Genomic DNA, 115,343 nt, shown 5'->3' with positions numbered 1-115,343 from the left:
CGGCCCGGGCCAGGATCTCCTCGCGCGACCCCAGCCAGTAGATCTGGAAGAAGAACTTGTCGTTGGCCGCGGCCACCTCTTCCACTGGATGGGATGCAAAGCTCGACAACCCCATCGCGGTGCCACGAGCTGCGGCAGCCCGGGCCACGGCCACTTCGCCGTCGGGATCCACCGCCTGCACACCGGTCGGGCTGATCATCACCGGGAACGAGATCTCCTGGCCCATCACGGTGGTCGACAGTTCCCGATCGGGCTGGGTGCCCACCACGTGCGGCGCAAACCCGAGTTCGTTGAACGCGGCCGTGTTGTCGTTGACGGTGATACCCGCCTGGGTACCGGCGACCAGCGAGGAGTACACCGACTTGGGCAGACGCTTCTTGGCGCGCCGTTGCGCCTCGTGCACGGTTTCGAACCAGGGATTTCGGGCCCACGGATTCTTCGGCATGTCCTTACCTATCTCTTCTTCAGCTACAGACTGTCGGGGGTGAACCCCGCCAGCGGATTCTCATCGCAACTCTTCGACGGTGGGGCACCCACCGGTAGCAGGTCCCCGTCGGGACGCCGCGTCATCAGCGTCAACGGGGTGCCGCGCGAATGATCTTTGTTGGCAGTCGGTTTGGTACGGTCACCGGCCAGCAACTGCTCGCCGTAACCCTGCACACATTCCGGGTCGGGCCCAGCCAGCGGCAGGCCGGTGAAGAACTTGGCGGCCATGCAGCCCCCACGACACGCGTCGAAGTGAGCGCACTTGGTGCACGCACCTGCATTCTGCGGCTCACGCAGTTCGAGGAACAGATCCGAATTCTGCCAGATCTGCTGGAAGCCACCGTCGGTGGTGATGTTGCCGGCCAGGAAGTTCTCGTGGATCGCGAACGGACACGCATACACATCACCAACCGGATCGATCAGACACACCACCCGACCGGCACCACACAGGTTCAACCCCGGCAACGCGCCACCACCGTCACCGCCGCCGAAGGCCGACAGGTGGAAGAACGAGTCACCGGTCAACACGTTGTCGCCATGTGCGACAAGCCAGTTGTACAGCTCGAGCTGCTGCTCGGGCAACGGATGCAGATCGTCCCATACGTCGGCACCACGCCCCGACGGACGCAAACGGGTGATGCGCAAAGTGGCGCCGTAGCGATCGGCGAGCGCCTTGAACTCGTCGAGCTGCGCGACGTTCTCCCGCGTCATCACCACGCTGATCTTGGCGTCGGCGAAGCCCGCCTCGTGCAGGTTCTCCAACGCACGCACCGCCATGTCGAACGACCCCGGACCACGAACCGCGTCGTTGACCTCGGCGGTCGCGCCGTCCAGCGAGATCTGCACATCCACATAGTCCGACGCTGCCAACCGCGCCGCGACCTGCTTGTCGATCCGTAAACCATTGGTGGAGAACTTCACCCCCACCTGATGGCTGGTCGCGTAATCGACCAGCTCCCAGAAATCCGGTCGTACGGTCGGCTCACCACCACCGATGTTGACGTAGAAGACCTGCATCCGCTGCAGCTCATCGATGATCGCCTTGCACTGTTCAGTCGACAACTCCCGCGGATCACGTTTACCCGACGACGACAGGCAGTGCACACAGGCGAGATTGCAGGCATAGGTCAATTCCCACGTCAAACAGATCGGGGCATCAAGCCCCTTCTCGAACTGATCGACGAGCCGACCCACCTTCGGCGGGCTACTCGCCGCTGACACGGCGGCCGAGGCGGTTGTGGTGGGCGGCATTTCGAGTGTTGTCATCGTTGGACTCCTGGGGGCGTGGCGAGTCTGGCGGGTGCGGGGTCGGGCGTCTGCAGGTCGAACATCATCGGGCGTCAGGCCACGGGACGACGCGCGATCATCCCCGAATCGGCGAGCGCGCGCAGCGCCTGCAAGTACAGCGGCCGATCGGCGGTGTCGATACCGGCATAGTCGAGCGCGGCGCCGGCGGTCGGATGATCGGCGAGCGAACCCACGATCCCGACGACCGTGAGGTTCTTGAGGAATGACAGCTTGCGGGTGCCGAAGTGATAGAGCAGCGCGCCGAACGGCTCAGGACGCAACGCCACCTTCGGGTTGAGCTGCCACGCGGCGTCGACGTCGAAGCGGGTGGCGCGCTCGGACGTGCCGGGCGCTTCGGACTGGGTGGCTGCCTCGGACTGGGTGGGTACATCGGACTGGGGTGCGCCGGGCCCGGCGGTCGCATCAACGCGACCGCCGGCCACCGGACTCGATGTCGTGATCGACATCAGTAGACCCCGCACATCCCGTCGATCGACACTTCCTCGACCAACGACTCACCCACGAGTTCGTCGTGATCCGACGTAACGGACTGATCGGCCATGATCCAACCTCCTCTTTCTTCTGGTCGTGATGTGGATCACCGGATACTATAATGGCACTCGGTGCAGAAAAACACCCCTGCGGCAAAACTGATCAGATGGACAGGTGAAGATGAGCCCACCGGACGTAGCGCCACCGTCCCTCACCTCGGCGAACCAGCCCGGCCGGCGCCCGGTCACCTCGCGCGCCCAGATCAGCGCGATCGCGATCGACCTGTTCAGCACCCGCGGCTTCGAGGAGACCAGCGTCGACGATGTCGCGGAAGCGGTCGGCATCGCTCGCCGCACCCTGTTCCGCTATTACCCGTCCAAGAACGCGATCGCCTGGGGCGACTTCGATTCCCACCTATCCGCGATGCGCACGTTGCTCGCCCAGATCCCGCCCACCGAGCCGATCGCCGACGCCCTGCAGCAAGCGCTCATCTCGTTCAACCGGGTGCCATCAACCGAGTTGGCGGGCCACCGACGGCGGATGGCACTGCTCCTCGGCGTGCCCGCCCTGCAGGCGCATTCGATGCTGATGTATGCCGAATGGCGTCAGGTCATCGCGGAGTTCTGCGCGCACCGACTGGGCCTGCGCGACGCCGATCATCTGCCGCAGACCATCGCCTGGATGTGTCTGGGAATCGCGCTGGCCGCCTACGAGCAGTGGCTCGCCGAGCCCGGAGCGGATCTGGAGACCCTGATCATCGCCGGCAGCCGTACGCTTGCAGAGGGCGTCGGTGCACTGTCATGATCGGCGAGCCTTACGCTAGACTAAACTAGAACGTGTTCTTATTTTCGCCTGAACTGCGGTGACGATGCCAGGAGCATGGCGCACGAGACCACGGCACATTGGACGTTGGACCACGGCGCGGTGCGTGACGCCGCCCGGTGAACGAGGCGCCGGCACAGAGCCGGTGGAGAGGTGGGAGATGACCGAGCTGACACCGCATGGCTCGCGCAGCGTGATCCTCACGGTCGCGGACGTCATCGACGAGACCGCCGAGGCCCGCTCGATCGTGTTCGATCTGCCCGATACCCATCGCGACCCTTTCACCGACTACAAGCCGGGCCAGTTCCTGACGCTGCGAATCCCGAGCGACCGCACCGGGTCGGTGGCCCGCTGTTACTCACTCGCGTCGTCACCGGTCACCGATCGCCGGCCCAAGGTGACGGTCAAGCGCACGGTGGATGGCTACGGCTCGAACTGGGTGTGCGACAACCTCGCGGTCGGCACGCAGATCGAGGTGCTGCCACCGTCCGGGGTGTTCACGCCCAAGGACCTCGACACGCCGCTGCTGTTGATCGCCGCCGGAAGCGGTGTCACGCCGGTGATGTCGATTCTGAAGGCGGCCTTGCACACCGGCACCGCACCGATCACGTTTTTCTACGCCAACCGCAGCGTCGACGATGTCATCTTCGCCGACGAACTACGCGACCTGCAGCGTGCCCATGCCGACCGGCTGACGCTCATCCACTGGCTCGAATCCCTGCAGGGACTTCCCGACGACCGGTCGCTGACCACGGTGTTCCGCGCCTACGCCGACCACACCGCATACTTGTGCGGGCCCGGCCCGTTCATGGATGCTGTCCACAAAGCGCTTGCAGGCGCGGGCTTCGGCCATCACAACGTGCACACCGAGGTGTACAACTCGCTGTCCGGAGATCCGTTCGCCGACGTCGAGCTCGAGGAGGTCAGCGAGGCCGAGGACGCCGAGGCGGCCACCGTCGAGGTCGAGTTGGACGGCGAGACACACAATCTCCGCTGGCCGCGCAAGCGCTCACTGGTCGACATCATGCTGGCCGCCGGACTCGACGCCCCCTACTCCTGCCAGGAGGGCGAGTGTGGTTCATGTGCCTGCACGCTCACCGAGGGTACGGTCGAGATGGACAACACCGGCGCACTCGATCCGGAGGACATCGCCGACGGCTACATCCTTGGCTGTCAGGCGCACCCGACGTCGGATGCGCTCAAGATCGAGTTCTGACGGGCGGCCACACACGTGACGAAGGGTGAACACAATGAGTCCCGACCGATTGGCCCGGCTGCTCGCCGGAATGCTCTTGTCCATCGGCGCACTGCATTTCGTGGCGCCGAAACCATTTGACGACATCATTCCCGAGGAGATCCCGGCGGACCCTAGGACGCTGACCTACGCGTCCGGGGTTGCGGAGGTCGCGATCGGCGCCGGTCTGCTGGCGCCGCGCACCCGGCGGGTCAGCGCTGCGCTCGCGGCCGCACTGTTCGTGGCGGTCTACCCGGCCAATCTCAACATGGTGCGTCTGTGGAAGGACAAGCCGCTGCCCATGCGTGCGGTCGCCATCGCGCGTCTGCCTTTCCAGTTCCCGATGATCTGGGCCGCGGTCAAGGTGTTTCGCGGTTCGCGGTAGAGGTTGTCGGGGAGGTCTCGATACGCTCCTCACTCCGTTCGTCGCTACTCGACCAGCGGGAGAACTCCGTTCGTCGCTACTCGACCCCAGATCCGCTGGTCGAGTAGCCGAGGAGCCTGCGACGAGGCGTATCGAGACCAGACCCTCGACACCCTAACGCAACGAGCGGTAGTGGGCACGCTCCTCGGGCGTGAGGTGTTCGGTCGCGTAACTCAATGCGGTACGCCCCATCTCGGCGGCGTGCTGGTGGAGGTAGTCGGTCAACAGGTCACGGTCGACGCGCTTTCCCATCTCCCGCAACATCCAGCCGGTGGCCTTCTGGATCAGGTCCCGGCGATCGTCGATGACCACCGGTACCACCGCGAGCGTGGCATCCGCGACACCACATTTCAGGAAGGCGAAGGTGCCGACGATACCGGCCCGCCGTGTCCACAGGTCATCGTGTTCGGCCAACTCCACGAGCAGACCGAATTCGTCGGTCCGCACCAGCCACGCACCGAGCACCGGATCGGCGGAGGTATCGACCAGATCCCAGTTGTTCACACGCCCGGCCGACAACGCTTGCAGGTAGAGATCCACCCAGCGCCGGCGCGCCGTGTCGTCATCGGCACGTTCGTACTCGCCGCGCAGCAGGAACAGGGCGGTCAGGCGATGTTCGTGGACTTCCGAGGCCAGCAGACGCCATACGACGTCGGCCCCGGCCCCACGAAACCTCTTGGCCACCATGCGTAGCTGCGGCACGGTCACGCCGACGAACCGGTCACCTTCGCCGTACTCGCCCGGCCCGGTTTTGAAGAAGCGCGCCGAGGACACCGCCCGCTGGGGGTCGGCGAGGTCGCCGATCGCGCGTTCGACGGCTTCGACCATATCGGGGTGCGGTCGGGGCACCGGTAACTCAGCCGAGCACGTCGGCGATCGGCGTCGGTGTGAGCAGTTTCGGCCGCGTCTTCATCACCGCACCCACCTTGCCCGCGCCGACGACGCCGGTGAGGATGCCGTCACGGCTGTAATAGGCCAGGAACTTCGTGCCGTCGTCGTCGACCAGATGGAGTTCGTCGCCGGCCTCGGGCCGACCCAGCACCTGGATCTTCAGGTTGTACTGGTCGCTCCAGAAGTACGGCGGCGCAGCCGGAATCATGGCGTCGGTCTGCGCGATCCGGTGGGCGACGACGGTGGCCTGCTCCACCGTGTGCGTCCAGTGCTCCGCGCGGCGCGTGCCGCCGGTCTCTGTGCGCCAGTTCGCCACGTCGCCGAGCGCGTAAACGTCCGGCGCGGAGGCGCGGCCGTGCTCGTCGCAGGCGATCCCGCCGCCGGATTCGCGTGGCGCGAGTTCGATCCCGGAACCATCGAGGTAATCGGTCACCGGGATCGACCCGATACCCACCACCACGATGTCGGCGGCCACCTCGTCGCCGTCGGCGAGCCGCACGCCGGTGACCTTACCGTCGGCCGAGCGCACCTCGTCGACGCCGACCCCGGCGCGGACATCGACCCCGTTGGCCTGATGCATCCGGGTGATCAACTCCCCCACCCCGGTTCCCAGCGCAGCGGCCAACGGCGTCGGCGCGGGCTCGACCAGCGTCACCGCCAGGCCGCGCTGGTTGAGGCTGGCCGCGACCTCGCAACCGATGAAACCGGCGCCGACGATCACTGCGCGCGAGGCATTCTCGATCTCGCTGCGCAGCGCGAGGGCGTCGTCGATGGTGCGCAGCACGTGGACACCGGCCACCCCCTCGGTACCCGGCAGCGACCGCGGGCGCAGTCCGGTTGCCAAGACGAGTGAGTCGTAGGCGACCTCCGCACGCTCGGTGGGGGCGTCGAGCCGTTCGACGGTCACGGTGCGGGTCTCCGGCGAGATAGCACACACGCGTTCACCGACACGCAGCTGCACCGATGCCTCACCGAAGTAGTCGGCCGGCTTCAGATCGACCCGGTCGTCCTTACCGAGCAGCACGGACTTCGACAACGGCGGACGGTCATACGGCGGGTGGGCTTCCTCGCCGATCAGCGTGATGGGTCCGGTGTACTCGTTGCTGCGCAGGCTCTCCGCCACGCGGATACCTCCGAGCCCCGCACCCACCACAACCACACCTGCCGATGATGCGCTCATCCCGAATTCCTCCTGACACGTCCTTGTCCGCGATGTCGCGACATGCGGCAGCGCGGGTGCCGGCCTTTCCGAAGCCGACCGGGAAGTGCGCGAAATGCACTTCCTCACCGGGTGACGTCGCCGACCATTGCGAGGTCGGCAAGACGCCAATTCCCCTTGACATTACGCATAGTGGCCCATCGAGCGGTAGGGGTACGGTCGTCGTCTCGATCACCGGTATCGGTCGCTGCGGGGATACTCACCGTCTGGTCGACGAACACCAGCACCCGCGCGCGTTCGGCGGTGAACTCCTCGACCCCGGCACCCACCACCTGCGCCGACAACGTCATCCCGGCCTCGATCGCGCCAGGTAACACCACGTCGACGCCCTGCGCACGGTATGCCTCGTCGATCGGCGCGGTGAGCTGTGCGAGGACCTCGTGCCGGTCGCGCTCGGTCTCGTCCGGGGTGTAGGACAACAGTGCGGTCACCGCCGCATCGGTCGCCGTGAGCACAGCGGTACGTTGCGTGTCGTCGGGCACCGGACGCGTCCGCGCGGCACCGATCAGACCCACCACCGTCACCACGACGGCCACGAACGCGATCGCCGTGGCAACGATGACGCGGCGACGTCCACGTCTGCCCAGGTGCGCGCCAGGCCGCCGCGCCGGACCGGGAGCTGCGCCGGCGGTCATGTCAGCACCGCCCGGCTGATCAGCCAGTCCTGGCCGGCTCGGATCATCGTCACCTCGATGGTGACGCGGGTGTCATCACCCTGGGCGCCGATCAATTGCGGATCGGAGGCCTCGGCCACGACAAGTGCCGCCGCCTCGGCACCCTCGGCATCCGAGTCGGGGTCGGTGATCAGCCCCGCCGACAGCACCCGCCCGGAACTGGGCTCGGCCTGCGCGGTCACCTCGGCCACCAATGAGTCGCGGGCCGCCTCGATCCGATCGCGCTGGTCGCCGGTCGTCACGGCGACGGCGCGATTCACGTAGCCGCCGGCATCGGCGGGATCGGCGGTCAGTAACGACGCGACCGAGGAACTGGCTGCCGCCAGCGCCGCGTCTGCCGCCGCCGACCGCTCGGCCGATGCATGGTTGTGCATGACCACCGCGACGAGCACCCCGCTCGCGACGATGATCACGGCACCCGCGATCGCGATGACGCCCCGGAACCACGCCGATCGACGTCGGGCCCGGGCACGCAACGCATCCGAGGCGTCGATGCGGGCACGCCGGGCCGCGCGGGTCGCCTGTTCGACGCGCCGGCGGGCATCGTCGAGGGCATGCTCTGACGCGTCGAGGGCATGATCCGGGGCGCCGGCGCCGCGAGAGTCCGACGACGTCATGACAACACCTCCATCCCGGTCAGCTGCCAGATGTCCCCGACCCGGTCGAACCGGGCCTGCACTGAACGTTTCTCGGTGATCGGTGGGGCGTCGGGGGTCGCGACGGTTTCCACGGACGCCCGGATCAGGGTGGTACCGCTGTCCGGTTCGGCATCGACCACGCCGACGACATCCGGGCGCCAGGTGACCCGCACGGCGCCGTCGGCCGGTGGCCGGGTCAACTCGGTGGCATAGCGCCGCGCGAACTCACCGCCGACGAGACCGCGCGCACGATGCCGGTCGGCCTGCCACGATGCCGTGGTCACCGAGAACACGTGAGCGACGATCTCGCCGGCGGACCGACGCAACTCGGTGCGGGCCCGGTCGGTGGCGGAGTCGATCACCGACTCCCGCCACTGCACACCCACGGCGACCACGAGTGCGGTCGCGACGACAGCGATCACCCCGCCGAACGCGACGGCGCGCCGCACGGGGATCACCCCGCGGGCAGCGCGCAGACCGCGGCCGGCACTGGCAGACACCGTTGCGTGAGCACTCTTCTCGGGTGGGGTCGTCATGGGAGGTACTGCACCGCCGCGAGTTTGAGTTCGCCATCGGCCGGTTCGACGAGGACCCGCAACCGGAACCGGCGCACCGTCTCGTCGACAGGATCGGGGTCGCCGACGGCATCGGGGTCGTCGCCCCCGGCGAAGACCACCGTCGACGCGACGAGGACAACAGCCCGATCGCCCGAACGCCGAGCCACACCTGAGCCGTCGACGATTCCACGCGCCACCGTGCCCTGCGAGGCGACGAACCGGGAGTAGGCGTCCGCGGATTGCGCGAACTGGTCCCGGAACTCGCCGGTCGCGCCGTCGATGATCCGGCGCACCTGCTCGGGGCGTCGATGATCGGGGCTCAGCAGCATTGTCACGCGGTCGACGGCGGCGCGCTGGTAGTCGGCGTCGGTGTAAGCGTCGGCGCCCCGTACCCACAGCACCGTCGAAACCACTGCAGCGACAACCGCAACAGCGGCTGCCAGCGCCACCCATCGGGGAGCGCGGGACCGGCGTCGCATCCCCGCGGCCACCTGGGCCTCGCCGAGCGCCTCGACGGCCCGTCGCAACTCACCGCGGGCAGCCCGCTCGGCCTCGATCGCCGCGTCCCGGGCCATCCAACACCCCTTTCCGCCGACCCGTTCACCGGTGTCGGCGGACTCCACCCTAGACACGCCACCGGCGACGGCATCGGCAGCGCTCGGGCGACCCGGTCTGGCCATCGGGCTGCGAGTCCGGCGAATCCGGCGCAGAATCGTCTATTACCTGCGAGGAGGCGCCGATGACGCGACCACAATCGATCACCGCCACGATATTCCGCCGCAAACCTGTGCGGGGTGCCGGGGCGCCCGGGGAGGCGACCGACGATCCGCACCTCAAACGTAGTATCGGCACGTTCCAACTGACCCTCTTCGGTGTCGGTGCGACGGTCGGCACCGGCATCTTCATCGTCGTCCCCGAGGCCATCAGCAAAGCCGGCCCGGCGGTGCTGATCGCGTTCGTGGTTGCCGGGGTCGCGGCCGGCCTCGCGGCGACCTGCTACGCCGAGATGGCTTCGGCGGTACCGGTGTCCGGGTCGAGCTATTCCTATGCGTACGCGACCCTGGGCGAGGTGGTGGCGGTCGGCATCGGCGCATGCCTGATGCTCGAGTACGGGGTGTCGGCGGCAGCCACCTCGATCGGCTGGGGTCAATATCTCAACGAGCTGCTCGACAACCTGTTCGGCTGGCATATCCCCGATGCCCTCAACGCCGCGCCCTGGGGCGTCGATGATCCCGGAATCGTGAACCTGCCGTCGGTGATCCTCGTCGTCCTGTGCGGTCTGCTACTCATTCGCGGCGCCAGCGAGTCCGCGATCGTCAACACGGTGATGGTGTTGATCAAACTCGGTGTGCTGCTGCTGTTCGCGGCAGTTTGCCTCACCGCGTTCACCTCCAGCCACTTCACGCCGTTCATGCCCGAGGGGATGGCCGGGGTGACGTCGGCAGCCGCGGTCATCTTCTTCACCTTCATCGGCCTCGACGCGGTATCCACGGCCGGGGATGAAGTACGCAACCCGCAGCAGGCCATGCCACGGGCCATCATCGGCGCCCTCGTGGTGGTCACCGGCATCTATCTGCTCACCGCCGTGGCGTCGATCGGCGCACAGGCCTGGACCGATTTCGATCCCGACGACAGCGCCAGCCTGTCGGTGCTGGCCAACTCGGTAACCGGTTCCACCTGGGTCGGCACCATCATCGCGGCGGGTGCGGTCATCTCCATCTTCTCGGTGACGTTGGTGGTGATCTACGGCCAGACGCGCATTCTGTTCGCGATGGGACGAGATGGCCTGCTGCCATCCGCCTTCGCCAAGGTCAGTTCGACAACGATGGTGCCGGTGAACAACACGGTGGTGGTGTGCGCGGTGATCGCCGTGCTCGGCGGCTTCGTCCCGATCGACAAGCTGTGGGATCTGGTCTCGGTCGGCACGCTGGCGGCATTCATCGTGGTGTCGATCGGCGTGATCATCCTGCGCCGCACCATGCCCGACCTGCCACGACCGTTCCGTGTGCCCGGCTACCCGGTGACGCCGGTGCTGTCGGTGGCGGCCTGTGTGTGGATTCTGAGTGGTCTGGCGCCGGTCACCTTTGCCTTCTTCGGCGCGTGGGTCGCCGCGGCCCTGCTGTTCTACGCCCTGTGGGGACGCCGCCACAGCAAGCTGAACGCGACTACACCGAACTCGGACGGGGCTCACCCATGACGATCCTGGTGGGCTACGTCCAGGGCGAGGGCGGCCTGGGCGGGCTGCAACTCGGCGCGATGGCCGCCGAATCGTTGCACACCGACCTCGTGGTGGCCACGGTCGTCCCCAAGCCCTGGACCACGCCGTCGATGGCCAAGGTCGATGCCGAGTTCGCCTCGTGGACCGACGAAGTCGCGGCCACGGCGGAGGCGGAGGTCGCCGAGTACATGACCATCTATCCGCCCGAGCTGAGCTGGCGGTTCACCCGACTCGATCATCGAACGGTGGCATCGGCACTCATCGAGCACGCCCGCGCCCTCGACGCCGATGCGATCGCGATCAGCTCGACCGGTGACGGGCAGCTGGGTCAGATCGTGCTCGGCTCGACCGCCGACACGCTGATGCATCGCTCGCCGGTACCGGTGGGCATCAGCCCGCGCGGTTACCGGTCGCCCAAGGACGGCCTGCTCACCCGGGTCACCGCGGCGATCAGCGGATCGGGACCCGAATCGCGGTCGGTCATCGCCCGCGCCCGGGGCCTCTGCGATCGGATGGATGCGCCACTGCGGGTGGTGTCGTTTGCGGTGCGCGGCGGGGCGATGTACCCGCCGCTGGTCGGCCTGAGCACGGAGGACGACGTGCTCTCCCAATGGCAGGCACAATCCGCCGAGTCACACCGGATGCTGCTCGATGACGGCGTGATCGCCCCCGGCACCGACTGTGTGGTGGCCGTCGGCCGCGGTTACCGGGAGGCGTTCGACTCGATCGAGTGGATCGGTGGCGAGGTGCTGTTCCTCGGCAGCGCCCGCGACGGCGTACTCGCGCAGGTGTTCCTCGGATCACGGGCCAGCAAACTGATCCGTCACTCGCCGGTACCCGTCCTCGTCCTGCCGCGCTGACACCGGTCGGATCGACCGCGCCGCGCTACCGCGAACCGATCCGTTTCGAGTAGGCGGCACGCTGTTCGTGGTCATAGTCGAGGAACATGCTGTCCAGCTTGGTCATCCGCCGCGATGCCCGCTTCATCCGTTGCGGGAACAGGGCATTGGCATGCGTCCACGCCATCGATCGCGGAGCCGTCAAGCGAACCCGCGGACGAGCGATGATGGCGAGCACCTGGGCCGCCACGTCTTCGGGTTCGATCGCGCGGACCATCGAATTGGTGTGCAGCCCGGAGATCAGACCTGTGCGCGTGAATGTCGGCAACACGGCGCTGACCCGCACGCCGGTCTTCTCGAGTTCGGCGTCAACGGCCTCGGAGAACTCGATGACGGCCGCCTTGGCGCCGTTGTAGATGGTCAGTCCGGGCGTGGGCAGCCGTCCGGCGACCGAGGCGATGTTGACGATCTGGCCGCGACCCCGGGCCACCATGCGACGAGCGGCCAGTTGGGTACCGGTGATCACGCCGATCACGTCGATGTCGTAGGTTCGGCGGATCAACGCCTCGTCGTAGGACAGGAAGTCACCGACCGGCATGATGCCCGCGTTGTTGATCAGCACGTCGATCGGCCCGACCGCGGACTCCACCGCGTCGAGGAACTCCTCGAACGAGGACCGGTCGGTCACGTCGACACCGAATCCCTCCACGCCGAGATCGGCGGCGGCCTTGCCCACCGCGTCGTCGTCGATGTCACCGAGCGCGACCACCGCACCCGCCTCAAACAACTGTGTCGCGGTCTCGAAGCCGATACCGCGCGCACCGCCGGTGATTGCGATCACCTTGCCGCGCAGCGCAGCACGAACTTCTCCGTGGTCCGGTCCACGGCGCAGCAGATCTCGAACGGCCATCAGAATCCCTCCATCAGCAGACCGCGACCACGGGTTCGTGGTCGCGGATAGGTATCACCAGATCATCGGCGCGAGGTACTTGGCAGCGAGTTCGCGCACCGCATCGGGCTGTTGTTTGCGTTCGTCTGTCGCGGGTACCTCCAGAAAGGAGATGACCAGGCGGACATGCAATTCCACGGCTTGACGCAGGTCGTCGTCGGGCATTGTCGCCCCCGACTCCCGCAATGTGGTTGCGACCCGGTCGGTGACCATGTCGATGAACAACGACGTCACCGCCGACGTGATCGGTCGCATCTCCGCGTCGGTCAGCACCAGCCGTCGCATCAACGGATCCTCGGAGATCATCACCGCACCTTCGGCGAAGGCCTCCACCACCGCTTCGGCCGGACCGAGGCCCACAACCGCCGCCATCAGACGTTGCATACCGCGCTCGTACAGGTCGTTGGCGACCGCGAGCAGCAGCGCTTCCTTGTTGGGAAACCGGCGGTAGAGGGTGCTACGGCTGACGCCGGCCTGCGCGGCCACCTCGTCCATGTTCGCGCGGCGCACTCCGACGTCGGTGAACTCGACCTCCGCGGCCGCCAGGATCGCTTGTTCCTGGTCTTCGGGGCTCGCCGTGTTGCGGGCCTTGCGCGGCGCTTTGGTCTGCGACATCCGCCCGGGGCTCATCGGCGTCGGAGGTCGACGGGCAGTTTGTCCTTCGGGACCGGCAACGCGCTGTAGTCCATCGGGATCTGGTAGCCCTCGGGCACCGACCATTCGTAGTTGCGCAGCAGGTGATGCAGGATCGTCTTGATCTCCATCTGGCCAAAATACAGCCCGATGCACTTGTGCACGCCGCCACCGAACGGGGTCCAGGCCATGCGATGGCCCTTGTCCTCTTTGCGCTCTGCGTTGAAGCGCTCGGGATCGAACATGTCGGGGTTGGTGAAGAACTCCGGATCACGGTGATTGGTCATCTGCGGCACGGTGACCATCGAGCCCTTTGGCACGAAGAATCCCTGCACCGAGGTGTCCTTGACCGCCATCCGTGGCTGCGCCGGCACCGGCGGACACATCCGCAGCGACTCCTTGAGCACCAGATCGAGAACCGAGAGCTTTCCGAGATCGTCGTAGCCGAGCTCCGGGTTGAGCTCCAGCGACTGTTCACGTGCCCGGCGTTGCCATTCAGGCGACTTCGCCATCCGATACGCCATCTGGGTCATCGTGATCGTCGACGTGTCGTGGGCGGCCATCAGCACGAAGATCATGTGGTTGACGACATCGGCGTCGGTGAACCGCTCCCCCTCATCGCCTTCGACGTGACACAGCACGGAGAACAGGTCGGGGGTCTCACGAGCCCGCTTGGCCGCGATGTTGTCGTAGAAGAACTCCTCGAGCACCCGGCGTCCGCGCAATCCCTTCCACCACCGGCCACCGGGCACCGGCTTGCGGACGTAGGCGACACCGGCGCGCACGGTGTCGATGAACGCCTTGTTGATCTTGTCCGCCTGGTCCTTCGGCAATTCCAGCCCGAGGAACACCTCGAGCGCGACGTCGAGGGTCAGCGATTTGAACTGCTCGAACATCTTCACGTTGCCGGTGGGGAGGTCGGCGACCCGCTCGGCGATCATCGGCTGCATCTCCTGCATGTAGCCCTTGAGTGCCGACGGGGTGAAGGCCTGCTGCAGGATGTGGCGGTGATGACGATGCTCGTCGAAATCGAGGAGCATGATGCCGCGGTTGAAGAACGGGCCGATGAAGTAGCTCCACGCAGGGCCATTGGCGAAAGCCTTGTCGCGGTTCATCAGGATTTCGTCGGCGGCGCGGGGTCCGGCAGCGATCACCATCTTGACGCCGAGCGCATTGAGTCCGGAGACCTGACCGAGACGGGCGAGGCGTTCGTCGCCAAAGGCGAACGGGTCGCGACGCATCGCCATCATCTCCAGGACACCGTTGCGTTGCGCGCAGGGCACCTCGAGCAGATCACTGCCCGCAGGCGCCGCGGCGAACACCGTGGACTTGGCTGCCGTACCCGTCGAGACCATTGCCATTCTCCTCATTCCCCGAAACATCACCATCGATGCTCTGCACCGCGGCGCACAGCTGCGAGCCGCATCGCATAGAACTCTATTGGAACAGAAAACGCAAAATGTTTCTAGGGGTTCCGGCGCGCGACGCCGATGGTGCCGGTGAGGACATACGCGCATGTCCTGACGACGTTCAACAGCCAGATCGGGACGCCAGTATCGCGTGGCATCGCCCGAGGCGTTCCCGCCACCAACGATCGCGGTCGGCCGGGGCGCGCACCGCGGCCGGCAAGACCAGGTCCTCACGCAACCACCGTGGCAGCACAGCCCCTCCGGACGGCACGAACGGCTCCGCAACATCGCTGGTGAAGAGCGTTCCGGTGGCCAGCCCACACGCGTGGTCCAGGGTCGGCAGCGCCGCCGCGGCGGCGACCCCGGCCGCCATCCCGACCGCCGAGTCCAACGCCGAGGACACCACCACGGGTAGGCCGATCGATTCGGCCAGAGACAGCGTCGCGCGCATGCCGCCGAGCGGAGCGACCTTGACGACCGCGATATCGGCTGCGTCGGCGGCCACCACGCGATACGGGTCGTCGGCCTTGCGAATCGACTCGTCGGCGGCGATCGGGACGTCGACCGCGCGACGTACCGCGGCCAGTTCCGGCACCGTCGCGCATGGCTGCTCGACGTACTCCACCTCGCCGATGGTCCGGATCGCGGCAATGGCCTCGTCCACCGACCACCCACCGTTGGCGTCGACGCGCACCGAGCCGACGATCTCGCGCGCGGCCGCGACCCGGGCCACGTCGTCGTCCAGACTCTGTCCGTGTTCGGCCACCTTCACCTTCGCCGTCGCGGCACCCGGGTACCGCGACAGGACCTCGGCGACCTGGTCGGCGGGGACCGCGGGCACTGTAGCATTGATCGGCACCCGATCGCGGCGCGGTGCGGGTGGACCGAGATGGGCAGCCTCGATACCGGCTGCCAACCAGTTCGCGGCCTCGTGGTCGCCGTACTCGGTGAACGGCCCGAATTCGCCCCACCCGGCGGGCCCACGGAACACCATCAGCTCGCGCTCGGTGATCCCGCGGAAACGGGTCCGCATCGGCAGGCGGATGACGTGGGCGTCGGCCAGCAGGACGCCGAGCTCGGGCGGGTCAGCCACGAATTCCATCTCCCTACCGGGCTCGCTTTGAAACAAATCTTCCATTCCGTTCCAACCTGGGTTAGTGTTCGTGTCATGTCAGTCAACCAGGACTACGAGCGCGCAATCCGCGAAGCCGAGCCGGTCATCGCCGCCGACGACCCGGACTCTGCCCTGCCATCGCCACGACTGGGCGCGGATTCGCTGATCTGGAAGTTCTACGGAGACAGCCGCGGCGTTCTCGGGTTCCAGCGGTTGGCCGGTACCGAGAACTGCATCGAGCAGCTCGGCCAGGCCGTGCTCGACCATTCGGTCATCTTCGACGACTTCCTCGGCCGGGCCAAGCGCACCGGCCCCCCGGTGATGAAGACCGTGTACAGCACCGAGCCGCAGAAGTGGGGGCGCACAGTCCGCGACTTCCATCGCAACATCAAGGGTGAGATCAGCGACGGCTCGCGCTATCACGCCCTGAACCCGGAACTGTTCTACTGGGCACATGCGACGTTCGTCGACCAGGTCCTCTACATCACCGACACCTTCATCCGCCGGCTGAGCTACGCCGAGAAGGTACAGATCTTCGAGGAAAGCAAGGTCTGGTACGAGCTCTACGGGGTCAGCGCGCGCAGTCAACCGCAGACCTACGAGGAATTCCTCGCGTACTGGGACGACATGCTCAACCGGTTCATCCCGCACCAGACGGTCGTCTACGCGACGGGCTACATCCGGCAGGGGCTCCCCCGGCCGAAGAAGGTTCCGGCACCGGTGTGGAATGTCGTCTCCGCACCACTGAACGCCTTCCTGCGCACCGTCATCGTCGGCACCCTTCCGCAACAGATGCGTGACGTCTGCGGCCTCGAGTGGAACGACAAGCGCGAGCGCAACTTCCAACGCTTCGCGCGGATCATGCGGACCCTGAACCCGGTGTTCAACCGTCTGCCGCTGCGGTGGCTCTACGTGCCGTGGGCCTACCGCGCGTGGCAGGAGGTCGGCGTGGACCCGCGACCACTGCACAACACGCCGGCCGCCTGAAAGACACCGACGTCTCCTCGCCCGACGACCACCACCAGCCGACCGGGCGCCGCTCCGGCGTTTTGACTGGGCGCCGTTTTCCGTTGACTGGGCGCCGTTTTCGGTCGACTGGGCGCCGTTTTCGGTCGACTGGGCACGAGACCTGGTCTTGTGAGTCATCATCCCGCGCGGTAGCGACTGTCGTAGCGATACGAGTCCTCGTCGACGTATGTCTCCCGCGGGGGCCGGACGCGTGGCGAGGCGCCCAGATCCCCGTCGAGGGCTTTGCTGATGATGGGTCCGATCCTTGCGAAATCCGCAGCGGCCGTGGACATCGGATAGGCATCGGCGATCAACGCCATCCAGTGGTGGATCTGACGCAGGTCGTCGGCGGCCAGCGGACCGTTGACCCAGTTGTCGGACTGCCAGGTCTCCCGCTGCCAGGCCTGCCACGGGTAGTCGGCGTCAGCGGGTGGTGACACCGAGTAGAGCCCGCGGACGATCACGTCGTTGCGGTCGGCGCCACACTCGACTCGCCAGCGGGACACCAGTTCGGTGTAGGCGGCGTAGTCCTGCGAATTCCAATTGGTGGCCGAGAACCTTTTCCATCCGGCACGTCGGACGGTGCGCGCGATCTTTCCGTCGAGTACCTGACTGGGATGGCGGGGAGCGCCGGCGCCGGCAAAGTAGAGGAACCAGGTGAATCCGGTTGGGCCGAGGCGATCGATCTCCTGGCTTCCGCGATCCGGTTTGAGCAGATCAAAGGCCACCGCCGGGTCCTCCCGACCCGCCTGCGCGGCCTCCTGCAGGAGGCCGCCGATCCGCTGACGATCTGTCGCCACGGCGACCATGCGTCGTTTGTTCTCGTTCCATCGTCGACCATGGCAGAAGGCAATGGTGTTCCACAGCAGGTTGATGGCACCCTCGGGTGATGCCAACGCTGAGTCGGCGAGCCCGAACAGCTGTGTGCGCGAGATGGTGTCACCGATCAGCGCTCCGGGTAACCCATGCTCGGCAAGTTGATCCGACCACCAGGGGCGGTCAATCACGACGGAGTCGGCGAGGAGCTCCGCGCCGCGGTCGCCGGCGGCAAGCCATTCAGTGAGGACGGTTGGCGGGTGGACGGCTTTGGATGTCATGTTCATTGGACGCAGCCGAGGGCCGACCGGTTCCGTCGAATTGCCCCGATCAGTGTTGCCGTAGGAATCCCCCAGCAGCAGAATCAAATTCGGCCGGTTTGTCGCGGTGTATGCTGTGGCCCGCATCGATCGCGATGAACCGCGCATCCGGCAGCGCCTCGCTGAGGGTGCGCAGATGACGTGACGGCAAGAAGCTCCGCGCGCCACCGGAGATGATCAGGGTGGAAGCGGCGACGACGTCCAACCGTGCCCACCACTGAGGGTCGGCGGTCTCGAACTGTGGCGCCACCTCCTCGCCCACCCGCCGATCGAACCGGATCAGTGGCCATGGGTTACGCACCGCGGCACCGATGCCACGTACCCGTTCACCGAGCGTCGCCGCGACGACAATGCCCTCGTCCACATGCGCCTGATCGCGCGGCATCGGCGGTATCTCCTCGAGGACGAGGCGGCGGACGCGTCCGGGTGCCTCCATCGCCAAGCGGAGCGCGGTGTGCGCGCCCAGCGAATGTGCGACGATGTCGGCCACCCCGATGTCGAGCTCGTCGAGCACAAAATGAAGGTCGTCGCGGAAGTCGTTGAGCAGATATGTCTGCGCGTGACCGCTGCGACCGTGTCCGCGCAGGTCGACCGAGATCACCCGCCGACCCTCGCGACGGAGCGCAGCCGCGAACCCACGCCACGTCGTGTGATCGCCGGCCATGCCATGCACCAGCAGCACTGGCGGGCGGCGCTCGTCGTCACCGGACACCCGAACCGCCAGGGCCAGGTCGCCGGTCGAGCTCGATCGATGCAGCACACGCACCCTTGTCTCCTACGCCAGTCGACGGACGGACCGCAAGTTCGGGTGTGCCTCTGTCAGCATCACGACGCGCAACAGAACACTGCGACGTCAGTCTTCGCCTCCCGGTCGCGCGACGTCGGCCTCCCACCTGCGCCGGCGTTCGTCCTCGGTCTGCTCCCACCACGGCGTACCACGCTCCCCCAACGCAACCTTCGCCGCCTGCACACCCCGCCGAGACTCGGGCGCGCCCCTCGTACGTCTCACCTCGCGACGCCATGCCATCAGGATCGACTGCAACTCAGACCGCCGTCCCTCGGGGATCAGCGGATCGGTCGCGCGCCAGTTCCGACCGTCGACGATGACATGCCGGCCGTCTGGCGTTCGTTCGGGATCAGCCACGAGTTCCACCGTGCCACGGAGATGTTCGGCGAGCGTGACCTACCTCTCCCACACCGTCTGACCAGTGCTTTCCGGCACGCGGAGGCTCACCTCTCAGGCTCCGCTTATATCCATGTGGGTAACCTCGCCGTGTCCTTGCCGATACCGAAACGTTATTCAACCCGAGACTGACAACCGAGACGGACGACGCTGTGCCTCACCACCGCCTGAACCCCCACACCTCGACGCGGCCCACCACCCGCGCACTCCTCGACGCATCATCGCGAACCCGGCCACCCGGTAGGCATCGGGCCACCCCGCAGTCCCGCACCCGGACGACCCTCCGAACCGGCGCGCTCGCGGCATTCGTCGGTGCCGTCGGGCTGACGGCCGGCACCGCAGCACAGGCACATGCGCAGCCCGCTCCCCAGCCGCAGATCCCGACGAAGATCGCGCTGCCCGACGACGTCAAGCTACCGGCCGGACTGGTACTGCCGCCCGAGATCGACGACCTCGCCCACGACGTCCTGCCCCCGTCGGTGTTCGCCCCCGGCACGCCAGGCATCAAGAGCGCAGTGAAGCCGGTCAGCGGCACCGTGACCTCCGGTTACGGCCCCCGATGGGGCACCCACCACAACGGAGTCGACATCGCCAACAAGGTCGGAACACCCATCTACGCCGTCACCGACGGCGTGGTCCTCGAGTCCGGCCCGGCCTCCGGGTTCGGGCAGTGGGTTCGCGTGAAGCAGGACGACGGCACCATCGGCGTCTTCGGTCACGTCGATCAGAGCTTCGTTCATCCCGGCCAGAAGGTACGCGCCGGTCAGAAGATCGCGACCGTCGGCAACCGCGGCCAATCCACCGGCCCCCACCTGCACTATGAGGTATGGGATGCCAACGGCACCAAGATCAACCCGCAGGTCTGGCTCAACAAGCGCGGTGTCCATCCGTGACGGTCGACTGTCAACCTGATCAGTCGCGGAACCACCCACTGCGCTTGGCTGTGAACACCATGTCCTGCCAATAGCCCCACTGGTGGGTACCGACCGCCGGGAAGTCGGTGCTGATGCGGATGCCCTGGACAGCGGCCGCCACCTCGAACGTACGGGTCTGCGCAAGCGAGATGACCTCGAGCGGTGTGCCCTTGACCGACCCGATGGCGTCGGTGTTGTACTTGCCCCATAGCCCCGATGCCGCGCCGACCCGGATGCGCATACCCCGCATACGTTGCAGTTGTGCCACGGAGTCATTGGCGATCCAGCGCGCATCCCAGGGCGGACCCCACATGGCGTCGGCGCTGAACGGCCCCACGCCGGCCGCCAATCCCGCATCGATCAGGGCCAACCGAACGGCTGTGCGCATGGTCGGCGCCGACGGGTTGAGGAACCCGGACATCGAGAAGACATGCGAGATCCGCTTGCGGTGGTAGGCGCCGAAGATCATGGCGGCGTTGCCGCCCATGGAGATTCCCATCATCGCGTACTTGGCGCGGGGACCCACGGCCAACCCGCGGGCATCGAGCTCGCGGATGATGGTGTTCAGCCGACACGTCCAGCGATAGCGGTATTTCACCTTGCTTCGCGGGCTCGCGGCGTTCCAGTCGGTGTAGAAGCTCGCGAGACCACCGACCGGCTCCACGACGTTGACGCCCGTGTTGGCTATTCGTTGGATGTTCGTCTCATGCCGCCAACCGCTGATGTCGCCGGTCGCGCGCAGCCCGTCGAGGGCGATGACGGTCTTGTAGTTACCCCACCGCGTCCACATGTCGACCGGGGTGGCCGGCATGCCGCACCCCGAGACATAGAACCGCCCGAAGGACGCCGCATTCGCGCTCCCGGCCTCCAAGGAGCCGAACCCGACGATGGTGGCCATGACGAGCAGACAGACGAGTAGTCGACGCCTCTTCGCCAGACGGCGTGGGCGCATGGAGAGTACCGGCACCGCAGAACCGTAATCCGTTGCGCGACTGGGTCGCCACAGCTGTGACCAGAGCAGCGACAGACCGAAACCGGCCTGTTACCAAAGTGGCGCATGTTGCTGGAGTGACTGCAGGACGCAGGTTCTCTCGGATGCCGCAGGTCACCTCGGAGAACGCGGCTGGTCGACGACCCGCGTGACCCGAACCGACCCGCGCGATCGAAGAGAACCCGCGCGAACCCGGCCGACCCGCGCCGGCGGGCGGACATGCGAAAGGCGCCCGGCCACTTTCGTGACCGGGCGCCTTCTCGACTCAGTGAGTCAGATCGTCAGGAGGAGAACCTCACTTGTTGATCTTCGTGACTCGACCCGCACCGACGGTGCGGCCACCCTCACGGATGGCGAAACGCAGGCCCTCGTCCATGGCGACCGGCTGGATGAGCTTGACGCTCATCTCGGTGTTGTCGCCCGGCATGACCATCTCGGTGCCCTCGGGGAGGGTCACGACGCCGGTCACGTCGGTGGTACGGAAGTAGAACTGCGGACGGTAGTTGTTGAAGAACGGGGTGTGGCGTCCACCCTCGTCCTTGCTCAGGATGTAGGCCTGGCCCTCGAACTCCGTGTGCGGAGTCGTGGTGCCCGGCTTCACGATGACCTGACCGCGCTCGACGTCCTCACGCTTGAGGCCGCGCAACAGCAGACCGGCGTTGTCGCCCGCCTGTGCCGAGTCGAGCAGCTTGTGGAACATCTCGATACCGGTGACGGTGGTCTTGGTGGACTTGTCACGGATGCCGACGATCTCGACTTCCTCGTTCACGTTGACCTCGCCGCGCTCCACACGACCGGTGACCACGGTGCCGCGGCCGGTGATGGTGAAGACGTCCTCGACGGGCATCAGGAACGGCTTGTCGGTCTCGCGGACCGGGTCCGGGATCGACTCGTCGACGGCCGACATGAGCTCCTCGACCGACTTGACCCACTCGGCGTCGCCCTCGAGCGCCTTGAGCGCCGAGACCTTCACGACCGGAGCTTCCTCGTCGAACTCCTGGGCGGCCAGCAGTTCGCGGACCTCCATCTCGACGAGTTCGATGATCTCGTCGTCGTCGACCATGTCGGCCTTGTTCAGGGCGACCAGGATGTAGGGCACACCGACCTGGCGGGCCAGCAGCACGTGCTCACGGGTCTGCGGCATCGGGCCGTCAGTGGCGGCGACCACGAGGATCGCGCCGTCCATCTGAGCGGCACCGGTGATCATGTTCTTGATGTAGTCAGCGTGACCGGGGGCGTCAACGTGTGCGTAGTGACGCTTGTCGGTCTCGTACTCCACGTGCGAGATGTTGATCGTGATACCACGAGCCTTCTCTTCCGGAGCCTTGTCGATCTGATCGAACGCAAAGCTCTGGTTGAGCTCCGGGAACTTGTCGTGCAGCACCTTGGTGATGGCCGCGGTCAGCGTGGTCTTGCCGTGGTCGACGTGACCGATGGTGCCGATGTTCACGTGCGGCTTGGTCCGCTCGAACTTCGCCTTCGCCACTTTGTTTGTCCTCCTGGACTGTTGTTGTCCTGCTGGGCGGATCCCAGCAGGAGTTCTTCACTTACGTTGTGCGCCCGCTTGTGGGCCAGCGCGTTTCGCGATGGGTCGCGACGAATTACTCGCCGGTCGCCTTCGCGATGATTTCCTTCGACACGTTCGACGGAACCTCCGCGTACGAGTCGAACACCATGGAGTAGTTTGCCCGGCCCTGGGTCTTCGACCGAAGGTCTCCGATGTAGCCGAACATCTCCGACAGCGGCACCTGTGCCTTCACGACACGCGCACCGCTGCGCTCCTCCATGGCCTGGATCTGGCCACGGCGGGAGTTCAAATCGCCGATCACGTCACCCATGTAGTCCTCGGGCGTGGTGACCTCGACAGCCATGATCGGCTCGAGGATCACCGGACCGGCCAGCTTGGCAGCTTCCTTCAGAACCTGCTGACCAGCGATCTTGAAGGCCATTTCCGACGAGTCGACGTCGTGATACTGGCCGTCGAGCAGGGTGGCCTTGATGTTGACCAGCGGGTATCCCGCCAGCACGCCGTACTGCATGGCGTCCTGGATGCCGGCGTCCACCGACGGGATGTACTCGCGGGGCACGCGGCCACCGGTGACGGCGTTGTCGAACTCGTAGGTCGCGCCGTCCTCGGCGTCGACCAGCGGCTCGAGCTTGACGATCACCTTCGCGAACTGGCCGGAACCACCGGTCTGCTTCTTGTGGGTGTACTCGTGCTTGTCGACCGCCTTGCGAATGGTCTCGCGGTAGGCGACCTGCGGCTTGCCGACGTTGGCCTCGACCTTGAACTCACGCCGCATACGGTCGACCAGGATGTCGAGGTGGAGTTCGCCCATACCGCCGATGACGGTCTGGCCGGTCTCGTCGTCGAGCTGGACGGTGAACGTCGGGTCCTCTTCGGCGAGCTTCTGGATCGCGGTACCGAGCTTCTCCTGGTCGGACTTGGTCTTCGGCTCGATGGAGACGTTGATGACCGGGTCCGGGAAGCTCATCGACTCGAGCACGATCGGAGCGTTCGGATCGCACAGGGTGTCACCGGTGGTGGTGTCCTTGAGACCGATCATCGCGTAGATGTGGCCCGCGGTGGCATCCTCGACCGGGTTCTCCTTGTTGGCATGCATCTGGAAGAGCTTGCCGATGCGTTCCTTCTTGCCCTTGGTCGCGTTGAGGACCTGGGTGCCCGCGTTGATGCGGCCCGAGTAGACACGCACGAAGGTCAGCTTGCCGAAGAACGGGTGCGCCGCGATCTTGAACGCCAGGGCCGAGAACGGCTCGTCCGACGACGGCTTACGCGACATCTCCTCTTCCTCGTTGCCGACGGCGTGACCCTCGACCGAGGGGACGTCGAGCGGCGACGGGAGGTAGTCGATGACCGCGTCCAGCATCGGCTGGACACCCTTGTTCTTGAACGCGGAGCCGCAGATCACCGGGTAGTACTCACGCGCGATGGTGAGCTTACGGATGGCGCCCTTGATCTCCTCGACGGAGAGCTCTTCACCACCGAAGTACTTCTCCAGCAACGCTTCGTCGGACTCGGCGACGGTCTCGAGCAGCTTCTCGCGGTACTCGGCGGCCTGGTCGGCCAGATCCGCGGGGATCTCCTCGATGGTCGGCTCGGCGCCGATCTCGACGGTGCCGCGCCAGGTGATCGCCTTCTGCTCGATCAGGTCGACGACGCCGTCGAAGGAGTCCTCGGCACCGATCGGCAGCTGCAGCACGAGCGGCTTGGCACCGAGGCGCTCCTCGATCGTGCGCACGGTGAAGAAGAAGTCCGCACCGAGCTTGTCCATCTTGTTGACGAAGCAGATGCGCGGGACCTCGTACTTCTCCGCCTGCCGCCAGACCTGCTCGGACTGCGGCTCGACGCCCTCTTTGCCGTCGAACACGGCGACGGCGCCATCGAGCACACGCAGGCTGCGCTCCACCTCGACGGTGAAGTCGACGTGCCCGGGGGTGTCGATGATGTTGATCTGGTTCTTGTTCCAGAAACAGGTGACGGCCGCGGAGGTGATGGTGATACCCCGCTCCTTCTCCTGCTCCATCCAGTCGGTGGTCGAGGCACCGTCGTGGGTCTCACCGATCTTGTAGTTCACACCGGTGTAGAAGAGGATTCGCTCGGTTGCGGTGGTCTTGCCGGCATCGATGTGGGCCATGATGCCGATGTTGCGAACCTTTTTGAGGTCGCTGAGCACTTCCTGTGCCACGTGGTTTCCCTTCGGGAATTGTGGTTGATCTTCAGGGTTGTCGCTCCGTCCGACGCGATCATGATCGCGGCCGGGCGGAGCAGGTTGTCACCAGCGGTAGTGCGCGAACGCCCGGTTGGCCTCGGCCATCTTGTGGGTGTCCTCACGACGCTTGACCGAAGCGCCGAGACCGTTGGAGGCGTCGAGCAGCTCGTTGGCCAGACGCTCGACCATCGTCTTCTCACGACGCTGACGGCTGAAGGTCACCAACCAGCGCAAGGCGAGGGTGTTGGCGCGATTCGGCTTCACCTCGACCGGCACCTGGTAGGTGGCACCACCGACGCGGCGGCTCTTCACCTCGAGGGTCGGCTTGACGTTGTCGAGGGCACGCTTGAGCGTGATGACCGGATCGGTGCCGGTCTTCTCGCGGGCCTGCTCGAGAGCCTGGTAGACGATGCGCTCGGCGGTCGACTTCTTGCCGTCGAGCAGGATCTTGTTGACGAGCTGGGTGACCAACGGCGAGCCATAGACGGGGTCACTGATCAGCGGGCGCTTGGGTGCGGGTCCTTTACGTGGCATGACTTATCAGTTCCCCTTCTTCGCGCCGTAGCGGCTGCGGGCCTGCTTGCGGTCCTTGACACCCTGGGTGTCGAGCGAGCCGCGGATGACCTTGTAGCGCACACCGGGCAGGTCCTTCACACGACCGCCGCGGACGAGCACCATCGAGTGCTCCTGCAGGTTGTGGCCCTCACCCGGGATGTAAGCGGTGACCTCGACGGAGCTGGTCAGGCGCACACGGGCGACCTTGCGCAGCGCGGAGTTCGGCTTCTTCGGGGTGGTGGTGTAGACGCGGGTGCACACGCCACGACGCTGCGGGCTCCCCTTGAGGGCCGCGGTCTTGGTCTTGGCAGCCTTGTCGTGACGGCCCTTGCGGACCAGCTGATTGATGGTTGGCACTAGGTGTTCTTTCCTTTGTCGGCAGTGATCGCCGGTCACCGGGTTCGATGTCCGACATCCTGTGTAGTTGTCTCGCTGCGGTTGGTGCTCCGGGCAAGCGTCGACAACCGTTTCCGATTGCGATGCTTCCACAACTCGCCCCACCAGCACGTACGCGCTGGTCAGTACAATTTTGCTACCCCGGGGTCGGGCGTGTCATACGCTCGACGACGGTTTCGCCTGTCAGTCCACCTGCCCCGGGTGTCCCCGGGCATGCGGACTGGCCCAGCATGAGCCGGGCACCGGCGATCCACTCTACCGATGCAGTTTGCACAGGTCAAAAAACTGTGCAAGCCGTCGAACAGATCATCGCCGGGAAGTGAACGGGCGGTGATCGGGCCGTGCTCGGTTCCTGCCCCGGGTATCGCCATCTCCCCCGAAAACAGGCAGAGAATCTGCGACTTCCAGAAGGAAGAACTCGCAGTTCATAGGGCTATTCGCCCGGCTCGACGGACTGCGGGAGCCGCACCGCCCCACCGCCGCGCTTCGCCGGATTCGACGGTGGCGGCACCACCGGCCCGATGTCACCGTCCGGGGCGGTGTCGAGATCAACCATCACCGGCGCGTGATCGCTCGGTTTGGAGCCCTTTCGGGCCTGTCGGTCGATCCAGGCCGCCGCCACCCGCCGCGCGATCGGCGCACCCGCCAGGATGAGGTCGATGCGCATACCGAGGTCCTTGTGGAACATCCCGGCCCGGTAGTCCCAGTAGCTGAAGACGCGGTCGTCGGGCCAGCGGTCACGAACCACGTCGTGCAGCCCCAACGCGGTCAACGCCGACAGGGCGTCCCGTTCGGGGTCGGTGACGTGGGTGTGCCCGACGTAGGCGGCCGGGTCGAAGAGGTCGGCGTCGGCGGGCGCGATGTTCATGTCGCCGCACAACATCGTGTTCGCCGCGGCGTCGTCGCCGTCACCGGCTGCCACCGCATCGCGCAACCGCGCCAGCCAGTCCAGTTTGTAGTGGTAGTGGTCGGAATCCGGGGTACGCCCGTTGGGCACGTACAACGAGTAGATGCGCACTCCCCCGCACACCGCCGACACCGCGCGGGCCTCGGTGGGTGAATCCGGCTCGGGATAGCCGGGCACGTTCTCGAATCCGCCGCGGACGTCCTCGAGACCGACCTTCGACAGCAGCGCCACCCCGTTCCATTGTCCTTGTCCTACATGGGCGATCTCGTAGCCGCGCTCGGCCAGGTCCGCGCCGAGAGTCTCGTGGAAGGCGTCGTCGGAGAGCTTGGTCTCCTGCAGGCAGACGACGTCGGGTGCGCGCTGATCGAGCCACGGCAACAACCGCGGAATCCGCTGCTTGACCGAGTTCACATTCCAGGTCGCGACACGCATGGGCTCCACGGTAGCGGGGCCGGTTTCACCACCTCACGTGCCGACGTCGACGCGTCCGCCACGCGGTGTGTGGAAGTCGTAGGCCGATTCGGCATGCTGGGCGTCGTCGATGCCGTCGAGTTCATGTTGCGGGTCCGCGCGCAGGCCGAGCGTGTATTTCAGTGCCAGCCCGATCACCGCGGTCACTGCCAACGCATACGCCAACACCACCACGACGGCGACGGCCTGACGCCAGAGCTGATCGAGGCCGCCACCGTAGAGGAGTCCGTCGACGCCGGCCGGTGTCGACGAACTGGCGACCAGCCCCACCATCAGCATCCCGACCACGCCGCTGACGAAGTGCACACCGACCACGTCGAGCGAGTCGTCGTAGCCCCAGCGGAATTTCAGCTCGATCGCGTAGGAGGCGACCGCCCCGGCCACCGCGCCCACCGCGAGCGCACCGATCGGGGTGACCGACGAACACGACGGCGTGATGGCCACCAGTCCGGCGACGACGCCGGAGGCGGCGCCGAACGACGTGGGCCGACCGTGGCGGACCCGTTCGACGATCAGCCACGCCACCATCGACGTCGCGCCGGCCCCGAGGGTGTTGGCGGTGATCAGCGCGGCCGAGCCGTTGGCCGCCAGCGTCGATCCCGCGTTGAAGCCAAACCACCCGAACCAGAGCAGTCCGGCGCCGAGCATGACGAACGGCAGATTGTGCGGGCGCATCGGATCCCGTGGCCAGCCCGCACGCCGCCCCAGCAGCAGTGCGATCACCAGCGCCGATGCGCCCGAGTTGATCTCGACGACGGTTCCGCCGGCGAAGTCGATCGCATGCAGATGGGTGGCGATCCAGCCGCCGCGCTCGGCGGTCAGGCCCGGGGCGCTGAACACCCAGTGCGCGACCGGGACATAGACGAGCAGGCACCACAATCCGGCGAAGATCAGCCAGGACGTGAACTTCATCCGATCGGCGACCGCGCCGGCGACGAGCGCGACGGTGACCATCGCGAAGCCGGCCTGGAAGGCCACGAACAGTACGGCCGGGATAGTCCCCACCAGCGGCATACCAGCGCTGTCGGCGCCACCGGAACCGAAATGGCCGAAGAGGTCTCGTAGGCCGGCGAAGGTGATCGGGTTGCCGATCACGCCACCGTGGTCCGGCCCGAAGGCCATCGAGTAGCCCACCGCCACCCACACGATCCACACGATGGGCACCGCCGAGAAGCACATCATCATCATGTTGAGCACGCTCTTGGAACGCACCATGCCGCCGTAGAACAGACCGAGGGCCGGAGTCATCAACAAAACGAGCGCAAAGGCCGCCAACAGCCAGGCGGTGTCGGCCGCGTCGGGCATGCCGGTGGCGGGGAACGTGTTCACGGCGAACACCATACGGTTCGGGATGCGGGTCCTGACCAGCACGTTCGCGCTGTGCCCGATTCGTCCGATCACCACGCCTCGGGGTCAACCGAGGACCGGCCGACAACGGCGGCGGCTTTCCTCCGCGCGCCATCTGTGCCATTTTGTGACTATCGACACACTGCAGAAGCGCCCCGACGGAACCCCGGTACGAGCTGTCATCGACCACTCGTGGCGGCGCTCCGCGTTGTCGGGTGTGCGCCCTGACGACCCGACGCCAACCGTGCTGGTGGACACCGCGAGCGCCGATCCGCTGCTGGACGCGGCACGGCCGGTCCTCGACGACGCGGCCGCGCGTCTGGCCGACACCAACATGTCGCTGCTGTTGGTCGATCACGAGTGCCGCATGGTCTCGCGAGTCGCGTTCGGCAGTGCCATCGAACGCACGCTCGACGACCTCGGCGCCGCACCCGGGATGCCGTTCGGGGAGGAGATCGTCGGCACCACCGCGCTGGGCACTCCCGCCGAGATCCGCGGTGGGATCGCGGTCAACAGCAGTGAGCACTATCTCGAACGGTTCAAGTCGATCAGTTGCTTCGGTCAGCCGATCGTCCATCCGGCCACCCGACGACTGGCCGGCATCATCTGCATGTCGGAGACGGCCGAGCACATCAACCCTCTGGCCGTGCCTTTCATCAACGGCATCGTCGCCGACATCGCCGACCGCCTGCTGGACCGTTCGCGCGCCCACCAGCGTCGGGTTCTCGATGCGTTCCAGCGCGCCGCGCCCCGACGCGACATCGCGGTCGCCGCGATCGGCGACGACCTGCAACTGACCAACGCGCCGGCCGCCGAGCTGCTCTCACCCGCCGACATCGGGGCCCTGCGGGTACTCGCCACCGAGCCGACGCTGCGCGCGATGGTGGTGCCGCTGACGCTGGTGTCCGGCGCCGAGGTCGAGGTCGGAGTGGAACCGGTCGCCGGGGTCGGCGGCGCGGCATTGTTCCGGTTCCGCCCGGCCGCGCACACCTCGCCGAGACCCGCTGCGGCGACCCGCACCGCACCGGCGGCCGCGACCACCATCGCGGTCACCGGTGAGCCCGGCACCGGCCGCACCACCGAGGCGCGCGCGCTCGCCGCCGACCACGGGTCCGGACCGACCCTGACGGTCGACGTCGCCGAGGATCTGATCTGCGGCCGCGACCCCGACATCGTCGATTCGATCGCGCGGGCCCGATCCGGACGGGTACCGCTCATCGTCGACGGCGTGGACCTGCTCGACGATCGTTCGATCACGCTGCTCACCAAGGCGGCGGCGTCGTGGTCGGGGTGCCCGCTCATCGTGGTGAGCGCCCCGCGCGAGCACGTCACCGCCGGCGTGGCCGCATTGATCGGCAGATGCGGGCGCCGCGTCGATCTGTCTCCGCTCCGGCAGCGCAGTTCTGATCTGGCCGCCACCGCCAGCGCGGTCCTGCAGCGCCTGGCCCCGGGGATGCGACTGTCCGGCAACGCAACCGACGCCCTGCTGTGTCAGGACTGGCCCGGCAACATTGCCGAGTTGGATGCGGTGCTGCGTCAGGCCGCGCAGTCGTGTGCGGCCCGGGCGGCGCGCATCGTCGAGCCCGCCGACCTCCCGCCCACCTACCGCACCACCAGTCGGGCCGCGCATCTGTCCGGGCGCGAGCAGGCCGAGCGGGTCGCGATCGTCGACGCGCTCGACCACGCCGGCGGCAACAAGGTGCATGCCGCACGCGAACTCGGGATCAGCCGCACCACGTTGTACGCCCGGATGCGTGCGCTCGGGATCTGAGTCACCCGGAAATTCTCTGGCCGTGCGGCCGCCGGGACCGGATTAGGCGCGGTGTTCAACGTACTGTTCAGTTTCTGGACAGCGCACTCCCGGCCGATGGTGGCAGAAATGAAGCAGGTCACAACTATGACCCAGATCACTTGAGATCTAGCCACCTGACCAGGAGGTTTTCATGACCGCCGTCGCCACCGACCTGCACGCGCGGGTCCGCGACTTCATCACCACCGACCGTCCGATGTTGATCGGCGGTGAGTGGGTGTCGGCCGCTTCGGGCCGCACCTTCGAGACGATCGACCCGGCCACCGCACGCCCGATCACCTCGGTCGCCCACGGCGAGGCCGTCGACATCGACCGCGCGGTGCGGGCCGCGCGACAGGCCTTCGACGACGGCCCGTGGTCGCGGATGAAGCCCAACGAGCGCGAGCGGCTGCTGTGGCGGGTAGGCGACCTGCTGACCGAGCGCGCCGCCGAGTTCGGACAACTCGAGGCACTCGACAACGGCAAGGCCGCCACCATCGCGACCGCGGTGGACATGAACTGGTCGGCCGACATCTTCCGGTACAACGCCGGATTGGCCACCAAGATCACCGGCTCCACCGTCGACGTCTCGATGCCGTTCGTGCCCGGCGGCGAGTTCCACGCCTACACCCTGCGCGAGCCGGTCGGCGTGTGCGGGCTCATCGTGCCGTGGAACTTCCCGCTGCTGATGGCCGCGTTCAAGCTCGCCCCCGCCCTCGCCGCGGGCAACACGGTGATCCTCAAGCCGGCTGAACAGACTCCGCTGACGGCATTGCTGCTCGGCGAGATCTTCCAGGAAGCCGGGTTCCCGCCCGGTGTGGTCAACATCGTCACCGGCTTCGGTGATGCCGGTGCGGCCCTGGCCGCCCACGACGACGTCGACAAGATCGCGTTCACCGGTTCCACCGAGGTCGGCAAGAAGATCGTCGAGGCGGCCAAGGGCAATCTGAAGAAGGTGTCGCTGGAGCTCGGCGGCAAGAGCCCGAACATCGTGTTCGCCGACGCCGATTTCGACAAGGCGGTCGCCGGATCGGTGGCGGCATGGATGTTCAACCACGGCCAGTGCTGTGTGGCCGGCACCCGGCTGTTCGTCGAACGCCCCATCTTCGACGACTTCACCGCCGCGGTCGCCGAAGCGGCGTCGCAGGCAAAGATCGGACCGGGCCTGGATCCCGCCACCGAACTCGGCCCGTTGGTCAGCCAGGAACAGTTCGACCGGGTCTCGGGCTATCTGTCCGCCGGCCTCGCCGACGGCGCGCGCGCATTGACCGGTGGAAAGCGTTGGGGCGATGAGGGATTCTTCATCGAACCGACCGTATTCGTCGACGTCGAGCCGCACTTCTCGATCGTGTCCGAGGAGATCTTCGGCCCGGTCGTGGCGGCTTTGCCCTTCGACGCCGACACCGGTGTGGCCGCGGCCGCCAACGACTCGATCTACGGTCTGGCCGCCGGTATCTGGACCACAGATCTGTCCAAGGCACACAAGACCGCACGCGCGATCAAGGCCGGTTCGGTGTGGGTCAACCAATACAACGGATTCGACACCGCAATGCCGTTCGGGGGCTACAAACAAAGTGGGTGGGGTCGCGAACTCGGTTCGTCCGCGATCGACCTCTACACGCAGACCAAAGCGGTCAACGTCGCACTCTGATCACCTTCCCTCACCCTTTCGCAAAGGAGCGAACGATCATGAAAACCAAAGCCGCCATCCTCACCGGCGTCGGAAAGCCCTTCGAGCTCACCGAACTCACCCTCGATCCGCCCCGCGACGGCGAGGTGCTGATCAAGTACACCGCCGCCGGCCTGTGCCATTCCGATCTGCACCTGACCGACGGCGACCTGCCGCCGCGCTTCCCCATCGTCGGCGGCCACGAGGGTGCCGGGATCATCGAGGAGATCGGTCCCGGCGTCACCAAGGTCAAACCGGGCGACCACGTGGTGTGCAGCTTCATCCCGAACTGCGGCACCTGCCGATACTGTTCCACCGGTCGACAGTCGTTGTGTGACATGGGGGCCACGATCCTCGAGGGCTCGATGCCCGACGGGTCGTTCCGCTTCCATGACGGTGACACCGACTTCGGTGCGATGTGCATGTTGGGCACCTTCTCCGAGCGGGCCACCATCAGCCAGCACTCGGTGGTCAAGGTCGACGACTGGCTGCCGCTGGACAAGGCAGTGCTGGTGGGTTGCGGTGTGCCGACCGGCTGGGGTTCGGCCGTCTACACCGGCAATGTCCGCGCCGGCGACATCGTGGTGATCTACGGCATCGGCGGTATCGGCATCAACTCGGTGCAGGGCGCTGTGCACGCCGGGGCGAAGGCGGTGATCGTGGTCGACCCGATCGCCTTCAAACGCGACACGGCGATCAAGTTCGGCGCCACCCACGCGTTCGCCAGTGCCGCCGAGGCGCAGGAGACCATCACCGAGATCAGCTGGGGTCAGGGCGCCGACTGCGCCATCGTCACCGTCGGCACCGTCGACGAAGACGTGGTGTCGGCGGCCATCGGCGGCGTCGGCAAGGGTGGTTCGGTGATCCTCACCGGCTTGTCGAGCCCGGAGAAGTTCACCGTGCACTGGCCGGGCATCGACCTGACGCTGAACGAGAAGTCCATCAAGGGCAGTCTGTTCGGGTCGGCCAACCCGCAGTACGACATCGTTCGGTTACTGCGTCTCTACGACGCCGGCCAGCTCAAGCTCGACGAACTGGTCACCACCACCTACACCCTCGACCAGGTCAACGAGGGTTATCAGGATCTGCGCGACGGCAAGAACATTCGCGGCGTGATCATCCACGACAGCTGACCCGCCGCACCGACCCCGGCCCGGACGCGATGACCCGTGCGCGTCCGGGCCGGACCATTACTGCCACCACCGCACCCCACACCGCCGGTCGAGTAGTCGTCGAGCCGCCAGACGAGACAACGTATTACAGACCGGTCGCCCGCACCCCGATCGATCAACCGATCCGCCGCTCCCCCGCCTCGTAGGCGCTGATCAGGTCGTCGCGCGCTCGCGCCACCCGGGAGCGGATGGTGCCGATCGGGCAACCGCAGATGGTCGCCGTGTCGGCGTATCCGATGCCCAGGATCTGCGTGAGCACGAACGCCTCCCGGCGCCGCGGGTCGAGCGATTCGATCAGCATCTCCAGTTCGACGCGGTCGTCGTGGCGTGCACCGTGCGCGCCGGTCTCTGCCATCGCATCCGGTTCCGACAGCTCCAACCGGGGGCGGGCCGCGCACCGACGGAAGTGGTCGGCCACCGTCCGTCGCGCGATGGCCAAAAGCCACGTCCGGCCCGACGACCCGGCGCGGAACCGGGGCAACGACCCGATCGCGCGCAGGAAGGTGTCCTGGGTGAGGTCGTCGGCCAGGCGACGGTCGGCCAGATACCCCACGAAGCGCCACACGTCGTCGCGCGTAGCCTTGACGAAGGCCTCCAGTGCGGGTCGATCGCCGCGGGCTGCCGCGATCGCGAGCCGAGTCACTTCCTCGTCGTCGGGCCTCGTCGTCACCCGGTCACGGTAGCCGATGGCGCTGCCGCGACCGTCGGGCGCAACAAACTTGACCGATGTCGGCAGGCCGGGAACTCCGCGGCCCGCAGCGACGACTACTCATCTGGAGACTGTCGGCGACAGCTGCCGGCAAGCGGTGAATGTTGGGAGGCAGGGTGACGCAGGTCGCAACGGTGAACGAGACCGCCCCGAAGAAGGCGGGGACCGACGAGGCCGGGTCCGGCTCACGCCGGATCGAGCTCGAGGTTTCGGGGATGACGTGCGGGGCATGTGCCGCACGCGTCGAACGCAAACTCAACAAGGTCGACGGTGTGCGTGCGTCGGTGAACTACGCCACTCGCGTCGCGACCGTCGACGCCCCGATCGCCTACGACGACGCCGACTTGTGCGCCGTCGTCGACAAGGCCGGTTACTCCGCGCAGCGTCGGTCCACCGGCCCGGCCGATCCGGACGACGATCCAGACCTACACGCCGCGAACTCGCTGTTCCGGCGGATGGTCATCGCGTTGGTGCTGTTCATCCCGCTGGCCGACCTGTCGATCATGTTCGCCACCGTCCCGGCCACCCGGATCACCGGCTGGCAGTGGATTTTGACGGCCTTGGCCGCACCCGTCGTCACCTACTGCGCCTGGCCGTTCTACCGCGTCGCCGCCAAGAACCTGAAGGTCGGCGCGCTGTCGATGGAGACGCTGATCAGCATCGGCATCATCGCGGCAACCGCGTGGTCGCTGATCTCGATGTTCGCCGTCACCGCCGACACCGCCGACGTCGGCGTGTGGGAAGCCATCATCGGCAGTGACTCCATTTACCTGGAGGTGGCCGCCGGGGTCACGGTGTTCGTGCTGGCCGGGCGCTACTTCGAGGCCAGGGCCCGGTCGCGGGCCGGCGGCGCGCTACGTGCGCTGGCCGCGCTCGGCGCCAAGGATGTCGCCGTGCTGTTGGCCGACGGCGCGGAGATGCGCATCCCGGTCGGCGAGCTGAAGGAAGGCCAGCGGTTCGTGGTGCGTCCCGGCGAGACCATCGCCGCCGACGGCCTGGTGGCCTCCGGAGAGTCCGCGATCGACATGAGCGCCATGACTGGCGAATCGCAACCGGTCGACGTCGCCGACGGCGACGCCGTCACCAGCGGTACCACCGCGCTGAACGGTCGACTGGTGGTGGAGGCCGCACGGGTCGGCGATGACACCGCCTTCGCCGCGATGCTCCGGTTGGTAGAGCAGGCGCAGAGCGCGAAGGCCGACATCCAGCGTCTCGCCGACCGCATCGCCGGGGTGTTCGTGCCGATCGTCATCGTCATCGCCGTGGTGACCGTAGTGGCCTGGCTCATCGCCACCGGCGACGTCGACCGGGCGGTGGGTGCCGGGCTGGCGGTACTCGTGATCGCCTGCCCGTGCGCGTTGGGACTGGCGACGCCGACCGCGCTGATGGTCGCGTCGGGTCGCGGGGCGCAGCTGGGCATCTTCCTCAAGGGTCATCAGGCGTTGGACGCTTCCCGTGAGGTCGACACCGTCGTCTTCGACAAGACCGGCACCCTCACCAACGGCGCCCTGGACATCGTGTCGGTGGCGGTGACCGCCGGTCACTCGCACGACAACGTGGTGGGTGCGGCCGCAACACTGGAGGCCGCCTCCGAACATGCGGTGGCAAAGGCGATCGCCGCTGCTGCCGACCCGGACGCAGGAGACGTCACCGACTTCGTCGCCGAGCCGGGCCGAGGTGTGCGCGGCGTGGTCGGTGGCCGCCACGTGCAGGTCGGTTCGCCGCGCTGGGTGGCGCGGGGCGCCACGGTTCCCACTGATCTCGCCCGTGCGCGCCGCGACGCCGAGTCGGCCGGACAGACCGTGGTCTACGTCGCGATGGACGACGCGGTGTGCGGTGCGATCGCGGTCGCCGACACGGTGAAACCGAGTGCCGCCGAGACGGTGCGCGAACTGCGTCGGCTCGGCATGCGCACCTTGCTGGTGACCGGCGACAACGCCGCCGCCGCGCAGAAGGTCGCCGACGAGGTGGGCATCGACGAGGTCCTCGCCGAGGTGCTGCCCGACGAGAAGGTGGCGCGTATCGAGCGACTGCGGGAGGAGGGCCGGGTGGTGGCGATGGTGGGTGACGGCATCAATGATGCTCCCGCTCTGGTGACTGCCGACCTCGGCCTGGCAATCGGCCGCGGCACCGACGTGGCGATCGCGGCCGCCGACATCATCCTGGTACGCCACGACTTGCGGAGCGTGGTCGAGGCACTCGGCTTGGCGCGCGCGACCCGCCAGACCATCCGCACCAACATGGTATGGGCGTTCGGCTACAACGTCGCGGCCATCCCGATCGCGGCGGCGGGGTTGCTCAATCCGTTGATCGCGGGTGCGGCGATGGCGTTCTCGTCGTTCTTCGTGGTGTCCAACAGCCTGCGGCTGCGCCGTTTCGCGGCCGGCCACGAATGGACCGGCAACGAGCACGCAAGCACCGAGCCCGCAAGCACCGAGGCGGTGTCGTCATGAACGCCTCGACGCGCGCACGGGCGCTGCTGCTGATGTCGGCCGCCGTCACGCTGCTCACGGTGAGCGGCTGCGCCGACGACGTCACCGAACCCACCCGACCGACCGGGTCCGCGGTCGACAACACGATCGATCCGATGTCATTGGACCGGGTGCTCGACGGGGTCGCCGCTCAGGATCTGCCGGTGACCAACCGCCACGACGTCACCGGCGACGTGTGTCCGGATGCGGGATGTACATCGGCGGTGGCCGCCGACGAGCTGACCGTTATGCACTTTTCCACCACCGGGCGCGCCGAGATCTACCGTGGTGCGCATCCGGAGTCGTTTCAGGTACTCGATGTCGTGGTGACCTTCCCCGACACGTCGTCGGCGGAACAACGCGACCGGTACAGCGATGCCGTGCAGGTCGCCCTACGCTGAGCCGTCGGGCCGGCGCGTCATGCGATGTCGGCCGGTGGGTTCACTGCCGGTTGCGGGACAGTTCCGTGAGCATCCGGTTGTAGGCGGTGAGTTCGTCGTCGTCGTAGGTGTCGGCGTGGCGATCGCGACGTTTGGCGATCCGCCGGTCCTGGGTGGCCCACTGGTGGACCAGGGCGATCACCACCAGCAATGCTGGCACCTCGCTGGCACCCCAGGCGATGGCGCCACCCACGAACTGGTCGCGGAACAGGTCGGCCAGCCAGGGCAGACCCAGATATGTGTAGAACGTGCCACCGATCAGGGTGTCCATCGTCATGGTCGCGATGCCGAAGAAGGCGTGGAACGGCATGATCGCGAACAGCAGCCCGAGCCGACCGAGGAATGGCAGGCGTTTGGGGCCGGGGTCGATGCCGATGATGATCCAGTAGAAGAGGTAGCCGGTGATGAGGAAATGCACACTCATCAGGTCGTGACCCCAGTGGTAGCGGGCCAGCGTGTCGAACAGCGAGGTGAAATACACCCCGTACAGCGAGATCACGAAGATCAGCAGCGCCACGATGGGGTTGGTGAGGATCTGAGTGAACCGCGAGTGCACCAGCCAGACGATCCATTCGCGAGGTCCGGGAAGACCGCCGCGGGCGGTCGGCAGTGCGCGCAGGGCAAGGGTGACGGGGGCGCCGAGCACCAGCAGTACCGGGATGAACATGTTGAGCGCCATGTGTTCGGCCATGTGCACGCTGAACATCGCCATTCCGTAGGTTCGCACTCCCGATGAGGTGACCACCACGAGCGAGACACAGCCCAGCACCCACGACAGGGTGCGGCCCCACGGCCATTCGATGCCGCGTCGACGCAGCTGGCGTACGCCGATCAGGTACAGCACGGCCAGCACGATCGCGCCGACACCGAGGAACAGATCGAGTCGCCACAGGAAGGCCAGTCGCGCCACCGACGGCGGATCTGGCAATTCGTAGCCGAGGAACACATCCCATGCCGTGAACTCGTGCTCCAGCAACGCCGGAGCCGTACGAGTGGCCGTCCCGGCGAGCGCCACCTGCAGCACCGTAGCCGCGAGGACCCCGCCGCGCAGCATCGTCATCGCACCCACGGGCAGGTCGTCGCAGCGCCGCGCCAGGATCAGCAGGCGCAGGTCGAGCGCGAGGCCGACGATCGCTGCGGCCCCTGCGATGAGCGCCCACCAGCCGTAGGCCGACGCCGCGAGCTGCCCGAGCGGGACCAGGAATCCGATCAGGATCAGTCCGTAGATGACGGTGATCACATCGGCAATCGCCAGTGTCCATCCGAGGCGCCGGCCGGTCGGTGCCCGGTCGGGCTCGGGGGTGTCCCGGTCGAGGGTGAGCGATGCCGCGACCCGCACACCGGTGAGGACCGTGACCGCGGTGGCGAAGACGATGACCGCGGTGGTGGTGTAGTCATGATCCGGTCCCTGTCCGGCGTTGCCGGCGACCGGCAAGGCGACGGCCGCGATGAAACCGGGGATGAGCAGCAGTGCGTGCGTGGTCCACGACAGACTGATGCGGGTGGCCACCGCGATCGCCAAGGCGCAGCAGGCGCTGACGATCCAGCCCACGGCCTGCTCGGAGGTGGTGATGATCGACCATGCGCCCGAGGTGGACACCAGGGTGCCGATCGAGACACCCGACCGGTCGGCGGCGGTGATCACCACCATGACGGCGGCGCCGACGAACCACAGGGGCGCGACCCGCTCGACGATGCGGTGCGCGCGAAATGTCTCCACCCCGATCATCCGGTCGGCATCGGGGCGGGCGCAGATGGTGACGTAGACCAGCGCGCCGATCGACACCGCCGCCGCCATGGCGACGACGAAGAATCCGACCGGCGCGGCGATCGCGGTGAACCACCCCGGGAAGCTGTCACCGGTTTCGCGGAATCGCGTGGTGCCGGAGACGAGCGCATAGACGACAAGTGCGACGACTCCGACACCGATACCCGCCCAGGCCATCGGTGCGGAGGTTGCAATCCGAGGACGGGCTGCGGCGGTGTCGATCATGAGGTCCTGAGCGTGTGTCGGGGACTGCTCCGCCGAGGAGCAGATCGTTCACCGGCCACTCTACGACCGCGTGTCGTCGAGACGAAAAACGCGATGCGGCTCACACCAGCGGGTGAGTGACGGCGGGAACCCGGGACGCCGCCCGCGCGACTACTCGGTTACCGGCCATCCACCCATCGACGTCCCTGTCGATCATGAACGGAGTTCTTCGACGTGTCCATCTGCTCGTCCTGCGCGGAGTTCCACCGCGACCCACCGCGCCCCCCACGATCCTGTTATGTCCTGTGGATGGGATCGGCGGTGATCGGGTGATCGCCGACCTGACGGTGCGGTGGATCGTCACCCTCCTGATGGCGGCAGCGATCTCCGAATACGTCCTGTCCCTCGTCACTCATCGGCTCCGCTGGCCCGGGGTCATCGGCCACCTGCTGCACATCGTGATGGCGGCGGCGATGATCGCGATGGCGTGGCCGTTCGGAATGGATCTGCCGACGACCGGGCCGATGGTGTTCTTCCTCGGGGCCGGCATGTGGTTTGTGGTCGCAGCGATCGTCTTCGCGGACACGACCGCCGAGCGGGCGGCCCATGGCTATCACGCGGTGATGATGGCGGCGATGGCGTGGATGTATGCGGTCATGCACGGCGATCTGCTGCCCGGCTCGGCGTCGAATGTGGACACCGACGCCCACATGATGTCCGGTCATGACATGACGGGGATGGACATGGCGGGCACCACCCATGGTTCGGACGTGCACAGCAACGCCGCGAATCCCGGGTACGTCACGATGTTGAACTGGATGCTGGCGATCGGTTTCCTGATCGCCGCGATCGGGTGGCTCTACCTGTACTTCAGTCGGCGCAGACCGGTGGGTGCACCCGAGCAGCGCGCGTCGGCACTGCTCACCCACAGTGGCGAGCTCTCGCAGGTGTTCATGGCCGCCGGCATGTCGATCATGTTCTTCGCCATGGCCTGACGTCACGCCTGCACCGGTCAGGCGCGTGGACCGGGCCGGCCCGACGACCAGCGATCGAGGTCGAACCGTTCCGACTGTGCTCCGGAGGGGTCGCCCCTGCTACCCCAGACGGCGAACCCGAGTCCGATGACGACCGGGAGATGCGACAGCACGCGGCTGACGGTGACGGCGCCGGCGAGCGCGTCGTGGATGACGTAGCCGATCAGCACCACTGTGAACACGCTGAGCACCACGAGTAGCCCGGGTAGTGCCCGCTGCCACCAGGCGGCGACGATCATGCACACGCCCAACGCCAGCGCCCAGGCGGTGGTCTCGTTGACCAGGTGCGTCGACGCGTCGGGCGCGCCGTGGGTCATGCCGAAGTCGATTCCGGTCATCTGCAGCATCGCGATGACGATCTGGGCAGCACCCGTGAGGGTCAATCCGATCCGGATCGCATTGCTCCGCAATCCCCGCTGCACTCGGGCCGCCCGGGTGACCGGCGGTGTGCCGGCGCTGTCAAGGAGCGTCGGTGGGGTCTGCGGGGGCTCGTCGAGCTCGAGGCCCGCCATAGCGTCGGAGTGTCGGGTGGCGGCCACAAGCCAGCTGCGGCAGCCGGGGCACTGCGCGACGTGCTCGTCGACACGTTCCGACGGAACGCCTTCGTACTCCCCGTCGAGACGTGCAGACAATGCCTCGCGGGCCACTTCACACCGCACGCCACCATGATGGTCCATGCCGCTCGCGTCTCCCCTCGCCCCCTCTGATTCAGGTTCAGCGCTCTAGAGCACCCGAACGAGGCCGGCCACCCATGGCACCGAGAGCACTGCGAGCACCGCGACGTTGAGCCAGAGATGATCGCGCAGGATCGCCACGAACTCTCGGACCTGCGCGTTCGGGACGAAGTAGGCCGCGGTGTGGGCGCCCGTGCTGAATCCATCGATCCCGGCGGAGCGCATGAGCGTTGCGGCCCGGAAAGCGTGGTAGTCGCTGGTGACCACGGCTGCCCGGCCCGTGATGCCGCTCTCGTCGAGCAATTGTTTCGTGTAGGCGAGATTCTCGGCGGTGTCGGTGGAGGCGTCCTCGATGCGGATGCGCCGATCGTCGACACCGTGTTCGACGAGATAGCGCGACATTGCCGACGCCTCGGATTCCGTCTCGTCATCACCGCGTCCACCCGAGCACACCAGGATCGGGTCGCGGCGTGCGCGGATCGCGTTGTCCAGCAGTTCATGTCCACGGTCGAGACGGTTGGCGAGCAGCGGGTTGACCCGGTTACCGCCGAGCAGACCCGCGCCCAGCACGATGATCGCGTCGACCGGTTCGGTACGAGCTTTTCGGCGGCCGTGTTGCGCGTAGAGCAGTGACCAACCGAGGAAGGCGACGCACACGAATCCGAGGTAACCCGCAGGCAGGCCCACCGCCAGTAAGACGAGCAGAATACTGTTGGAGGCCGCCGAGTCGAACCAACCGATCACCACGCCGATCGACACCGCGATCGCGTAGCCGAACAACAAGATCCCGAGCAGCGTCGACAGCAACGTCGCCGGCCGCGCACCTTCTTTTCGGGCCAGGTCGAACCCGTTGACGATCAGGTAGATACCCAGGGCGATGATGGCGAGCAGGCCGCAGGCACACATCGCCAGCAACACCCAGGCCTCGGTGACTTCGTTTCCGGTCGCCGTCAAGGCCAGGAACACAGTGATCATCACGAGCAAGGCACCCGCGGCGGTCAAGTAGATTCCCGGCTTCAGACGACGGGGATCTCGCCAGGCACTCAGCACCCCGCTCAGCACGAGCAGGGCCAGCAGCGCAGCGACCAGTAACATGCCCCAATCCTGACAGGCGGGCGCTCGCGGCGACGTCAGGTGCGCATCGGCGCCCAGCGCCGTGCAGCTGGAGAGCACCTCGAGGGGCGACTGATTCGCTTCCGCCGATCCGGATGCAGTGACAACGCAGCGGTCAGCGCGGGTAGGTGACGATGATCTGTCCGGTGCGCGCGTTGCGCCAGGTGATGGTGCGGTCGGTGTGCATGGTCGGTATCCACGGCCCGTCGTGTTTGCGGTCGTGGTCGGGTCGGCATAGGGGTGCGAGGTTGAAGGCCACGGTCCAGCCGCCGGCCAAAGGGTCGGCATGGCAGAACTTGAGCAGGTGGTCAAGTTCGCATTCCTCGGATGGTCGGCCGCAGTAGGGGTAGCGGCAACGTCGGTCGAGTTGAATGATCTCCGCGCGTAGGGCGGCTGACGGTTTATAGGTCAGCGCTCCCGGTGGTGGGGTGGCGAACCCGCCGTGGCCTGTCGGGTCGATCGGTGGGGCCGGTGTGCGGTTGCCGAAGATGATCAGTCCGCTGGCGGTACGGGTTCCACTCGGGCGGGCGGTGATGGTGGTGGCGTGTGGTGCGATCCGAGCGGCGTGGGCGGGGTCGATGGCGCCGTAGCCCATCAGGCGGGTCGGGTCGAGACCGGTCGGGTCGTGGAGCAGGGTCAGGCCGGGGACGATGAGGTCGGAATCGGAATTGGTGTCCGGGTCGGTATCGGTGTCCTCGGTGTGTTCTGCGTCCGCGGTGAGTTCGACCTCTGCGGCCATGGCGTGTGCGGCGGGTGGTGCGGTGATGAAGTCTCGTCGGGTTTCCGGGGAGGGCGTGACATCCTCAACCTCGTCATCAGCGTCATCGATTCGGGAGTCGGCTTGTCCACTCTCACCATTGTTGTCGGTGTCCGAGTCGATGCCTCTGTCGGTGCCGCTGTCGTCAATGTCGGCGAGGGTGATCGGCTGTTCCTCGGCCGCATCCGGCCCACCGGTCGCGGGTTCGACGGCGGTCTGGCCGGGTGTGCTGGTGTCGACTGATGACTCGCGGACACCGCCGGTGACCGGACTCGGGGTGGTGGCGGGTGCTGGGTTGCTGGTGCGGGTCTGGCGGGCGGGGCAGGTGTCGTCGCCGCAGTGGCAGCGTAGTTTTGCGCCGGGGGCTTTGATGATTTCGGCGAACGCGGCCACGCGTTGGGCTTTGATGCTGCGCCCATCACGGCGACACACCCGTCGTCCGATGAGGGCGCTGATGCGGTCGCGCAGGTGCACGCCGTGTTCGGCGGGGATGCAGGCATCGACGGTCATGTGCCCGAACGCTTCGTTACCGATCGTCACATCCCCAAACAGGTCGGCGATGTCGTCGTGGGCCTCGACAGCCCGATCCGGATCAAGACTGATGATGATGGCGTCGAGATCATCTCGCAGGGCGGTGTCGGTGGTGGGTCGGCTGGCCAGATCGAGCACCACATCATCGAAATCCCACGGCTCATCCTCGTCGGCATCGTCGGCGGCGGGATCGTCGGTGGCGGCAGGGTCGGTCTCGGACGCAGCATCACCAGCCTCGCTCGCGCCCTCACCATCGGTGCCGGTATCGTCGGTGCCGGGATCGTCGGTGCCGGGATCGAGGTCGGCTGCGGGGTCGTCGAGGTCGAGGGTGAGTTCCTCGTCGACATTGTCGGTGTCGGTATCGGTTTCGTCGGTGGTGTCAGCGTTGTCGGCGAGTTCGCCGAGTCGTGCTCGCAGGTCGCCGGTGGGGCCGGTGGCGGCGCCGCGGATGGCCACACCCAGCCGGTGGGGCCTCAGGTCGCCGGCGCGGAAGGCATCACGGATCTTGGGGTGTTCGTCGAGCAGTTCGTCGAGACCGACCCATTCCCCGGCTTGACGTCGAGAAATACCCAACTGCAGCGAGATTTCGCCTTTCGCGGCTTTGTCGGCGGCGTTGCGGACTCGGTTCGGAACGAAATCGTTGTATCCGGCGAGACGCTCGTTGTAGGTGGATTGCCCGATCTGACGGGCGATCTGCATCGCCAGGGCTTGGGCTTGATTACTCAACCGCAACAGGTCGCGACCATGCTGCGCCAATTCGTCGAGACTGCTGGAGGCCAGCAGAGCGTCGTCGGCAGCACGGTCGGTGAAGGTGAACACGAAACGCTCCTTTCCGGCGAAGACGGTCTCTGAGGTCGGGATGGTTTGGTGGGGAACCGAACTGCTATCAGACTATCGGGCGGGTCTGACAACTTTGGTGCGCTACGGGTGGGGTGTGGATGGACTCGATCGGCGAGGTGTTGGGTTCAGGATAGCGGTGGGGTGTGACAACTTTTCGTGCGTGAGAGTGGTTGCGTGGGTGGACCCTTCGTGACGCGGCCTCGCAAGCTCGGACGCTACTCAGGGATCAAGGGTGCGCCGTCTTTCTCGGTTCTCTGAAGGGTGGGAGTCGTTAGCGTGGAGTCGGACTGGTATCAGACTATCGGTCAGGTCTGACAATTTTGGGGTGCTGCGGGGTGGGATGTGGATGGACTTGTTCGGTGAGCTGTTGGGTTCAGGATATCGGCGGGGTCCGACAACTTTTGGTGCGTGAGTGTCGTTGCGTGGGTGGACCCTTCGTAACGCGGCCTCGCAAGCTCGGATGCACCTCAGGGATCGTGGGTGAGCTATGGATTTCCCCTCTGCGGCGGGAAACGTTGGCGGGGAGCCGGACTGATATCAGACTAGCGGCCAGGTCTGACAACTTTGGTGCGCTGCGGGAGGGGTCTGGATGGACTTGATCGGCGAGGTGTTGAGTTCGGGATAGCGGCGGGGTCCGACAACATTTCGTGCGTGAGTGTCGTTGCGTGGGTGGACCCTTCGTGACGCGGCCTCGCAAGCTCGGACGCTCCTCAGGGACCAGGTGACACGGCCTCGCAAGCTCGGACGCTCTTCAGGGCACAGGGACGCGGGGGACCCGGGGACGGCCTCGCAAGCTCGGTCGCCCTCAGCGAGCAGGGGACGCTTCAATCCCTCAGCGGGACCGCACCTGAATCACCGCTGTGACCATTTCGGTCCATGTCGCGACCACCTGGGCGCGACGGCGCGAATCGTCGGACAAGGTGTCGGCCAGGCCGAGACCGCGGGCGAGGTCGAGGGTGACCTGCGCAATTCGATGTGAATCGGGGTAGCGGTTGTCGGGATCGATCGCCGCCACGGTCATCTGGTGAGCGGCGCGGGCGAACTTCGCCTCCATCGGCAGGATGAGCTGACGCAACGCCGGATCGGAAGCAGCGGCCGCCCACACCTGCAGCGCCGCTTTGAATTCGGTTCCTGTATAGATGGCGACCGCTCGGTCGACCGCGGCGGCCACGCGGTCCTCCTCGTCGTCGGGCAGGGATGCGAGAACCCCGGAAGCGGTCGAGGTCATTTCCTCAAATACCTGCTCCAGGACCGCAGTGATCAGCGCCTCGCGAGTGGGGAAATGATGCTGCGCCGCACCGCGCGACACCCCGGCGCGCTCGGCGACCGCCGCAACCGTGGCCGCCGCCCACCCGTCATGGGCGAGAGCGTCCATCGTCGACTGCACCAGCCGTTCACGGGTCAGTCGCGACCGCTCCTGCCGGGGTTCGCGCGGCACCGGCGCGCGGGCACCGCTGGTCGTCATCGCTGATCCGCGGTGAGGTCCCACGGCGGGCGTCGTTTGGACAGTAATGCGGTCATCCCAGCCCGAGCCTCCTCGGATCCGAAGAGCTCCGCCGACTCCACGGCCCTCGCATCGGCTTCGGTCTCGAACCGCGCCAGCACCTCTGCGGTCGTCAGCGCCTTCGACGCCGCGAGCCCCTGCGGGGATGATCGCCGGAGGTTCGCGAGCACCGCGTCCATGCCGGACCCGAGGTCGTCGATGGTGGCGAAGGCTTCGGTCACCAGCCCGATACGGACCGACTCCTCGGGCCCGAAGGTCTCACCGGACAGAAAGAACCGCCCGGCGGCGCGCGCGGTGAGCTTCGGCAGCAGAACCAGCGAGATCACCGACGGCGCCAACCCGAGCCGCGCCTCGGTGAGCGCGAAGGTGCACGACGGTCCGGCCAGCACCATGTCGGCGGCGCCGATCAGACCGAGTCCCCCGGCCCGCACATGACCGTCGATACGGGCGATGACCGGTTTCGGCATTGTCAGGATCGCACGCATCAAATCGATCATCGATCGAGTACCGTGTGCCGACGCGTCCTCCACCGACATACCGGACTTCAGCGCCGCGCTGAGATCGGCGCCGGCACAGAATGTTCTACCGGTGTGGGTGAGAACCACGGCCCGCACGCCCGGATCGTCGGCAGCCGACTGCAACGCAGTCGACAACTGGTCGACGAGCACCGCGCCGAGCGCGTTGCGGTTCGCCGGCGAATCCAGCTCGAGCGTCGCAATCCCCTCGACGATCCTCGTATGGACGACCTCTGGGGTTCCGTCGATCATGTCAGCTTCCTGTTCTGCCATTACGCACCGTGCCGTCGCGCTCAGTACGACTTCGGCAACCCGAGGCTCGTCTGCGCGACGAAGTTCAGGATCATCTCACGACTGACCGGAGCGATGCGAGCGATCCGGGCGAGACTCAACAGCGGCGCCAGACCGTACTCGGTGGTCAGTCCGTTACCGCCCATCGAATGCACGGCATGGTCGACGATCTTCACGCACGCCTCGGCCGCGGCATACTTGGCCATGTTGGCGGGTTCGGCTGCCCCCCAGTCGTCACCCGCGTCGTACAAAGTCGCGGCCTTCTGCATCATCAGCTTGGCCATCTCGATCTGCACCTTGCCTTCCGCCAGCGGATGGGCGATCGCCTGGTGCGCACCGATGGGCGTCTTCCACACGGTGCGGTCGTTCACGTACGCGACGGCTTTGTCCAGCGCGAACCGACCCATACCCACCGCTGACGCTGCCGCCATGATGCGCTCCGGATTCAACCCAGCGAACAGCTGGCTCAACGCAGCGTCCTCCGACCCGACCAGCGCGTCGGCCGGCAGCCGTACGTCGTCGAGGAAGAGCTGGAACTGCTTCTCCGGGTTCTGCAGTTCCATGTCGATCATCGTGTACTCGAAGTTCGGCGCATCGGTCGGCACGATGAACAACGCCGGCTTGAGCTTGCCGGTCTTCGCGTCCTCGGTGCGCGCCACGATCAGCACCGCATCGGCCTGATCGACACCGGAGATGTAGACCTTGCGTCCGGTCAGCAACCACTCGTCGCCGTCGCGCCGAGCGGTTGTGGTGATCTGATGCGAGTTCGACCCGGCATCGGGTTCGGTGATGCCGAACGCCATGGTGATGGTGCCGTCGGCCAGTCCCGGAATCCACCGGTCCTTCTGCTCGTCGGTGCCGAAACGGGCGATGATGTTGCCGCAGATGGCCGGCGACACCACCAGCATCAGCAGTCCGGCACCGGCAGCCGCGATCTCCTCCATCACGATGGACAGCTCGTACATGCCAGCGCCCCCACCGCCGTACTCCTCGGGGAGATTGACGCCGATGAAGCCGAGTTTGCCTGCTTCCAGCCACATCTCGTCGGTCTTACGACCTTCCCGCGCGCACTCCCGGAAGTACTCTTGGCCGTACTTCGCGGCGAACGCCGCCACCGACGCGCGCAACGCAGCGCGTTCCGGGGTCTCCACGAACGGGTTGGGCGCGGTGTCGTTGAGCGTCTCGGTCATCCGACCTTCTCCTTCTGTTCTGCTGCTACGTCTGTCCGGTCGTTCTCGTCGTCGGTGATCACCGCGAGCACGTCACCCACCGACAGCTGCCTGCCCGGCTCCACCGACAGCGAGGTGACCACCCCGTCGGCGGGCGCCGCGATGGTGTGTTCCATCTTCATCGCCTCCAGCCACAACAGCGGCTGTCCCGCGCTCACCCGATCACCCTCCGCGACGGCCACCCGGATCACCGCGCCCGGCATAGGCGCCAGCAGCGAACCGGGCCGCGCGATCGCGGACGGATCGACGAACCGAGGAACCCGCCGCAACGTCACCGACATTCCGGGCCGGTCGACAAAGAGCAGATCGTCGTAGCCCGACACCGTCCACTCCCGGCGCACCCCGTCGACCTCCAACGTCACCGACCCGGGAGCCACCGCGATCACCGTCGTGTCGGGCAGGTCTGGCAGTGTCACGCCGGTACGCCCGTGTCGATACCGCACGTCGATCTCGCCGCCACTGCGCACATCGGTGAACCGTCGCACCCGCGGCCCCGACGCGAGATTGCGCCAGCCGGAGGGCAATCCACGCTGCACCACGGCATCGCGGCGCGCCGCCGCCGAATCCGCCAGAGCCGCGACGGTCGCGGCGACACAGATGTCGCCTTCGGAGGCCGGCAACGCCGACAACACGTCGAGTCCGATCTCGTCGATGAATCCCGTGTCGGTGTCACCGGCGAGGAACTGCTCGGAGCGCAGGGTGTTGACGAGCATGTCCCGATTGGTGATCGGTCCGTGAATGGTGGCGTCGGCCAGTGCGCGCGCCAGCATCGCTGCCGCACGCCGACGATTCGGTGCCCAAGCGATCACCTTGGCGAGCATGGGGTCGTAGAACGTGGAGACCTCACTGCCGTCGACGATGCCCGCATCGACCCGAATGCCCGGGCGGCTCAACGGGCCGAACTCGGTGTCCGCGTCGATCCGGATGGCGTGCACGGTGTCCGACTGTGGTTGCCAGTCCGCGGCCGGATCCTCGGCATACAGCCGCACCTCGATCGCGTGGCCGGTCGCGACCGGTTCCGCACCGTCGAGACGCTCCCCCATCGCAACCCGTAACTGCCACTCCACCAGGTCGGTTCCGGTGGTCAGCTCGGTCACCGGATGCTCCACCTGTAGCCGGGTGTTGGTCTCCAGAAAGAAGAACCGGCCCGACTCGTCGGCGAGGAACTCGACCGTACCGGCACCCGTGTAGTCGATGGCCGACGCCGCCGACCGCGCGGCGTCGAACAGTCGGGCGCGCAGGTCACCACCGATCCGCTCCACCAACGGTGCCGGGGCTTCCTCCACCACCTTCTGGTGGCGGCGCTGGATGGAACACTCACGCTCGCCGACCGCCCACACGGCACCATGTGTGTCGGCCAGGATCTGGACCTCGATGTGGTGACCGCGCTCGATGTAAGGTTCGCAGAACACGGTCGGGTCACCGAACGCGGACTCTGCTTCCCGCGCGGCGGCCGCGACCGCATCCGCGAGTTCGTCGAGCGTCCGCACGATCCGCATGCCACGACCACCGCCGCCGGCCGACGCCTTGATCAACAGCGGCAAATCGTCGGCGCTCACTGCGGCGGGGTCGAGGTCGCCGAGCACGGGCACCCCGGCGTCGACCATCAACTTCTTGGCGTTGACCTTGGAACCCATCGCCGAGATCGCGGCGGGCGACGGGCCGACCCACGTCAGTCCGGCATCGATCACCTTCTGCGCGAATTCGGTGTTCTCCGAGAGAAAGCCGTATCCGGGGTGGATAGCGTCGGCGCCGGCTGAGCGGGCCGCGGCGATGATCGCCTCACCCTGCAGATACGTCTGGGCCGACGTCGTCCCCGGTAGCCGAACGGCCGCGTCGGCCAGCCGTGTGTGCGGCGCATGTTCGTCCGGGTCGGAGAACACCGCGACGGTGCGCATCCCCATCGCCCGTGCAGTGGTGAACACGCGGCAGGCGATCTCGCCACGATTGGCCACCAGGACCGACGTGATCTGTGGTGCGGAATCTGTCATGTTTTCCTCACATCCGGAAGACGCCGAAGTTGGATGTGCCCTCCACCGGGGCACTGTGGATCGCCGACAGACACAACCCCAGCACCGTCCGGGTGTCGCGCGGGTCGATCACCCCGTCGTCGTAGAGCATCCCGGACAAGAACGCAGGCACCGATTCCGCCTCGATCTGGGCTTCGATCATCTGCCGCATCCCGGCATCGGCAGCCTCGTCGACTGTTCCGCCGCGCGCCTCGGTCGCCGCCCGCGACACGATCGAGATCACACCCGCTAGCTGCGCTGCCCCCATCACCGCGGATTTGGCACTGGGCCAGGCGAACAGGAAACGCGGATCGTAGGCGCGACCGCACATGCCGTAATGCCCCGCACCGTAGCTGGCGCCCATCAGCACCGAGATGTGCGGCACCGTCGAGTTGGAGACGGCATTGATCATCATCGAACCGTGTTTGATGATGCCGCCCTGCTCGTACTCCTTGCCGACCATGTAGCCGGTGGTGTTGTGCAGGAACAACAGCGGCGTGTTGCTGCGGTTGGCGTGCTGGATGAACTGGGTGGCCTTCTGCGCCTCTTGACTGAACAGCACGCCCTGCGCGTTGGCGAGGATGCCGATCGGGTACCCGTGCAGGCGGGCCCACCCCGTGCACAGCGAGCTACCGTATTCGGGTTTGAACTCGTCGAAGTCGCTGTCGTCGACGATGCGGGCGATCACGTCGCGCGGGTTGAACGGGATCTTCAGGTCCGCCGGCACGATGCCGAGTAGTTCGGACGGGTCGTGGTGCGGCTCGACGACCTCGGCCACCGGTCCGGGTCCCTGCTTGCGCCAGTTCAACCGGGACACAATGCGACGGCCGATGCGGATCGCGTCCTGTTCGTCGGCCGCGTAATGGTCGGCGAGCCCGGACTGACGCGCGTGCATCTGTGCGCCGCCGAGGGATTCGTCGTCGCTGTCCTCACCGGTGGCCATCTTGACCAGCGGTGGACCACCGAGGAACACCTTGGACGCATTCTCGATCATCACCACGTGATCGCTCATCCCCGGAACGTATGCACCACCGGCGGTCGAGTTGCCGAAGACCAGCGCGATGGTGGGGATACCCGCTGCGGACAGCCGGGTGAGGTCTCGGAACATCCGACCACCCGGGATGAACACCTCTTTCTGCGTGGGCAGGTCCGCCCCGCCGGATTCGACCAGCGAGATCACCGGCAGTCGGTTGGCCAGCGCGATGTCGTTGCAGCGCAGAATCTTGCGCAGTGTCCACGGGTTGGACGTGCCGCCACGCACGGTGGGGTCGTTGGCGACGATCATGCATTCGACACCTTCGACGACGCCGATGCCGGTGACGACCGAGGCGCCGACCTGGAAGTCGGAACCATATCCGGCCAGCGGGCACAGTTCGAGGAAAGCGGAATCCTCGTCGATCAGCAGCTCGATCCGCTCACGCGGAATCATCTTGCCGCGCTTGCGGTGCCGCTCGACGTACTTCCCACCTCCGCCGGCGAGAGCCTTGTCGAACTCCGCCTGCAGTTCGGTCAGCTTCTGGTTCATCGACTGCTCGGCGGAGCGGAAGTCCTCGGCAGCGGGATCAATGGTGGATCGAAGTGTGGTCACTGCTGATACCCCAATCGTTTTGCGGCGAGGCCGGTGAGGATCTCCGTGGTGCCGCCGCCGATGCCGAGGATGCGCATGTCCCGGTATTGCCGTTCGACCTCGGTGCCGGTCATGTAACCCAGTCCCCCGAACAACTGCACCGCCTTGTTGGCCACCCATTCACCGGTTTGCACCGCGGTGTTCTTGGCGAAGCAGACCTCGGCGATGAGATCGTCGCCAGAGGCGACCTTGCGCTCCACCACGGCCCGGGTGTAGGTCCGGGCCACGTCGATGCGGCGCGCCATCTCGGTGACGGTGTCCTGCACCGATTGCCGGGCGATGAGTGGTTTACCGAACGTCTGCCGGTCCCGGGCCCAGTCCAGAGTGAGGTCCAGGCACCGTTGCGCGCTGGCGTAGGCCTGCACCGCAAGACCCGCCCGCTCCGCGACGAACCCGGCGGCGATCTGCGCGAATCCGGAGTTCTCCGGACCCACCAGATTCGACACCGGGACCCGCGCATCGACGAAGGCCAGTTCCGCGGTGTCGGAGCTGCGCCAGCCCATCTTGTCCAGTCGGCGGGTGACGGTGAACCCCGGCGTGTCCTTCTCGAGCACCAGCAGCGACACGCCGGACGCCCCCGGCCCGCCGGTCCGCACGGCGGTGGTCACGAAGTCAGCGCGCACCGCCGAGGTGATGTAGGTCTTGGCGCCGTTCACCACGAAGTGGTCGCCATCGCGCACCGCGGTGGTCCGCAAATGGCCCACGTCGCTGCCGCCATCGGGTTCGGTGATGGCGAGGCTGCCGATCTTCTCCCCGGCCAACGTGGGTCGCACCCAGCGATCGATCTGGTCGGGATCACCGGCGGCGATCAAGTGGGGCAGAGCGATGCCGTGTGTGAAAAGCGAAGCGAACACGCCAGCCGCCGCCCCGGCGTAGTGGAACTCCTCACCCAGCACCGAGGCATCGACCAGGTCACCGCCGGAGCCTCCCACCTCCTCGTCGATGCCAAGTCCGAACAGGCCGAGCTTCGCGGCCTCACGATGCAGGTCACGCGGCAACAGCCCGTCACGCTCCCAGTCGTCCTGATGCGGCCGAACGTGCCGTTCGACGAATCCGCGGACGGTCGAACGGAGTTCGGCGCGCTCCGGGCTGTCCCAGACCGGACTGGTGATGGTCACCTGTTCTCCTCGCTGTCGGGGGATGCGCTGTCAGTTGGTGCCGCGGTGAAGGCGACGGGGATCGGTACCGGACGCGACCGCAGCCACTCCCCCATCCCCTTGGCCTGCGGATCGAAGCGCACGTTCTCGGCGACGCCGCGTCCGAGGACCCCTTCGATCACGAAGTTGACCGCATGGAGATTGGGCAGCCGGTACCGGTGCACGACGAGGTCGGCGACCTCGGGCAGCAACTCTTTGAGCAGCGCAACGTCGAGGGTGTGGTCGAGCCACTCGAAGTGCGCCGGATCACGCACCCACACACCGATGTTCGCGCTGCCGCCCTTGTCGCCGCTACGCGCGCCCGCCACCGTGCCCAACGGTATCGACGATGTCGGTCCCCAGTCGTGGGCACCGGATGGCGACGGCTCGTCGGGGTCGGCGGGCACCTCGGTGCGCAGCGAGCTCGGATCGATCCGCTCCACCACCCCATTGGGCAGGGCCACCCGATGCTCCACCTCGGCGGCGTCGACGTACCCGGGTTCGAACACCCCGTACGGCGAGCCGTTACCCGGCGGACCGGTCATGGTGAAGCCGGGATAGCTCGCCAGGGCCAACTCCACGGCGGTCGCCGAGAACGCCCGGCCGACTTTCTTCGCATCGGGATCGCGGACCACACAACGCAACAGCGCACTCGCCTGCTCCTCGGTGGTGGCGTCGGGCCGGTCGAGCCGGGACAGTTCCCACGCCATCTCGGCCGGCTGCGTCGGCAGCGCATCGGCGAACTGCGCCATGAACAGTTCGGCCTTGGCCTCGATGTCGAGGCCGGTCAGGATGAGGGTGATTTCGTTGCGCACACCGGCCAGATGGTTGAGCGACACCTTCGTGGTCGCCGGTGGCGCCTCGCCGCGCACACCGCTGATCGACACCCGATCCTCGCCGGCCTGCGTCAGCGTGATGCTGTCGAGTCGGGTGGTCACGTCGGGCCCCAGGTAGCGCGGTCCGGTGACCTCGTAAAGCAGTTGCGCGGTGACCGTTCCGACGGTGACCGCACCGCCGGTGTCGGGGTGTTTGGTGATCACCGACGAGCCGTCCGCGGCGATCTCGGCGATGGGGAATCCGAGATGCCCCATCCGCGGCAACTCGGTGAAGAACGAGTAGTTGCCGCCCGTCGCCTGCGCACCGCACTCGATCACATGGCCGGCCACCACCGCACCGGCCAGTGCATCCAGGTCATCTGGTTCCCAACCGAATTCACTGGCGGCCGGCCCCACGGTCAACGAGGCGTCGGTGACCCGGCCGGTCACCACCACGTCGGCACCGGCGTCGAGAGCCATCTTGATGCCGAACGCGCCCAGGTAGGCGTTGGCGGTCAGCGGCGTGCCGAGGCCGAGCTCGGCAGCACGCTCGGTGAGGTCGTCACCGTCGACGAACGCGATCCCCGCATCGATGCCCACGCTGTCGGCGAGTTCGCGCAACGCCACGGTCAACCCGTGCGGGTTGAGTCCGCCGGCGTTGACGACGATCCGGACGCCCTTGTCGACGGCCAAACCGAGACAGTCTTCCATCTGACGCAGAAAGGTCTTGGCGTAACCGGCTTTCGGGTCCTTCATCCGGTCGCGGCCGAGGATGAGCATGGTCAGTTCGGCGAGGTAGTCGCCGGTCAGGTAGTCCAGCTCGCCGCCGTCGAGCATCTCGCGGACAGCGGCGAAGCGGTCGCCGTAGAAGCCCGACGCGTTGCCGATGCGAATACTGCGCGGTGCGGTGGAGGCCATCTCGTCAGTCCTTCGTCGCGGTGCCGGCGGGTTCGCGGCCCGCTCCGGGCGGCCCGGCGAAGGCCTGGGCGATCCGAACCCATCGGCGCGCCTCGTCGCCGTCGACGGTCAGATCCGAGTCGGCCGCTGCACGCCGCTGGGTGACCACGCCGCAGAAATCGACGGCCGGACCCCGCACGATGTCGGGGGCGTCCTCGGGTCCCCACGTCCACAACTGCCCCGATGGCGCGGTGAGCTCGTAGCGGAACGCAGCCTCCGGCGGGGTCAGCCCGTTGACCGTGTAGGCGAAGTCGCGGGTACGGACCCCGATGTGCACGACACCCTTGATGCGGTCGGTGGGGGTCCGCGCCACCCCCAGCGCGTCGGCGACGTCGAGCCCGTGCGCCCAGGTCTCCATCAGTCGCGCGGTGGCCATCGACGCCGCCGACATCGGCGGTCCGAACCACGGGATCTTCACACCGTCGGGCACAGCGCGCAGGGCATCCGCGAGCGCGCTACGCGCGGTCCGCCAGTCGTGGAGGATTCGCGCGGGGGCTGCGGCCGCACCACGCTCGGCGGCCTCGTCGACGTAACGCTCCGCGTTCGGCGCCGCCTCGGTGAGCGCGACCGCGAACCCGTCGGGGTCGGTAGCGGCGAGCAACGCCATCCCGTCGGTCCAGCTCAGGTGGGCGATCTGATGTGCAATCGTCCATCCGGGAGCCGGAGTCGGCCGGGACCAGGTGGCATCGTCAAGGTCGGCCACCAGGTCATCGAGTTCTCGGGATTCATCGCTCAGATCGGCGACGAGAGTGTCCACCAACGACATGCGACCAGCGTCACACATGCCGTCAGAAAAAGCAATCATGCTTGATTGTTTTTTACCGCCGCCATCGCACGTCCGGCGTCGAAACCCGGCCCGCAGAACTCAGCGATAGATGACGTCAGCGGCCGCGGTGCTCAGCACCGTGCTGTCGGCCGACCGCATGATCGCCTCGAAGGACGCGATCCGACGACCCGCCTTCACCGGCCGCACGTCGACGGCGAGCTCGCCGCCGTGCACTGCCGGCGACCTGAGGAACCCGATGGCGAGGTCGCCGAGCTGGTAGTCCGCGCCGGCGGCGGCGTTGGCCTGACCGGCGAACGAGCATGCCTGCGCCGCGATCGCAGCGATCACTCCCCCATGCATGGTGCCGAAGATGTTGCCCATCCAGGGCTCGGTGGTGATCAGGAAACGCACACCGGCGGCGCGGTCGTAGTCGACGAGTTCGACCCGACCGTTGAGAAGGTCGGCGATCGGCCCGGCCGGGCGTATCCCGTTCGCGATCTGCTCGACGATCTCCCGCCCGGTCAGGGACGGCTCGATGGCCGGCGGCAGTTCGACGCCATGGGTGTAGGCACCGCTGGGTGTGGGTTCGGCGCCGCGGGGCTCGGCGGGATGCGCGTCGAAGGATCGCCCCACCGCCACGTTGCGCGCGGTTCCGGTACAGCACAGCCGTCCGGTCGAGGTGACCAGATCGACCCGGGTCGAACCGAAGCCGTCGTCGTGCATCATCAGCTCGGCGGTCCCGGTGACCCGGTCATCCACGCCGACGCGCCCCTGCATCGACATCGCCAGCCGCGCCTGTACGCACGGGGACCCGTTGGGGCCGGACCGGAAGAACGGCAGGCCCCCCAGGTGATCGAACAGCACCGCCAGGGCCGCCAGGTCGATGCGGCCGCGGTGATCGGCGAACAGCGGTCCGAGCTGCTGGTCGGCGGCCACCCGGCCGCCCTCGACCATGGCCACGTTGCCGATACCGAAGGCACTCATCGGATCGGTCGGCGGCTCGCGGTCTGTCCAGTTCATGTCGGCAACCATGGACCAATCCAAGCACTCGCATCGCAGTGGTCGGCGTCACGCATCTCGGATGCATAACAGATCACCACGGGCGCGCCCCGGCGGCCGTGGGCGTCGGCGACCCTGGGAGGCAACGCCGGCGACCATGCGGGCCCACCTCGAAGGGAAAGCAATGACCGTGATCGCGTCCCGACTCGTCTCCCGCGGTACCACCGCGCGCCAGTCCACCCTGATCGCCGCAGCAGCTGCCGCCGGGCTCACCCTGAGCGTCGGCGCGGGCGTTGCCGATGCCGCACCGACCCCGTTGCGTGTCGACCAGGCCCCGAATGTCGGCATCACTGTCGACGACAACGGGATCTCGGGAGGTTTTGCCGCCGATCTCACCGCGGTGGCAGCCGACGGTGAGCGCACCCGGTTGGCGCTGCGGCCGTTCGCCGAGGCATGTGCCGACAGCCTGGCCACCGCACGGGTGGCCATCACCTGGCGCAACGTGAACACGAACCGCACCGACGACGTCACCTTCCCGGTCTGCGCTGCCGGCAAGCCCTCGTCGGGCGCGGTCGTATCCACTGGCATCGGCCGGATATCGTTCACCACCACCATCATCGGACGGGCCGAGCAGGCCTTCACGATCAGCCCCGGCACCGGCTGGTTCATCCGCTGATCGGCTCCGCGGAACGTCCGAGTAGACATTTCTCGGAATCTGTTCACAAGGAATGAGAACACGTTCTACAGTGAGGACGTGGCCGAGACCGTGACGCAGCTCCTCCGCGAGCGCACCGACGACGACAACCTGGCGATCACCTACAACGACATGCAATGGTCGTGGCGGGAGTACATCGCGGCTGCCGAACGTGCCGCAGCCGCGGTCTTGACGCTGACCGACCGGTCACGGCCGCCGCATGTCGGTGTCCTACTCGGCAACACACCGGACATGCTGATCGCGCTGGCCGCGGGAGCACTCGGCGGCTACGTCACCGTCGGTCTCAACAACACCCGCCGCGGCGAAGGTCTGGCGGCCGACATCGTCCGCGCCGACTGCCAGATCCTCATCACCGATGCCGAGCATCGCCCGCTGCTCGCCGGTCTGAATCTGTCCGGGGTTCGTGTGCTCGACACATCGTCGCCGGAGTGGGCCACGCTGCTGGCCGATGCCGGCGAGCTGGTCCCGCTGAGCGAGCCGACCGCAATGGACACGTTCATGCTGATCTTCACCTCCGGAACCAGTGGTAACCCCAAACCGGTTCAGTTCGCGCACATGATGATTCCGTTCGCCGGACCGGTCCTGGCCGACAAGTACGATGTGGGACCAGGGGATGTCTGCTACCTGTCGATGCCACTGTTCCACTCCGCGGCCCTGATGGGCGGCTACTGCGTGGCGCTGTGTGGCGGGGCGGCGATCGCACCGGCGAAGTTCTCCGCGTCGACCTTCCTCGACGACATCCGGCGATACCGGGCCACCTACATGAACTACGTCGGGAAACCACTGGCCTACATCCTCGCCACCGAGGAGCGGTCCGACGACGCCGACAACCCTCTGCGCGTGGCGTTCGGCAACGAGGCCACCGACCGCGACATCAACGAGTTCTCCCGCCGTTTCGCATGCACGGTGTGGGACGGCTTCGGCTCCACCGAACTCGCCATCATCATCACCCGCGAACCGGGCACACCGGAGGGTTCCATCGGCAAGGGTTTTCCCAATGTGGCCGTGTACAACTCGGACACGCTCACCGAGTGTCCGCGTGCCGAGTTCGACGAGAACGGCGCACTGACCAACGCGGAGGACGCCATCGGCGAGCTGGTCAACATCGAGGGCGCCGGCATGTTCATGGGCTACTACAACGACGCCGACGCCACCAGCGAACGAATCCGTCACGGGATGTACTGGTCCGGCGACCTCGCCTACAAGGACGCCGACGACTGGATCTACCTCGCCGGGCGGACCGGCGACTGGATGCGGGTCGATGGCGAGAACCTGGCCGCCGGACCGATCGAACGCAATCTGCTGCGCATTCCCGAACTCAACCGGGTGGCCGTGTACGCGGTCCCGGACGAGCATGTCGGTGACGCGGTGATGGCGGCGGTCGTGTTGCAGGACGACGCGAAGTTGACACCCGAGTCGTTCGCCGAACAGCTTGCCGCACAACCGGACCTGTCCCCCAAGGCGTGGCCGCGGTTCGTCCGTATCGAGGATGACCTGCCCACCACTGCGACGAACAAGATCCTCAAGCGGGAGCTCAAGAAGGACGGACCGACCTCGACCGGCGGAACGTTGTGGGTGCGGGATGCGCGGTCCAGGGACTACCGGGTGGTGACCACCTCGGCGGCCGTGTGAGCGTGCGAATGCCCGTCGACCCCTCCGACCCGCGCAAGCCGCTTCCGGAGATCGGCTACTACGCACTCTCCCGGCACCCCGTCAACCCGGGTGAGCTGGTAGACGAGGCCGCCCTGGCGGATCGAGCCGGTTTCGGGACCGCATTCGTCTCCGAACGGTTCAACGTCAAGGACGCCGCCGTCCTCTGCGGGGCCATCGCGGCTGCGACCACGCGTATCGGGGTCGCCACCGCGGCAACCAATCACAACACCCGTCACCCGATCATCACCGCGACGATGGGGGCAACTCTCGCCGAACTCAGCGGCAACCGGTTCGCCCTGGGCCTCGGCCGCGGGATCGACGCGCAGTGGCAGATCCTCGATGTGCCGCCGGTCACCGGGGCGCAACTCGCCGATGTCGCCGAAGTTCTCCGCATCTTGTGGCGCGGCGAGATGATCGTCGGACACGACGGCCCGATCGGGAGCTTTCCGCTGCTGAATCTCGGCGTCTCGGTGACACCGGTACCGGTCATGCTGATCACCATGTCCCGCCGGACACTCGAACTCGCCGGTCGCATCGCCGACGGCGTGGTGCTGCACACCTTCTTTTCCGACGAGGCGACGCGTAGAGCCGTAGAGATCGTGCGCACCGCCGCCGAACGCGCCGGACGGGACCCGGCGTCGGTACGCATCTGGTCGGTCCTGGCCACCATCCCCGACGGACTCGGTGACGCCGAACGACTCCGTCGCCTCTACGGACGACTGGCCACGTACCTGCAGGGCTACCCCGATGTCCTCATGAAGGCCAATGACTGGGCCGCGGCAGATCTCGAACACCTGAGAGCGACGGACGCGTTCGTCGGCGCGCGCGGTCCGATTGACGCCACCGCGACCGACGACGAGATCCGGCAACTCCATGCGGCCATACCGCAAGCGTGGGTGGCCGACTCGGCGACCGGCAGCGCGGCACAGTGCGCCGCCACTATTGCCCACCAATTCGACCTCGGTGTCGACTCCGTCATCCTGCACGGGGCGGCCCCGTCCGAACTCCTCGACGTCCTCGCCGCGTATCGGTCCATCCGACCGGAACTGCCTGATCTCCCGGTCAATCCCGGACTCTCCGCGGCCTACGCGCGCGTCTCGATCGGTGACACTCGATGACCGGGAGCGGGGTGAGTCCATCGCCCTCGAAACCGGGGTTGATCCCCACCGATGTCGACGCGGTCACCGCCGACTTCCTCACCGGTGTGCTGCGTTCGGCCGGTCACGTGGCGACGGTGGCTTCGGTGTCGGCATCTCCGGTCGGTTCCGGTCAGATGGCCAGTTCGTTCCGGTTGTCGCTCACCTACGCGATCAACGACGCGACGCTCCCGACAACCATGGTCGCCAAGATCGCCACCGGCCCACTCGACCAACGCACGTTCGCAGTGGGCGCATTCCGCAACGAAGTTGCCTTCTACGCCGACATCGCCCCGACAGTCGACGTCCCCACTCCACGCGCATACGCGGCGGTGATCTCCGATGCGGGAAGCGAGTTCGTGCTGCTCCTCGAGGACATGGCCCCGGCGGAGCAGGGTGATCAGATCGCCGGCGCCGATCCGCAGGCCGTCACCGCGGTTGCCGTTGCCGCCGCCGGCCTGCACGCACCCCGGTGGTGCGATGAAACGCTGCTCACCGAAGCCGGCCTGAACTTGCCCACCGCCGAGGACGCGGACATGATGCAGGAGTTCCTCGTCCCGATGGCGGACACCTTCCGCGAGCGGTTCGCGCCGACGGGGCCGGACTCTGCAGCCCTCGACCATCTCGTGGCGCACGCACACGACTGGCTCGTCGCATCCGACCAGCCGTACACGATCATCCACTCCGACCTGCGGCTCGACAACATCCTGTTCGATCCGGACGGAACGGCCACGGTGGTCGACTGGCAGACCATTGCCGCCGGTCCCCCCTTGCGTGACATCGCATTTCTGGTCTCTACGAGTCTGTCGGTCACGGACCGGCGCGCTCATGAACGAGCCATCGTGAGCGCCTACCACGACGCACTGTGCACACGCGGGATCGCCGACTACTCGGCAGCGCAGTGCTGGAACGATTACGTCGACGGCCTGCTGCACACGCTGCTGCTGGTGGTGTTCGGCGCGGGCGCGGCGCAGCCCACCGAGCGTGGTGATCGCATGTTCGCGACCATGTTGTCGCGGGGTGCCGCAGCCGTCGCCGATCATGCGAGCGGATCGTCGGGGTGAAACTGGTGATCGGGGCGACCGGTTTCCTCGGCTCCCGGGTGACGCGGCAGTTGGTCGAATCCGGCGAACACGTGCGGGTTCTGGTGCGCGCGACCAGCAACACCCGGGCCATCGACGATCTCGATGTGGAGCGGGTGGTCGGCGACCTGTTCGACAGCGACGCGCTGGCGTCGGCGATGTCGGGCTGCGAGGTGGTGTACCACTGCGCGGTAGACGCGCGCGCCTGGCTCACCGATGGCTCGGTGTTGGATCGAACCAATGTTGACGGGGTGCGTTCGGTGCTTGACGTCGCCGCCCGTGCCGACCTGCGAAAATTCGTGTTCACCAGCAGCATCGCGACGATCGGACGCCGTCCGGACGCCATCGTCGACGAGACCGACGAGTTCAACTGGCACCACGAGGCGAACGATTACATCCGGTCCCGGGTCGCCGGCGAGGACGTCGCCCTGGGTTACGGACGCGACGGCCGGGTGCCGGTCGTCGCGCTGTGCGTGGCCAACACCTACGGCCCTGGCGACTACCTGCCCACCCCGCACGGGTCGTTCGTCGCGGGCGCCGCGCTGGGCAAACTGCCCTTCACCGTTCGCGGGATGCGCACCGAATCGGTGGGTGTCGACGATGCCGCCGCCGCGCTCCGTCTCGCCGCCGACAAGGGCCGCGTCGGCGAACGCTACATCATCGCCGAGTCGCAGATCGACCTCGACGAGGTCGTGTCCATCGCAGCCGGCATCGCCGGTCGTCGAGAACCCCGTCTGGTGTTGCACAAACCGACGATGTATGCGATCGGTGCGGTGGGCTCCTTGCGCAGCCGACTGACCGGTGCCACACCCAAGCTCAGCGTGCAGACCGTACGGCTGATGCACCAGATGTCGCAGATGGATCACCGCAAGGCGGTGCGCGAACTCGGTTGGGAGCCGGCACCGGTGGCCGATGCCGTGCGTGCGGGGGCGCGGTTCTGGCTCGACCTCGCGGCGCGGCGAACGGCTGCAGGTGCCGGCCCTTCGTGACGCCCACCCCTCACATCAGTTCGTGCCCAGCAACTCCGCGAGTTCGCTCAGCGTGTAGGGGGCGCTGTCCTTGTGGTCGCGGTAGGCGACGAACGACGCCTGCTGGGGCTCATAGCGCCCGATGAAACCGCCTGCTGCGGTGAATATTTGACCGGTGACGTGTCGTGCGGCGCCGCTGGCGAGGAACACGTAGAGCGCGGCGACGTACTCGGGCGGGGCAGGGTCGAGCGCCGCGTCCCGGGTCACCTCGTCGAGTATCCCTCGCCGATGCAGGCTCTCGATATGCGACACGTAGTCGTCACCGCTCGACAACCGCGACTTCGCACCGGGCATCACCACGTTCACCCGGACGCCACGGTCGGCGAGGTCGGCACCAGCGGCCAGCGCAAGGGCGTTGACCCCGCCCTTGGCCGCCGGGTAGCCACTGCCCCCGAACATCCCGAGCGAGGCCGCGGACCCGGTCAGGACGATCGACCCGGTCTGCTGTTCGGCGAAGACCCGGCCGGCGGCCTGCATCAGATGAAATGCACTCATCAGATGTGCGTCGAGCTGGTCACGGAACTCCTCGGCGCTGATCGACAGGATCGTCGATCCCGGCGGTTCGGCGATGCCGGCACAGTTGATGGCGATGTCGAGCGCCCCGAACTCCGAGAGCGCCGCATCGACCATCTTCTGGGCCACACCGTCGTCACCGGCCGACCCGACAACGCCCACCGCATAGCCACCACCGCCACGGATCTCGGTGACGGTCTCATCGACGGCAACCGGATCTCGACCGTTGATCACCACCGACACACCTCGTCCGGCGAGCGCGTATGCCACCGACAGACCGATCCCCCGGGTCGCGCCGGCCACCGCGGCAACGCGACCCGAGAGACTCAGGTCCCCCGCCCCCGGCCAGGGGGCGGTCACCGACTCGGGGTCATCAAACACCGCTACCCACCGGCGTGATCGGAATCGATCGCCCACGGTCGGTGAACTCGAAGTCGGCGCCCGAACTGAATCGCGCGATCGCCACCTCCCCTGACTCCTGGTGCGCGGCATCTCCTCTGCTCATCACGAACTCGGTGACTCCGTCGGCAGCGGTTGCCGACGACACCGCCCAGTATGCGTCCACCGCGGTCGCGATCGCCTGCAGCGGTTCGACGTGGTCGGCATCGAGAAGCGCGATCCAGCCGCCGTCGACGGCCGCATCCGACTCGGTGGGCACCACAACGATGACGTCGTCCCCCCGCACCTCGGCAGCCACCCCGGTGTAGGCGAGCGGACCGAGAACCGGATGCAGGTTGATCACCGTCGCCAGGGCCGACGCGTCGGCGCCCAGCGTCAGCGCCCGCCGCAGACGGTCGGCCGACAATCCCGCGATGCCGGTCAGCTGTTTGCGGTAGATTTCGCGCACCTGGGCCTCATCGGTCGCGTGCCGACGAACCGACCAGAGGAAGCCGAGCGACAACAGCTGGTGCTGCAGTGCGATCTCCTCGGCGATCCGGGCGAGCGCGGTGTGTGACCACTCCCGGAACTGGAGGTCGGCGAGCAGCGGTCCCCGGTAGTCGACCAGTCCGTCTGTCGCCGACGCGTCGATGGGGGTGAGCGTCACCGTCCCGGCTCGGGTGCCGAACATCTCCTGCGCATCGGACGGCAACGGCAGTTCGTCGCGGTCGTCCTCGATCGTCACTGTCCACTCACAATGCGGTGTACGACCTTCCGGCCGTCGCGGCGGCCGGTGGATCGGACGGATGCGCGCCCGACGGTTCGTGGCGATGGCAGTGGCGTCGAAAGTCGGGTCCTCGATGTCGTGGCACATCGTGGTGACGTAGTCGTCGCCCATCGGTTCCACGTCCATCAACGCGCCGCAGTGCTGCAGGAAGAAGGAACCGTGGTACTTGTCGGTCACCTCATAGCGAAAGTCCATGAACTGTGGTGGCGCACCGATGTCGAGTTGCAGACATTTGAACATGTCCTCGACGCCGTCGCCGTCGATGCCGAGAGCGGTGCGCATACGCTGGGTGTAGACGGGGCTGGCGGCCATCCACTCCTCGATGGCGACCTGCCCCATCACTTCTCGCCCGAAGGCGCTGATCAGGTGTGCCATACCACTGCGGTCGATCAACTGCCCGGAGAGCAGGAGTTCGGGCACCAAGACGGCGAGTTGCGACTGACTCAGACCTTGGTAGGCCGGGGCTAAGGTAGTCATCTCAGTGCTCACCAGAACTCGACGGGCGCCTTGCCGAACGGATACCAGCCCGGCTGATCGCCGGTGGCCTTCTCGATCCGCTTGAGCATGCCGTCACTCATCGCGTTGTTCTTCAGCATCTCGATGAACAGCGCCGACACGTTCCCGTAGTCGAAGAAGTCGCGCTGCCAGGAGAACTGGAAGTTACCGGCGTACTTGAACCAGCTGCCCTGAATACCCTCGAGGGCGTAGTTGGTGCCGTCCTCGCGGGTGCCCTGATACACCTGCTTCCAGAAACCGATCATGTCGCCGGTCTGATCGTCGATCACCCACGCCTGATACGGATACTCCCAACCTTCGAGGCCCTCCATCTCCTGGCCGAGTGCGATGTCGCGGATCTCGTCGCGTCCGACGGCCATGAAATCTTTGTCGGGGCCGTAATTCCACCCGTAGGTGGCGTCTTCGGTGTAGAACTCCGCCAGCGGTTTCCAGTCGCCGGCCTTCTCCGCCTCGACGTTGGCGGCCAGCCAACGCTGTTTCATCTCTTCCAGTTCGGCACGATCAAAAGGCATGTCGCGTCTCTCCACTCACTCGTCGTCCACAATCTTGAGGGCTTGTGTCGGGCAATACATGACCGCGGCCTCGACCTCGGCTCGGCGGCTCTCGTCTGGCTCCTTGTCGAGGATCTCGACGTGGTCGGAGTGCGCTCGGAAGACCTCAGGCGCCTCCATCTCGCACATGCCGTGCCCCTGGCACAGATCCAGATCCACTTCGACACGCATCGGCGCTCACCGCCTCCGGTACTTCACACGGCACGGCTGCTGCAGCTGAACGACCATCTTGGAATGATCATTGCGGTAGGTCTCCGACGGCTGCAGCATCTCGAACTCGTAGTTCTGGAACAGTACCGAGAAGATCGCCTTGAGCTGCATGATCGCGAACTGCGCCCCGACGCAACGATGGCGGCCGGCACCGAACGGAATCCACGTCCACCGGTTCACCAGGTCCTCCTGCCGGGGCTTGTCATAGCGATCCGGATCGAAGGTGTCCGGCTCGGGGAAGTCCTCGGGTAGCCGGTTGGAGATGGCCGGGGACACCGCGATCGACTGACCTGCCGTGATCTCGAAGTCCTCGATGTGGAAGTCGTTCTGCACCACACGCATCAGGATGATCAGCGGTGGGTGCAGCCGCAGGGCCTCCTTGAGCGCATTCTCCAACTGCGGCATCTGCCGGGTGTGGGCAAAAGTGTATTCGGGCCGTTCGCCGTCGGGGGTGTCGCCGTAGATCTCGTCGAGTTCGGCGTACACGCGCCCCATGTAGTCGGGGTTGCGCAACAATTCGATCAGCGTCCACGCTGCGGTTCCTGAGGTGGTGTGGTGGCCGGCGAACATCATCGAGATGAACATCCCGGTGATGGTGTTGGCGTCGAATCCGACCTGGACGAGAACATCCATCAGGTCGCGATCTTCTTTGTTCTCAGTCGGATTCGCGATCCGCTCGTCCATCACGCCCTGGATGAACTCCACCAACTCGGCTCGGGCCTCGTCGCGCTTGCGGAAGCTTTCGATGTCGGCGTTGTAGTCGACGTAGGCGATCGGGTCGGTGCCCTTCTCCAGGTCGTGGAACAGGTGCGCGATGTGTCCGTTGAGCCGCTCGCGGAACTTGCGGCCGATCAGGCACGCCGACGACGTGTACAGCGTGAGTTCGGCGAAGAACTCGAGCAGGTCGATCTCGCCTTCGTCACCCCAGTCGGCGATGATGCGTTCGACCTCGTTCGGGATGGTCACCGCGTGCTGCTTCATGTGCGGGCCCTTGAGCGCCGAGTTGTGGATGGCCTTGGAGCGCTCTTCGGGGCTGGTGTCGAAGACGACGCCCTCCCCGAACACCGGCGTCATGAACGGGTAGGCGGCCGCCTGGTCGAGATCTTCTTCCGGCGCGCGGAAGAACTCCTCATTGGCAAGTGCACCGGAGACGAGGACCACCTCCCGGTCGGCGAGCTGGAACTGGCCCACATCGCCACACTCGTCGCGGACCCGCCAGAACAGTCCGATGGGGTCGGAGGCGAGTTCGTCGAGGTGGCCGTGTTCGCCGTCCCCGCCGGAGACGCGCTGGGGTTTGGTGAGTGCGGTCATGCGTCGGTTCCCTTCTTGGTCAATGCTCCTTCGGCCTCGATCTCCACCACGCGCATGTGCGCCCCGCGCGGCATCGCGACGATGGCGCCGATCCCCTGCGCAAGGTGTTCGGGGGCAAGGAAGTTCCCATGCCGAGCGAGGCCGTGTCTGATCCAGTCGTTGAGCATGGCGTCGGTGGATTTCTGATCCAGGTTCATACCCATGCCGGTGATGGTCTGGCCCGGCCGGATGATGCTGGCCCGCACGCCGGTTCCTTCGAGTTCCAGCTGCACGGTCGCGACCAGGCCGTCGATACCCGACTTCGCCGCCACGTAGGCCGACGACCAGGGTCGCGGATGCAGCGCCACATCCGAACCGATGAACACGAAGTCACCGCGTCCGCGTTCGATCATGTCCGGGACCACCGCACGGTAGATGCGGTGTGCGCCGACGAGGTGGATGTTCACCTGCGACGCGAACTCCTCGGGCGACGTCTCGTAGGAGAGTCCGATCGCGAGGTCACCCGCACCGGAGACCGCGATCTCGATTGGCCCCAGGGCTGCCTGCGCCTTCGCCACGCAGTCGACGACGGATTGTTCGTCGGTCACGTCGAGCGGGACCGCCACCGCCTCACCACCATTGGCGGTGATCTTCTCGGCGATCTCGTGGCACTTGTCCACGCGCCGGGCTGCGAGTGCGACCGGATAGCCTGCGTCGGCCAGATATTCGGCGGTCGCTGCGCCGATACCCGAGGACGCACCGGCGATCAGCACCGGTCGTCTGTCCGGATGAGGGATGAATGCCATCAGCGCACCTGCACTTTCACGGGTAGTTGGGCGAAGCCACGAACATTCACCGAGTGGACGCGGACGGCACGATCCATGTCGATGTCCACCGACTTGATGGTGCGAACCACCTCGGACAGACCGATGTTCGATTCGAGTCGCGCGAGGTGCGCGCCGAGACAGAAGTGGGTCCCCATGCCGAAGCTCATCAGCGCTTGGCTGCAGTCGCGGCCGATCTGGTACCGATCGGCGTTGTCGAAGACCTCGTCGTCCCGGTTGGCCGAACCGACGAGCAGCAGCACCCGATCACCCTCCGGGATGGTGATGTCACCGAAAGTGGTGTCGGCGGCGACTTTGCGCAGCACCATCTGCGTCGAGTTGTCGTATCTGAGGGTCTCCTCGGTCCAGTCGGGCACCATGTCCTCGTCGGCGATCACCTTGGCGAGTTCGGCCGGATTGCGCCAGGCCCAATACAGTGCGTTGGCAAGCAGTTTGGTCGTGGTCTCGTTGCCGGCGACCACCATCAGCACCATGAAGCCGACGATCTCGTCCTCGGTGAGGCTGGTCTTCTCGCCGGTCTCGTCGTCGTCGATCTCGGCGGCGATCAACGCCGACACCAGATCCTCGCCGAGATTGTTCCGGCGTTCGGCGATGAGTTCGGTGTAGTACTTGTGCAGTTCGATATAGGCGTAGACGGCGGCCTCGGGGATGTCGAGCACACCCTCTTCGCGATGCAGCAGCAGATCCGACTGCTGCCGCAGGAAGGCGCGATCGGCCTCGGGGACCCCCAGCAGTTCGGAGACGACGTCCATCGGGAGCAGGCCGGCGAAGTCCTCGACGTAGTCGAACTCGCCCATCTCGAGACATCTGTCCCAATGTTGCTGTGTCAGTGCGGTGATCCGATCTGTGAGGTCGTTGACGCGCCGTGGCGTGAACCCCTTGGACACCAGCTTCCGGATGCGCATGTGCTTCGGGTCGTCCATCGCCAAGAACGACATTGACTTGTGTGCGTCCGGCCCATACGACGACGGGTCCATCGACACGCCCCACGCGTTGGACAGGTTCACACTGTCGCGAAACCCCGTGCGCACATCGGAATGTTTGGCCAGCGCCCAGAAGTTCATCTCCGCGTTGTAGTAGACAGGCGCCTCGTCCCGGAGCCGAGCGTACGTCGGATACGGATCCTCGTGAAAGTCATAGGCATACGGATCGAACGGGACGAGATGCTCCATACCCGTCCCCGTGGCGGTATCGGTCATCACTTCTCCATCAGTAGGTGTGCTGCTGCGACCAGACGTTCGGATGTCTGCTCGTAGGACATATGCCCCATCCCCGCGTGCACCAGGCCACCGGCGTAGATCATCTCGAGTGCATCGAGCAGCGGACCCGGGTGCTCGGGGTCCACCTCGAGCGCCTCGGCGAGCCGGCGACGAATAAAACCGCCGATCCGCAGGCGCAGGTGCTCGACGTCCGGGTCGGTGCCCAACAGCGCCATGGTCACGGCGCCACCGAGCTGCCCCTCACCTGCCACCACCATCGAGACCTCACGCAGCACCTGGGCGACGCGCTCGGCCGGTGGCACCGACAGATCCGGCTCGGGCACACCCGCACTGAGGCGACGCCAGAACACCTCGGCGACCAGATGACTCTTCGACGAGAAATACGTGTACGCGGTCGCCGGGGCGACCCCCGCCAATTTCGCCACGGTGCGCACAGTGAGACCGTCGAAACCCTCGATGTTGAGCACCTCGACCGCCGCGTCGGTCAACCGGGTGACCGTCTCGGCCTGTTGCTGCGTCAGCCGTCGGCGAGTGGATTCCTGAGACACGGGACTGGACATGTGAGTCACGCTACACTAGGTTTGATCACGAGTCCAGACACCTGTCCAGATGGAGTTCCAGACCATGCCTCTACGCCCAGTGTCGTCGTCAGACCTGTTGATCGACGGCAAACTCGCTCCCGGCACCGGCGGCACTTTCGATGTGCGCAACCCGGCCACCGAAGAAGTACTCGGCCAGGCGGCCGATGCCACCGCCGACGACATGGACGCGGCGATCGCGGCCGCGCGCCGCGCCTTCGACACCACCGACTGGTCACGCGACCACGGGTTCCGCGCGCGCTGTCTGCGTCAGCTTCGCGATGCGCTGCTCGCCCACGGCGACGAGTTCCGCGAACTCGCCGTCGCCGAGGTCGGTTGCCCGACCTTCCTGACCTCCGGACCCCAATTCTCCGGCCCCGTCAACGATCTCGGCTACTTCGCCGACCTGGCCGAGTCCTACGAGTGGACCACCGATCTCGGCGAGGCGAAACCGATGGGCCTCAAGAACACCCGCGAAGTCCGGTACGAGGCGGTCGGGGTGGTCGGCGCCATCACCCCGTGGAACTTCCCGCACCAGATCAACTTCGCGAAGATCGGCCCCGCCTTGGCGGCCGGTTGCACGGTGGTACTCAAGCCCGCGCCGGACACCCCGTGGTGCGCGGCGTTGGTCGGCAAGGTCATCGCCGAGGAAACCGACTTCCCGCCCGGCGTCATCAACGTCGTCACCTCCAGCGATCACGCGCTCGGTGCGCAGCTCTCGACCGATCCGCGCGTCGACCTGGTCTCGTTCACCGGTTCCACCGCGACCGGCAAGAAGGTGATGGCCGGTGCCGCCGAGACATTGAAGAAGGTGTTCCTGGAACTCGGCGGGAAGTCGGCGTTCATCGTGCTCGACGACGCCGACATCGCGTCGGCCTGCTCGATGGCCGCGTTCAACGTGGTCACCCACGCCGGTCAGGGATGCGCCATCACCACCCGGCTGGTGGTCCCGCGCGAGAAGCTCGACGAGGCGATCACCGCGACGAAGAACGCGCTGGCGGGACTGCCCGCCGGCGATCCGAGCGACGCGGGAACCATCTGCGGACCGTTGATCTCGGCCGTCCAACGCGACCGGGTGGAGTCCTACATCGCGCTCGCCAGGAGCGAGGGCGGCACCATCGAGATCGGCGGCGGCCGTCCCGCCGACAGGGACAAGGGCTACTTCGTGGAGCCCACCCTGATATCCGGCCTGGACAACTCCGCCCGGGTCGCGCAGGAGGAGATCTTCGGGCCGGTGCTGGTGATCATTGCGCACGACGGCGACGATGATGCGATTCGCATCGCCAACGATTCACCATACGGCCTGTCGGGGGCGGTCTGGGGTACCGATCCGGACCGGATCAACAAGGTCGTCAACGGAGTCCGCACCGGGACCATGGGCATCAACGGCGGCATCTGGTACTCCGCCGACGTCCCGTTCGGTGGCTACAAGCAGTCCGGCATCGGTCGCGAGATGGGCGTCGCCGGATTCGAGGAGTATCTGGAGTCCAAGGCCGTGGCGACCCCGGCGTGACCCTTCGTGACGCTCGCAAGCTCGCTCCTCAGGGAACAGCAGGTGACGCTCGCAAGCTCGCTCCTCACCGACCAACAGATGACGCTCGCACAACCCACAACAGAAAGCAGCACAATGACTTCCGATAGTCGCAACCGTTTCGGAGACAAGACCATCATCGTGACCGGGGCCGCCGGCGGCATCGGTGAGGTCTATGCCCGCGCTCTGGCCGCCGAGGGCGCCAACGTCGTCGTCGCCGACCTCAACGACGACGCAGGTAAGCAGGTGGCCGCCGACATCAACGGTCTCTACGTCAGTACCGACGTCGCCGACGAACAGTCCGCGCAGGCGCTCGCCGCGGCGGCCGTCGACGCCTATGGCCGGATCGACGGTCTGGTCAACAACGCGGCGATCTACGGCGGGATGAAGCTCGACTTCCTGATCACCGTGCCCTGGGACTACTACAAGAAGTTCATGAGCGTGAACCTCGACGGCGCCCTCAACGTCACCCGGGCGGTGTACCCGCATATGACCGACGGCGGCGCGATCGTCAACCAGTCCTCCACCGCCGCATGGCTCTACAGCGGTTTCTATGGCCTGGCCAAAGTGGGTGTGAACGGCCTCACCCAGCAGCTGGCCACCGAACTGGGCGGACAGAACATCCGGGTCAACGCCATCGCGCCCGGCCCGATCGACACCGAGGCCACCCGCTCCACCACTCCCAAGGAAATGGTGGACGACATCGTCAACCGTCTGCCGCTCAAGCGTTTCGGGACACCGGAGGATCTGGTCGGCATGTGCTTGTTCCTGCTCTCCGACGAGGCCGGTTGGGTGACCGGGCAGATCTTCAATGTCGACGGTGGACAGGTCATCCGCTCATGAGTGACCCCGGCCCGGGACAGATCCGGCTCGGCTACGTCGGACTCGGCAACATCGGGGGTCCGATGGCCGCAAGCCTCACCGCCTGGTCGGACGAGCTCACGGTGTTCGACCTCTCCGCCGACGCAGTCGCCAAGCTCGTCGATGCGGGCGCCACCGCGGCGTCATCGTTGGTCGATCTCGCCACCCGTGCCGACATCATCGGCATCTGCGTGCTCAACGACGATCAGGTACGCACGGTCGTGTCCGGTGCCGGCGGGCTCCTCGAGGCCGCCACGCCCGGAACGATCATCGCCGTCCACTCCACCATCAGCCCGCAGACGGCCACCGAGTTGGCCGCCCACTGCGCCGACAAGGGCGTCACCCTGCTGGACGCACCGATCTCCGGGGGCGCGGCGGGTGCCGAGCAGCGGCGGCTGGCCATCATGGTCGGGGGTGACCGGGAGGCATACCTGCGGTTGAAGGAGCCTTACGCGGCGGTGTCGGACATGCTCGTCCACGCCGGCAACGACGTGGGCGCCGGCACCAAGATGAAATTGGCGCGCAACCTGATGCATTTCGTGGCGTTCACCGCGGCGATGGAGGCATCTCGCCTCGCCGAGGCCGCCGGGATCGACATCACCAAGCTCGGCAAAGTGGTTCGGCACACCGACGCGATCACCGGTGGGCCGGGTGCGATCATGCTGCGCGACACCACTGCCGACGTGGCACCCGACGACTTCTGGCACGACGTGCTGATCCCAGTCCGCGGGCTCGGCGAAAAGGATCTGACCCTGGCGCTGGAACTGGGACGCGAACTCGACGTCGACCTCCCCCTCGGCGAAATCGCGCTACGCGACTTCGCGGCGGAACTCGGTGTGCCACATCAGGAAGGAGAACAACGATGACGGCCCCACATGAGGCAGGTACAGACGGGTCGAGCCCAGACGAGACTGCCGACGCCCGGCGGCGAAAGGGCCTCGACATGATGTCGAAGGTCTACGGCTGGGAGATGTCCGACGGACCGGGCGACTTCTTCGCGCACACCTGCGATCAGGTGTTCGCCGAAGTGTGGACCCGCGAGGGGTTGTCCATCCGTGATCGTCGGCTGATCCTGCTGGGTGCGCTCGCCGCCGGTGGGCAGATCGACGTGGCCGAGATACAGGCCGGGGCAGCCCTGACCAACGAGGAACTGACTCCCGAGCAACTCGAGGAGATCGCGTTGTTCCTCTGCTACTACGTGGGCTGGCCGTTGGGCACCAAGATGAACTTCATGTTCGGCACTGTGATCGCCAATCATCGCAAGAACCAGAAGTAGCCCATGTCCGTCTCGGGCCGTGGACCTCGCCCGAGCCAGTCAGGAGCATCATGGAGTTCACCTACGAAGACCTGACGGCCGACGAGTACCACCACCGGGTTGCGGTGTACCAACCGCTCACCGCAGCCCTCCGCGAACTCCTCGACGCCGTCATCCGGACCGAGGTCGACGACGCGACCGTGCACTCGGCGACGGAAACGATCTCGGAGGTCACCGCAGCCTTGCGGGCACAGCAGATCCCCGGGGCCTACGGTGTCCGGCACACCGCCGAGGGTCGCGGAATGGCCTGGGGCAACGCGGTGATCGGCCTCCGCAACGCGATCGCGCCACCGCTGACGGTGGTCCGGGGCAGTGTCACCGATCCAGTGGTCGCCCACGCCGACGTGGAACTCGGCGCCGCATACGAGGGTCCGCCCGGTCACGTCCACGGTGGTGTGGTTTCTCTGCTGTTCGACCAGGTTCTCGGTGAGGCGGCGAGTATGACCGGCCTACCGAGCTACACCGGGACGCTCACCATCCGATATCTGCGGCCCACCCCGTTGGGGCCGCTGCGGATCGAAGCATTCACTCCAGAACGGGATGGCCGAAAGACGTTGGCCCGCGCGGCGATGCTGGTCGACGGGGCTGTCACAGCGGAGGCCGAAGGCCTCTTCATCTCACCGCGCGGGATGACTCCGCTGCACCCGTTTGCCGGCGAGTCCCGATGATGCGGTCGGCGTTCTCCCGCGGGTCACCGTCGCATGACCCGCGCATCGACCGCTACGGTGCGCCCGGCGCCACGAAGGGCAGGCCGCGCGGCGCCCCGTCCCGCGCCAGATCCACCAGCGCGTCGACGTCGAGACACGTCTCCACGAGATCGCCGAGCACGTCAAGTCGCCGTTCTCGCGCGGCCCCGAAAGAGACGTCAGAAGCATTGAGCGACAGAGCCTGCCGAAGAAACTCGTGCCGCAACTCGTCGCCCTCGAGCGAACCGTGCCACATGGTGCCGAAGACGCGGCCCGCACGTGCGCCGGCGAGGAACTCTTCGGCGCCTTCACCTCGGGTGATCCGCCCGTGATGGATTTCGTAGCCCGAGGCCGGCACGTCGCGCCACCGCCCCTCCGACAGCCGCAGTACCTTCGACGACCCGAAGGTGGTCTCGACGTCGAGCAGTCCCAGACCGTCGACCTCGGCCGGCGCACCTTCGATGCCCTCGGGGTCGCAGACCGTGCGGCCGAGCATCTGAAAGCCACCGCAGATACCCAGCACCGGTCTGCCCGCCTGTGCATGGTCGATGATCGATCGGTCGAGGCCGCGCTCGCGCAGCCAGGCCAGGTCGGCGATGGTCGATCGCGTACCCGGCAACACCACCAGGTCGGCGTCGGCCAGCGATCGGGGATCCGAGGCGAACACGACGTCGAGGTCGGGTTCGATACCGAGCGCGTCGACGTCGGTGAAGTTGCTGATGCGGGGCAGCCGGATCACCACCACCCGTGCGCGCCGCCCGGTCGTCGTCCGTCGTCCTTGCAGGTCGAGGGCATCCTCGGAGTCCAACCAGATGTCCGGGTGCCAGGGCAGCGTGCCGAACACCCGGCGGCCGGTGACCCGTTCGAGATCGCGCACGCCCCCAGCGAGCAGATCGAGGTCACCGCGGAACTTGTTCACGACGAACCCCGCAACCAATGCCTGATCCTCCGGCGACAGCAGGGCCACCGTACCGAGGAACGCCGCGAACACCCCACCGCGATCGATATCACCGACGACGACCGTCGGCAGATCGGCATGCCGGGCCAATCCCATGTTGACGTAGTCGCCCGCCCGCAGGTTGATCTCGGCGGGGCTGCCCGCGCCCTCGGCGACCACCACGTCGAATCGAGTCGCGAGATCGTCGAAGGCGGCGTGTGCCGCCCGCCCGAGCTCGCGCCGTCCCTCCAGCCAGTCCGAGGAGTCGATCGCACCCCACGGCCGTCCCATCAACATGACGTGGCTGCGGCGATCGCTCCCCGGTTTCAGCAGGACCGGATTCATCGCCGCCTCCGGGGTGGCCTGCGCCGCCATGGCCTGCACCCACTGGGCCCGCCCGATCTCCACACCGTCACCGTCTGGACCGACGCACACCATCGAGTTGTTCGACATGTTCTGCGCCTTGTACGGCGCGACCCGCATGCCACGGCGCGCCAACGCCCGGCACAAACCGGTGGTCACCACGCTCTTACCGGCGTCGCTGGTGGTGCCCGCGATCAAGATGCCCGCCATCGAGAACTCCTCACCCACAAACCGGTCGCAGATCAGTAAACTCGACAATCAGCGTGAAGCACAAACGCTTTCATGTGACCGTCGGCAGAAGGGAAGCCCACGTGTCCGCAGGGACCCCACCAGCACGCGACGTCATCGAACCGATCGAGTTCACCGAACTGTCCGGCGGCAACGGCTGTTCGATCGTGAGCGCCACCCCGGGACCCGACCTCGTCGAGCACGGTTACCGTGAGGGTGAGTACGCGGTCCGCGGTGTGGCGCGCGGATACGCGCCGTCGGGCGCCGACGGCGTGACGTTGCTCGATTCCGCCGCGTTCACCACGCGCGCCCTGCTCCGACGACCCGTCGCGGACACCGGTTTCAACGGCACCGTCGTGGTGGAGTGGCTCAATGTCAGCAGCGGCTCCGATGCCGCACCCGAATACACCTATCTCGCCGAGGAACTCCTCCGGAACGGCTACGCCTGGCTGGGCGTGTCGGCCCAATACACCGGAATCGCCGGCGGACACGGTTCGGTGGGAATGGCGATCGATGGCGGTCCCCGCAGTCTTGCCGCCAAGGACCCGGAACGCTATGGCGCACTGCGTCACCCCGGCGATGCCTATTGTTTCGACATCTTCGGTGCCGTCTGCGCCGCACTGCGCGCACCCTCCGACGACGGTCACCCGCTGAGCGGGTTGTCGGTGCGACGCGTGCTCGCCGCAGGCGAGTCGCAGTCGGCGATGGCGCTGACCACCTACGCCAACCGGTTCGCCGAGCGCCATGCGGTCCTCGACGGCATCCTCATCCACAGCCGCGCCGCAGCCGAGATGCCGTTCGGCGAGCCCGGATGCGGCGTCGACATCGACCAGGTCTTCCGCGGCGCACCCACCAGGATCGCCAAATCGGTGCCCATCCCGGTGTTCATGGTGCAGACCGAGACCGACGTGTTGACCAACTTCATGTCGGTGCGGTCACGTCAGCCCGACACCGACCGCATCCGGATCTGGGAGCTGGCCGGGACCTCGCACGCCGACCTGCACCAGATCGGTCCGTACGAATCCATGCTGGGCTGCCCGACACCGGTCAACCGAGGCCAACAGCGTTTCGTCCTGCGCGCAGCCCTGCACCACCTCAACGCCTGGGCCGCCGGTGGCCCCCCGCCGCCGATCGCGGCACCGCTGGCCGTCGAGAGCCTCGACACGAGACCACGATTCGTTCTCGACGAAATCGGCAACGTTGTCGGCGGGGTGCGTTCACCCAGCGTCGACGCGGCGACCCAGGTACTGCGCGGCATCGTCACCGGTGACGTCGCCCGCATCTGCATGCTCTTCGGTTCCACGACTCCGGCCGATCCCGGCCTGCTGGCGCGACGGTATCGCGACGCCGATGACTATCTGGCCCGGTACCGCTCGGCGACCGAGCAGATGATCGACAGTGGATTCGCCCTCGCCGCTGATCGCGACGAGATCCTCGCCGACGCGCGGCCGGATCTGGTGCCCAGCCGATCGGCCGTCGGCTGACCCGATGACCCCGTTCCATCCACGAGGACGTGTTCTTCGTTGACGTAGTCGCAGAGACGGGCCGACGGTAACGTCGATCGAGTGGACAACGACGTGTACGAGAACTCCGGATCAGCTCCGTTCGGAGCGGAGGAAGCCGACGCGGTGCGGCAGATGTGGAAGTCCCTGCATCTGCCCGGGCTGATCGACATCCACACCCACTTCATGCCCAAGCCGGTGATGGACAAGGTCTGGGCGTACTTCGATTCGGCCGGACCACTGATCGGACGGGAGTGGCCCATCACCTACCGGGCCGACGAGGACATCCGGGTCGCGGGCCTGCAGGGTTTCGGAGTGCGCGGTTACTCGTCGCTGGTGTATCCGCACAAGCCGGACATGGCCGAGTGGCTCAACAGCTGGGCATCGGACTTCGCGGCGCATCACCCGGACTGCCTGCACACGGCCACCTTCTACCCGGAAGAGTCCGCACCCTCCTACGTCTCGCACGCGATCCAGCGCGGCACGCAGGTGTTCAAATGCCACATCCAGGTCGGCGACTTCTCGCCGATGGACTCGCTGCTCGACGGGGTGTGGTCGCAGATCGCCGACAGCCAGGTGCCGGTGATCATCCACTGCGGGTCCGGGCCGGCGCCGGGCACTCACACCGGGCCCGAACCGATCGCCGCGCTGCTGCGCCGATTTCCGTCGCTACCGCTGATCATCGCGCACATGGGCACCCCCGAGTACGTCGAGTTCCTCGACCTCGCCGAGCGCTACCCGAACGTCCGCTTCGACACCACGATGTCGTTCACAGACTTTGCCGAGGAAAGTGCACCGTTTCCGGTCGACGCATTGCCCCGTCTGCTCGACGTCGGCGATCGCATCATGTTCGGCAGCGACTACCCCAACATCCCCTACCCCTACACGCATGCGCTCGAAGCGGTCGTGCGTCTCGATCTCGGCGACGACTGGGTTCGCGGCGTGTTCTACGAGAACGCCGCGCAGCTGTTCGGGATCGGCACTCCGTGAGGCGTGCGCTCAGAGCACCTGAGACAGGAAGTTGCGCAGCCGCTCCGACGACGCGTCGGTGAACAGCTGCTCGGGCGGCCCGGTTTCCACCACCGCGCCGTGGTCCATGAACAACACGTGATCGGAGACGTTGCGCGCGTAGCCCATCTCGTGGGTGACCACCACCATCGTCATCCCCTCCGCCGAGAGGTCCGCCATCAGCGCAAGGACCCCTTTGACGAGTTCGGGGTCCAGCGCGGAGGTGGCCTCGTCGAAGAACATCACCTGCGGTGACATCGCCAGCGCACGGGCGATCGCCACCCGCTGCTGCTGGCCGCCCGACAGCTTGCCCGGCCGCACATCGGCTTTCGCGCGCAGACCGACGACGTCGAGTTGCCGCAACGCAACCTCGTGCGCCTCGTCTTTGCTCAACCCACGCAGCTTGCGCGGACCCAACGCGATGTTCTGCGCCACCGTCTTGTGCGGGAACAGATTGAAGTGCTGGAACACCATGCCGATGCGACGGCGCAGTTCATCGGGATTGTCGCGCAGCACCGAACGGCCGTCGAGCGCGATGTCACCCTTGTCGGGTTCGTGCAGCCGGTTGAGCACCCGCAGCAACGTCGACTTCCCTGACCCGGACGGACCGATGACAGTGGTGGTGGTGCCGGCGTCGACGGCGATGTCGACACCGCGCAGCACATGGTTCTTGCCGAACGACAGATGCAGATCGGTACCGGTCAGCGACACCGCATCGCGGGTGGTGGTCTCAGACACTGCTCAGCCTCTCTCGACGGCAGTCGGGGGTACCGGATCCTCATCTACCTCGACGGATCGGCCCGTCCGTAGGCGGGCGTCGATGTAGTTGACCAAATGGGTCAGCGGAATGGTGAGCACCAGGTACACGATGCCCGCAGCCACCAGCGGCGACAGATTGCCGGTCTGGGCGTTGAGGTCACGTCCCACCGCGAACAGTTCGCGTTGACTGGCCAGCAACCCGAGGAAATAGACCAGCGAACTGTCCTTGATCAGGGCGATGAATTGGTTCATCAAGGCCGGAAGGACGCGGCGCACACCCTGGGGCACCACGACGAGCCGCATCGACTGCCGGTAACTGAAGCCGATGGCGCGTGACGCCTCCATCTGCCCGTCGTCGACGCTCTGGATGCCGGAGCGGAAGATCTCGCCGATGTAGGCCGCAGAGAGCAAGGCGAGCGCGACCGCGCCGAGCCAGTACGGATTGTTGCCGGTGATGCCACGCACCACCGGGCCCACTCCGAGCCCGACGATGAGGATCACCACCACCGCGGGCAGGCCGCGGAAGATGTCGGTGTAAATCCGGGCCGGCCAGCGCAGCCAGCGGGACCGGGAGATGCCCGCGACCGCCAGCAGCATGCCGAGGATGGTGCCCAGCACCCCGGAAACCAGCGACAGGATCAGCGTGTTGACCAGGCCGGTCTTGATCAGGTCGGGGAACGACTCCTTGTACAGCCCCCAGTCGAAGAATGTCGCGCCGAGTTGTTCCAGGGTGCTCTTCGGTGCGGTGTCGCCGGCAGCGGTGTCGTCGGCGTTCTCGCGGGCGATCGCGGCGAAGTCAGGCAGTTCGGGTTCCGGCGCAGCCTTACTGCCCGGTTTCCAGCCGTCGGGTAGCTCGCGCGGAACCCAGTCGGCGTACAGGTCCGCATAGGTGCCGTCGGCGATCACCGCGTCCAGACCGGAGTTGAGGGCCTCGGTCAGATTGGGTTTGTTCTTGCCGATCGCCCAGGCGATGAAGTTGTTGACGCTGAATGTGTTCTCCACGATCGACGCGTTGTCGCCGGGCTGCACCGACCCCTCGGCCTGCTGCGACGGCGCCACCCAGGCATCGATCTGCCCGGCCTTCAGGTTCGCGTAGGCGGTGGCGTAGTCGGGGAACTTGACCGGGTCGAGCCCGAGCGTGTTGACGACGTAGTCGTCCTGCACGGTGCCCTGCACGACGCCGATCCGCACGGAATCGTTCAGGTCGCCGAAGCCTTGGACCGCACCGCCGTCCGGCGCGACGAGCGAGAAGTAGCCGAAGTCGTAGCCGTTGGTGAAATCGACGGTTCGGCGACGCTCATCGGTCGTGGTGATCGACGACGAGCCGACATCGAAGCGGTTGGTGGCAACCTGCGACAGCAGCCCGGCGAACTCGGTCCCGGCGAACTGGATCTGCAGGCCGAGCTTGGCGGCCACCGCTTTGAGGAGCTCGTTGTCGAAGCCGGTGAACACGCCCTGGCCGTTGACACAGATGCTCGGACCGGCGTCGGACAGGGTGCCCACTGACAGCGTGCCGGGCGTGAGTAGCTCGAGCTGACTCACGTCGATCTGGTCGATCGGCGTGGTGGTGGCTGTGGTGAAGCGGTCTTCGCCGCCCTGCTCGGCGGCCGCAAGGTTGAGCGGAGCCGCCGACGCCGACTCGACGCCGGGCGGCGCGCAGTTGTCGGTGGGAGCGGCAGCTGCCCGCGGCATTCCGATCAGGCCCGTCGTCGCGAGCACTGCGGCGACGATCAGCACCACCGTGACGCGTAGGGGCCGGGAGAGGGGTGTCACCTCTGCACAGTAGCGAGCACGGTCACGCGACCACTCATGCCCGACTCATCGCGCGCGAAAGTCGGCCTACGCCGAGGAGCGCCCCGCCATCCGAGCCCGGACCTCCGGCCGTCGCAACGGCGGCACCGTCTTGGGCGGTTGTCGCCGCTCGGGGAGCGCGTCGAGGAGTTCGTGCGTGGTCTCGGTGACCTTGCGCACAGCCTCCTCGAATGCCTCGGCGTTGTTCGCCGACGGGTGCCGGATGCCGCTCACCTTGCGGATGTACTGCCGGGCGGCGGCTTCGATCTCTTCGTCGGTCGCCGCGGGCTCCAGACCACGCAGTTCGGTGATGTTGCGGCACATGGAGGGCTCCCCCTGTTGGCGGGTCAGTCGGCGACCTTGACGACCGCCTTCCCCAGGATCCGCCCCTGCGCCAGATCGGTCAATGCCTTGGGCAGTTCGTCGAGCGAGTAGGTCACGTTGACCTGCGGACTCATCCCGGCATCGATCATTTCGGTGAGCTCGTCGTGCAGCAGCGCCGGCAGATCGGGGTGGGTGCGCACATATTCGCCCCAGGCCGCGCCGACCACCGAGATGTTGCGGAACAGCACCCGGTTGAGCTTGACCGTCGGGATACCGCCGGCCGCGAAACCGATCACCACATAGCGGCCGTCCGGCGCGACCTGGCGCAGCGCCTCGTCGAACACCTCACCGCCGGAGGGGTCGAGCATCACGTCGACACCCTCGGGTGCGATCTCCTTCAGCTTGGTTCCCCAACCGTCCTCGAGCTGCACGATCTCGTCGGCCCCGGCGCTGCGCAGCAGTTCGTCGGCTCCCTTGCGGTGCACGATCGCGATGACCTTGGCGCCCATCGCTTTCGCCACCATGATCGAGGCCGTGCCGACACCACCCGCGGCGCCCAGCACCCCGACGATCTCGCCCGGCGCGGTTTGGGCGCGCACCTTGAGGGCGAACAGCGCGGTCTGGTAGTTGATGCCCATCGCGGCACCCTGATCGAAGGTGATGCCCTCGGGCATCGGCAACAGTTGCCCGGGCGACGCGGCGACCTGCTCGGCGAACCCGCCCACGATCGAGGCGACGAGCACCTTGTCGCCGGCCTTCACCGAAGACCCCTCGGGGGCCTCGCGGACCACGCCAGCCACCTCGGTGCCGGGCGTGAACGGCGTGGGCACCCGCAGCTGATACTTGCCCTGACTCATCAGTAGGTCGGGGAAGCACACACCGCACGACTTGATATCGACCAGGACCTGCCCGTCGGCGGGTTTGGGGTCGTCGACGTCGGTCAGTTCGAGTCCTTCGGGACCGTTCTCTGCGGTCAGCACCTGTGCTTTCATAGGGCTCACCCTACTGTGCGCCGGGGGTCGACCGGATAGGATCTGCCTCATGACCGGATCGTCGACGCGGATGTCCGCAGCACCTTCTCCCGAACGTCTCGAGGTGGCCGAGCAGGCCCCCGGTTTCATGCCGCTCGACGAGGCGCAGACCCTGTTCGAGATTGCCGGAGAGTATCTGTCACAGCCGAATTCGACCCGGATCGGGGTGGAGATCGGAACCTACTGCGGCAAGTCGACGGTATTCCTGGGTGCGGCGGCCGAGTCGGCGGGGGCAACGATCGTGACCGTCGACCACCATCGCGGTTCCGAGGAACACCAGCCTGGCTGGGAATACCACGACACCTCGCTGGTGGACCCGCACACCGGCACCCTGGACACCTCGGCACGATTCCGACGCACCATGTACGACGCCGGGCTCGAGGGCACGGTCATCGGCATGCTCGCCGGATCGGCGACGGCAGCGAAGGTGTGGGGTAAACCCGCCGACTTCGTGTTCATCGACGGCGGCCACAGCATGGCTGCCGCGCAGAACGACCTCGACGGCTGGGCCCCGTGGGTCCGCATCGGTGGCGCCTTACTCATCCACGACGTGTTCCCGAATCCCGCGGACGGTGGCCGCCCGCCGTTCGAGATCTACCAGCAGGCGCTGGCCACCGGTCAATTCACCGAGGTCCGCGCCGAGGGCTCGCTGCGCGTGCTGCGTCGCGACGCCGGCACCCCCGGCGAACCCCTCCCCCACCCCTAGCTCCGCCCTGCAGGTTCCTCCCCCGGGTATCACCAGACTCTCCACGAGTTCAGAGGGGGTCTGGCGATACCCGGGGGAAGAACCGTCACTGGACAATGCCGGCCGCACGAAGCGCAGCGATCACCCTGGGATGGAGCACCTTTGGCCGTCGCGCGTCGGACCATGTCCAACGAACGACCTGTGGCCCCGTGGCTCGAATCGCGTCCTCACGCAGCTTCTCGTCGTAGATGACATCCTCGGGCAAGCGGTCGTCAGCGAACGGCTTCGTACGGTGATACTTGAAACGCCCGTCGAACTCGCCGACCACTCGGAGCCGCCCGCTGCGATCACGCCAGCCGAAGTCGCCGCGTACCGTCTGTCGGCGCCCCCCGAGCTCGACCTCGATCTCAACTTGCAACTCAGGAACGGGGATCACGGGACAGTCGGCCAACCCGACACGACTCACGGTTTCACCAACACTCTCCGACAGGCCGTTGGCCAACGCCAGCGCCGAGCGCAGCATCGCAATGCCGCGTCGGCGGGACAGAAGCTTGAGCTGGTTGTCGAGTTCGGCTGGCGTCACACCGAGGTGGAGCCCCGAGTCGAGGACGCAGACTGCCTGCACGAGGGTGCCCATCCGCGCAACGTCGCACACCGATCGAGCCAGTGATGTCACCTGGGTGTCGTCGACGACGACGATGTCGGACTCGCGTAACGCCGCTTGATGGATGATGCCGCGTTTGATGTGCTTTCCCGTTGTGGTGGAGGTGAAGTGGACCATCGAGAAGTCCGGGTTCAACATCGGGATGCGATGCATGGCTGCCGCCGAGACGTGGCTGGCCGTGCGATTGGGGCCACCGTTGAGCGACGCCGCGATCACCGTGGCGCGGTATCTTTCCAACTTGGCCGCGTATGACAGCGTCGATTCGTCTCCGGCAACGGGTAGATATGCTCCGTGCCAGACCCGCTGCGAACTTCCGGCATGCACCTCTCGGTTCAGCTCGCTGTCGGTCCGGCCGGCACGGATCGCGTCTGCGCGGAAGACGAGATCGCGGGGACCGATGTTGTTCTTGTCCATGGCCCGTGATCATGCCCGCTTCCGAGCACAACGCGATTCATCCATCCACAGGCCCACTCCCCATGGTTCGTCCCCCGGGAATCGCCATCTCCCCCTCAAACGCACGGAGAACCTGCCGATACCCGGGGGACGAACACCCAAGGCAGTCAGGACGATAGGGCGCGGATCTTGCCGAGGACGTCCGGGTAGCGTTGCAAGTGGGCGCCGCCGTTGAGGTCGAAGGCGGAGCCGGTGATCCACGCAGCCTTCTCGGAGGCGAGGTACGCGGCCATGTCGGCCACCTCTTCGGGACGGCCGCTGCGACCGAGCGGGGTGTTCTCGAGGTACTCGTCGACGAGGCCCGGCACCAGCGCGAGACCTTCGGTGAGGGGCGTGTCGACGAGGCCAGGAGAGATGGCGTTGACCCTGATCTTGCGCGGCGCCAGTTCGAGGGCCGCGACCTCGACCAACATGGTGACCCCGGCCTTCGCCGCACAGTAGGCGCCCATCCCGGCCCCGGGTTGGCGACCGTTGAGCGAGGAGATCACCGTGATGCTGCCGCCGTCGACCATCCGCTGCCCGGCGTGCTTGAGCACCAGGAACGACCCGGTGAGACATACGTCGATGCTGGTCTGCCACTGGTCGAGTCCCAGTTCGGTGAGCGCTCCGGGAACGGTGAGACCGGCGCAGCTGACCACCGCCTCGAGTTCGTCGACTGACGCGAATCCTGCGGCAACCGACGACTCGTCGGTGACATCCAGGGTGACCGCACGGCCGCCGATCTCCTCTGCCGCGGCGAGGGCGGCGTCGCTGTTCACATCGGCGACCACCACCGAGAACCCCTCGGCAGCAAGCACCCTCGCCGTGGCCAGCCCGATGCCCGATGCGCCGCCGACGACGACCGCGGTGGGTGTCATCGTGGCACCCCCTCAGCGGCATCGGCCCGATCGCCGGCGAGGTGGCGGGTCAGGAAAGCTATCTGATGGGCGACCGCGGGTTCGAACCAGTCATTGCCTTCGAAGACGTCGAAATGGTCGCAGGGGTAATGCCGAACCTCGGCGCGCGCCTTGAACCCGGCCTTGGCCGCAGCATGTGGTGGCGCACCCTGGTCGAAGTCCGCGATCTGCATGAGCACTGGCGCCGTGACGTTCTCGGCGGCCTTGTCGGCGCGGAAGCTGCCCAGTTCCAAGCCAACCGAGGCGTCGACCTCGTTGCGCCATGACGGCCCCGCGATGGCGAGGTAGCTGTCGTAGAAGCCGGGCGAGGTCAGTGCGGCCTTCTCCCCCGGCCGGCCGACGACCGGCATCATCGTCGGCGCACGGCCGGTCTTGACGGCCAACGTACTGCCGATGCCGACCGCGGTGGAACGCAGCATGGCGGCGGCGCCAACCTGCGGGTAGTGGTGGATTCCGGCAGCGAGCCCGTTGACGAGCGGCACCATGCTGATCACCGCCGCGATGTCGGTGCGGCCGCCGCCGACGATGAGCGCATGACCGCCCGATTGCGATATCCCCCAGAGAATCACCCGCGTGGGATCGACTCCCGGTTGACGCTTCGCGGCGACGATGGCCGCACGGTAGTCATCGGCCTGACCGGTCATCGAGATCCGCTGGCGCGGTGCTCCGTCGGATAGGCCGAAGCCGCGATAGTCGAAGGCGAACACCGCCAGACCCGCGTCGGCGAGCCGACGCGCGTACGGTTCGAGGCCGGAATCCTTGGTGCCGGCAAAGCCATGCGCCATCACCACGACGGGACGTCCGGAGGGCGCATCGAAGGCCGAATCCGTTGCGCCGCCGAAGAACCAGGCGTCACACGCGGTGCCGTGCGAATCGAAGGTCACGGTCTGTCGGTTGATTGTCATTCCTGCGCTCCCGCCGCCACCGCGGTCCGCTGCTGCGCGCGCTCGCCTACCCGCGACCATGGCGGGCTCCCCTGCGCTGCTGCACGTTTCATCCCGGACGGAATCTCCTTGGTGCGAATGTCGTGTTCGTAGAGATAGTGGTCGAGTTGTTGAGTGTGTCGCGGGCGGTCCAGCATGTGTCCGGTGAAGAACTGCATGTCCTCGGCAATGACCCGTCGCATGTCGTCGACACCCGGTAGCCGATAACGGCCGACCGCGTAGGCACCGATGAGCCGCGATTGGCATTCCACGAACGGGAACAGGGTCGGCGTCGCCTGCGCGAACCCGGCGAAGACGAGATCGTCGATGCCTGGGTAGAACATCCGCTTGTAGAGGTCGATGCGATTGTCGGGCGCACTGATGAAGTCCGGATCGAAGAACGGAAAGGTGATGTTGTACCCGGTTGCGTAGATGATGATGTCGAAGTCATCGGATGTGCCGTCCTCGAAGTGCACGGTCGAACCGTCGAGTCGGGAGATGTTCGGTTTCGGGATCACATCACCGGATCCGAGGCGTAGCGGCAGTTCCACCGACTGCGTCGGATGTGCCTCGAAGAACTTGTGATTCGGCGTCGGCAGGCCGTAGTCCTCAGGTCGACCAGCGGTCATCGGCTGCATCACCTGCATGAACTTGCGCTGCCACGACCACGGGATGTACGGCGAGGTGTGGTAGTACTTGTCGGCCGGTTGCCCGGCGAAGTATTTCGGCACGATCCACGCGCCCGAACGAGTGGACAGCGTGAGCGTGTTGTCGAGCGCCTTCGACGACAACTCGACCGCGATGTCGGCGGCGCTGTTCCCAAGCCCCACCACCAGGATTCGTTTGCCGGTGAAGTCGTGTGGGGTCTTCGGATCGATGTAGTGGTGGGCATGCATCTCGAGGCCGTCGAAGGTGCCCGGGAAGTCGGGCAGGCGCGGGTCCCAGTGATGGCCGTTCGCCACGATCAGCAGGTCGAAGTAGCGGGTCTCACCGCACTCGGTGGACAGTTCCCAGCCGCCCTCATCGAGCCTGCGGGCGTGGGTGACACCGTTGCGGAACTCGATGTTGTCCAGCAATCCGAAGGCCTCGGCGTAGGAGTCCAGATACGCCTTGATCTGGGTGTGGTGTGGGAAGTCGGGGTACTCCTTGGGCATCGGGAAGTCACGGAAGCTCAGCTGATGCTTGGAGGTGTCGATGTGCAGGGAACGATAGGCGCTGCTGTGCCCGTTCGGATTGCCGAAAGCCCAATTTCCCCCGATCCGATCCGAGGATTCGAAACAGGTGTACGGCACGCCGTAGTCCGCCAGCATCTTGCCAGCGGTGAGGCCGCTGATGCCGGCCCCGATGATCGCGGTTCGCGGTAGGTACGTGGTCATGTTTCCTCATCGAACGGCCCACAACGACAGGCAGTAGACAGATTGCATATTCTGTCTACCGCATCCGGGCTGGCGAAGTGGACAGAATCCGGGATTTGTCTACGATTTGCTAGGGTTCGGTTGTGAGCGAGGCATCGACCGACAGCCGTCCGACCAGCACGGTGAGCGGCCGACTCCTGGACGCGACGGAGAAGCTGCTCGCCGACAAAGGAATTCGCGCCACCACGATGCAGCAGGTGGCCGAGACCGCGGGAGTTTCGCGCGCGTGGCTCTATCGCCACTTTCCGGACAAATCCACGCTGATCGGCGCCGCGATCGTGCGATTGAACGAATCGTTCTGGTCCGGTGCCGTCGGCGAACTCGATCGAATCGAGGGGTTCGACCGGCAAGTGGCAGCCGGGGTGCGGATCGGACGTGGCGCCTACGACGACCCGGGCACCTTGCTGATGCGCCTGCGGACCGAGGAGCCCGACGACTTCGCGGCGTGTGCCGGCGCGGGTGTCACCGGCCTGGTACCCGATCTGTCGGCGTTCTGGCGCCCGTACGTCGAAGCGGCCACCGACCGTGGCGAGATCCACCCCGCCCACGACCTCGCCGAGGTCTCCGAATGGGTTGCGCGCGTGCTGATCAGTCTCGGGACGGTGCCGTCGGAGACCATCGACCCCGACGATCCGGACGCGGTGCTGCGGCATGTGCGGAGATACCTCATGCCCGGTTTGCGGGCTGATCCGCGGGACGTGGCGGGTGGTCTCGATACGCCGCTCGGCTAGCGCCTCGCGACTACTCGACCAGCAGTACAGAGCGCGACCCAACCAGCAGTACAAAGCGCGACCCAACCAGCAGTACAAAGCGCGACCCAACCAGTGGTTGGGACGCAACCCCAGGCAGGGCTTGGGGGTCCGGATCAGACGCCGACGGGCGTGAGCCCGAGCTTGCCGGCCAGTTTCGCGAGGTACCCACTCGCCCGCTCAACGCTGTCGTCGGGCAGTCCGTAGAGCACCTGGGTCACGCCGATCTCACGCCACTTCTCGAGCTTCTCGGCGACCGGCTTGAAGTCGAGGACCACGATCTGCGGATCGCCGGCCCGCCCCGCATCGGACCAGATCTGCTTGAGCAGGGTCACCGAGCCCTCGATGTCGTCCTCACCCGGAGTGGTGATCCATCCGTCGGCGCTGCGCGTGATCCACTTGAAGTTCTTTTCGTTGCCGGCCGCACCGACCAGGGTCGGGATGTGCTGTTGGGGTTTCGGCCACGCCCAGCTGGTACCGAAATCGACGAATTCGCCGTGGTATTCGGCTTCCTCGTCGGTCCACAGCGCGCGCATCGCCTCGAGATACTCGCGCAGCATCGTCCGGCGACGCTTCGGTGGCACATTGTGATCGGCGAGTTCGTCGAGGTTCCAGCCGAATCCGACGCCCAAGGTGAGGCGTCCACCCGAGATGTGGTCCAGCGTCGCAAGCGTCTTGGCGAGCGTGATCGGATCGGACTGGACCGGCAACGCAACCGCAGTGGCCAGCCGAATCCGTTCGGTCACCGCGGCCGCAGCGGCCAGCGAGGTCCAGGGGTCCAGGGTGCGCATGTAGCGATCGTCGGGCAGTGTCTCGTCGCCGGTCTGCGGGTGGGCCGCATCGCGCCGCGTCGGGATGTGTCCATGCTCGGGCACGAAGTACGACGCGAAGCCGGCCTCCTCGATCAACGGGGCCAGCACCTGGGGCTTCAGCCCACGGTCGCTGGTGAACTGCACGATTCCGAATTCCATGGACCCTCCCGCGCGACGTCGCGATAGCGGCCGCCCACACCTTGGACGGCTGACTGGACACCAGTCTAGGTGACTTCCTGCCCGAGGACCAGGGTTTGCCGGACGTCGCGGAAGATTCCTTCGCCGGCGCTTGTCCGGCTGATCGCGTCGGCCGCCAGCACCACGGCCGCCGACGTCCAGCAACTCTTCTCGACCGGCCAGCGCTTCCCGTCGGAGAACACCAGTCCCGTCCAATAGGAGCCGTCGGGGTCGCGCAGATGCTGGATGGATTCGACCAGTGTGATGGCGTCTGCGGTGTCCCCGAGCGCGTCGAGCGCCAGCGCCAGCTCACACGTCTCCGCCCCGGTGACCCACGGCCGGTGGTCGACGCACCGGATACCCAATCCCCCCACCACGAATTCGTCCCAGCGGCGGGCGATGTGCTCCTGACCCGCACGTCCGCGCACAGCACCACCGAGGATCGGGTAGTACCAGTCCATCGAATGATCTGACGGCGGCTCGAAGTTCTCCGGGCGCTCACGGATGACGTTGCCGAGCGCGGCATGTGCGGTCGCCCACGATGATTCCGGCTGCCCCATCTCGTCGGCGATCCGCAAGGCACAGTCGATGGCCTGGAAGATACTGGCATTACCGGTGATCTGGGCCTGGTCGAACATCGCGCCGGTGCGATGATCGCCACCCCAGCGGAACGCGCCGTCGGGACGTTGGAACTTCATCACCAGATCCATCGCCGACCACACCGTCGGCCACATCTCGTCGAGAAACGCGGTGTCACCGGTGATCAGATAGTGATGCCACACCCCGACCGCGATGTAGGCACAGAAGTTGCTGTCGATGTTCGGGTCCTGCACGCGACCCTCGATCATCCGGATCGGCCACGACCCGTCCTCGCGCTGATGCCGCTGCGACCACGCATAGGCCGCTTCGGCCTCGGCGATCCGACCGGTCACCGACAGTGCCATCGCCGACTCCACATGGTCCCACGGGTCGGTCTGACCACCCGGAAACCACGGCAGCGCCCCGGAATCCTCCTGCATCGCCGCGATCGCGGCACCCGTGGCGTCGACCTGCTCGGCGGTCAGTACCCCTGCGATCGCCGGTTGCGGTGTCACCTGCCCGCGGCGTCGGCGCCGGCGTTGCCCGGCTTGCGCAGGTACAACGCGACCGACTTGCCGATGAATGGGTTGAGTGCCTGCTCACCGACACGGGTCAGCCACGGCTTGCTCATCATGTCCCACACCAGCAGCTGATGATAGCCCTTGACCAGGAAGTTGTCGTTGTTCTCCACGCCCACAGCGCATTTGATCCACCAGTACGGCGCGTGCAGAGCATGCGCGTGATCGGTACCGGTGACCTCGAGGCCGGCTTGCGTCAACTTGCCGGCGAGTTCGGACGCCTTGTAGATGCGCACATGCCCACCCTCGACCTCGTGATACTCGTCCGATAGCGCCCAGCACACCTTCTCCGGCCAGTACCTCGGCACCGTCACTGCGCCGACGCCGCCGGGCTTGAGGATGCGCACCATCTCGGCGATCGCGGCCTCGTCACTCGGGATGTGCTCGAGGATCTCCGACATGAGGACCACGTCAAAGCTGTTGTCGGCGTATGGAAGCCGCAGCGCGTCACCGACCTCGGCGCGCGCCTTGGCATCGCTGGGCACATGGCCTTCGGCCATCATCGCGTCGAACATCTCGGCGACGTCGGCCATGTCCTGCTCGGACTGGTCGAAGGCGATGACGTCCGCGCCACGGCGGAACATCTCGAAGGAGTGCCGGCCCTGTCCCGCCCCGATATCGATCGCCTTGGTCTGCGGACCCACCCCCAGGCGGTCGAAATCCACTGTCAGCACGCGTTCTTCTCCTTTGTGTCGATCCGGTGTCGCGCGAACGGCCTTCGGCGCGCCAGGTCACCGCGCAGTGGTGAGTCCCGAGCCGCTCTGTTCGGCGCCGACCCGCTGCAGCACTGTCTCATAGTGTGCCGCGGTTTTCGCGGCGACCGCCGCCCAGCTGTAGCGTTCCTCCACCCGGCGGCGGCCCCCCTCACCGAGTCGACTGCGCAGCTCCGCGTCGTCGAGCAGCCGTTCGATCGCCTGCGCCAGCGCACCCGAGTCGCGCGGCGGCACCAGCATCGCGGCCTCCTCGCCGGTTCCGACGACCTCGGGAATCGCGCCCGCCCGTGTGGCGACCAGCGGCGTGGCGCAGCTCATCGCCTCCACCGCGGGCAGCGAGAATCCCTCGTACAGCGAGGGCACACAAGCGACCTCGGCGGAGGCGAGCAGATCGGCCATCTCCTCGTCCTCGAGACCGGAGACCACCCGCACCTTGTCCCGGATGGCGAGATCGTCGATCATTCTGGCCGACGGGCCGTTCGGGTCCAATTTGGACACCAACACGAGTTCGACGGCGCGTTCGGCGCTGAGTTTGGCGACTGCCTCCAGGAGATACGAGACGCCCTTCAATGGCGCGTCCGCACTTGCGACGCAGGCGATCCGACCGGGCACGCGCTCAACACCCGGCTTGAACACCGCCGTGTTCACCCCGAGCGGGATCGTGGTGATGCGGCCCGACGGGATGTCGAAGGCCTTGCGGATGTCCACCTCACTGCTGCGAGACACCGTCAGCAGCTCCGGAATGCGTCGGGATACCCGACCCTGCATCCGCAGGAAGGAATGCCAGCGCCATGCGGTGATCTTGCGCCAGCCCTTGGCGGCTTTCACCGCGAGCGTGCGATCGCGGGTGATCGGATGATGGATCGTCGCGATCAGTGGGAAACCGGCCTTCTGGATGTCGAGGAGACCGTAACCGAGACATTGGTTGTCGTGCACGATGTCGAAATCGTCGCGCCGTTGTCTGAGCATCCGCGCCACCCGCAGGCTGAACGTCAGCGGCTCACCGAAACTCGCCGTCCACATCGAACCGACCTCGAGGGCGTCAATCCAGTCGCGGTACTCCCCGGGCCGCGGCGTGCGGAACGGGTCCGGTTCGTCATAGAGCGCCATGCTGGGCACCTTGGTGAGCTTCACCCCGGCGTCGAAGGCCACCTGGTCGAGCTCGGGATAGGGCTGGCCGGAAAAGATCTCGACCTCGTGTCCGAGCAGCGCGAGCTCACGGGACAGATGCCGGACGTAGACCCCCTGGCCGCCACAGTGCGGCTTGCTGCGATACGACAGCAGTGCGACGCGCATCCCTTACACCGGTTCCATGCCGGCGGCGGTCTCGAACTCGGTGACCGCGACGATCTTGACGCGGCGGCGACCGGCAGATTTGCCCGCGTCGCGCTCGGCGGCGTCGATCGCCTTCCAGCCCGCCAGATCGATTCGTCGCGCACCCCGATCGGCGACGATGTCGGCGACATCGTCACGCACCACGGTCGGCGCAGGCAGAGCGCCGTCGACGAAGTCGCGCAGCACCGCCTCCGCGGTTTCCTGCCCACATATCCGGTTCATCCCGATCCCCCCGGTCGCGCCTCGTTTGATCCAACCCGTCACGAACAGGCCGGGCATGACGTCGCCATCGGCCACCGCCTGCACCCGCCCGTCCGCATTGGGCACCACACCCTTGACCTCGTCGAACGGCAAGTCCATCACCGGCACACCGCGATAGCCGATGGCCCGCAGCACCACACCGGTCGTCAACTCGAAGCGCTCGTCGGTCGGCGTGACCGCGATCCGCTCGGTGCCCGGCGCGTAGGCATTGCGCACGCAGGTCAGCGACTCGACATGTCCATCACCGCCGATCTCCACCGGCGAGACCAGGAAGCGGAACACGATGCGACGGTTGCCGTCGGCGGTGGGTCGTTCGGCGAACTCGCGGGCCAGCCGGATCTTGGTGGCGATGGTCGAGTCGAGCGTGTCGTCGTCGAGCGCCGCCTCGGTGGCGGCATCGAGAACGAGGTCGTCGGGGCCGATGACCACGTCGACGCCCTCGACGTCACCGAGCGCGAGGAACTCGCTGTTGGTGTAGGCGGCCTGCGCGACACCGCGCCGGGCCAGCAGGACGACCTCCCGGACATTGGACTCCCGCAACGCGGCGAGCGCGTGGTCGGCGATGTCGGTCTTTGCCAACTCCTCGGGATCGCTCACCAGGATGCGGGCGACGTCGAGGGCGACGTTGCCGTTGCCGATCACCACCGCCCGTTCCGAAGACAGGTCGACGTCGAGGTCGGCGTAATCGGGATGGCCGTTGTACCAGGCGACGAACTCGGTGGCGGGGATCGAACCGGAGAGGTCTTCGCCCTCGATGCCGAGCCGCTTGTCGGTCGCGGCGCCGACGGCGTAGATCACCGCGTGGTAGCGCTCGGCGAGCTCGGCGTGCGTGATGTGCTTGCCCACCTCGACGTTGAGGAAGTACTGGAAATTGCGTTTGGCCGCGGTGGCCGCGAACGTCTTCTCGACCCCCTTGGTCGGGGCGTGATCGGGCGCGACGCCGGCGCGGACCAGGCCGTAGGGCGTGGGCAGCCGATCGAACATGTCGACCTTGACCTGGGGTTTGCGCACGAGTTCCTCGGCGGCGTAGAAGGCCGCCGGGCCGGCGCCGACGATCGCGACATGCAGCTCTCCGTCGGGCAACTGCGGCGCCTTCTTGGGGGGCACCAACCCACCCTCGACGTCATGGTCCTTGTAGTAGTCGGCGTTGATCTGCAGGTACGGCTCGTCACGCTCTTCGAGCTGGTCATCGGGCAGGATCGCCTCGACCGGACACTCGTCGATGCACGCACCGCAATCGATGCAGGTCTCCGGATCGATGAACAACATCTCCGCGGTGAAGAACTCCGGTTCGTCCGGAGTGGGGTGGATGCAGTTGACCGGACACACGCTGACACAACTGGCGTCGTTGCAACATGGTCGGGTGATCACATGCGCCATCTGCTGTTTCCTCGAAATCCGACACGTGGAACGTGTTCTAGTTTTTCCGTCCTGAGTATCTTAACTGTAAAGATACCGGCGGCCGAAAGTAGGGACCGAGTGAGCGCCTCACCCAGCGGGATGGACAGCCAACCACTGCGGGATCGAAAGGATGGTGCACGGCACTTCGAAGTCGCCTACCGAGTCCGCACCGGCGACATCGACCAGCAGATGCGGCTACGACTCGACGCGGTGGCGCGCTACCTGCAGGATGTCGCAAACGACAACATCGAGGCCACCGACTACAGCCACAGCGATCCCTTCTGGATCGTGCGACGCACCGTCATCGACGTCATCCGACCCATCTCGTGGCCCGCGACGGTCACCGCGCAACGGTGGTGCGGCGCGCTGTCGACTCGCTGGACCAACATGCGAGTGCGTCTCACGGCCGAGCACGACACGAATCGGTTCAATCCGGAGCCACGGGAACCGGGCCTGATCGAGACCGAGGCCTTCTGGATCAACGTCAACGATCAGGGGATGCCGTCGCGGATCAGCGACGAGATGCTCGAGATGTTGTCGTCGATGACCGACGAGCACCGGCTGCGCTGGCGGTCGATGAACCCGGACAAGGCGCCCGCGGCCGACGAGGTCTCCCTGCCCGACCGCATCCATGTCCTGCGCATCACCGATTTCGACCCGTTCAAACACCTCAACAACGCGGCGTATCTGGAGGCGGTCGAAGACGAGCTGGTCGAGCATCCCGACCTCGCCGACGTTCCGCACCGCGCGGTGATCGAATATCTTCGGCCGATCACGCCGGGTGTGTCCATCACCCTGCGCCGCGTGCGCGAGGCCGACCGTCTCCTGGTGTGGATGCTGATCCCCGACGCTGACGGCGAGCTGGTGGTGGCTGCGACGGTGTCGGTGACGAAGCTGCCGCCGGGGTGAAGAACCGGACGGTGAGGTAGCACAAGCGCTACACTGTACTGATGACGACCGTGGGACTGCGCGAACTGCGCCAAGACGCCTCTGAGCTGGTGCGACGAGTCGAGGCCGGCGAACAGATCACCATCACGGTGTCAGGTCGTCCGAGTGCTCGCCTCGTCCCTGCGGCCCCGCGAGCCTGGCGCCGGTGGCACGACATCCGCGACCTGTTCGCCGGTCCCGCCGACGCCGACTGGGCTACCGACCGCGAGACCATCGATCACGCTGTCGGTGATCCGTGGCTACCTCGGTGAGGGCGATTCTTGATACCAGCGTGGTTCTCGCCCCCGATGTTGGAGCGCTCGCCGGCGAGCTGGCGTTGAGCGCCATCACGGTGGCAGAACTGCACTTCGGTGTGCTCGTTGCCAAAGACGCAACGTCGCGGGCCGAGCGACTGCGGCGGCTACTGATCATCGAGCGATCCTTCGATGCGCTGCCGGTCGACGAGGCGGTTGCAGCCGCATACGGCAAAGTGGCTGCTGCCGTACTCGAGGCGGGCCGGCAACCTCGCGCACGCTCGCTGGATCTACTCATCGCGGCCACCGCACATGCCCACGACGCGCATCTCTACACGCGCAATCCGGCGGACTTCGTCGGTATCGACGAGTTGGTCCGGGTCATACCGGTCTGAGCCGCACCCGTCACTGACCACCGCTGAGCAGCAACTCCATCAGTTTGATCGGGGCCGCGCACGGGTCGGCCGGTACCGCCGACGTGCGGGGTTCGACCCACCAGGTGTAGACGCCCCGGCTCGGTGCGCGTGCGGTGACGCCGCAGACGGCCGGCCGATCCGGGTCACGCTGCGTGAACGCGGCCTGGCTGGCGACCTTGATGTTCTCGGTCTGGTAACCGAGTTCCTTGGCGGTGTCCTTCTCGACGTTCGGATCGCCCCACTCGAACCAGTTGAAGGTGACACCGGCGGTGGTGGTGCCCTCGACGATCCATCGGCAGATGGCGCCGTTGAAGGTGCCCCGGGCCACCGTCCCGCCCACCGCGTCGGCGATCTGCATCGGGGACAACACCGAGCATTCGAGCAGCAGATTGTCGAACTGGTCAGTGTCGACGTTGCCGGGCTGCTGATCGTCGGCGGCGCCAACGGCGACCGGGGTGCCGTCGACGCTGCAGCCGGTCGCCATCCCCAGGCTCATCAGCACCGCGGCGAGGACCGCGAGCAAGCGGCGCCTCATGACGCCCGCTCGATCGACAGTCGCGACAGCTCGCGGGCAGCGTCGCAGATCTGTTCGGTCGGCGGTGGCTGCTCACCGAGGAGCGCCTGCGTACCGGCGCTCACCGACCATTCGAAGAAGTCGGCGCCGAACGCGATGCCGATCTCGCAGATGCCGACGTCGGAGGCGATGAATCCACGGTGGCCGTCGATCTCGACGTCCTTGGTCGATTCGCGGGACAGTTGCTCGGTGGCGCGTTCGCGCCCGATCGGCGAACCGCGGTACCAGTTGAACGAGGTGACGGCGCCGGTGCGGTCACCGCTGCTGTCCCATTCGCACACCGACGGGTTGTTGACCGTGTTGGACAGGCCCGCGAACTTCGTGATCCGGGTGACCTCCTCGGTGGTCAGCCCGCCACACTCACCGAAGAACGGCCCTGCTCCGGCCTGCGCCGGCGCCTCAGGCGTATTGGGCGATGCCGGGTCGTCGGAGTCACCGGAGCCACCCGAGCACCCGGTGAGCACGACAGCGACGATCGCCACCGTCGCGATGAGGAAGCCGCCGCGCATCCGCAGACGGTCCAACTCACGGCGTTCGCGTTTGGTGGGCCGACCGGCGCCGCGGTCGCGTCGGGGCTGACTGGCCAGGACCTCGCGTGGCGGCGGTGGTGGGCTGCGGTCGATGAAACATTCGGCCGCCGCGGGCGCGGACACACGCTTGGCGATCAGTTTGGTCACCTCGACGATCCGTTCGTGCCCGTGCAAGCGGACGCGCACCTCGTCGCCGATGGTGACCGGTTGTGCCGGCTTCGCGGTGACGCCGTTGACACGGACGTGCCCACCGCGGCACGCCGCCCCCGCCGCTGATCGGGTCTTGGTGAGCCGGATCGCCCAGATCCAACTGTCGACGCGGGTGGCCATTGCTCCTCTGCGTTGGTCGTTGCTCGGGGTTGGTCGTTGCTCGGGGTTGGTCGTTTCTCGGGGTTGGTCGCTTTGGGGTCAGTCGCTGCTCGGGGGTTACCGCTGACGGGTCAGGAAGTAGTAGCCGGCGCCCCCGGCCACGAGGCCGATGATCAGCGCAGGCCAGAACCCGAGAACCAACCAGAGCACCGCGAACACCACGATCGCCGGTGACACCGCGGCCACCGCCATCCCGGGATGCTGACGTACGACCTCCGACACCGCTTGACGTTTCGCTGGATCTACCGCCATGGCTCCTCCTTGGTGCGGCCGGTCAGGTGAAACTGATCGATTCCTCCACTGTAGCCAAGGAGAGCGGCCATCCCCGATGACGCCGCGGCGTCAGCCCTCGTCGACCGACGACGAACCCGCGTCACCTCCGTCCGCGGAGTTGTCACCGGAATCGGAATCCGCGTCGGACTCGGTGTCGTCGGTGCTATCAGCGGACCCGGTGTCGGCCGGGTCGACGTCGGCCGGGTCGGCGTCTGAGGCGTCGGTGTCGGAGGCGTCGGTACTGTCGGTATCGTCTGCGGCGCCGTCGCCGGGTTCGGTCGACTCCGTTGGGGCCCCGGGGGTGGCGGAATCGGCGATGGTGTCGGAAGCATCGTCAGCGCGATGCTTGCCGACATACTCGGGCGTTACGTCGGCGATCCGGTGCTTGCCGACGTACTCTTCGGTCTCGTCGGCAGCGGACTCCGGCTCGACCTGGGCCGGCTCACTGAGCGCGGCAATCTGTTGCATCGTCGGCGCCTCGGTCTCGCTCGCCGCGAGAGTAGCGGTCGACGTCATCGACGAACTGGTGTCGGGAATGACGAACGGACCGGCCGACGGGATACCGAACGGGAATTCGATGTCAGGGATGTGCAGGACGGGCACGATCTCACCGGTGTCGAGTTCACCGAGGGCCAGGATCGGTAAGCCCAGATGGTTCGGCCGTTCCTGTCCGTTGACAGTGACCATCGGGTTGAGCGTGAGCTGCTGACCGAGCCAGTTGATGGTGGTCGATTCCTGCGTCCCATAGTCGCTGGTGAAGCGGACGAAGTTGCCGCTGAGCAGGTCGTAGTCCCCGGCGAAGCTCAGCCGGGCGAAGTCCTTGCTGAGGGTGAAGGGTTCGCCGTTGAGCAGTTGGGTGATGACCTGAGAGAAGACGCCCGACGGATCGGTGAGCACCGCCGACGGATCGGTCAGCGCGAACTGGACCTCGCCGTTTGGTTGTGACCACCGGAAGTCGAAGGTGCCCAGTACGTTCGCGCAGGCACCCACCTCCTCTGCGTACGCACCGGTCAGGCCGCCGTAGCAGCTGACCTGTTGGATACCGGGGATGTCGACGCCGGTGTCGAGCCCGAGGATGGTCACCGGGATGTCGTCGGTGGTCCACGCGTTGGCCATTCCAACGATCGCGAACGCGTAGGCGGTGCGCCCATCGCTGGCGCCCGCGGTCGCCAGGCTCAGCGGTAGGTAGGACACCGCGGTGGCATTGCCGCCCGTGGACGCCATCGCGAACTGGAATCCACTGCCGATCACCGTCGCAGAGCCCTCTGGCTCGAGCGCGTCGTCGATCGTCGCGTTCTCAATTCCGAGAAATTCGAGCAGACTCTGAACGAAAGGATCGTTCACGGCGCTCTGGATCGGTACGAACACGACACGCGGTGCCAGCTCGAGTTCTCCCGGCAAGACAATCGCGATACCGGTACCCGTGGATTCCTGGCAGTCGGCCCCACCGCTCACTCCTCCGCTCGCGCAGCCCTGAATCCGCCATTGGTCCAGCGCAGTTTGCGATGCGGGGTTGTTGACGATCGTGCCGATGACCTCACCCAGGCTCGCCGCGGGATTCAAACTGATCGACTCGATGAGGTCAATATCGTCGAAGATGTCTGCCTGAGCCTGCGCCGGCACCACCATCTGCCCCACACCAACCGCGGCGACGGTTGCCAAGGCGGCCACCCCGGCGGTGACACCGTGGCGTTTCTGCTTGCGGTTGCGTCGTCGTTCCACCTTCTGCGAACGCCGAATTCCGTTGCCGCCCATGTTGGTCATCCGTCCCAATCCCCTGTCCACCAGATGTGAGCGCGCTCATTGAACCATGTCCGAATCGTGCGGTGTGCGATTTCAAAGAAATGTTCAACGGACTCAAACAGCTGCCATCACCTGGGCCGGGACCGACACGCCGCGCGTTCACCACCGGGTGCGGCTCAAGCGCTCCCCTCGCTCAGCGGCGTCGGCGGCGCATCCGAATCCCACGACCCATCGACCGTCGGACAGTTCGACGCTGCCCAGCATCATCGGGGCCGGCAGCGCAGCAAGAAACTCGCCCAGGGCATTCGGGGACATCACCCACACTTCGCCGGCGATCTCGTGTCCGCCGTCTGGATCCCGCACCAATCCCGGCTTGGCGGGAACGGTGTCCAACGCCACCAACCGGTAGCAGTCCGCAGTGCTCACCTCCCCCGCCCACCGCGCCCCACGCTCGGACAGTTCGTGGGTGAGTGGGCCGCCGCGCATGTGTGCACCGAACACCGCGAGTTCCACCGTCGGGGCGACGGATTCCGGCCACGCGGCACCGGGGGTTTCGGTACGCAACCGTCGGGCCAGATCCATCACGACGGCGTCCTCGTGCGAGCGAGCCAACAGCGTGATGCCGAATTGCGCTTGTGTTCGGTCTGTTTCGTCAACGGTTCCGGCGGGCACAGCGACACCGCACAGATCGAAGAGGTTGCAGAAATTGGTGTAGGTACCCATCCGGGAATTCACGCCCACCGGGTCGGCGGCCACCTCGGCCAGACTGGGGTGCGCCGGCGCGGTGGGCACCATCAGCGCATCCGCGTCACTTAGTTCGGCCATTGCCTCACGTCGCAGCGTCGCGAGCCGGGACCGCGCCACCAGCAGGTCGACTGCACTGAACCTGTCTGCGGCGCCGATGATCCCGGCGACCACTGGGTCTAGTCCGGCGGACTCGTCTGCGCCACGCAACCACCCTCCGACTGCGTGCGCGCGTTCGGCCACGAGCGCATCCTCGTACAGCAGTCGGGCGGCGGCCAGAAACGGCGTCAAGTCGATGTGCTTGATCCGCAGTCCGGCCGCCTCGGCAGTGGCAACGGCATCGGCAAACGCTGCACGCCAGGCATCGTCGAGCTCCGGCAGTTCGGCCGGAACCGCGATGGTCGGTTGTTCCGGTGCAGCCAATCGGCTCGCCGGGCCGTACGGCCGGGGCCCGGTCCCCACGGCCATCGCGGCCATCGCCCGATCGGCCAGGCCGAGGGACGCGGCGAAGATGGTCACCGTGTCATAGCTCTCACATGCCGGCACCACCCCCTCGGTGGAGACCACCCCCAGCGTCGGCTTGACACCGACGATGCCCTGCAACCCGGCGGGCACCCGTCCCGACCCGGCGGTGTCGGTGCCGATGGCGATGTCGGCGAAGCCGAGCGCCACCGCGACCGCCGAGCCCGAACTGGAACCACCCGAGATGTGTTCGGGTCGTCGGGAATCCCGCACCGCGCCATAGGGGCTGCGGGTTCCCACGAGTCCGGTGGCGAACTGGTCCAGATTCGTCTTGCCGATCACCACCGCCCCGGCCGCACGCAGCGCGGCAACCGCCGGAGCATCGTCGGCCGGGCGGTAGCGGTAGCCGGGACATGCGGCGGTGGTCGGTAGCCCGGCCACGTCCACGTTGTCCTTCACGGCGAGGACCACGCCCGCGAGCGGCAGACCGCTGCCAGCCGAGGCGGCGAACTCGGCAGCCACCTCCTCGCGCGGGCGGAGCGTGATGAACACCTCGGGCCGGTCGGCGTCGGCGATCCGGCGGTAGATGTCGTCGATGCGAGTCATGCGACCTTCCCCTGTTCGATGTTCTGGGCGCCACCACGTGCCGCGAATTCTCCCTGCTGAGACCAGCGTTCGCGCTCCTGGTCGCGAGCGGACACCATCGCCGATCGGGTGGCCGAGATGGCGCCGGCGTTGACATCGAGGAAAGCCTGATGTTCGGCCAACGAGAAGCTGCCCTCGGTGATCCGCATACTGTCGCCGCGACCGGCGGCCACGTCGGCACGCATGTCGAGCAACTCGTCGGCGCTCACCGGGTACCAACTGATGCGGTCGAAGAACCGCAGCAGCCACGGGTGCTCGGCGTCGAAACCGGGTGCCGGCTCGGGGTGGCGGTGATTCCACACCTGCGTGGTACGGCCGACGAACTGGTAGCCGCCCGGCCCCTCCATACCGTAGACACATAGGTACGCACCGCCGATGCCGACCGCGTTCTCCGGCGTCCAGGTACGCGCCGGATTGTATTTGGTGGTGACCAACCGATGTCGCGGATCGAGCGGAACCGCCACCGGCGCACCGAGATAGACGTCGCCCAGCCCCAGGACCAGATAGCTCGCGTCGAACACGATCTGGTGGACATCGTCGACCGAGTCGAGTCCGTTCATCCGACGGATGAACTCGATGTTCCATGGGCACCACGGCGCATCGGCGCGCACACCGAGCATGTAACGTTCGATGGCCTCCCGGGTGGCCGGGTCGTCCCACGACAGCGGCAACGACACCTCACGACTCGGGACCACGAGGTCCTCGGCGGCCGGCAACTGGCTCTCACACTCGGTCAGCCAGTGCTGCACGTCGCGCTGCGACCACACATCGGGGTCCACCTTGACCTGCAGGGACCTGATACCCGGGGTGAGGTCGATGAGACCGGCCGGCCGCTCGGCGGCGATGCGCTCGCTGAGTGCGTGCACGCGGGCCCGCAACGCGAGATCGAGCCGCATGTCGCCGTATTCGACCAGGATGTTGTCATCGCCGCTGCGGCGATAAGTGACCGTGGTGGCCCCGTCGGCGGTCGTGGTGGTGCCGAGTATGCCGTCGTCGAGGTCGCCGCCGGCGGAGAGCACGTTCACCATCCCGGCCCGTCGGCCCGGGCCGATCGTGGACGGTGATGCCGCATGCTCACTGCGCACGGCGACGAAGCGGACGGTGTCACCGGGTTTGAGCTGACCCAACTTCCAGCGTTCCGCGGCGACCACGGTGACCGGACAAACGAATCCGCCGAGGCTGGGGCCGTCCGGTCCCAACAGGATCGGGGTGTCGCCGGTGAAGTCCAACGCCCCAACCGAGTAGGCGTTGTCGTGGATGTTGGACGGATGCAGTCCGGCCTCGCCGCCGTCGTCGCGCGCCCACCGCGGTTTCGGTCCGATAAGGCGGATACCGGTGCGGTCGGAATTGAAGTGCACCTCATACGCGGTGGCGAAGACGTCGTCGATGTCCTCGGCCGTGAAAAACTCTGGCGCACTGTGCGGTCCGACCGTCACGCCGAGTTCCCAGCTGTGCGTGAAGGCAGGCTGCTCGTCGGTCAGGACGCGACGCGACCGCCCGGTCGGGGTGTCGGCCGGTGTGAGCTCGTCGCCGTCGGCGAGTTTGCGGCCGTCCTTGCCGCCGAATCGGCCCATCGTGAAGGTGGATCGGCTCCCCAGGTAGTCCTCGGCCTCGATACCGCCGGACACCGCGATGTAGATACGCATTCCGAGGTCGGCGGCCGCACCCACATCGAGGACATCACCCGCGTCGAGTCGTACCGGAACCCACTGCGCGACCGGACGTCCCGACACGGTGACCGGGGCGGGCGCGCCCCCCACCGCGACGATGGCAGGGGCGTCGAACCGCAGGGCGGGTCCCATCATCGTCGCCTCCAGACCGGCGGCGGTGTCGCCGTTGCCGACCGCCTGGTTGACGAGCCGAAACGAGAGGTCGTCCATCGGCCCGGACGGCGGGACGCCGACTTTCCAGTAGCCGATCCGACCGGGCCAGTCCTGGATCGTTGTCTGTGGCCCCGCGCGGAGAACGGTGATGGTGGCCATGGGTTTCGAGCTCCTCGTGTTGGAAGGCAGTTCGGCGGTCAGGCCGAGGGACGGGTGATGATGACGCGCACCGCGGTCGGATCGAATCCGTTGCAGGGGTTGTTGATCTGCGGGCAGTTGGAGATCAACACCAAGGTGTCGACCTCGGCGCGCAGCGCGAGACGTTTGCCCGGCGCCGACAGGCCGTCGACGATGCCCAGCGAGCCGTCCGGGTCCACCGGCACATTCATGAAGAAGTTGACGTTGCCGACCAGGTCACGTTTACCCAGGTCGTGTTTCGCACCACCGATGAGGAAGTTCTCGACACACGCGTGCTGGTGTTTGGCGTGGTGGCCGTAACGCAGTGTGTTGGATTCCTGCGAACAGGCTCCGCCCAGGGTGTCGTGGTTGCCGACCTCGTCGTCGACAATCGTCATCAGCGCGTTGGACTCCTGGTCCCGGATCACGGTGCCCGTGGTCAGGAAGATGTTGCCCTGCGCGGCGATGGTGGCCTGCGCCGAGTACCGGACGGTGTGATCGTGGCCGCCGTAGAACAGGGTGTCCACGGCCTGGTTGCCGTAGAGGTCGACGATGGTCAGCACATCGCCGGCGGCGACGACGCCGGACCAGGGGGCGCGGTCACCGATGACAGCGTCGGAGACTATCTCTCCCGGGACGAGGGCGAGCTCGTGAGGGTCGGTGGGGATTTCGGTGGTGGTCATGCAACTTTCCGTTCAGGTGGTTGGTCTCGATACGTCCCGGACTCGCTGCGCTCACTGTGGGCTACTCGACCAGCGGACGGGACGGTGGGTATCGGATCAGAAATGGGCTGCGGCCCAGACGTCTTCGGAGTTCGCTACCGCCCGCTGATATTCGGGGTCGGTGTCGGCGACGCTGCGCAACAGGTCGTCGAGGTCGCCGGTGGCCCGCCAGGACACGACCTCGAGCGGGCCGGTGTCGAAGGTGGGCGACGGATCGAGTGGATGGGCGGTGTTGACGACGGCCACCACGCACGGCAGGTGCAGGATCAACTCGACCGATTTGTCCCGCCCCGCCGACCCCTTCGAGGTCAGGGTGCCGTCGGATTCGACGACAACACCGTGGAAGAACGACAGCGACGGCGCCACGTCGGCGGCAGCGAGTCCGTGTTTGGCCGCTGCGAGCGTGAAGAGCTCGCGTCCGGCCGGGGTGTCCGAATGTGCCAGTCCGTCACCGTATTTCGCGATGTTGCCGGCCAGCGTGCTGGTGCCGCACAGGGCGTCGTGGTGACCGGAGTCGTCGGCGACGACGGTGGCCAGCGCACGTCCCTGGTCGCTGAGCAGAGGGTGGCCGGTCGACAGGTAGGCCTGCCAGGGCACCTTGACGGTGTCGGCGACATTGAGCCGCTCCCAGGGGGCATCGACGCGCCAGAGCAGGAGGTGCGCGCAGGCCGAGCCGGTGATGTCCCGCAGCCGCAGGCGCGTACCCCGGGCGAGCACTTTGCTGGTGTACCTACCGCTGGGTACCGTTTCCGCCCAGGTCAGCCGGTCGGCGTCGACACCGGCAGGCGGGTTGGGCCAGTTGGCGGCGGGCACCACCGGCATCGAGTCGGTGATGGTGCCGGCTTGCGACCGGGCGTGTTCGCGGGCACCCGCCGTGGTGGCGGTGCCGTCGTCGTGGATGATGGTGCTCATGATGTGACTCCTTGATGGGATGCGGTCGGGTCGCGGGATCTCAGACCGGCGAGGTGACGGGCTTGGGATGTTCCTTGCCGCGGGGGAAGCATGCGATGCCGACGAGCACGGTGATGGCGATGCAGATCGGACCGGCCCACCGCAGGATCGGCATGTCGCCCGCGGGGTCGAACACCTCGGCCCGGGGCCAGGCGAGGTTGATGACCATGAGCATGCCGTAGAGCACGGCCAACAGGTTCACGACGATTCCGAACCATCCCATGGTGAACAGCTTCTTGCCCTCTGCGTCGACGGCCGCCCGATCGGTGGGCCAGCCCTGGAACCGGCGGTACAGCATGGGTCCGGTCACCGCCAGGTAGGCGAGGTAGATCAGGATGATGCAGACGCTGGCCAGGGTGGCGAAGATCGCCGAGTTGCCGACGTTGACGAGCAGGATGCCGATGCACAGCACCCCGATCAGGATCGCGGGCGCGATCGGGGTTCCGGTGCGCTCGTTGACATGCGCCAGCGTCTTGGAGAACGGCAGCCGACCGTCGCGGGCCATCGAGAACATCAGCCGCGAGCACGCGGTCTGGATCGCCAGGGTGCAGATGAAGATCGCCACCGCGACGTCGCACAGCAGCACCTTGCCCCAGAAACTGCCGAGCACCGAGTCGAGCACATAGGGCAGGCCGCCGGTGGCCAGCTGTTCGTCGAGCGTCGGGGCCGCCATCAGCGCACCGAGCAGCATCAGACCGCCGCCGATCGCGGACACGGTCAGCGCGAGCCGGATGGTGCGCGGGGCGACACGACGTGGGTTGCGGGTCTCCTCGGCGAGCTCGCCAGCCGAACCGAAGCCGACCATGACGTAGGCGGCCATCAGGCCGGAGACGATGAAAGCCCAGATGTAACCGGGCTGCTGGCCGGGGACGCCGGTGTCGAAGACGACGTCGGGGCCGCGCTGGGCGTGAGTGAACAGTGCGAGCACCACGGCGACCACGCCGACCAGCTCACAGGTGACACCGATGTTGTTGATACGGCTCATCCACGAGATGCCCACGCAGTTGATGGAGGTGACGATGACCAGCAGGATCGAACCGAGCAGGACCGCGTTGGCCGCGCCGCTGGTGCTGGTGAGGGTGGGGTCGTCGCCGATGATCTGGAACCCATTCCAGACCGACGGCAGCACCACCTGCAGCGCGATGGCCGCGGCCGATGCGGTGACGATCTGGGCGATCATCATGAACCAGCCGCCGAACCAGCCGATCACCTCGCCGCCCATCCGCCGCGACCACTGGTAGATCGCGCCGGAGATCGGGTACCGCGCCGCGATCTCGGCGAAGCACAGCGCCACCAGGAACTGGCCCGCGTAGACGATGGGCCAGGTCCAGAAGAAGGCCGGTCCGCCGAAGCCGAAGCCAAGTCCGAACAACTGGAAGATCGTCGTCAGGATGGACACGAACGAGAAGCCGGCGGCGAAAGAGGCGAACTTGCCGAGCGACCGATGCAGCTGCTGGTCGTAGCCGAACTCCGACAGGTCGTCGGCGTCGCCTCCCGATGGTTCGGGCGGCACTGGCGGCGGCGTGATGGCGGTGGAGGTCATTGTCGTCGTCTCTCTGCTGAGGTCTGTGCGTCGGCTCCACGATGAGCGGCGTATCTGTCAGGTGATAGATAACCTTCGGCGAATTTCTATCAAGTGACAGAATTATTTCGTAGATGGAAACGCGCGCTACAAGTGTGTTACATCGCGCAGGTCAGCGGCCTGGCGGCTCCGCAATATGGGTGCGTTAGGGTGAATGCAGTCGGGTGTCGAGACCTCGACACAGGCAGAATCGAGGACCTCATGGCGTCGCGGCCGTCAGCATCGTCGGGCACCGCCGGCCCGGGCCGACCGCGTCTGGTCAAGCCACGACGGCACGGAGATTCCGCCAGCGAGGAGATCCTCGACGCGGCTGCCGAACTGTTCACCCGACACGGCTACACCGGAACGTCGACGCGGATGATCGCCGATGCGGTCGGGGTACGGCAGGCGTCGCTATACCACTACTTCAAGACCAAGGACGACATCCTCGCCGCTTTGCTCGCCACCACCGTCGATCCTTCGGTGGAGCGGGCTCGCGAGCTGCTGCAGGCCGACGAGGCGCCGCTTCACCGACTGTTGGATCTCGCCCGATACGACGTCACCCAGCTGGCCGCCGCGCGCTGGAACCTCGGCGCCCTGTATCTGCTACCCGAGCTGGCCGACGATCGGTTCGGCGAGTTCCGCGCCGCCCGCCAGGAACTCGCCGGCGCGTACGAGTCGCTGGCCACGGCGGCGCTCGGCACCGCCTCGGACACCCGGGCGCTGCTGCCGTTCCGGCTGGTGGAGTCGGTGATCATGATGCGGTCCGACGAGCAGCGCGGCGAGCTCGGCGACCACACCGTGGCCGGCCTGGTCGACACCATCGTCGGCGCCATCGAGATGCTCATGGAGCACACACCCAGCCACTGAGACCCGCTGGACCGCGCGCTCGATTGTTCTTCCCCCGGGTATCAGTTCGTTCTCCGGCGGCAGCTGGCGAGTGAAGCGATACCCGGGGGAGGAACCGCGACCTACCGATGCGCCGATCGCCGATAGGGTGTGAGCATGGCAGGCCGCAGCATGCGTTTCGACCCGATCGCCGAGGCACGACAGAACTGGGCGGACGCCGGGTGGGGGGACGTGGCCGACGGGATGGTCGCGGTGACCTCGATCATGCGAGCGCATCAGATCCTGCTGGCGCGCGTAGAGGGAGCGCTGCGTCCGTACGATCTGAGTTTCTCGCGCTTCGAACTTCTTCGCCTGCTGGCCTTTTCACGACAGGGCGCGCTACCGATCACCAAGGCGAGTGATCGGCTGCAGGTGCACGTCACCAGCGTGACGCACGCGATCCGTCGGCTGGAAGAGGCGAAACTCGTCCGGCGCGTCCCCCACCCCACCGACGGACGCACCACCCTGGTGGAGATCACCGATCTCGGTCGTTCCACGGTGGAGGATGCCACCGCGACGCTCAACGTGGAAGTGTTCGGTGCGGTCGGGATGACCGACGACGAGATGGACTCGATGGTGAAAGCCATTCAATCGCTACGGCACAACGCGGGCGACTTCTGACGACAGAATCTGCTGTCGGTGTCCATCCGGATCACCTCTGAGCCTGCTCGGATGGATTATCCAGCCGACGGCGACGAGCGGTGATGCTCACGGACATGATCCAGCGTCCGGGTCGCCGAACGAGGATCGACGAGCGCAGCGAGGAGGACCGGAGTGAGAGCGGACCCGGCGCCATCCAAACTAGTGCAGGGTCTTGATGATCGCGCTGAAGTCGAGGTCGCCGTGCTGTTCGGCGAACGACTTGTAGATCTGCGCGGCGTGGGTGCCGAGTGGGGCACGGGAACCGGTGCTGCCGATGGCGTCGAGCGCCAGGCCGAGGTCCTTGTTCATCAGCGCCGTGGCAAAGCCCGGCTTGTAGTCGTTGTTGGCCGGTGAGGTCGGCACGGGTCCCGGCACCGGGCAGTTGGTCTGCACGGCCCAGCAGTTGCCGGTAGCGCCCGTGATGACGTCGTAGAGCGCCTGATCGGACAGACCCAGCTTCTCCGCGAGCACGAAGGCCTCGCCAACGGCGATCTGCTGCACCGCCAACACCATGTTGTTGCAGACCTTCGCGGCCTGTCCGGCCCCGGCGGCACCACAGTGGATCACTTTGCCCGCCATCGGTTCCAGGGTGGGCCGCGCCGCGGCGAAGGCGTCGTCCTCGCCGCCGACCATGAAGGCCAGCGTGCCCGCGGTCGCACCTTTGACGCCTCCTGAGACCGGGGCGTCGAGCTGGGCGAAGCCGTGCTCGGCGGCCTGCTCATGGATGGCCCGGGCGTCGTCGACGGAGATGGTGGAGCTGTCGATGAATAGCGCACCGGTCTGGGTGGCGGGCAGGATCTCGGCATAGAGGCTCTTCACGATGGCGCCGCTGGGCAGCATGGTGATCACCACCTGAGCTGCGGCCACCGCTTCCACGGCGGTCGGGAACGTCTCGACTCCGTTGCCCTGCGCCGTCTTCACCGCCTCGGGCACCGGATCGAAGCCGTGCACGGTGTGTCCGGCCTGTACGAGGTTGGCGGCCATCGGGCCGCCCATGTTGCCGAGCCCGAGGAAGGCGATCGTCGTCATTGTCGAATCTCCCAGTCTTGTGCGTTCACCCAGTGGTCTGCAGTTCAGTTGTCCCGATATCGGGTGGCGATCGATCGGCCGACCACCACACGCATGATCTCGTTGGTGCCTTCCAGTATCCGATGCACCCGTAGATCGCGGACGATCTTCTCGAGACCGTATTCATTGAGGTATCCGTAGCCGCCATGAAGTTGCAGCGCCTGGTCGGCCACGGTGAAACAGTTGTCGGTGACGAAGCGCTTGGCCATCGCACACTTCTCCACCTTGTCCGGCGCGTCGTTGTCGAGCGCCGAGGCGGCCTGCCACAGCATCAACCTCGACGCCTCCAGCGACGTCGCCATGTCGGCGAGGGTGAACCGGATGGTCGGTTCGTCGATCAGCGCGCCACCGAACGCCTTGCGCGAGGCCACATAGCTTGCCGCACGATCGAAGGCGGCTTGGGCCCCGCCCAACGACGACGCGGCGATGTTCAACCGTCCCCCGTTGAGTCCGTTCATGGCGATACCGAAACCGATCCCCTCCTGCCCGCCGAGCAGGTTGGCGGCCGGCACCCGCACCTCGTCGAGGATGACCTGCGCGGTGGGCTGGGCATGCCAACCCATCTTTCGCTCCTGGGCGCCGAAACTCAGTCCGGGCGTGTCTTTTTCGACGATGAACGTGGAGATGCCCCGGGGGCCGCTGTCGCCGGTGCGAGCCATCAGGACGTACACGTCGCTGGCACCGGCGCCGGAGATGAACTGTTTGACGCCGGTGAGCACGTAGTCGTCACCGGAGCGCACCGCCCGCGTCGCCAACGCGGCGGCATCCGATCCGGCGCCCGGCTCGGTGAGGCAGTAGCTCGCCACGGCCTCCATCGATGCCATGCGCGGCACCCACTGCGCCCGTTGCTCATCGGTGCCGTACTTGTCCACCATCCATGTGCACATGTTGTGGATGGACAGGAACGCCGCGACCGCGGGATCGGCGTAGGCGAGCTGCTCGAAGATGCGCACGCCGTCGAGACGGCGCAGACCGCTGCCGCCGACGTCCTCGGAACAGTAGATGGCGGCCATGCCGAGTTCGGCGGCCTCGCGGAGTTCGTCGACCGGAAAATGATGACCCTCATCCCATTCCAGGGCGAAGGGCGCCAACTTCTTGGCCGCGAACCCGGCGGCGGTCTCGACGATGACGCGCTCGTCGGCGTCGAGACCGCTGTCGGTGATGATCGTCATGCGAAGGATGCTCTCTTACGTCGCGGGTACCGAGGACTTCAGTCCATCGTCGGGATGACGAACTCGGCGCCGTCCTTGATGCCCGAGGGCCACCGGGACGTGATGGTCTTGGTCTTGGTGTAGAACTGGATCGACGCCGGGCCATGCTGGTTCAGGTCGCCGAAACCGGAGCGCTTCCAACCGCCGAAGGTGTAGTAGGCCACCGGAACCGGGATCGGGACGTTCACGCCGACCATGCCGACGTTGACCCGCGCGGTGAAGTCGCGGGCGGCGTCACCATCCTGAGTGAAGATCGCGACACCGTTGCCGTACTGGTGATCCGACGCCAGCGCGAGCGCCTCTTCGTAGTCACCGGCACGCACGATCTGCAGCACCGGTCCGAAGATCTCGTCGGTGTAGGACGTCATGTCCTTGGTGACGTGGTCGAACAGGGTCGGTCCGATGAAGAAGCCGTTCGAGATGTCCTCGTCGCCGTAGGACTGGTCGTCGCTGGTGCGTTCCCGACCGTCGATGACCAGTTCGGCGCCCTCCTCGACGCCCTTGGCGATGTAGCCCTTGACCCGCTCGAGCGCGGCGGCCGTCACGAGCGGCCCATAGTCGGCCTTCGGGTCGAGGCTGTGGCCCACCCGCAATGCGTTGACCTTGTCAACGAGCTTGGTGCGGAGTCGTTCTGCGGTCTGCTCGCCCACCGGGACCGCGACACTGATGGCCATGCAGCGCTCGCCGGCGCTGCCGTAGCCGGCGCCGATCAGCGCGTCCGCGACCTGGTCGAGGTTGGCGTCGGGCATGATGATCATGTGGTTCTTCGCACCACCGAAGCACTGCGAACGCTTACCGTTGGCAGCGGCGGTCGAATAGATGTACTGCGCGATGTCGGAGCTGCCGACGAATCCGAATGCCTGCACGTCGGGGTTGTTCAGCAAGGCGTCGACGGATTCCTTGTCACCGTGCACGACCTGGAAGACACCGTCGGGCAGTCCCGCCTGGCTGAAGTACTCGGCGAGCTTCACCGGCACCGACGGATCCCGCTCGCTGGGCTTGAGGATGAAGGCGTTGCCGCAGGCCAACGCCGGACCGGCCTTCCACAGCGGAATCATCGCCGGGAAGTTGAACGGGGTGATACCGGCGACCACGCCGAGCGGCTGCCGAACCGAGTGGACGTCGATGCCCGCGCCGGCCCCCTCGGTGAATTCACCCTTGAGCAGGTGCGGGATCCCGATGGCGAACTCGATGACCTCGATGCCGCGCTGGATGTCACCCTTGGCGTCGGCGTGGGTCTTGCCGTGTTCCATCGACAGCAGGGTGGCGAGTTCATCGGCGTTCTGGTTGACGATGTCGACGAACCGCATCAGCACTCGCGCACGACGCTGTGGGTTCCAGGCGGCCCACTCGCGCTGCGCCTGCACGGCGGTGGCGACCGCGGCGTCGACCTCGGCGGTGGTGGCCAGCGGCACCTTGGCGGCGACCTGCCCCGTACTGGGATTGAACACGTCGGCGAAGCGGCCGTCGGTGGCCGGCACCGCGGCACCGTTGAGGTAATGCGGGATGGAACGGACGGCAGCGTCTGTAGTGGACACGAGGAGATCACCTGATTCGAGAGTCGGGGCAATGCCGGCAGGACCGGCTTCCGCATCAATAGTAGGACATCCAAGTATTTTCGCAACCCCCTCCCACCTGCGGGTTGTCCATTCCGAGATGGTTAGGGTAGCCTCACCTCGATAGTCTGGCTTGTGGAGTTGTGTCTCCCGAGAGCGCGACATCGAAAGGGGTACCAGCCATGTCCGTCGTCATCCTCTACGGCACCGAGACCGGCAACTGCGAATTGGTTGCCGACGCCATCGCCGATGTGCTCGCCGCCGAGCACGATCCGTCGATCTATGACATGAGCGAGTTCGCGGTCGAGGATCTCGACCCGGCCGATTTCCTGATCGCCGTCTGTTCCACCTATGGCGAAGGCGAGCTACCCACCGGCGCCGAGCCGTTCGCCGACGAGCTCGACGAGGTGAACCCCGACCTGACCGGCCTGCGATTCGCACTGTTCGGCCTCGGTGACACCCGTCTACGGCGAGACCTTCAATCGCGGCGGTGAGATCATCGCCGGCATGCTCGTCTCCCGCGGCGCCACCCAGGTCGGCGAGCATGCGCGGCACGACAACTCGTCGGCGATCAAGCCGGCGAAACTTGCCGAGGAGTGGGCGCGGGGAATCAGCGGTCTGATCGACCCGGTGTCGGTCAGCTGAGGCTCGACCCGTCCGGCCGGTGAGCGCGGTGCGCGATCTCCTCCGCGCGCACCGCGGCGAGCTTTGTCAGTTCCAGGACCGCACGCACCATCACGGCGAGCACCGCGCCGAGGAACAAGGCCGTGGGCACCGAGACCTTGAGGTTCTCGCCGAGCAGCGCCACCCCGAGTGCCATGGACACCGCCAGTTCCATCACGGTCAGAGCGGGAAACGACGTCTGCAGCTCACCGGCGCCGAATGCGCGCTGCTGCATGAAGATCGCCGCTACTCCCACCACCGCGAACAGGTAGAGCTCGGGATACAGCAGGGCGCGGTTGAGGTCGTGGATCAGACGCACCGCGACCGCCTTCACCAGCAGCGCCGAGACGCCGAACAACGTACCCGCCGCGATCCCGTAACACAGCGACTTGTAGTGCCGGTTGGATCGCTCGGCCACGATGACACAACAGAGCACGCCCACGATGACCGCGCCGACGGTCACCACCACCAACAGCTCGTCGGGCCGTCGCGCCGACGGTTCGGGGCGCGAGATGGCCAGGAACACGGTCACGCAGGCGACCAGCACCGCACCCCACGCCCACTCGATCCGCAGCGGCCACCGATGGTCGGCCCAGGCCTCCATCGGCAGCGCGAACAGGATGGCGAGCACCACCAGCGGTTGCACCAGCAGGATGGACCCGAGTCCAAGCGCGGCGGCCTGCGCCCCGAATCCGGTCACTGCCACGACCGCACCCAACCACCAGCCGCGCGCTATCGCCCCGCTGGCATAGGAGGCCCGCTGACGCATCACGGTGCCACCTGCGATCAGAACGGCCGCCGTCACCGACAGCAGCGCGGGAACCCAGGTATGCACCCGGCCCACCTTAGCGATCGCGTCCCACGGTTCAACCATCCTGGAAGTACGCTGCTCACGGTGTGGATACCGCACCTTGTCGGCTCCGCGTCGTAAGTTGGGATCATGCGGTACCAGTCCGATCTCGAACGCCTGATGACCCTCGACGGCGACACCATCACCGTGGTGTGCGCGTCGCCCGATGCCGTGGTCGGCCTGATCGACGAGGCTGTCGACGAGTACATCGAATTCGACGAGCTTGCCGACGAGCACCTGGCGTCGGGCGCCGACGACGAGGCGGCCTACTGCCGCCAGGAGGCCGCCGCGTGGCGTGCCACGGTGACGCTGCTGCGCACCATCGCCCACGATGTCGGCGCCACCCGTGACGCCGCGATGCGCCGGCCCGACAGCGGTGCCGCATGAGTCGCACGCTGGTGCTGATGCGACACGGAAAGTCCGGATATCCGGCCGGCGTCGGTGACCATGACCGACCACTGGCCGACCGCGGCCGGCGTGAGGCGGCTCTGGCCGGACGCTGGATGACCGACGAGGGCCTGCGCATCGACGCAGTGATCTGCTCGACGGCCACCCGCACCCGGCAGACCCTGGACCGTACCGGCGTCGACGCGCCGGTGGTCTACGTCGACGACGTCTACGGCGGGTCGCCCGACGAAGTACTCGAGGCCGTTCGGGTGCACGCACCCGCCGATGCGTCCACCGTGCTGGTGGTCGGCCACGAGCCGGGAATGCCGGCCACGGCACTGACCCTCGATGCCGACGGCTCCATCGAGCGCTTCCCCACCTCCGCCTACGCCGTCGTCACCGTGGGCACCGACTGGGATCGTGTCGGACTCGGCGTCGACCCCGACGCCCGACTCGTCGGCGTGCGCATCCCGCGCGAGTGACATCGCGCGTCCAGCGATCTTGCGCGCGCGAAACTGCGCGCGCGAATGACCGCTGGGCGCGCGACGATGCGGTGTCGAGTCCGCGGTGGCCACTCGATCAGCACGTCCGCCTCAGGCGCCGGTGAAGGGGGGCACCGCCACGCACGGCACCGGCGGCGCGTGGGTGGGGTCCAGGGCGCCGAGTACCAGCGCCGCGCTGCGTCGGTTCGAGGTGATCGAGGCGTGGTCGGAACGATCGATCGGGCAGCCGTCCTGCACGACGACGTTCCTGACGTCGGTGCCGGGCGGGCCGTCGAGAATCCCGTTGCTGTACGGGGTCACGATCTCGTCGTCGCGGGTCACGATGTTGGTGTAGGTGACGCCAGGCAGATAGGGAGTCGGTTGCCGCACTGCCTGATTGAACGACGTGTCCGCGGGTGGTGCGACGCACTCGGGGCATGCCGGACGCGAGGGCCGCCCGATGCCGAGCGCCCGGCGGAACGTGTCGATCGCCTCGCCGCGACTGTCGTCGGAGTCGGGATCCTGTCGCCAGTACGGCGCCAACGACACATAGTGGGCGACCTTGTCGCGCCCCCCGAGATATTTCATCCAATACGTGGGGATCTCGGTGCCCTGCGAATGACCGACGATGTCCACCTGACGAGCATCGGTCGCCGCCATCACGTGGTCGGCGAACGCCTTGACCTGCCAGGCGCTGTCGACCTTCGGCCCCAGTCCGCCGAGTGCCGAGGCCGGCCACACCGTCGACAACGACCCGTAGGTGAGTGCGAACACGCAGTAGCCGGCGTTGTGCAGCACCGGCGCCAGCGTGGCCCAGTTGGTCTGCCGCCCACCGCCGGTGCCGTGCACCAGGATCACCGGACGCGGATGGCTCCGCGACGGCCGGCAGCCGAAGTCGTTGGTGCCCGGCAGCGACCCGCCCGGGTGGGAGAGCTCGGCACCGATACCGGCGGTGAAGTCGTAGACGACCGGCAACGGGCGTGGAGTCGCTGCGGCCGGGGCGTGGGACACCGCAGCGATTCCCGCGGCCGCCATGACCGCCGTGCCGACGAGGACCATCACCGGCCACAGCCATACCCGCATCAGTCGTCCTCCTCCGGCATCACCAGATCGCACCGCACGCCGAGCAGCCGCACGGGACGCTCGAGTTCGAAGGCGCCGAGCAGTTCGCCGACGACCGGCGCGATGTCGTCGTAGCCGGTGGTGGGCGCGGCGAGCTTGCGCGACTTGGTCCGCGTGTAGAAGGTCGTGGTCCGCACCGTGACGGCCACCCGGAACACCACGCGCTCCTCGGCGACGATCTCGGTCAACAGGTCGCGGGTCAGTTCCAGAGCTGCCGAGCGCATCTCGTCACGATCGGCGAGATCGGTGGGATAGGTGCGTGACTTGGAATGCGAGCGGGCGAGCCAGGGTTCCTCGGTGATCGTGGCGTCACCGCCGCCCCGGCACAGCACGTAGAGCCAGTTGCCCTGATGGGGACCGAAGATCTCGATCAGCTGCTCGCGCGGGGTGGCGATCAGTTGCTCGACGGTCTCCACCTCGTGTGAGCCGAGCTTGGCGGCGGTTTTGGGCCCCACGCTCCACAGGTCGCGACAGGGCCGGTTGCCCATCAGGGCCAGCCAGTTCTGTTCGTCGAGCAGGTAGACCTTGTCGATGTCGAACGCTGCGAGTGCCCTTGACACCGGTTCCGGCTTCTTCGCGAAACCGGTGGCCATCTTGGCGCGTTGCTTGTTGTCGGAGATCCCGATAGAGCACTGCAGGCCGGTGCGTTCGAACACGTCGGCCCGGATGCGCCGGGCCAGTTCGCCGATCGAGCTGCGGTCGGCCACGGCTGGTCCGTCGATCGGCTCGACACCCAGATAGGCCTCGTCCCAGCCCCACACCTCGAGCGGATGGCCCGAGGCCCGCAGCACAGCCATGACGTCGGCGGAGGCCACATCGTAGGCGGGTACGTCGAGCGGCAGGTAGACCGCGTCCGGCATCTTGCGATGCGCTGCGCGCAAAGGCATCCCCGCTCGCACGCCGACCGCGCGCGCCTCGTAGGAGGCGCATGTGACGACCTTGCGTGCCTCGGTCGGGTCCCCGTTGCCGCCCACGATCACCGGCACGCCCACGAGCTCCGGACTGCGCAGTCGCTCGACAGAGACCTGGAACTGATCGAGGTCCACATGGATCAGCCATCGATGACGTCGTGCTGCATCGACCACCCGTTCAGCCTACTGCGCCACCTGGACTGCACACCCGGTTCGGCGACTGCGTCGGGTCGGGGCGACCGGTTGCCACGGCAGCACGATCGACCCGACCCGACCCCTCGAACGACGCCCTCCCCTGCGTCGACGTGTGCTGGTCGAGATCCGTCGGACGCGGCAGCACGCCCGTCCACCGAAATCGACCGATCCGCGGTCAGCAGAGCGCTCGACACACTGCGCAGCGACGCCCCGTCGGTGCGTCCATCGCACTCTGACGGGACAAATAAAACCCTCTGACATGCGCAGATGCCATCCTCAACCCACCTACCGGAAAGTAGCTTACCGCCGCGTAACCTACGCTAGGGTAAAGCCGCCTACTTGTAAAGTGGTTCGCGGCACACTGAGTGAACATTCGTGACCCGAACCACGATCACGAGAACATCGCAGGTCAGTTCGACGCTCGGCCCGAGAGGCGCAGCGCAGAGTGCGCCAGGCCGATCGCCCGGCAGCCCTCACCCAACGCATCCGGGTTGTAATCGAGCAGCGACGACGAGCGGGCGTCAGCGCACCGTCGGTCGAATGGCGCCGACCATCGGGTGTGGTCCGGATCGGCGAAAAAGGCACTCGCCTTGCTCAGATAGATCGGCAGCAATCCCGCGCACGATCCGTCGAGCACCGGCACCGCCGCGCTCAGCACTGCACGCAGCAGCGCGCGGTCGCCGTGGAGGGGTCGCGGACGCAGATGCAGTGCACGCGAGGCGGTGTGACAGTTGGTCGGATCGGTCAACGAATACACCGCGACAAACGCAAACGCGACGCGCACGATCGCGAGCCCCTGCGGATCCGCCGCCCAACGCGACTGCCCGGCGATGAGCTCGAGCGCCCGGACCGGAAGCGAAGCGGGGATCTCCCTCAGATCTTCTGCTCGACAATTCTTCTCGTCGATCTCGTCAGCGGCCATCTGCTTCAGGACGCCGATCCGATGAGCATGCTTGCGCAGCATCGCCGACAGCGCGATCGACGCGTCAAAGCTCAGCGCGAACTCCTGCGGAGCATCGAGCAACGCATCGAGGCCGGGAATGACGATGAGCTCTTCGACCTCGACCGCCTCGAGCAACGCTGATGGCCTGCGCACCGAGCCATCGACCCGGCCGCGGATACGTGTGGAAAGTGTGTCGGGCATGATCCCCCTCATCGGACGTGCAGATGCCTG

Annotated in this window: 110 protein-coding genes and 1 pseudogene (1 of these 111 only partly in view); 35 read left to right on the top strand and 76 right to left on the bottom strand. The window is 66.7% G+C overall.

Annotated features, from left to right (window positions below):
* The 4 genes from mftD to mftA all read right to left on the bottom strand — a co-directional run.
* Positions 1-445: the start of a pre-mycofactocin synthase MftD gene (gene mftD, locus L1892_RS10765; protein WP_235723577.1), read on the bottom strand. 755 nt of this gene lie to the left of the window's left edge; only the first 445 of its 1,200 coding nucleotides appear in the window; its start codon is at positions 443-445; its stop codon lies off the left edge, out of view.
* A gap of 23 nt (positions 446-468) precedes the next feature.
* The gene (mftC, locus tag L1892_RS10760; RefSeq protein ID WP_235723576.1) at positions 469-1,752 is read right to left on the bottom strand and encodes a mycofactocin radical SAM maturase; all 1,284 of its coding nucleotides are present in this window, start codon (positions 1,750-1,752) and stop codon (positions 469-471) included.
* 74 nt (positions 1,753-1,826) lie between these two features.
* Positions 1,827-2,240, bottom strand: coding sequence for a mycofactocin biosynthesis chaperone MftB (gene mftB, locus L1892_RS10755; protein WP_235723575.1), 414 nt, complete (start codon positions 2,238-2,240; stop codon positions 1,827-1,829).
* The gene (gene mftA, locus L1892_RS10750; protein ID WP_160900601.1) at positions 2,240-2,335 is read right to left on the bottom strand and encodes a mycofactocin precursor MftA; all 96 of its coding nucleotides are present in this window, start codon (positions 2,333-2,335) and stop codon (positions 2,240-2,242) included. Before mftA ends, mftB begins: the two co-directional genes overlap by 1 nt.
* A gap of 110 nt (positions 2,336-2,445) precedes the next feature.
* Here mftA and mftR point away from each other — a divergent pair, with 110 nt between their 5' ends.
* The 3 genes from mftR to L1892_RS10735 all read left to right on the top strand — a co-directional run bounded on the left by mftR (position 2,446) and on the right by L1892_RS10735 (position 4,706).
* The gene (gene mftR, locus L1892_RS10745; protein ID WP_235723574.1) at positions 2,446-3,069 is read left to right on the top strand and encodes a mycofactocin system transcriptional regulator MftR; all 624 of its coding nucleotides are present in this window, start codon (positions 2,446-2,448) and stop codon (positions 3,067-3,069) included.
* A 178-nt stretch (positions 3,070-3,247) separates the two neighbouring features.
* Complete coding sequence (locus L1892_RS10740) at positions 3,248-4,303, top strand: ferredoxin--NADP reductase (protein ID WP_235723573.1); 1,056 nt, start codon at positions 3,248-3,250, stop codon at positions 4,301-4,303.
* Between the two features lie 34 nt (positions 4,304-4,337).
* Entirely contained in the window at positions 4,338-4,706 is a 369-nt protein-coding gene (locus L1892_RS10735) for a DoxX family protein (protein WP_235723572.1), read from the top strand.
* A 153-nt stretch (positions 4,707-4,859) separates the two neighbouring features.
* Here the strand turns inward: L1892_RS10735 and L1892_RS10730 are convergent, their stop codons facing one another.
* The 6 genes from L1892_RS10730 to L1892_RS10705 all read right to left on the bottom strand — a co-directional run bounded on the left by L1892_RS10730 (position 4,860) and on the right by L1892_RS10705 (position 9,347).
* Positions 4,860-5,573: a DNA alkylation repair protein gene (locus L1892_RS10730; RefSeq protein ID WP_235723603.1), complete on the bottom strand. Its 714-nt coding sequence runs from the start codon at positions 5,571-5,573 to the stop codon at positions 4,860-4,862.
* Positions 5,574-5,601: 28 nt separating this feature from the next.
* The gene (locus L1892_RS10725) at positions 5,602-6,816 is read right to left on the bottom strand and encodes an NAD(P)/FAD-dependent oxidoreductase (RefSeq protein ID WP_235723571.1); all 1,215 of its coding nucleotides are present in this window, start codon (positions 6,814-6,816) and stop codon (positions 5,602-5,604) included.
* Between the two features lie 104 nt (positions 6,817-6,920).
* Positions 6,921-7,490, bottom strand: coding sequence for a hypothetical protein (locus L1892_RS10720; RefSeq protein WP_235723570.1), 570 nt, complete (start codon positions 7,488-7,490; stop codon positions 6,921-6,923).
* On the bottom strand, positions 7,487-8,146 hold the full coding sequence (locus L1892_RS10715; protein ID WP_235723569.1) for a hypothetical protein: 660 nt from the start codon (positions 8,144-8,146) through the stop codon (positions 7,487-7,489). The genes L1892_RS10720 and L1892_RS10715 overlap by 4 nt, the downstream gene beginning before the upstream one ends.
* A complete protein-coding gene (locus tag L1892_RS10710) occupies positions 8,143-8,703 on the bottom strand; it encodes a hypothetical protein (protein ID WP_235723568.1) in 561 nt (186 codons plus the stop codon). The genes L1892_RS10715 and L1892_RS10710 overlap by 4 nt, the downstream gene beginning before the upstream one ends.
* Positions 8,700-9,347: an Rv1363c family protein gene (locus tag L1892_RS10705; protein ID WP_308191697.1), complete on the bottom strand. Its 648-nt coding sequence runs from the start codon at positions 9,345-9,347 to the stop codon at positions 8,700-8,702. The genes L1892_RS10710 and L1892_RS10705 overlap by 4 nt, the downstream gene beginning before the upstream one ends.
* Before the next feature lie 116 nt (positions 9,348-9,463).
* Between L1892_RS10705 and L1892_RS10700 the strand changes: the two genes are divergently transcribed.
* Together L1892_RS10700 and L1892_RS10695 are read left to right on the top strand one after the other, a co-directional pair.
* Positions 9,464-10,921 carry an amino acid permease gene (locus L1892_RS10700; protein ID WP_235723567.1) on the top strand — a complete coding sequence of 486 codons (1,458 nt, stop codon included), beginning with the start codon at positions 9,464-9,466 and terminating at the stop codon, positions 10,919-10,921.
* On the top strand, positions 10,918-11,802 hold the full coding sequence (locus tag L1892_RS10695) for a universal stress protein (protein WP_235723566.1): 885 nt from the start codon (positions 10,918-10,920) through the stop codon (positions 11,800-11,802). The genes L1892_RS10700 and L1892_RS10695 overlap by 4 nt, the downstream gene beginning before the upstream one ends.
* 25 nt (positions 11,803-11,827) lie before the next feature.
* Here the strand turns inward: L1892_RS10695 and L1892_RS10690 are convergent, their stop codons facing one another.
* The 4 genes from L1892_RS10690 to L1892_RS10675 all read right to left on the bottom strand — a co-directional run bounded on the left by L1892_RS10690 (position 11,828) and on the right by L1892_RS10675 (position 15,805).
* Complete coding sequence (locus L1892_RS10690; RefSeq protein WP_235723565.1) at positions 11,828-12,691, bottom strand: SDR family oxidoreductase; 864 nt, start codon at positions 12,689-12,691, stop codon at positions 11,828-11,830.
* A gap of 54 nt (positions 12,692-12,745) precedes the next feature.
* Positions 12,746-13,345 (bottom strand): TetR/AcrR family transcriptional regulator, encoded by a 600-nt coding sequence (locus L1892_RS10685; RefSeq protein ID WP_235723564.1) that lies wholly within the window; start codon positions 13,343-13,345, stop codon positions 12,746-12,748.
* A gap of 11 nt (positions 13,346-13,356) precedes the next feature.
* On the bottom strand, positions 13,357-14,718 hold the full coding sequence (locus tag L1892_RS10680; protein WP_235723563.1) for a cytochrome P450: 1,362 nt from the start codon (positions 14,716-14,718) through the stop codon (positions 13,357-13,359).
* A 175-nt stretch (positions 14,719-14,893) separates the two neighbouring features.
* Complete coding sequence (locus tag L1892_RS10675) at positions 14,894-15,805, bottom strand: o-succinylbenzoate synthase (RefSeq protein ID WP_372474996.1); 912 nt, start codon at positions 15,803-15,805, stop codon at positions 14,894-14,896.
* Positions 15,806-15,940: 135 nt separating this feature from the next.
* On the opposite strand from L1892_RS10675, the gene L1892_RS10670 reads away from it, so the two are divergent.
* On the top strand, positions 15,941-16,873 hold the full coding sequence (locus tag L1892_RS10670) for an oxygenase MpaB family protein (RefSeq protein ID WP_235723561.1): 933 nt from the start codon (positions 15,941-15,943) through the stop codon (positions 16,871-16,873).
* Between the two features lie 158 nt (positions 16,874-17,031).
* On the opposite strand, the gene L1892_RS10665 is transcribed toward L1892_RS10670, so the two are convergent.
* The 3 genes from L1892_RS10665 to L1892_RS10655 form a co-directional block, all read right to left on the bottom strand.
* Complete coding sequence (locus L1892_RS10665) at positions 17,032-17,991, bottom strand: 8-oxoguanine DNA glycosylase OGG fold protein (protein ID WP_235723560.1); 960 nt, start codon at positions 17,989-17,991, stop codon at positions 17,032-17,034.
* 49 nt (positions 17,992-18,040) lie between these two features.
* Positions 18,041-18,796 carry an alpha/beta fold hydrolase gene (locus L1892_RS10660; RefSeq protein WP_235723559.1) on the bottom strand — a complete coding sequence of 252 codons (756 nt, stop codon included), beginning with the start codon at positions 18,794-18,796 and terminating at the stop codon, positions 18,041-18,043.
* 87 nt (positions 18,797-18,883) lie between these two features.
* On the bottom strand, positions 18,884-19,174 hold the full coding sequence (locus tag L1892_RS10655) for a hypothetical protein (protein ID WP_235723558.1): 291 nt from the start codon (positions 19,172-19,174) through the stop codon (positions 18,884-18,886).
* Between the two features lie 191 nt (positions 19,175-19,365).
* On the opposite strand from L1892_RS10655, the gene L1892_RS10650 reads away from it, so the two are divergent.
* A complete protein-coding gene (locus L1892_RS10650; RefSeq protein ID WP_235723557.1) occupies positions 19,366-20,106 on the top strand; it encodes a M23 family metallopeptidase in 741 nt (246 codons plus the stop codon).
* Between the two features lie 19 nt (positions 20,107-20,125).
* Here the strand turns inward: L1892_RS10650 and L1892_RS10645 are convergent, their stop codons facing one another.
* The 7 genes from L1892_RS10645 to L1892_RS10615 all read right to left on the bottom strand — a co-directional run bounded on the left by L1892_RS10645 (position 20,126) and on the right by L1892_RS10615 (position 28,483).
* Positions 20,126-21,025, bottom strand: a complete 900-nt coding sequence (locus L1892_RS10645) for an alpha/beta hydrolase (RefSeq protein WP_372474995.1) — start codon at positions 21,023-21,025, stop codon at positions 20,126-20,128.
* 388 nt (positions 21,026-21,413) lie between these two features.
* Positions 21,414-22,604 carry an elongation factor Tu gene (gene tuf, locus L1892_RS10640; RefSeq protein ID WP_235723556.1) on the bottom strand — a complete coding sequence of 397 codons (1,191 nt, stop codon included), beginning with the start codon at positions 22,602-22,604 and terminating at the stop codon, positions 21,414-21,416.
* Positions 22,605-22,719: 115 nt separating this feature from the next.
* Complete coding sequence (gene fusA / locus L1892_RS10635) at positions 22,720-24,825, bottom strand: elongation factor G (protein ID WP_235723555.1); 2,106 nt, start codon at positions 24,823-24,825, stop codon at positions 22,720-22,722.
* A gap of 87 nt (positions 24,826-24,912) precedes the next feature.
* Positions 24,913-25,383, bottom strand: a complete 471-nt coding sequence (rpsG, locus tag L1892_RS10630; RefSeq protein ID WP_160900582.1) for a 30S ribosomal protein S7 — start codon at positions 25,381-25,383, stop codon at positions 24,913-24,915.
* A gap of 6 nt (positions 25,384-25,389) precedes the next feature.
* A complete protein-coding gene (gene rpsL, locus L1892_RS10625) occupies positions 25,390-25,761 on the bottom strand; it encodes a 30S ribosomal protein S12 (RefSeq protein WP_007619326.1) in 372 nt (123 codons plus the stop codon).
* A 472-nt stretch (positions 25,762-26,233) separates the two neighbouring features.
* Complete coding sequence (locus L1892_RS10620; RefSeq protein ID WP_235723554.1) at positions 26,234-27,139, bottom strand: exodeoxyribonuclease III; 906 nt, start codon at positions 27,137-27,139, stop codon at positions 26,234-26,236.
* Positions 27,140-27,172: 33 nt separating this feature from the next.
* On the bottom strand, positions 27,173-28,483 hold the full coding sequence (locus L1892_RS10615; protein WP_235723600.1) for an ammonium transporter: 1,311 nt from the start codon (positions 28,481-28,483) through the stop codon (positions 27,173-27,175).
* 169 nt (positions 28,484-28,652) lie between these two features.
* Here L1892_RS10615 and L1892_RS10610 point away from each other — a divergent pair, with 169 nt between their 5' ends.
* The 3 genes from L1892_RS10610 (at position 28,653) to L1892_RS10600 (ending at position 33,116) form a co-directional block, all read left to right on the top strand.
* Positions 28,653-30,296, top strand: a complete 1,644-nt coding sequence (locus L1892_RS10610) for a sigma-54-dependent Fis family transcriptional regulator (RefSeq protein ID WP_235723553.1) — start codon at positions 28,653-28,655, stop codon at positions 30,294-30,296.
* Between the two features lie 172 nt (positions 30,297-30,468).
* Positions 30,469-31,965, top strand: a complete 1,497-nt coding sequence (locus tag L1892_RS10605; protein WP_235723552.1) for an aldehyde dehydrogenase family protein — start codon at positions 30,469-30,471, stop codon at positions 31,963-31,965.
* A 38-nt stretch (positions 31,966-32,003) separates the two neighbouring features.
* Positions 32,004-33,116, top strand: a complete 1,113-nt coding sequence (locus tag L1892_RS10600; RefSeq protein WP_235723551.1) for an NDMA-dependent alcohol dehydrogenase — start codon at positions 32,004-32,006, stop codon at positions 33,114-33,116.
* 154 nt (positions 33,117-33,270) lie between these two features.
* On the opposite strand, the gene sigC is transcribed toward L1892_RS10600, so the two are convergent.
* Entirely contained in the window at positions 33,271-33,825 is a 555-nt protein-coding gene (gene sigC, locus L1892_RS10595; protein WP_235723550.1) for an RNA polymerase sigma factor SigC, read from the bottom strand.
* Between the two features lie 173 nt (positions 33,826-33,998).
* Between sigC and L1892_RS10590 the strand changes: the two genes are divergently transcribed.
* On the top strand, positions 33,999-36,317 hold the full coding sequence (locus tag L1892_RS10590) for a heavy metal translocating P-type ATPase (protein WP_235723599.1): 2,319 nt from the start codon (positions 33,999-34,001) through the stop codon (positions 36,315-36,317).
* Complete coding sequence (locus tag L1892_RS10585; protein ID WP_235723549.1) at positions 36,314-36,736, top strand: hypothetical protein; 423 nt, start codon at positions 36,314-36,316, stop codon at positions 36,734-36,736. The genes L1892_RS10590 and L1892_RS10585 overlap by 4 nt, the downstream gene beginning before the upstream one ends.
* 40 nt (positions 36,737-36,776) lie before the next feature.
* Here the strand turns inward: L1892_RS10585 and L1892_RS10580 are convergent, their stop codons facing one another.
* Positions 36,777-38,768 carry a cytochrome c oxidase assembly protein gene (locus L1892_RS10580; RefSeq protein ID WP_235723548.1) on the bottom strand — a complete coding sequence of 664 codons (1,992 nt, stop codon included), beginning with the start codon at positions 38,766-38,768 and terminating at the stop codon, positions 36,777-36,779.
* 308 nt (positions 38,769-39,076) lie between these two features.
* Here L1892_RS10580 and L1892_RS10575 point away from each other — a divergent pair, with 308 nt between their 5' ends.
* Positions 39,077-39,742: a DUF5134 domain-containing protein gene (locus L1892_RS10575; protein WP_235723547.1), complete on the top strand. Its 666-nt coding sequence runs from the start codon at positions 39,077-39,079 to the stop codon at positions 39,740-39,742.
* A gap of 17 nt (positions 39,743-39,759) precedes the next feature.
* Here the strand turns inward: L1892_RS10575 and L1892_RS10570 are convergent, their stop codons facing one another.
* The 12 genes from L1892_RS10570 to L1892_RS10515 form a co-directional block, all read right to left on the bottom strand.
* Complete coding sequence (locus tag L1892_RS10570) at positions 39,760-40,440, bottom strand: zf-HC2 domain-containing protein (RefSeq protein WP_235723546.1); 681 nt, start codon at positions 40,438-40,440, stop codon at positions 39,760-39,762.
* 63 nt (positions 40,441-40,503) lie between these two features.
* The gene (locus tag L1892_RS10565) at positions 40,504-41,550 is read right to left on the bottom strand and encodes a YdcF family protein (RefSeq protein WP_235723545.1); all 1,047 of its coding nucleotides are present in this window, start codon (positions 41,548-41,550) and stop codon (positions 40,504-40,506) included.
* A gap of 133 nt (positions 41,551-41,683) precedes the next feature.
* Complete coding sequence (locus L1892_RS10560) at positions 41,684-43,675, bottom strand: HNH endonuclease signature motif containing protein (protein WP_235723544.1); 1,992 nt, start codon at positions 43,673-43,675, stop codon at positions 41,684-41,686.
* Positions 43,676-44,528: 853 nt separating this feature from the next.
* Positions 44,529-45,161: a TetR family transcriptional regulator gene (locus tag L1892_RS10555; RefSeq protein ID WP_235723543.1), complete on the bottom strand. Its 633-nt coding sequence runs from the start codon at positions 45,159-45,161 to the stop codon at positions 44,529-44,531.
* Positions 45,158-45,967, bottom strand: coding sequence for an enoyl-CoA hydratase family protein (locus L1892_RS10550; RefSeq protein ID WP_235723542.1), 810 nt, complete (start codon positions 45,965-45,967; stop codon positions 45,158-45,160). Before L1892_RS10550 ends, L1892_RS10555 begins: the two co-directional genes overlap by 4 nt.
* 41 nt (positions 45,968-46,008) lie before the next feature.
* Positions 46,009-47,196 carry an acyl-CoA dehydrogenase family protein gene (locus L1892_RS10545; RefSeq protein ID WP_235723541.1) on the bottom strand — a complete coding sequence of 396 codons (1,188 nt, stop codon included), beginning with the start codon at positions 47,194-47,196 and terminating at the stop codon, positions 46,009-46,011.
* On the bottom strand, positions 47,193-49,226 hold the full coding sequence (locus tag L1892_RS10540; RefSeq protein WP_235723540.1) for an acetyl/propionyl/methylcrotonyl-CoA carboxylase subunit alpha: 2,034 nt from the start codon (positions 49,224-49,226) through the stop codon (positions 47,193-47,195). The genes L1892_RS10545 and L1892_RS10540 overlap by 4 nt, the downstream gene beginning before the upstream one ends.
* Before the next feature lie 7 nt (positions 49,227-49,233).
* Entirely contained in the window at positions 49,234-50,832 is a 1,599-nt protein-coding gene (locus L1892_RS10535) for an acyl-CoA carboxylase subunit beta (protein ID WP_235723539.1), read from the bottom strand.
* Entirely contained in the window at positions 50,829-51,989 is a 1,161-nt protein-coding gene (locus L1892_RS10530; RefSeq protein ID WP_235723538.1) for an acyl-CoA dehydrogenase family protein, read from the bottom strand. Before L1892_RS10530 ends, L1892_RS10535 begins: the two co-directional genes overlap by 4 nt.
* Positions 51,986-53,740, bottom strand: a complete 1,755-nt coding sequence (locus tag L1892_RS10525; protein WP_235723537.1) for an acyclic terpene utilization AtuA family protein — start codon at positions 53,738-53,740, stop codon at positions 51,986-51,988. Before L1892_RS10525 ends, L1892_RS10530 begins: the two co-directional genes overlap by 4 nt.
* A 4-nt stretch (positions 53,741-53,744) precedes the next feature.
* Positions 53,745-54,545, bottom strand: a complete 801-nt coding sequence (locus L1892_RS10520) for a TIGR03084 family metal-binding protein (RefSeq protein WP_235723536.1) — start codon at positions 54,543-54,545, stop codon at positions 53,745-53,747.
* 99 nt (positions 54,546-54,644) lie between these two features.
* Positions 54,645-55,565: a hotdog domain-containing protein gene (locus L1892_RS10515; protein ID WP_235723535.1), complete on the bottom strand. Its 921-nt coding sequence runs from the start codon at positions 55,563-55,565 to the stop codon at positions 54,645-54,647.
* 163 nt (positions 55,566-55,728) lie between these two features.
* Here L1892_RS10515 and L1892_RS10510 point away from each other — a divergent pair, with 163 nt between their 5' ends.
* The 5 genes from L1892_RS10510 (at position 55,729) to L1892_RS10490 (ending at position 61,119) form a co-directional block, all read left to right on the top strand.
* Positions 55,729-56,220, top strand: coding sequence for a hypothetical protein (locus tag L1892_RS10510; protein WP_235723534.1), 492 nt, complete (start codon positions 55,729-55,731; stop codon positions 56,218-56,220).
* 78 nt (positions 56,221-56,298) lie between these two features.
* Positions 56,299-57,891 (top strand): fatty-acid--CoA ligase FadD1, encoded by a 1,593-nt coding sequence (gene fadD1 / locus L1892_RS10505; RefSeq protein ID WP_235723533.1) that lies wholly within the window; start codon positions 56,299-56,301, stop codon positions 57,889-57,891.
* 8 nt (positions 57,892-57,899) lie between these two features.
* Positions 57,900-59,030 carry a TIGR03857 family LLM class F420-dependent oxidoreductase gene (locus L1892_RS10500; RefSeq protein ID WP_235723532.1) on the top strand — a complete coding sequence of 377 codons (1,131 nt, stop codon included), beginning with the start codon at positions 57,900-57,902 and terminating at the stop codon, positions 59,028-59,030.
* Positions 59,027-60,112, top strand: coding sequence for a phosphotransferase (locus L1892_RS10495; protein ID WP_235723531.1), 1,086 nt, complete (start codon positions 59,027-59,029; stop codon positions 60,110-60,112). The genes L1892_RS10500 and L1892_RS10495 overlap by 4 nt, the downstream gene beginning before the upstream one ends.
* Positions 60,109-61,119: an NAD-dependent epimerase/dehydratase family protein gene (locus tag L1892_RS10490; RefSeq protein WP_235723530.1), complete on the top strand. Its 1,011-nt coding sequence runs from the start codon at positions 60,109-60,111 to the stop codon at positions 61,117-61,119. Before L1892_RS10495 ends, L1892_RS10490 begins: the two co-directional genes overlap by 4 nt.
* 15 nt (positions 61,120-61,134) lie before the next feature.
* Here the strand turns inward: L1892_RS10490 and L1892_RS10485 are convergent, their stop codons facing one another.
* From L1892_RS10485 to L1892_RS10450, 8 genes are read right to left on the bottom strand one after another with little or no spacing between them, the layout of a single operon-like run.
* On the bottom strand, positions 61,135-62,031 hold the full coding sequence (locus L1892_RS10485) for an SDR family NAD(P)-dependent oxidoreductase (RefSeq protein WP_235723598.1): 897 nt from the start codon (positions 62,029-62,031) through the stop codon (positions 61,135-61,137).
* A gap of 13 nt (positions 62,032-62,044) precedes the next feature.
* Positions 62,045-63,313, bottom strand: a complete 1,269-nt coding sequence (locus L1892_RS10480; RefSeq protein WP_235723529.1) for a hypothetical protein — start codon at positions 63,311-63,313, stop codon at positions 62,045-62,047.
* An 8-nt stretch (positions 63,314-63,321) separates the two neighbouring features.
* On the bottom strand, positions 63,322-63,864 hold the full coding sequence (locus L1892_RS10475) for a Cif family virulence factor (protein ID WP_235723528.1): 543 nt from the start codon (positions 63,862-63,864) through the stop codon (positions 63,322-63,324).
* Between the two features lie 15 nt (positions 63,865-63,879).
* A complete protein-coding gene (locus L1892_RS10470) occupies positions 63,880-64,074 on the bottom strand; it encodes a ferredoxin (protein ID WP_235723527.1) in 195 nt (64 codons plus the stop codon).
* A 6-nt stretch (positions 64,075-64,080) separates the two neighbouring features.
* Positions 64,081-65,424, bottom strand: coding sequence for a cytochrome P450 (locus tag L1892_RS10465; RefSeq protein ID WP_235723526.1), 1,344 nt, complete (start codon positions 65,422-65,424; stop codon positions 64,081-64,083).
* On the bottom strand, positions 65,421-66,209 hold the full coding sequence (locus tag L1892_RS10460; RefSeq protein ID WP_235723525.1) for an SDR family oxidoreductase: 789 nt from the start codon (positions 66,207-66,209) through the stop codon (positions 65,421-65,423). The genes L1892_RS10465 and L1892_RS10460 overlap by 4 nt, the downstream gene beginning before the upstream one ends.
* A complete protein-coding gene (locus L1892_RS10455; protein WP_235723524.1) occupies positions 66,209-67,447 on the bottom strand; it encodes a cytochrome P450 in 1,239 nt (412 codons plus the stop codon). The genes L1892_RS10460 and L1892_RS10455 overlap by 1 nt, the downstream gene beginning before the upstream one ends.
* Complete coding sequence (locus L1892_RS10450; RefSeq protein ID WP_235723523.1) at positions 67,447-68,028, bottom strand: TetR/AcrR family transcriptional regulator; 582 nt, start codon at positions 68,026-68,028, stop codon at positions 67,447-67,449. The genes L1892_RS10455 and L1892_RS10450 overlap by 1 nt, the downstream gene beginning before the upstream one ends.
* Positions 68,029-68,092: 64 nt before the next feature.
* On the opposite strand from L1892_RS10450, the gene L1892_RS10445 reads away from it, so the two are divergent.
* The 5 genes from L1892_RS10445 (at position 68,093) to L1892_RS10425 (ending at position 72,421) form a co-directional block, all read left to right on the top strand.
* Complete coding sequence (locus L1892_RS10445; protein WP_235723522.1) at positions 68,093-69,559, top strand: aldehyde dehydrogenase; 1,467 nt, start codon at positions 68,093-68,095, stop codon at positions 69,557-69,559.
* A 114-nt stretch (positions 69,560-69,673) separates the two neighbouring features.
* The gene (locus tag L1892_RS10440; RefSeq protein ID WP_235723521.1) at positions 69,674-70,420 is read left to right on the top strand and encodes an SDR family oxidoreductase; all 747 of its coding nucleotides are present in this window, start codon (positions 69,674-69,676) and stop codon (positions 70,418-70,420) included.
* On the top strand, positions 70,417-71,304 hold the full coding sequence (locus L1892_RS10435; protein ID WP_235723520.1) for an NAD(P)-dependent oxidoreductase: 888 nt from the start codon (positions 70,417-70,419) through the stop codon (positions 71,302-71,304). Before L1892_RS10440 ends, L1892_RS10435 begins: the two co-directional genes overlap by 4 nt.
* Positions 71,305-71,381: 77 nt before the next feature.
* A complete protein-coding gene (locus tag L1892_RS10430; protein WP_235723597.1) occupies positions 71,382-71,714 on the top strand; it encodes a carboxymuconolactone decarboxylase family protein in 333 nt (110 codons plus the stop codon).
* Between the two features lie 50 nt (positions 71,715-71,764).
* A complete protein-coding gene (locus L1892_RS10425; protein WP_235723519.1) occupies positions 71,765-72,421 on the top strand; it encodes a PaaI family thioesterase in 657 nt (218 codons plus the stop codon).
* A gap of 52 nt (positions 72,422-72,473) precedes the next feature.
* On the opposite strand, the gene L1892_RS10420 is transcribed toward L1892_RS10425, so the two are convergent.
* Positions 72,474-73,949 (bottom strand): cobyric acid synthase, encoded by a 1,476-nt coding sequence (locus L1892_RS10420; RefSeq protein WP_235723518.1) that lies wholly within the window; start codon positions 73,947-73,949, stop codon positions 72,474-72,476.
* A gap of 101 nt (positions 73,950-74,050) precedes the next feature.
* Between L1892_RS10420 and L1892_RS10415 the strand changes: the two genes are divergently transcribed.
* Positions 74,051-75,451, top strand: a complete 1,401-nt coding sequence (locus L1892_RS10415; protein WP_235723517.1) for an alpha/beta hydrolase domain-containing protein — start codon at positions 74,051-74,053, stop codon at positions 75,449-75,451.
* Between the two features lie 153 nt (positions 75,452-75,604).
* Complete coding sequence (locus L1892_RS10410; protein ID WP_235723596.1) at positions 75,605-76,459, top strand: amidohydrolase family protein; 855 nt, start codon at positions 75,605-75,607, stop codon at positions 76,457-76,459.
* A 9-nt stretch (positions 76,460-76,468) separates the two neighbouring features.
* On the opposite strand, the gene L1892_RS10405 is transcribed toward L1892_RS10410, so the two are convergent.
* The 4 genes from L1892_RS10405 to L1892_RS10390 form a co-directional block, all read right to left on the bottom strand.
* Positions 76,469-77,215: an amino acid ABC transporter ATP-binding protein gene (locus L1892_RS10405; RefSeq protein ID WP_235723516.1), complete on the bottom strand. Its 747-nt coding sequence runs from the start codon at positions 77,213-77,215 to the stop codon at positions 76,469-76,471.
* A gap of 3 nt (positions 77,216-77,218) precedes the next feature.
* Entirely contained in the window at positions 77,219-78,928 is a 1,710-nt protein-coding gene (locus tag L1892_RS10400) for an ABC transporter substrate-binding protein/permease (protein ID WP_235723595.1), read from the bottom strand.
* Between the two features lie 147 nt (positions 78,929-79,075).
* Positions 79,076-79,351, bottom strand: a complete 276-nt coding sequence (locus L1892_RS10395) for a DUF2277 domain-containing protein (RefSeq protein WP_235723515.1) — start codon at positions 79,349-79,351, stop codon at positions 79,076-79,078.
* A gap of 23 nt (positions 79,352-79,374) precedes the next feature.
* Positions 79,375-80,343: an NADPH:quinone oxidoreductase family protein gene (locus tag L1892_RS10390; RefSeq protein WP_235723514.1), complete on the bottom strand. Its 969-nt coding sequence runs from the start codon at positions 80,341-80,343 to the stop codon at positions 79,375-79,377.
* Between the two features lie 49 nt (positions 80,344-80,392).
* Between L1892_RS10390 and L1892_RS10385 the strand changes: the two genes are divergently transcribed.
* Complete coding sequence (locus L1892_RS10385; RefSeq protein ID WP_235723513.1) at positions 80,393-81,088, top strand: class I SAM-dependent methyltransferase; 696 nt, start codon at positions 80,393-80,395, stop codon at positions 81,086-81,088.
* Positions 81,089-81,173: 85 nt separating this feature from the next.
* Here the strand turns inward: L1892_RS10385 and L1892_RS10380 are convergent, their stop codons facing one another.
* The 4 genes from L1892_RS10380 to L1892_RS10365 all read right to left on the bottom strand — a co-directional run bounded on the left by L1892_RS10380 (position 81,174) and on the right by L1892_RS10365 (position 85,379).
* Positions 81,174-82,145: a hypothetical protein gene (locus L1892_RS10380; RefSeq protein ID WP_235723512.1), complete on the bottom strand. Its 972-nt coding sequence runs from the start codon at positions 82,143-82,145 to the stop codon at positions 81,174-81,176.
* 146 nt (positions 82,146-82,291) lie between these two features.
* Positions 82,292-83,041: an SDR family NAD(P)-dependent oxidoreductase gene (locus L1892_RS10375; protein WP_235723511.1), complete on the bottom strand. Its 750-nt coding sequence runs from the start codon at positions 83,039-83,041 to the stop codon at positions 82,292-82,294.
* On the bottom strand, positions 83,038-83,985 hold the full coding sequence (locus tag L1892_RS10370; protein WP_235723510.1) for an alpha/beta hydrolase: 948 nt from the start codon (positions 83,983-83,985) through the stop codon (positions 83,038-83,040). The genes L1892_RS10375 and L1892_RS10370 overlap by 4 nt, the downstream gene beginning before the upstream one ends.
* Positions 83,982-85,379, bottom strand: a complete 1,398-nt coding sequence (locus L1892_RS10365; protein ID WP_235723509.1) for a flavin-containing monooxygenase — start codon at positions 85,377-85,379, stop codon at positions 83,982-83,984. The genes L1892_RS10370 and L1892_RS10365 overlap by 4 nt, the downstream gene beginning before the upstream one ends.
* 122 nt (positions 85,380-85,501) lie before the next feature.
* Between L1892_RS10365 and L1892_RS10360 the strand changes: the two genes are divergently transcribed.
* Complete coding sequence (locus tag L1892_RS10360; RefSeq protein ID WP_235723508.1) at positions 85,502-86,149, top strand: TetR/AcrR family transcriptional regulator; 648 nt, start codon at positions 85,502-85,504, stop codon at positions 86,147-86,149.
* A 134-nt stretch (positions 86,150-86,283) separates the two neighbouring features.
* Here the strand turns inward: L1892_RS10360 and L1892_RS10355 are convergent, their stop codons facing one another.
* The 5 genes from L1892_RS10355 to L1892_RS10335 all read right to left on the bottom strand — a co-directional run bounded on the left by L1892_RS10355 (position 86,284) and on the right by L1892_RS10335 (position 92,002).
* The gene (locus L1892_RS10355) at positions 86,284-87,138 is read right to left on the bottom strand and encodes an LLM class F420-dependent oxidoreductase (RefSeq protein ID WP_235723507.1); all 855 of its coding nucleotides are present in this window, start codon (positions 87,136-87,138) and stop codon (positions 86,284-86,286) included.
* A 65-nt stretch (positions 87,139-87,203) separates the two neighbouring features.
* Positions 87,204-88,250, bottom strand: a complete 1,047-nt coding sequence (locus L1892_RS10350; RefSeq protein ID WP_235723506.1) for a prenyltransferase/squalene oxidase repeat-containing protein — start codon at positions 88,248-88,250, stop codon at positions 87,204-87,206.
* Positions 88,247-88,987 (bottom strand): class I SAM-dependent methyltransferase, encoded by a 741-nt coding sequence (locus L1892_RS10345; RefSeq protein WP_235723505.1) that lies wholly within the window; start codon positions 88,985-88,987, stop codon positions 88,247-88,249. Before L1892_RS10345 ends, L1892_RS10350 begins: the two co-directional genes overlap by 4 nt.
* A 57-nt stretch (positions 88,988-89,044) precedes the next feature.
* The gene (locus tag L1892_RS10340; RefSeq protein ID WP_235723504.1) at positions 89,045-90,322 is read right to left on the bottom strand and encodes a glycosyltransferase family 4 protein; all 1,278 of its coding nucleotides are present in this window, start codon (positions 90,320-90,322) and stop codon (positions 89,045-89,047) included.
* 3 nt (positions 90,323-90,325) lie between these two features.
* Entirely contained in the window at positions 90,326-92,002 is a 1,677-nt protein-coding gene (locus L1892_RS10335) for an FAD-dependent oxidoreductase (protein ID WP_235723503.1), read from the bottom strand.
* Positions 92,003-92,122: 120 nt separating this feature from the next.
* Here L1892_RS10335 and L1892_RS10330 point away from each other — a divergent pair, with 120 nt between their 5' ends.
* The 3 genes from L1892_RS10330 to L1892_RS10320 are packed head-to-tail and all read left to right on the top strand — an operon-like array spanning position 92,123 to position 93,599.
* A complete protein-coding gene (locus L1892_RS10330) occupies positions 92,123-92,932 on the top strand; it encodes an acyl-[acyl-carrier-protein] thioesterase (protein WP_235723594.1) in 810 nt (269 codons plus the stop codon).
* Between the two features lie 41 nt (positions 92,933-92,973).
* On the top strand, positions 92,974-93,222 hold the full coding sequence (locus tag L1892_RS10325; RefSeq protein ID WP_235723502.1) for a type II toxin-antitoxin system Phd/YefM family antitoxin: 249 nt from the start codon (positions 92,974-92,976) through the stop codon (positions 93,220-93,222).
* Positions 93,207-93,599, top strand: a complete 393-nt coding sequence (locus L1892_RS10320; protein WP_328714834.1) for a PIN domain-containing protein — start codon at positions 93,207-93,209, stop codon at positions 93,597-93,599. The genes L1892_RS10325 and L1892_RS10320 overlap by 16 nt, the downstream gene beginning before the upstream one ends.
* Before the next feature lie 10 nt (positions 93,600-93,609).
* Here the strand turns inward: L1892_RS10320 and L1892_RS10315 are convergent, their stop codons facing one another.
* The 9 genes from L1892_RS10315 to L1892_RS10275 all read right to left on the bottom strand — a co-directional run bounded on the left by L1892_RS10315 (position 93,610) and on the right by L1892_RS10275 (position 104,176).
* On the bottom strand, positions 93,610-94,155 hold the full coding sequence (locus tag L1892_RS10315) for a DUF3558 domain-containing protein (protein WP_235723500.1): 546 nt from the start codon (positions 94,153-94,155) through the stop codon (positions 93,610-93,612).
* Entirely contained in the window at positions 94,152-95,054 is a 903-nt protein-coding gene (locus L1892_RS10310) for an Hsp15 family ribosome-associated heat shock protein (RefSeq protein ID WP_235723499.1), read from the bottom strand. Before L1892_RS10310 ends, L1892_RS10315 begins: the two co-directional genes overlap by 4 nt.
* A 96-nt stretch (positions 95,055-95,150) precedes the next feature.
* Positions 95,151-95,345, bottom strand: a complete 195-nt coding sequence (locus L1892_RS10305; protein WP_235723498.1) for a hypothetical protein — start codon at positions 95,343-95,345, stop codon at positions 95,151-95,153.
* Between the two features lie 90 nt (positions 95,346-95,435).
* Positions 95,436-97,130, bottom strand: a complete 1,695-nt coding sequence (locus tag L1892_RS10300) for a hypothetical protein (protein ID WP_308191696.1) — start codon at positions 97,128-97,130, stop codon at positions 95,436-95,438.
* Positions 97,131-97,268: 138 nt separating this feature from the next.
* The gene (atzF, locus tag L1892_RS10295; protein WP_235723497.1) at positions 97,269-98,921 is read right to left on the bottom strand and encodes an allophanate hydrolase; all 1,653 of its coding nucleotides are present in this window, start codon (positions 98,919-98,921) and stop codon (positions 97,269-97,271) included.
* A complete protein-coding gene (locus L1892_RS10290; protein ID WP_235723496.1) occupies positions 98,918-100,942 on the bottom strand; it encodes a 5-oxoprolinase/urea amidolyase family protein in 2,025 nt (674 codons plus the stop codon). Before L1892_RS10290 ends, atzF begins: the two co-directional genes overlap by 4 nt.
* Before the next feature lie 38 nt (positions 100,943-100,980).
* A complete protein-coding gene (locus tag L1892_RS10285) occupies positions 100,981-101,643 on the bottom strand; it encodes an urea amidolyase associated protein UAAP2 (RefSeq protein ID WP_235723495.1) in 663 nt (220 codons plus the stop codon).
* Between the two features lie 96 nt (positions 101,644-101,739).
* A complete protein-coding gene (locus L1892_RS10280; protein WP_235723494.1) occupies positions 101,740-102,594 on the bottom strand; it encodes an urea amidolyase associated protein UAAP1 in 855 nt (284 codons plus the stop codon).
* Between the two features lie 40 nt (positions 102,595-102,634).
* A complete protein-coding gene (locus tag L1892_RS10275; protein ID WP_235723493.1) occupies positions 102,635-104,176 on the bottom strand; it encodes an amino acid permease in 1,542 nt (513 codons plus the stop codon).
* Between the two features lie 240 nt (positions 104,177-104,416).
* Here L1892_RS10275 and L1892_RS10270 point away from each other — a divergent pair, with 240 nt between their 5' ends.
* Together L1892_RS10270 and L1892_RS10265 are read left to right on the top strand one after the other, a co-directional pair.
* The gene (locus tag L1892_RS10270; protein WP_235723492.1) at positions 104,417-105,064 is read left to right on the top strand and encodes a TetR/AcrR family transcriptional regulator; all 648 of its coding nucleotides are present in this window, start codon (positions 104,417-104,419) and stop codon (positions 105,062-105,064) included.
* 135 nt (positions 105,065-105,199) lie between these two features.
* Positions 105,200-105,703 carry a MarR family transcriptional regulator gene (locus L1892_RS10265; protein ID WP_235723491.1) on the top strand — a complete coding sequence of 168 codons (504 nt, stop codon included), beginning with the start codon at positions 105,200-105,202 and terminating at the stop codon, positions 105,701-105,703.
* Between the two features lie 180 nt (positions 105,704-105,883).
* Here the strand turns inward: L1892_RS10265 and mmsB are convergent, their stop codons facing one another.
* The 3 genes from mmsB to L1892_RS10250 are packed head-to-tail and all read right to left on the bottom strand — an operon-like array spanning position 105,884 to position 109,541.
* Entirely contained in the window at positions 105,884-106,753 is an 870-nt protein-coding gene (gene mmsB / locus L1892_RS10260) for a 3-hydroxyisobutyrate dehydrogenase (protein WP_235723490.1), read from the bottom strand.
* 44 nt (positions 106,754-106,797) lie between these two features.
* Entirely contained in the window at positions 106,798-107,964 is a 1,167-nt protein-coding gene (locus L1892_RS10255; RefSeq protein ID WP_235723489.1) for an acyl-CoA dehydrogenase family protein, read from the bottom strand.
* A 38-nt stretch (positions 107,965-108,002) separates the two neighbouring features.
* Positions 108,003-109,541, bottom strand: a complete 1,539-nt coding sequence (locus L1892_RS10250; RefSeq protein WP_235723488.1) for a CoA-acylating methylmalonate-semialdehyde dehydrogenase — start codon at positions 109,539-109,541, stop codon at positions 108,003-108,005.
* A gap of 200 nt (positions 109,542-109,741) precedes the next feature.
* Between L1892_RS10250 and L1892_RS10245 the strand changes: the two are divergent.
* Positions 109,742-110,204: pseudogene (locus tag L1892_RS10245) on the top strand (flavodoxin family protein).
* Here the strand turns inward: L1892_RS10245 and L1892_RS10240 are convergent.
* On the bottom strand, positions 110,197-111,057 hold the full coding sequence (locus L1892_RS10240; protein ID WP_235723487.1) for a DMT family transporter: 861 nt from the start codon (positions 111,055-111,057) through the stop codon (positions 110,197-110,199). The pseudogene L1892_RS10245 and the gene L1892_RS10240 sit on opposite strands and share 8 nt — an antisense overlap.
* A 105-nt stretch (positions 111,058-111,162) precedes the next feature.
* Here L1892_RS10240 and L1892_RS10235 point away from each other — a divergent pair, with 105 nt between their 5' ends.
* Both L1892_RS10235 and L1892_RS10230 read left to right on the top strand, forming a co-directional pair.
* Positions 111,163-111,459, top strand: coding sequence for a hypothetical protein (locus L1892_RS10235; protein WP_235723486.1), 297 nt, complete (start codon positions 111,163-111,165; stop codon positions 111,457-111,459).
* Positions 111,456-111,941 carry a SixA phosphatase family protein gene (locus L1892_RS10230; RefSeq protein ID WP_235723485.1) on the top strand — a complete coding sequence of 162 codons (486 nt, stop codon included), beginning with the start codon at positions 111,456-111,458 and terminating at the stop codon, positions 111,939-111,941. The genes L1892_RS10235 and L1892_RS10230 overlap by 4 nt, the downstream gene beginning before the upstream one ends.
* A gap of 111 nt (positions 111,942-112,052) precedes the next feature.
* Here L1892_RS10230 and L1892_RS10225 read toward each other — a convergent pair whose 3' ends face one another.
* The 3 genes from L1892_RS10225 to L1892_RS10215 all read right to left on the bottom strand — a co-directional run bounded on the left by L1892_RS10225 (position 112,053) and on the right by L1892_RS10215 (position 115,313).
* Positions 112,053-112,976, bottom strand: a complete 924-nt coding sequence (locus L1892_RS10225) for an esterase/lipase family protein (protein WP_235723592.1) — start codon at positions 112,974-112,976, stop codon at positions 112,053-112,055.
* 47 nt (positions 112,977-113,023) lie between these two features.
* Complete coding sequence (locus L1892_RS10220; RefSeq protein WP_235723484.1) at positions 113,024-114,148, bottom strand: DNA polymerase IV; 1,125 nt, start codon at positions 114,146-114,148, stop codon at positions 113,024-113,026.
* Between the two features lie 430 nt (positions 114,149-114,578).
* Positions 114,579-115,313 carry a hypothetical protein gene (locus L1892_RS10215; protein ID WP_235723483.1) on the bottom strand — a complete coding sequence of 245 codons (735 nt, stop codon included), beginning with the start codon at positions 115,311-115,313 and terminating at the stop codon, positions 114,579-114,581.
* Positions 115,314-115,343 lie beyond the last annotated feature (30 nt).

Origin of the sequence: Gordonia tangerina (assembly GCF_021556435.1) — a bacterium.
Classification (GTDB): Bacteria; Actinomycetota; Actinomycetes; order Mycobacteriales; family Mycobacteriaceae; genus Gordonia; species Gordonia tangerina.
The sequence above is the reverse complement of the archived record's forward strand: the minus strand, read 5'-3'. Positions and strand labels throughout refer to the sequence as shown.

Coding starts and splice junctions, on each gene's coding strand:
- mftC (WP_235723576.1), bottom strand. CDS start 1,752: ATGACAACACTCGAAATGCCGCCCACCACAACCGCCTCGGCCGCCGTG.
- mftB (WP_235723575.1), bottom strand. CDS start 2,240: ATGTCGATCACGACATCGAGTCCGGTGGCCGGCGGTCGCGTTGATGCG.
- mftA (WP_160900601.1), bottom strand. CDS start 2,335: ATGGCCGATCAGTCCGTTACGTCGGATCACGACGAACTCGTGGGTGAG.
- mftR (WP_235723574.1), top strand. CDS start 2,446: ATGAGCCCACCGGACGTAGCGCCACCGTCCCTCACCTCGGCGAACCAG.
- L1892_RS10740 (WP_235723573.1), top strand. CDS start 3,248: ATGACCGAGCTGACACCGCATGGCTCGCGCAGCGTGATCCTCACGGTC.
- L1892_RS10735 (WP_235723572.1), top strand. CDS start 4,338: ATGAGTCCCGACCGATTGGCCCGGCTGCTCGCCGGAATGCTCTTGTCC.
- L1892_RS10730 (WP_235723603.1), bottom strand. CDS start 5,573: ATGGTCGAAGCCGTCGAACGCGCGATCGGCGACCTCGCCGACCCCCAG.
- L1892_RS10725 (WP_235723571.1), bottom strand. CDS start 6,816: ATGAGCGCATCATCGGCAGGTGTGGTTGTGGTGGGTGCGGGGCTCGGA.
- L1892_RS10720 (WP_235723570.1), bottom strand. CDS start 7,490: ATGACCGCCGGCGCAGCTCCCGGTCCGGCGCGGCGGCCTGGCGCGCAC.
- L1892_RS10715 (WP_235723569.1), bottom strand. CDS start 8,146: ATGACGTCGTCGGACTCTCGCGGCGCCGGCGCCCCGGATCATGCCCTC.
- L1892_RS10710 (WP_235723568.1), bottom strand. CDS start 8,703: ATGACGACCCCACCCGAGAAGAGTGCTCACGCAACGGTGTCTGCCAGT.
- L1892_RS10700 (WP_235723567.1), top strand. CDS start 9,464: ATGACGCGACCACAATCGATCACCGCCACGATATTCCGCCGCAAACCT.
- L1892_RS10695 (WP_235723566.1), top strand. CDS start 10,918: ATGACGATCCTGGTGGGCTACGTCCAGGGCGAGGGCGGCCTGGGCGGG.
- L1892_RS10690 (WP_235723565.1), bottom strand. CDS start 12,691: ATGGCCGTTCGAGATCTGCTGCGCCGTGGACCGGACCACGGAGAAGTT.
- L1892_RS10685 (WP_235723564.1), bottom strand. CDS start 13,345: ATGTCGCAGACCAAAGCGCCGCGCAAGGCCCGCAACACGGCGAGCCCC.
- L1892_RS10680 (WP_235723563.1), bottom strand. CDS start 14,718: ATGGTCTCGACGGGTACGGCAGCCAAGTCCACGGTGTTCGCCGCGGCG.
- L1892_RS10675 (WP_372474996.1), bottom strand. CDS start 15,805: ATGCGGACCCGTTTCCGCGGGATCACCGAGCGCGAGCTGATGGTGTTC.
- L1892_RS10670 (WP_235723561.1), top strand. CDS start 15,941: ATGTCAGTCAACCAGGACTACGAGCGCGCAATCCGCGAAGCCGAGCCG.
- L1892_RS10665 (WP_235723560.1), bottom strand. CDS start 17,991: ATGACATCCAAAGCCGTCCACCCGCCAACCGTCCTCACTGAATGGCTT.
- L1892_RS10645 (WP_372474995.1), bottom strand. CDS start 21,025: ATGGCCACCATCGTCGGGTTCGGCTCCTTGGAGGCCGGGAGCGCGAAT.
- rpsG (WP_160900582.1), bottom strand. CDS start 25,383: ATGCCACGTAAAGGACCCGCACCCAAGCGCCCGCTGATCAGTGACCCC.
- L1892_RS10620 (WP_235723554.1), bottom strand. CDS start 27,139: ATGCGTGTCGCGACCTGGAATGTGAACTCGGTCAAGCAGCGGATTCCG.
- L1892_RS10615 (WP_235723600.1), bottom strand. CDS start 28,483: ATGCCCGACGCGGCCGACACCGCCTGGCTGTTGGCGGCCTTTGCGCTC.
- L1892_RS10605 (WP_235723552.1), top strand. CDS start 30,469: ATGACCGCCGTCGCCACCGACCTGCACGCGCGGGTCCGCGACTTCATC.
- L1892_RS10600 (WP_235723551.1), top strand. CDS start 32,004: ATGAAAACCAAAGCCGCCATCCTCACCGGCGTCGGAAAGCCCTTCGAG.
- L1892_RS10585 (WP_235723549.1), top strand. CDS start 36,314: ATGAACGCCTCGACGCGCGCACGGGCGCTGCTGCTGATGTCGGCCGCC.
- L1892_RS10580 (WP_235723548.1), bottom strand. CDS start 38,768: ATGATCGACACCGCCGCAGCCCGTCCTCGGATTGCAACCTCCGCACCG.
- L1892_RS10565 (WP_235723545.1), bottom strand. CDS start 41,550: ATGTTACTGGTCGCTGCGCTGCTGGCCCTGCTCGTGCTGAGCGGGGTG.
- L1892_RS10555 (WP_235723543.1), bottom strand. CDS start 45,161: ATGACGACCAGCGGTGCCCGCGCGCCGGTGCCGCGCGAACCCCGGCAG.
- L1892_RS10550 (WP_235723542.1), bottom strand. CDS start 45,967: ATGATCGACGGAACCCCAGAGGTCGTCCATACGAGGATCGTCGAGGGG.
- L1892_RS10545 (WP_235723541.1), bottom strand. CDS start 47,196: ATGACCGAGACGCTCAACGACACCGCGCCCAACCCGTTCGTGGAGACC.
- L1892_RS10540 (WP_235723540.1), bottom strand. CDS start 49,226: ATGACAGATTCCGCACCACAGATCACGTCGGTCCTGGTGGCCAATCGT.
- L1892_RS10525 (WP_235723537.1), bottom strand. CDS start 53,740: ATGGCCTCCACCGCACCGCGCAGTATTCGCATCGGCAACGCGTCGGGC.
- L1892_RS10520 (WP_235723536.1), bottom strand. CDS start 54,545: ATGTCGTTGGTGGACACTCTCGTCGCCGATCTGAGCGATGAATCCCGA.
- L1892_RS10515 (WP_235723535.1), bottom strand. CDS start 55,565: ATGAACTGGACAGACCGCGAGCCGCCGACCGATCCGATGAGTGCCTTC.
- L1892_RS10510 (WP_235723534.1), top strand. CDS start 55,729: ATGACCGTGATCGCGTCCCGACTCGTCTCCCGCGGTACCACCGCGCGC.
- L1892_RS10500 (WP_235723532.1), top strand. CDS start 57,900: ATGCCCGTCGACCCCTCCGACCCGCGCAAGCCGCTTCCGGAGATCGGC.
- L1892_RS10495 (WP_235723531.1), top strand. CDS start 59,027: ATGACCGGGAGCGGGGTGAGTCCATCGCCCTCGAAACCGGGGTTGATC.
- L1892_RS10480 (WP_235723529.1), bottom strand. CDS start 63,313: ATGACTACCTTAGCCCCGGCCTACCAAGGTCTGAGTCAGTCGCAACTC.
- L1892_RS10475 (WP_235723528.1), bottom strand. CDS start 63,864: ATGCCTTTTGATCGTGCCGAACTGGAAGAGATGAAACAGCGTTGGCTG.
- L1892_RS10470 (WP_235723527.1), bottom strand. CDS start 64,074: ATGCGTGTCGAAGTGGATCTGGATCTGTGCCAGGGGCACGGCATGTGC.
- L1892_RS10465 (WP_235723526.1), bottom strand. CDS start 65,424: ATGACCGCACTCACCAAACCCCAGCGCGTCTCCGGCGGGGACGGCGAA.
- L1892_RS10460 (WP_235723525.1), bottom strand. CDS start 66,209: ATGGCATTCATCCCTCATCCGGACAGACGACCGGTGCTGATCGCCGGT.
- L1892_RS10455 (WP_235723524.1), bottom strand. CDS start 67,447: ATGACCGATACCGCCACGGGGACGGGTATGGAGCATCTCGTCCCGTTC.
- L1892_RS10450 (WP_235723523.1), bottom strand. CDS start 68,028: ATGTCCAGTCCCGTGTCTCAGGAATCCACTCGCCGACGGCTGACGCAG.
- L1892_RS10445 (WP_235723522.1), top strand. CDS start 68,093: ATGCCTCTACGCCCAGTGTCGTCGTCAGACCTGTTGATCGACGGCAAA.
- L1892_RS10440 (WP_235723521.1), top strand. CDS start 69,674: ATGACTTCCGATAGTCGCAACCGTTTCGGAGACAAGACCATCATCGTG.
- L1892_RS10435 (WP_235723520.1), top strand. CDS start 70,417: ATGAGTGACCCCGGCCCGGGACAGATCCGGCTCGGCTACGTCGGACTC.
- L1892_RS10430 (WP_235723597.1), top strand. CDS start 71,382: ATGATGTCGAAGGTCTACGGCTGGGAGATGTCCGACGGACCGGGCGAC.
- L1892_RS10425 (WP_235723519.1), top strand. CDS start 71,765: ATGGAGTTCACCTACGAAGACCTGACGGCCGACGAGTACCACCACCGG.
- L1892_RS10420 (WP_235723518.1), bottom strand. CDS start 73,949: ATGGCGGGCATCTTGATCGCGGGCACCACCAGCGACGCCGGTAAGAGC.
- L1892_RS10410 (WP_235723596.1), top strand. CDS start 75,605: ATGTGGAAGTCCCTGCATCTGCCCGGGCTGATCGACATCCACACCCAC.
- L1892_RS10400 (WP_235723595.1), bottom strand. CDS start 78,928: ATGCCGCGGGCAGCTGCCGCTCCCACCGACAACTGCGCGCCGCCCGGC.
- L1892_RS10395 (WP_235723515.1), bottom strand. CDS start 79,351: ATGTGCCGCAACATCACCGAACTGCGTGGTCTGGAGCCCGCGGCGACC.
- L1892_RS10390 (WP_235723514.1), bottom strand. CDS start 80,343: ATGAAAGCACAGGTGCTGACCGCAGAGAACGGTCCCGAAGGACTCGAA.
- L1892_RS10385 (WP_235723513.1), top strand. CDS start 80,393: ATGACCGGATCGTCGACGCGGATGTCCGCAGCACCTTCTCCCGAACGT.
- L1892_RS10380 (WP_235723512.1), bottom strand. CDS start 82,145: ATGGACAAGAACAACATCGGTCCCCGCGATCTCGTCTTCCGCGCAGAC.
- L1892_RS10375 (WP_235723511.1), bottom strand. CDS start 83,041: ATGACACCCACCGCGGTCGTCGTCGGCGGCGCATCGGGCATCGGGCTG.
- L1892_RS10370 (WP_235723510.1), bottom strand. CDS start 83,985: ATGACAATCAACCGACAGACCGTGACCTTCGATTCGCACGGCACCGCG.
- L1892_RS10365 (WP_235723509.1), bottom strand. CDS start 85,379: ATGACCACGTACCTACCGCGAACCGCGATCATCGGGGCCGGCATCAGC.
- L1892_RS10355 (WP_235723507.1), bottom strand. CDS start 87,138: ATGGAATTCGGAATCGTGCAGTTCACCAGCGACCGTGGGCTGAAGCCC.
- L1892_RS10340 (WP_235723504.1), bottom strand. CDS start 90,322: ATGCGCGTCGCACTGCTGTCGTATCGCAGCAAGCCGCACTGTGGCGGC.
- L1892_RS10335 (WP_235723503.1), bottom strand. CDS start 92,002: ATGGCGCATGTGATCACCCGACCATGTTGCAACGACGCCAGTTGTGTC.
- L1892_RS10330 (WP_235723594.1), top strand. CDS start 92,123: ATGGACAGCCAACCACTGCGGGATCGAAAGGATGGTGCACGGCACTTC.
- L1892_RS10325 (WP_235723502.1), top strand. CDS start 92,974: ATGACGACCGTGGGACTGCGCGAACTGCGCCAAGACGCCTCTGAGCTG.
- L1892_RS10315 (WP_235723500.1), bottom strand. CDS start 94,155: ATGAGGCGCCGCTTGCTCGCGGTCCTCGCCGCGGTGCTGATGAGCCTG.
- L1892_RS10310 (WP_235723499.1), bottom strand. CDS start 95,054: ATGGCCACCCGCGTCGACAGTTGGATCTGGGCGATCCGGCTCACCAAG.
- L1892_RS10305 (WP_235723498.1), bottom strand. CDS start 95,345: ATGGCGGTAGATCCAGCGAAACGTCAAGCGGTGTCGGAGGTCGTACGT.
- L1892_RS10300 (WP_308191696.1), bottom strand. CDS start 97,130: ATGACCAACATGGGCGGCAACGGAATTCGGCGTTCGCAGAAGGTGGAA.
- atzF (WP_235723497.1), bottom strand. CDS start 98,921: ATGACTCGCATCGACGACATCTACCGCCGGATCGCCGACGCCGACCGG.
- L1892_RS10290 (WP_235723496.1), bottom strand. CDS start 100,942: ATGGCCACCATCACCGTTCTCCGCGCGGGGCCACAGACAACGATCCAG.
- L1892_RS10285 (WP_235723495.1), bottom strand. CDS start 101,643: ATGACCACCACCGAAATCCCCACCGACCCTCACGAGCTCGCCCTCGTC.
- L1892_RS10280 (WP_235723494.1), bottom strand. CDS start 102,594: ATGAGCACCATCATCCACGACGACGGCACCGCCACCACGGCGGGTGCC.
- L1892_RS10275 (WP_235723493.1), bottom strand. CDS start 104,176: ATGACCTCCACCGCCATCACGCCGCCGCCAGTGCCGCCCGAACCATCG.
- L1892_RS10270 (WP_235723492.1), top strand. CDS start 104,417: ATGGCGTCGCGGCCGTCAGCATCGTCGGGCACCGCCGGCCCGGGCCGA.
- L1892_RS10265 (WP_235723491.1), top strand. CDS start 105,200: ATGGCAGGCCGCAGCATGCGTTTCGACCCGATCGCCGAGGCACGACAG.
- mmsB (WP_235723490.1), bottom strand. CDS start 106,753: ATGACGACGATCGCCTTCCTCGGGCTCGGCAACATGGGCGGCCCGATG.
- L1892_RS10255 (WP_235723489.1), bottom strand. CDS start 107,964: ATGACGATCATCACCGACAGCGGTCTCGACGCCGACGAGCGCGTCATC.
- L1892_RS10235 (WP_235723486.1), top strand. CDS start 111,163: ATGCGGTACCAGTCCGATCTCGAACGCCTGATGACCCTCGACGGCGAC.
- L1892_RS10230 (WP_235723485.1), top strand. CDS start 111,456: ATGAGTCGCACGCTGGTGCTGATGCGACACGGAAAGTCCGGATATCCG.
- L1892_RS10225 (WP_235723592.1), bottom strand. CDS start 112,976: ATGGCGGCCGCGGGAATCGCTGCGGTGTCCCACGCCCCGGCCGCAGCG.
- L1892_RS10215 (WP_235723483.1), bottom strand. CDS start 115,313: ATGCCCGACACACTTTCCACACGTATCCGCGGCCGGGTCGATGGCTCG.